This window comes from Streptomyces sp. NPDC052064 (assembly GCF_055585925.1).
The window spans coordinates 282,308-396,732 of the sequence record NZ_JBVJJE010000005.1; the positions used below are offsets into that span (position 1 = coordinate 282,308).

94 protein-coding genes and 9 pseudogenes (1 of these 103 cut by a window edge) are annotated in these 114,425 nt (G+C 70.3%); 64 read left to right on the forward strand and 39 right to left on the reverse strand.

The features are described from left to right. Positions 1-6: 6 nt before the first annotated feature. From ACZ6TU_RS15755 to ACZ6TU_RS15830, 16 genes are all read left to right on the forward strand, one after another. Complete coding sequence (locus tag ACZ6TU_RS15755) at positions 7-336, forward strand: TcmI family type II polyketide cyclase (protein ID WP_467669903.1); 330 nt, start codon at positions 7-9, stop codon at positions 334-336. A gap of 34 nt (positions 337-370) precedes the next feature. Next, positions 371-1,639, forward strand: a complete 1,269-nt coding sequence (locus tag ACZ6TU_RS15760) for a beta-ketoacyl-[acyl-carrier-protein] synthase family protein (protein WP_467669905.1) — start codon at positions 371-373, stop codon at positions 1,637-1,639. After that, on the forward strand, positions 1,636-2,850 hold the full coding sequence (locus ACZ6TU_RS15765; RefSeq protein ID WP_467669907.1) for a ketosynthase chain-length factor: 1,215 nt from the start codon (positions 1,636-1,638) through the stop codon (positions 2,848-2,850). Before ACZ6TU_RS15760 ends, ACZ6TU_RS15765 begins: the two co-directional genes overlap by 4 nt. Before the next feature lie 50 nt (positions 2,851-2,900). Continuing rightward, entirely contained in the window at positions 2,901-3,170 is a 270-nt protein-coding gene (locus ACZ6TU_RS15770) for an acyl carrier protein (protein ID WP_467669909.1), read from the forward strand. A gap of 92 nt (positions 3,171-3,262) precedes the next feature. Continuing rightward, entirely contained in the window at positions 3,263-4,048 is a 786-nt protein-coding gene (fabG, locus tag ACZ6TU_RS15775) for a 3-oxoacyl-ACP reductase FabG (protein ID WP_467669911.1), read from the forward strand. 25 nt (positions 4,049-4,073) lie between these two features. Beyond that, positions 4,074-5,006, forward strand: coding sequence for an aromatase/cyclase (locus tag ACZ6TU_RS15780; RefSeq protein WP_469548809.1), 933 nt, complete (start codon positions 4,074-4,076; stop codon positions 5,004-5,006). A 2-nt stretch (positions 5,007-5,008) separates the two neighbouring features. Beyond that, positions 5,009-7,297 carry an SDR family oxidoreductase gene (locus ACZ6TU_RS15785; RefSeq protein ID WP_467669915.1) on the forward strand — a complete coding sequence of 763 codons (2,289 nt, stop codon included), beginning with the start codon at positions 5,009-5,011 and terminating at the stop codon, positions 7,295-7,297. Positions 7,298-7,722: 425 nt separating this feature from the next. Continuing rightward, positions 7,723-9,039, forward strand: a complete 1,317-nt coding sequence (locus ACZ6TU_RS15790; protein WP_469548813.1) for an MFS transporter — start codon at positions 7,723-7,725, stop codon at positions 9,037-9,039. A 25-nt stretch (positions 9,040-9,064) separates the two neighbouring features. Next, positions 9,065-10,618: an acyl-CoA carboxylase subunit beta gene (locus ACZ6TU_RS15795; RefSeq protein ID WP_467669919.1), complete on the forward strand. Its 1,554-nt coding sequence runs from the start codon at positions 9,065-9,067 to the stop codon at positions 10,616-10,618. A gap of 151 nt (positions 10,619-10,769) precedes the next feature. Continuing rightward, positions 10,770-11,633, forward strand: a complete 864-nt coding sequence (locus tag ACZ6TU_RS15800; RefSeq protein ID WP_467669921.1) for an NmrA family NAD(P)-binding protein — start codon at positions 10,770-10,772, stop codon at positions 11,631-11,633. Between the two features lie 24 nt (positions 11,634-11,657). Next, entirely contained in the window at positions 11,658-13,112 is a 1,455-nt protein-coding gene (locus ACZ6TU_RS15805; RefSeq protein WP_469548817.1) for a methyltransferase domain-containing protein, read from the forward strand. Between the two features lie 32 nt (positions 13,113-13,144). Next, positions 13,145-13,843 carry a class I SAM-dependent methyltransferase gene (locus ACZ6TU_RS15810; RefSeq protein ID WP_467669925.1) on the forward strand — a complete coding sequence of 233 codons (699 nt, stop codon included), beginning with the start codon at positions 13,145-13,147 and terminating at the stop codon, positions 13,841-13,843. A gap of 26 nt (positions 13,844-13,869) precedes the next feature. Continuing rightward, positions 13,870-14,811, forward strand: a complete 942-nt coding sequence (locus ACZ6TU_RS15815) for an AraC family transcriptional regulator (RefSeq protein ID WP_469548820.1) — start codon at positions 13,870-13,872, stop codon at positions 14,809-14,811. A gap of 158 nt (positions 14,812-14,969) precedes the next feature. After that, entirely contained in the window at positions 14,970-15,605 is a 636-nt protein-coding gene (locus tag ACZ6TU_RS15820) for a DsbA family oxidoreductase (protein ID WP_469548823.1), read from the forward strand. A gap of 882 nt (positions 15,606-16,487) precedes the next feature. After that, a complete protein-coding gene (locus ACZ6TU_RS15825; protein WP_467669931.1) occupies positions 16,488-17,402 on the forward strand; it encodes a HipA family kinase in 915 nt (304 codons plus the stop codon). Beyond that, a complete protein-coding gene (locus tag ACZ6TU_RS15830) occupies positions 17,399-17,692 on the forward strand; it encodes an Rdx family protein (protein WP_020271934.1) in 294 nt (97 codons plus the stop codon). Before ACZ6TU_RS15825 ends, ACZ6TU_RS15830 begins: the two co-directional genes overlap by 4 nt. Position 17,693: 1 nt before the next feature. Here ACZ6TU_RS15830 and aceB read toward each other — a convergent pair whose 3' ends face one another. Both aceB and ACZ6TU_RS15840 read right to left on the reverse strand, forming a co-directional pair. Then, positions 17,694-19,319 (reverse strand): malate synthase A, encoded by a 1,626-nt coding sequence (gene aceB, locus ACZ6TU_RS15835; protein WP_467669933.1) that lies wholly within the window; start codon positions 19,317-19,319, stop codon positions 17,694-17,696. Between the two features lie 209 nt (positions 19,320-19,528). Then, the gene (locus ACZ6TU_RS15840; protein WP_467669935.1) at positions 19,529-20,143 is read right to left on the reverse strand and encodes a nucleotidyltransferase family protein; all 615 of its coding nucleotides are present in this window, start codon (positions 20,141-20,143) and stop codon (positions 19,529-19,531) included. 195 nt (positions 20,144-20,338) lie between these two features. On the opposite strand from ACZ6TU_RS15840, the gene ACZ6TU_RS15845 reads away from it, so the two are divergent. Then, positions 20,339-20,668 (forward strand): DUF5955 family protein, encoded by a 330-nt coding sequence (locus ACZ6TU_RS15845; protein WP_356035446.1) that lies wholly within the window; start codon positions 20,339-20,341, stop codon positions 20,666-20,668. Positions 20,669-21,277: 609 nt separating this feature from the next. Here ACZ6TU_RS15845 and ACZ6TU_RS15850 read toward each other — a convergent pair. Then, positions 21,278-22,075: an IclR family transcriptional regulator gene (locus ACZ6TU_RS15850; protein WP_467669937.1), complete on the reverse strand. Its 798-nt coding sequence runs from the start codon at positions 22,073-22,075 to the stop codon at positions 21,278-21,280. A gap of 246 nt (positions 22,076-22,321) precedes the next feature. Between ACZ6TU_RS15850 and allB the strand changes: the two genes are divergently transcribed. Together allB and alc are read left to right on the forward strand one after the other, a co-directional pair. Continuing rightward, the gene (gene allB, locus ACZ6TU_RS15855; RefSeq protein WP_469548829.1) at positions 22,322-23,662 is read left to right on the forward strand and encodes an allantoinase AllB; all 1,341 of its coding nucleotides are present in this window, start codon (positions 22,322-22,324) and stop codon (positions 23,660-23,662) included. Positions 23,663-23,712: 50 nt separating this feature from the next. Further along, positions 23,713-24,828 carry an allantoicase gene (alc, locus tag ACZ6TU_RS15860; RefSeq protein WP_469548831.1) on the forward strand — a complete coding sequence of 372 codons (1,116 nt, stop codon included), beginning with the start codon at positions 23,713-23,715 and terminating at the stop codon, positions 24,826-24,828. 54 nt (positions 24,829-24,882) lie between these two features. On the opposite strand, the gene ACZ6TU_RS15865 is transcribed toward alc, so the two are convergent. Continuing rightward, a complete protein-coding gene (locus ACZ6TU_RS15865) occupies positions 24,883-25,647 on the reverse strand; it encodes an SDR family oxidoreductase (protein ID WP_469548834.1) in 765 nt (254 codons plus the stop codon). Positions 25,648-25,835: 188 nt separating this feature from the next. On the opposite strand from ACZ6TU_RS15865, the gene ACZ6TU_RS15870 reads away from it, so the two are divergent. Together ACZ6TU_RS15870 and ACZ6TU_RS15875 are read left to right on the forward strand one after the other, a co-directional pair. Continuing rightward, positions 25,836-26,462, forward strand: a complete 627-nt coding sequence (locus tag ACZ6TU_RS15870) for a dihydrofolate reductase family protein (RefSeq protein WP_469548836.1) — start codon at positions 25,836-25,838, stop codon at positions 26,460-26,462. 151 nt (positions 26,463-26,613) lie between these two features. Next, complete coding sequence (locus tag ACZ6TU_RS15875) at positions 26,614-27,009, forward strand: guanyl-specific ribonuclease (protein ID WP_469548839.1); 396 nt, start codon at positions 26,614-26,616, stop codon at positions 27,007-27,009. 48 nt (positions 27,010-27,057) lie between these two features. On the opposite strand, the gene ACZ6TU_RS15880 is transcribed toward ACZ6TU_RS15875, so the two are convergent. Continuing rightward, complete coding sequence (locus tag ACZ6TU_RS15880) at positions 27,058-27,258, reverse strand: hypothetical protein (RefSeq protein WP_467669949.1); 201 nt, start codon at positions 27,256-27,258, stop codon at positions 27,058-27,060. Positions 27,259-27,437: 179 nt separating this feature from the next. On the opposite strand from ACZ6TU_RS15880, the gene ACZ6TU_RS15885 reads away from it, so the two are divergent. From ACZ6TU_RS15885 to ACZ6TU_RS15905, 5 genes are all read left to right on the forward strand, one after another. Beyond that, complete coding sequence (locus tag ACZ6TU_RS15885) at positions 27,438-28,712, forward strand: sensor histidine kinase (protein WP_469548843.1); 1,275 nt, start codon at positions 27,438-27,440, stop codon at positions 28,710-28,712. 224 nt (positions 28,713-28,936) lie between these two features. Next, positions 28,937-30,067 carry a macro domain-containing protein gene (locus ACZ6TU_RS15890; RefSeq protein ID WP_469548845.1) on the forward strand — a complete coding sequence of 377 codons (1,131 nt, stop codon included), beginning with the start codon at positions 28,937-28,939 and terminating at the stop codon, positions 30,065-30,067. Then, a complete protein-coding gene (locus tag ACZ6TU_RS15895; RefSeq protein ID WP_467669954.1) occupies positions 30,058-30,711 on the forward strand; it encodes a hypothetical protein in 654 nt (217 codons plus the stop codon). The genes ACZ6TU_RS15890 and ACZ6TU_RS15895 overlap by 10 nt, the downstream gene beginning before the upstream one ends. A 2-nt stretch (positions 30,712-30,713) precedes the next feature. Continuing rightward, positions 30,714-31,394, forward strand: a complete 681-nt coding sequence (locus ACZ6TU_RS15900; RefSeq protein ID WP_469548847.1) for an RES family NAD+ phosphorylase — start codon at positions 30,714-30,716, stop codon at positions 31,392-31,394. Continuing rightward, complete coding sequence (locus tag ACZ6TU_RS15905) at positions 31,391-34,246, forward strand: CHAT domain-containing protein (RefSeq protein ID WP_467669958.1); 2,856 nt, start codon at positions 31,391-31,393, stop codon at positions 34,244-34,246. Before ACZ6TU_RS15900 ends, ACZ6TU_RS15905 begins: the two co-directional genes overlap by 4 nt. 7 nt (positions 34,247-34,253) lie before the next feature. On the opposite strand, the gene ACZ6TU_RS15910 is transcribed toward ACZ6TU_RS15905, so the two are convergent. Further along, entirely contained in the window at positions 34,254-36,179 is a 1,926-nt protein-coding gene (locus tag ACZ6TU_RS15910; protein WP_467669960.1) for a caspase family protein, read from the reverse strand. Positions 36,180-36,617: 438 nt separating this feature from the next. On the opposite strand from ACZ6TU_RS15910, the gene ACZ6TU_RS15915 reads away from it, so the two are divergent. Continuing rightward, a complete protein-coding gene (locus ACZ6TU_RS15915) occupies positions 36,618-37,439 on the forward strand; it encodes a hypothetical protein (protein WP_467669962.1) in 822 nt (273 codons plus the stop codon). Positions 37,440-37,540: 101 nt separating this feature from the next. Then, positions 37,541-38,218, forward strand: coding sequence for a response regulator transcription factor (locus tag ACZ6TU_RS15920; protein WP_467669964.1), 678 nt, complete (start codon positions 37,541-37,543; stop codon positions 38,216-38,218). A 19-nt stretch (positions 38,219-38,237) separates the two neighbouring features. On the opposite strand, the gene ACZ6TU_RS15925 is transcribed toward ACZ6TU_RS15920, so the two are convergent. After that, complete coding sequence (locus ACZ6TU_RS15925) at positions 38,238-39,260, reverse strand: Gfo/Idh/MocA family protein (protein ID WP_467669966.1); 1,023 nt, start codon at positions 39,258-39,260, stop codon at positions 38,238-38,240. Between the two features lie 128 nt (positions 39,261-39,388). On the opposite strand from ACZ6TU_RS15925, the gene ACZ6TU_RS15930 reads away from it, so the two are divergent. The 5 genes from ACZ6TU_RS15930 (at position 39,389) to ACZ6TU_RS15950 (ending at position 46,953) form a co-directional block, all read left to right on the forward strand. Further along, positions 39,389-40,126, forward strand: coding sequence for a GntR family transcriptional regulator (locus ACZ6TU_RS15930; RefSeq protein WP_467670312.1), 738 nt, complete (start codon positions 39,389-39,391; stop codon positions 40,124-40,126). A 108-nt stretch (positions 40,127-40,234) separates the two neighbouring features. Then, complete coding sequence (locus tag ACZ6TU_RS15935) at positions 40,235-41,383, forward strand: ROK family glucokinase (protein ID WP_467669968.1); 1,149 nt, start codon at positions 40,235-40,237, stop codon at positions 41,381-41,383. Next, complete coding sequence (locus ACZ6TU_RS15940; protein WP_467669970.1) at positions 41,380-41,961, forward strand: sugar kinase; 582 nt, start codon at positions 41,380-41,382, stop codon at positions 41,959-41,961. Before ACZ6TU_RS15935 ends, ACZ6TU_RS15940 begins: the two co-directional genes overlap by 4 nt. 106 nt (positions 41,962-42,067) lie before the next feature. Further along, positions 42,068-44,917: a DEAD/DEAH box helicase gene (locus ACZ6TU_RS15945; RefSeq protein WP_467669972.1), complete on the forward strand. Its 2,850-nt coding sequence runs from the start codon at positions 42,068-42,070 to the stop codon at positions 44,915-44,917. Next, entirely contained in the window at positions 44,914-46,953 is a 2,040-nt protein-coding gene (locus tag ACZ6TU_RS15950; protein WP_467669974.1) for an SWIM zinc finger family protein, read from the forward strand. The genes ACZ6TU_RS15945 and ACZ6TU_RS15950 overlap by 4 nt, the downstream gene beginning before the upstream one ends. 65 nt (positions 46,954-47,018) lie before the next feature. Here the strand turns inward: ACZ6TU_RS15950 and ACZ6TU_RS15955 are convergent. After that, positions 47,019-47,233 (reverse strand): annotated as a pseudogene (locus ACZ6TU_RS15955) (RNA polymerase subunit sigma-24); the annotation flags it as partial. A 128-nt stretch (positions 47,234-47,361) separates the two neighbouring features. Here ACZ6TU_RS15955 and ACZ6TU_RS15960 point away from each other — a divergent pair. Continuing rightward, positions 47,362-47,736, forward strand: coding sequence for a hypothetical protein (locus ACZ6TU_RS15960; RefSeq protein WP_467669976.1), 375 nt, complete (start codon positions 47,362-47,364; stop codon positions 47,734-47,736). A gap of 276 nt (positions 47,737-48,012) precedes the next feature. Here the strand turns inward: ACZ6TU_RS15960 and ACZ6TU_RS15965 are convergent, their stop codons facing one another. Next, the gene (locus tag ACZ6TU_RS15965) at positions 48,013-48,450 is read right to left on the reverse strand and encodes a DoxX family membrane protein (RefSeq protein ID WP_467669978.1); all 438 of its coding nucleotides are present in this window, start codon (positions 48,448-48,450) and stop codon (positions 48,013-48,015) included. A gap of 86 nt (positions 48,451-48,536) precedes the next feature. Here ACZ6TU_RS15965 and ACZ6TU_RS15970 point away from each other — a divergent pair, with 86 nt between their 5' ends. Both ACZ6TU_RS15970 and folE read left to right on the forward strand, forming a co-directional pair. After that, positions 48,537-49,238: a helix-turn-helix transcriptional regulator gene (locus ACZ6TU_RS15970; RefSeq protein WP_467670314.1), complete on the forward strand. Its 702-nt coding sequence runs from the start codon at positions 48,537-48,539 to the stop codon at positions 49,236-49,238. Positions 49,239-49,291: 53 nt separating this feature from the next. After that, on the forward strand, positions 49,292-49,978 hold the full coding sequence (gene folE / locus ACZ6TU_RS15975) for a GTP cyclohydrolase I FolE (RefSeq protein ID WP_467669980.1): 687 nt from the start codon (positions 49,292-49,294) through the stop codon (positions 49,976-49,978). 64 nt (positions 49,979-50,042) lie between these two features. Here the strand turns inward: folE and ACZ6TU_RS15980 are convergent. Both ACZ6TU_RS15980 and ACZ6TU_RS15985 read right to left on the reverse strand, forming a co-directional pair. After that, positions 50,043-50,192: pseudogene (locus ACZ6TU_RS15980) on the reverse strand (DUF6223 family protein); the annotation flags it as partial. 254 nt (positions 50,193-50,446) lie between these two features. After that, entirely contained in the window at positions 50,447-51,631 is a 1,185-nt protein-coding gene (locus tag ACZ6TU_RS15985) for an ROK family protein (RefSeq protein ID WP_467669982.1), read from the reverse strand. An 854-nt stretch (positions 51,632-52,485) separates the two neighbouring features. On the opposite strand from ACZ6TU_RS15985, the gene arfA reads away from it, so the two are divergent. From arfA to ACZ6TU_RS16000, 3 genes are all read left to right on the forward strand, one after another. After that, positions 52,486-54,021 (forward strand): arabinosylfuranosidase ArfA, encoded by a 1,536-nt coding sequence (arfA, locus tag ACZ6TU_RS15990; protein ID WP_467669984.1) that lies wholly within the window; start codon positions 52,486-52,488, stop codon positions 54,019-54,021. A 73-nt stretch (positions 54,022-54,094) separates the two neighbouring features. Continuing rightward, positions 54,095-55,600, forward strand: coding sequence for an RICIN domain-containing protein (locus ACZ6TU_RS15995; RefSeq protein WP_467669986.1), 1,506 nt, complete (start codon positions 54,095-54,097; stop codon positions 55,598-55,600). A gap of 599 nt (positions 55,601-56,199) precedes the next feature. Beyond that, on the forward strand, positions 56,200-58,167 hold the full coding sequence (locus ACZ6TU_RS16000) for a glycoside hydrolase family 97 protein (protein ID WP_469548859.1): 1,968 nt from the start codon (positions 56,200-56,202) through the stop codon (positions 58,165-58,167). Between the two features lie 28 nt (positions 58,168-58,195). Here ACZ6TU_RS16000 and ACZ6TU_RS16005 read toward each other — a convergent pair whose 3' ends face one another. Further along, a complete protein-coding gene (locus tag ACZ6TU_RS16005; protein ID WP_467669990.1) occupies positions 58,196-58,375 on the reverse strand; it encodes a hypothetical protein in 180 nt (59 codons plus the stop codon). 276 nt (positions 58,376-58,651) lie between these two features. On the opposite strand from ACZ6TU_RS16005, the pseudogene ACZ6TU_RS16010 reads away from it, so the two are divergent. After that, positions 58,652-58,806: pseudogene (locus ACZ6TU_RS16010) on the forward strand (DsbA family protein); the annotation flags it as partial. 71 nt (positions 58,807-58,877) lie between these two features. On the opposite strand, the gene ACZ6TU_RS16015 reads toward ACZ6TU_RS16010, so the two are convergent. The 8 genes from ACZ6TU_RS16015 to ACZ6TU_RS16050 form a co-directional block, all read right to left on the reverse strand. Next, on the reverse strand, positions 58,878-59,000 hold the full coding sequence (locus ACZ6TU_RS16015; protein WP_467670334.1) for a hypothetical protein: 123 nt from the start codon (positions 58,998-59,000) through the stop codon (positions 58,878-58,880). A gap of 6 nt (positions 59,001-59,006) precedes the next feature. Then, on the reverse strand, positions 59,007-61,439 hold the full coding sequence (locus tag ACZ6TU_RS16020; RefSeq protein WP_467669992.1) for a TIM-barrel domain-containing protein: 2,433 nt from the start codon (positions 61,437-61,439) through the stop codon (positions 59,007-59,009). 45 nt (positions 61,440-61,484) lie between these two features. Further along, positions 61,485-62,312: a carbohydrate ABC transporter permease gene (locus ACZ6TU_RS16025; protein WP_467669994.1), complete on the reverse strand. Its 828-nt coding sequence runs from the start codon at positions 62,310-62,312 to the stop codon at positions 61,485-61,487. Beyond that, positions 62,309-63,229: a carbohydrate ABC transporter permease gene (locus tag ACZ6TU_RS16030; protein WP_467669995.1), complete on the reverse strand. Its 921-nt coding sequence runs from the start codon at positions 63,227-63,229 to the stop codon at positions 62,309-62,311. Before ACZ6TU_RS16030 ends, ACZ6TU_RS16025 begins: the two co-directional genes overlap by 4 nt. Further along, a complete protein-coding gene (locus tag ACZ6TU_RS16035) occupies positions 63,226-64,464 on the reverse strand; it encodes an ABC transporter substrate-binding protein (protein WP_467669997.1) in 1,239 nt (412 codons plus the stop codon). The genes ACZ6TU_RS16030 and ACZ6TU_RS16035 overlap by 4 nt, the downstream gene beginning before the upstream one ends. 45 nt (positions 64,465-64,509) lie before the next feature. After that, positions 64,510-65,538, reverse strand: a complete 1,029-nt coding sequence (locus tag ACZ6TU_RS16040; RefSeq protein WP_467669999.1) for a LacI family DNA-binding transcriptional regulator — start codon at positions 65,536-65,538, stop codon at positions 64,510-64,512. A 2-nt stretch (positions 65,539-65,540) separates the two neighbouring features. Beyond that, positions 65,541-68,012, reverse strand: coding sequence for an ATP-binding SpoIIE family protein phosphatase (locus tag ACZ6TU_RS16045; protein ID WP_469548865.1), 2,472 nt, complete (start codon positions 68,010-68,012; stop codon positions 65,541-65,543). Positions 68,013-68,178: 166 nt separating this feature from the next. Further along, entirely contained in the window at positions 68,179-68,361 is a 183-nt protein-coding gene (locus ACZ6TU_RS16050) for a hypothetical protein (protein ID WP_469548868.1), read from the reverse strand. A 72-nt stretch (positions 68,362-68,433) separates the two neighbouring features. Between ACZ6TU_RS16050 and ACZ6TU_RS16055 the strand changes: the two genes are divergently transcribed. Continuing rightward, the gene (locus ACZ6TU_RS16055; RefSeq protein ID WP_469548870.1) at positions 68,434-69,372 is read left to right on the forward strand and encodes a nuclear transport factor 2 family protein; all 939 of its coding nucleotides are present in this window, start codon (positions 68,434-68,436) and stop codon (positions 69,370-69,372) included. A gap of 65 nt (positions 69,373-69,437) precedes the next feature. On the opposite strand, the gene ACZ6TU_RS16060 is transcribed toward ACZ6TU_RS16055, so the two are convergent. From ACZ6TU_RS16060 to ACZ6TU_RS16075, 4 genes are all read right to left on the reverse strand, one after another. Further along, on the reverse strand, positions 69,438-70,229 hold the full coding sequence (locus ACZ6TU_RS16060) for an ABC transporter permease (protein ID WP_467670005.1): 792 nt from the start codon (positions 70,227-70,229) through the stop codon (positions 69,438-69,440). Then, positions 70,226-71,218 carry an ATP-binding cassette domain-containing protein gene (locus ACZ6TU_RS16065; RefSeq protein WP_469548871.1) on the reverse strand — a complete coding sequence of 331 codons (993 nt, stop codon included), beginning with the start codon at positions 71,216-71,218 and terminating at the stop codon, positions 70,226-70,228. The genes ACZ6TU_RS16060 and ACZ6TU_RS16065 overlap by 4 nt, the downstream gene beginning before the upstream one ends. 59 nt (positions 71,219-71,277) lie before the next feature. Continuing rightward, the gene (locus ACZ6TU_RS16070) at positions 71,278-72,126 is read right to left on the reverse strand and encodes a DUF4097 family beta strand repeat-containing protein (RefSeq protein ID WP_467670009.1); all 849 of its coding nucleotides are present in this window, start codon (positions 72,124-72,126) and stop codon (positions 71,278-71,280) included. An 82-nt stretch (positions 72,127-72,208) separates the two neighbouring features. Further along, complete coding sequence (locus ACZ6TU_RS16075) at positions 72,209-72,727, reverse strand: toxin-antitoxin system HicB family antitoxin (protein WP_467670011.1); 519 nt, start codon at positions 72,725-72,727, stop codon at positions 72,209-72,211. Between the two features lie 485 nt (positions 72,728-73,212). Between ACZ6TU_RS16075 and ACZ6TU_RS16080 the strand changes: the two genes are divergently transcribed. The 3 genes from ACZ6TU_RS16080 (at position 73,213) to ACZ6TU_RS16090 (ending at position 76,279) form a co-directional block, all read left to right on the forward strand. After that, the gene (locus tag ACZ6TU_RS16080) at positions 73,213-73,746 is read left to right on the forward strand and encodes a GtrA domain-containing protein (protein ID WP_469548875.1); all 534 of its coding nucleotides are present in this window, start codon (positions 73,213-73,215) and stop codon (positions 73,744-73,746) included. A gap of 647 nt (positions 73,747-74,393) precedes the next feature. Further along, complete coding sequence (locus tag ACZ6TU_RS16085) at positions 74,394-74,540, forward strand: hypothetical protein (RefSeq protein WP_469548878.1); 147 nt, start codon at positions 74,394-74,396, stop codon at positions 74,538-74,540. 515 nt (positions 74,541-75,055) lie between these two features. Then, positions 75,056-76,279, forward strand: coding sequence for a hypothetical protein (locus ACZ6TU_RS16090; RefSeq protein ID WP_469548880.1), 1,224 nt, complete (start codon positions 75,056-75,058; stop codon positions 76,277-76,279). A 136-nt stretch (positions 76,280-76,415) separates the two neighbouring features. On the opposite strand, the gene ACZ6TU_RS16095 is transcribed toward ACZ6TU_RS16090, so the two are convergent. From ACZ6TU_RS16095 to ACZ6TU_RS16120, 6 genes are all read right to left on the reverse strand, one after another. Then, entirely contained in the window at positions 76,416-77,474 is a 1,059-nt protein-coding gene (locus ACZ6TU_RS16095) for a carbohydrate kinase family protein (RefSeq protein ID WP_467670019.1), read from the reverse strand. A 159-nt stretch (positions 77,475-77,633) separates the two neighbouring features. After that, the gene (locus ACZ6TU_RS16100; protein WP_469548883.1) at positions 77,634-79,058 is read right to left on the reverse strand and encodes a glycoside hydrolase family 32 protein; all 1,425 of its coding nucleotides are present in this window, start codon (positions 79,056-79,058) and stop codon (positions 77,634-77,636) included. A 122-nt stretch (positions 79,059-79,180) separates the two neighbouring features. Beyond that, a complete protein-coding gene (locus ACZ6TU_RS16105; RefSeq protein ID WP_356094628.1) occupies positions 79,181-80,053 on the reverse strand; it encodes a carbohydrate ABC transporter permease in 873 nt (290 codons plus the stop codon). A 1-nt stretch (position 80,054) separates the two neighbouring features. Then, the gene (locus ACZ6TU_RS16110; protein WP_356094630.1) at positions 80,055-80,981 is read right to left on the reverse strand and encodes a carbohydrate ABC transporter permease; all 927 of its coding nucleotides are present in this window, start codon (positions 80,979-80,981) and stop codon (positions 80,055-80,057) included. 87 nt (positions 80,982-81,068) lie between these two features. Continuing rightward, positions 81,069-82,373, reverse strand: a complete 1,305-nt coding sequence (locus ACZ6TU_RS16115; RefSeq protein WP_469548887.1) for an ABC transporter substrate-binding protein — start codon at positions 82,371-82,373, stop codon at positions 81,069-81,071. 144 nt (positions 82,374-82,517) lie between these two features. Then, complete coding sequence (locus tag ACZ6TU_RS16120; RefSeq protein ID WP_467670025.1) at positions 82,518-83,552, reverse strand: LacI family DNA-binding transcriptional regulator; 1,035 nt, start codon at positions 83,550-83,552, stop codon at positions 82,518-82,520. Positions 83,553-83,817: 265 nt separating this feature from the next. Between ACZ6TU_RS16120 and ACZ6TU_RS16125 the strand changes: the two genes are divergently transcribed. From ACZ6TU_RS16125 to istB, 3 genes and pseudogenes are all read left to right on the forward strand, one after another. Further along, complete coding sequence (locus ACZ6TU_RS16125) at positions 83,818-86,751, forward strand: GH32 C-terminal domain-containing protein (RefSeq protein ID WP_469548892.1); 2,934 nt, start codon at positions 83,818-83,820, stop codon at positions 86,749-86,751. 197 nt (positions 86,752-86,948) lie between these two features. Further along, the gene (locus ACZ6TU_RS16130) at positions 86,949-89,753 is read left to right on the forward strand and encodes a GH32 C-terminal domain-containing protein (protein WP_469548896.1); all 2,805 of its coding nucleotides are present in this window, start codon (positions 86,949-86,951) and stop codon (positions 89,751-89,753) included. A 196-nt stretch (positions 89,754-89,949) separates the two neighbouring features. Beyond that, positions 89,950-90,594: pseudogene (istB, locus tag ACZ6TU_RS16135) on the forward strand (IS21-like element helper ATPase IstB); the annotation flags it as partial. A 128-nt stretch (positions 90,595-90,722) separates the two neighbouring features. Here the strand turns inward: istB and ACZ6TU_RS16140 are convergent. After that, positions 90,723-91,346 carry a P-loop NTPase family protein gene (locus tag ACZ6TU_RS16140; protein ID WP_469548898.1) on the reverse strand — a complete coding sequence of 208 codons (624 nt, stop codon included), beginning with the start codon at positions 91,344-91,346 and terminating at the stop codon, positions 90,723-90,725. Between the two features lie 183 nt (positions 91,347-91,529). Between ACZ6TU_RS16140 and ACZ6TU_RS16145 the strand changes: the two are divergent. The 4 genes and pseudogenes from ACZ6TU_RS16145 to ACZ6TU_RS16160 all read left to right on the forward strand — a co-directional run. Then, positions 91,530-91,832: pseudogene (locus ACZ6TU_RS16145) on the forward strand (transposase); the annotation flags it as partial. A 708-nt stretch (positions 91,833-92,540) separates the two neighbouring features. After that, positions 92,541-92,744: a cold-shock protein gene (locus ACZ6TU_RS16150; protein ID WP_003973099.1), complete on the forward strand. Its 204-nt coding sequence runs from the start codon at positions 92,541-92,543 to the stop codon at positions 92,742-92,744. A 266-nt stretch (positions 92,745-93,010) separates the two neighbouring features. Beyond that, the gene (locus tag ACZ6TU_RS16155) at positions 93,011-94,504 is read left to right on the forward strand and encodes a DEAD/DEAH box helicase (protein WP_469548900.1); all 1,494 of its coding nucleotides are present in this window, start codon (positions 93,011-93,013) and stop codon (positions 94,502-94,504) included. Between the two features lie 45 nt (positions 94,505-94,549). Next, a complete protein-coding gene (locus ACZ6TU_RS16160; protein ID WP_306931532.1) occupies positions 94,550-94,954 on the forward strand; it encodes a CBS domain-containing protein in 405 nt (134 codons plus the stop codon). Between the two features lie 163 nt (positions 94,955-95,117). Here the strand turns inward: ACZ6TU_RS16160 and ACZ6TU_RS16165 are convergent. Together ACZ6TU_RS16165 and ACZ6TU_RS16170 are read right to left on the reverse strand one after the other, a co-directional pair. Continuing rightward, a pseudogene (locus ACZ6TU_RS16165) lies at positions 95,118-95,392 on the reverse strand (hypothetical protein); the annotation flags it as partial. 46 nt (positions 95,393-95,438) lie between these two features. Then, positions 95,439-95,832, reverse strand: a pseudogene (locus tag ACZ6TU_RS16170) (ATP-binding protein). A gap of 1,132 nt (positions 95,833-96,964) precedes the next feature. Between ACZ6TU_RS16170 and ACZ6TU_RS16175 the strand changes: the two are divergent. Together ACZ6TU_RS16175 and ACZ6TU_RS16180 are read left to right on the forward strand one after the other, a co-directional pair. Next, positions 96,965-97,303 (forward strand): MerR family transcriptional regulator, encoded by a 339-nt coding sequence (locus ACZ6TU_RS16175; protein ID WP_142157940.1) that lies wholly within the window; start codon positions 96,965-96,967, stop codon positions 97,301-97,303. Positions 97,304-97,546: 243 nt separating this feature from the next. Then, a complete protein-coding gene (locus ACZ6TU_RS16180) occupies positions 97,547-97,750 on the forward strand; it encodes a cold-shock protein (RefSeq protein ID WP_030052720.1) in 204 nt (67 codons plus the stop codon). A gap of 272 nt (positions 97,751-98,022) precedes the next feature. Here the strand turns inward: ACZ6TU_RS16180 and ACZ6TU_RS16185 are convergent, their stop codons facing one another. After that, positions 98,023-98,535, reverse strand: coding sequence for a hypothetical protein (locus tag ACZ6TU_RS16185; protein ID WP_469548903.1), 513 nt, complete (start codon positions 98,533-98,535; stop codon positions 98,023-98,025). Between the two features lie 437 nt (positions 98,536-98,972). Here ACZ6TU_RS16185 and trhA point away from each other — a divergent pair, with 437 nt between their 5' ends. Further along, positions 98,973-99,629, forward strand: coding sequence for a PAQR family membrane homeostasis protein TrhA (gene trhA, locus ACZ6TU_RS16190; RefSeq protein WP_467670318.1), 657 nt, complete (start codon positions 98,973-98,975; stop codon positions 99,627-99,629). Between the two features lie 369 nt (positions 99,630-99,998). On the opposite strand, the gene ACZ6TU_RS16195 is transcribed toward trhA, so the two are convergent. Continuing rightward, positions 99,999-101,684, reverse strand: coding sequence for a ribonuclease J (locus tag ACZ6TU_RS16195; protein ID WP_466100016.1), 1,686 nt, complete (start codon positions 101,682-101,684; stop codon positions 99,999-100,001). Between the two features lie 129 nt (positions 101,685-101,813). Between ACZ6TU_RS16195 and ACZ6TU_RS16200 the strand changes: the two genes are divergently transcribed. After that, the gene (locus ACZ6TU_RS16200) at positions 101,814-102,302 is read left to right on the forward strand and encodes a GNAT family N-acetyltransferase (RefSeq protein WP_467670038.1); all 489 of its coding nucleotides are present in this window, start codon (positions 101,814-101,816) and stop codon (positions 102,300-102,302) included. A 315-nt stretch (positions 102,303-102,617) separates the two neighbouring features. On the opposite strand, the gene ACZ6TU_RS16205 is transcribed toward ACZ6TU_RS16200, so the two are convergent. Next, positions 102,618-103,136 carry an MmyB family transcriptional regulator gene (locus ACZ6TU_RS16205; protein WP_469548906.1) on the reverse strand — a complete coding sequence of 173 codons (519 nt, stop codon included), beginning with the start codon at positions 103,134-103,136 and terminating at the stop codon, positions 102,618-102,620. 95 nt (positions 103,137-103,231) lie between these two features. Here ACZ6TU_RS16205 and ACZ6TU_RS16210 point away from each other — a divergent pair. After that, positions 103,232-104,142: pseudogene (locus ACZ6TU_RS16210) on the forward strand (helix-turn-helix transcriptional regulator). A gap of 228 nt (positions 104,143-104,370) precedes the next feature. Here ACZ6TU_RS16210 and ACZ6TU_RS16215 read toward each other — a convergent pair. Next, on the reverse strand, positions 104,371-104,742 hold the full coding sequence (locus ACZ6TU_RS16215; protein ID WP_469548909.1) for a hypothetical protein: 372 nt from the start codon (positions 104,740-104,742) through the stop codon (positions 104,371-104,373). 136 nt (positions 104,743-104,878) lie between these two features. On the opposite strand from ACZ6TU_RS16215, the pseudogene ACZ6TU_RS16220 reads away from it, so the two are divergent. The 3 genes and pseudogenes from ACZ6TU_RS16220 to ACZ6TU_RS16230 all read left to right on the forward strand — a co-directional run. Beyond that, positions 104,879-105,739: pseudogene (locus ACZ6TU_RS16220) on the forward strand (IS110 family transposase); the annotation flags it as partial. Between the two features lie 494 nt (positions 105,740-106,233). Further along, a complete protein-coding gene (locus ACZ6TU_RS16225; RefSeq protein WP_221174717.1) occupies positions 106,234-106,443 on the forward strand; it encodes a DUF6243 family protein in 210 nt (69 codons plus the stop codon). A 98-nt stretch (positions 106,444-106,541) separates the two neighbouring features. Continuing rightward, a complete protein-coding gene (locus ACZ6TU_RS16230; RefSeq protein WP_469548912.1) occupies positions 106,542-106,697 on the forward strand; it encodes a hypothetical protein in 156 nt (51 codons plus the stop codon). Between the two features lie 62 nt (positions 106,698-106,759). On the opposite strand, the gene rraA is transcribed toward ACZ6TU_RS16230, so the two are convergent. Further along, on the reverse strand, positions 106,760-107,245 hold the full coding sequence (rraA, locus tag ACZ6TU_RS16235; RefSeq protein ID WP_467670042.1) for a ribonuclease E activity regulator RraA: 486 nt from the start codon (positions 107,243-107,245) through the stop codon (positions 106,760-106,762). Positions 107,246-107,509: 264 nt separating this feature from the next. Between rraA and ACZ6TU_RS16240 the strand changes: the two genes are divergently transcribed. Next, positions 107,510-108,457: a carbohydrate kinase family protein gene (locus ACZ6TU_RS16240; RefSeq protein WP_469548914.1), complete on the forward strand. Its 948-nt coding sequence runs from the start codon at positions 107,510-107,512 to the stop codon at positions 108,455-108,457. A gap of 39 nt (positions 108,458-108,496) precedes the next feature. Here the strand turns inward: ACZ6TU_RS16240 and ACZ6TU_RS16245 are convergent, their stop codons facing one another. Then, positions 108,497-109,132 (reverse strand): TetR/AcrR family transcriptional regulator, encoded by a 636-nt coding sequence (locus ACZ6TU_RS16245; RefSeq protein WP_403335776.1) that lies wholly within the window; start codon positions 109,130-109,132, stop codon positions 108,497-108,499. 155 nt (positions 109,133-109,287) lie between these two features. On the opposite strand from ACZ6TU_RS16245, the gene ACZ6TU_RS16250 reads away from it, so the two are divergent. The 4 genes from ACZ6TU_RS16250 to ACZ6TU_RS16265 form a co-directional block, all read left to right on the forward strand. Then, entirely contained in the window at positions 109,288-111,825 is a 2,538-nt protein-coding gene (locus tag ACZ6TU_RS16250; protein ID WP_469548917.1) for a beta-glucosidase, read from the forward strand. A gap of 82 nt (positions 111,826-111,907) precedes the next feature. Further along, entirely contained in the window at positions 111,908-113,206 is a 1,299-nt protein-coding gene (locus ACZ6TU_RS16255) for an extracellular solute-binding protein (RefSeq protein WP_469548920.1), read from the forward strand. A 37-nt stretch (positions 113,207-113,243) separates the two neighbouring features. Next, entirely contained in the window at positions 113,244-114,212 is a 969-nt protein-coding gene (locus ACZ6TU_RS16260) for a carbohydrate ABC transporter permease (RefSeq protein ID WP_467670048.1), read from the forward strand. A 6-nt stretch (positions 114,213-114,218) separates the two neighbouring features. Further along, positions 114,219-114,425 carry the 5' end (the start) of a carbohydrate ABC transporter permease gene (locus ACZ6TU_RS16265; RefSeq protein WP_467670049.1) on the forward strand. The gene runs 657 nt beyond the window's last position, so the window shows 207 of its 864 coding nt (coding positions 1-207); the start codon lies at positions 114,219-114,221; its stop codon lies off the right edge, out of view.

Sequence of the window (114,425 nt, forward strand, 5' to 3'; positions counted from 1 at the left end):
AGAAGAATGCACAGCACCCTGATTGTGGCGCGGATGGATCCCGCGTCCAGCGTCGACGTGGCCAGGCTCTTCAGCGAGTTCGACGCCTCCGACATGCCGCATCGCATGGGAACCCGGCGCCGCCAGTTGTTCTCCTTCCGCGGCCTGTACTTCCATCTGCAGGACTTCGACGCGGACAACGGCGGTCAGCTCATCGAGGAGGCCAAGACGGATGAGCGCTTCGTCCGGATCAGCGAGGACCTGAAGCCCTACATCGAGGCCTATGACCCGGCGACCTGGCGCTCACCGGCCGACGCGATGGCCACCCGCTTCTACGACTGGACGGCGTCCTCGTGAACGCGTCCGCCGACATGACGGGGGGCGACCTCTGATGGGGCGCAGGGTGGCGATCACGGGAATCGGCGTGCTTGCCCCGGGCGGTACGGGCGCCAAGAACTTCTGGAGCCTGCTGAGCGAGGGCCGCACCGCAACCAGGCGGATCACCTTCTTCGACCCCTCGCCGTTCCGGTCACAGGTCGCGGCCGAATCCGACTTCAATCCCGAACTGCACGGGCTGAGCCCGCAGGAGATCCGGCGGATGGACCGCGCGGCCCAGTTCGCGGTGGTCACCGCCCGCGAGGCACTCACGGACAGCGGCCTCGACCTGGCCGGTTTCGATCCGCACCGTACCGGCGTGACCATCGGCAGCGCGGTCGGCGCGACCATGGGACTCGACGACGAGTACCGCGTCGTGAGCGACGGCGGCCGGCTGGATCTGGTCGACCACAGGTACACCCCCCAGCACCTCTACAACCACTTCGTCCCGAGCTCGTTCTCGGCCGAGGTCGCCTGGGCGGTCGGCGCCGAAGGCCCCAACACGGTGGTCTCCACCGGCTGCACCTCGGGCCTCGATTCCGTCGGGCATGCCGTCGAGCTGATCCGCGAGGGCACGGCCGACGTGATGATCGCCGGTGCGACGGACGCGCCCATCTCGCCGATCACCATGGCGTGTTTCGACGCGATCAAGGCGACCACGCCGCGCAATGACGACCCGGAGCACGCCTCCCGGCCCTTCGACGGCACCCGCAACGGGTTCGTCCTCGGTGAGGGCTCCGCGGTGTTCGTCCTGGAGGAACTGCAGGCCGCCAACCGGCGCGGTGCGCACATCTATGCAGAGATCGCCGGCTTCGCCTCCCGCTGCAACGCCTTCCACATGACCGGACTGCGGCCGGACGGACGCGAGATGGCCGAGGCGATCAGGGTGGCGCTCGACGAGGCACGGATGAATCCCGAGGCCATCGACTACATCAACGCTCACGGCTCGGGCACCAAGCAGAACGACCGGCACGAGACCGCCGCGTTCAAGCTCAGCCTCGGCGAGCACGCCCACCGCACTCCCGTGAGCTCCATCAAGTCGATGGTGGGCCACTCCCTCGGCGCGATCGGCTCGATCGAGATCGCCGCGTCCGTACTGGCGATGGAGAACCACGTGGTGCCACCCACCGCGAACCTGCACACCCCCGACCCGGAGTGCGACCTCGACTACGTGCCGCTGACCGCTCGCGAGCACACCACCGACGCCGTCCTCACGGTCGGCAGTGGATTCGGCGGTTTCCAGAGCGCCATGGTGCTGGCCCGTCCCGACAGGAGGAAGGCGTGAGCGTCGCCACAGCGATCACCGGCATCGGTATCGCCACCCCTACAGGCATCGGCGTGGCGGATTACTGGAGCGCGACCCGGGTCGGCAAGAACGCCATCGGACGCATCACCCGCTTCGACCCGTCTCAGTACCCCGCCAGTCTGGCCGGCGAGATCGAAGGCTTTGCCGCCGAGGACCACCTGCCGGGCCGGCTGATACCGCAGACCGACCGGATGACCCAGCTCGCTCTGGTGGCCGCCGACCTCGCCTTCGAGGACGCCGGGGTCGCACCGGGCGAACTCCCCGAATACGACATGGGCGTTGTCACGGCCAGTACCTCGGGCGGCTTCGAGTTCGGCCAGAACGAGCTCAAGAAGCTGTGGAGCCAGGGCAGCCAGTACGTCAGTGCGTACCAGTCGTTCGCCTGGTTCTACGCGGTCAACAGCGGTCAGATCTCGATCCGCAACGGCATGCGGGGCCCCAGTGGTGTGGTCGTCAGCGACCAGGCCGGCGGCCTCGACGCCATCGCCCAGGCGCGGCGCCAGATCCGCAAGGGCAGCAAGCTGATCCTCTCCGGCGGCTTCGACGCGTCGATCTGCCCCTGGGGCTGGGTGGCGCAGCTCGCAGGCGGCCGTATCAGCACCAGCCGGACGCCCGAACGGGCTTATCTGCCCTTCGACGCCGAAGCCTGCGGCTATGTGCCGGGTGAGGGCGGGGCGTTGCTGGTCCTCGAGGACGCCGAGGCCGCCCGCGCCCGCGGCGCACAGCACATCTACGGCGAGATCTCGGGCTACGGGGCGACCTTCGACCCGAGGCCCGGCAGCGGCCGTGAGCCCGGTCTGCGCCGGGCCATCGAGCTGGCACTGTCCGACGCCGGGCTCGAACCCGGCCAGATCGACGTGGTGTTCGCCGACGCCGCGGGCACCGCGGAACTGGACCGAGCCGAGGCGGAGGCGATCACCGCCGTCTTCGGCGCGGGCCGGATCCCGGTCTGCGCGCCCAAGACGACGACCGGACGCCTGTACTCCGGTGCCGGTCCGGTGGACGTCGCCGCAGCGGTGCTCGCCATGCGGGACGGCCTGATCCCGCCGACCACGAACGTTGTGCCGTCGCCGGAGTACGACATCGACCTGGTCCAGCAGCCGCGCACGGCACGCGTACGCGCGGCTGTCGTCCTCGCCCGCGGCTACGGCGGCTTCAACTCCGCTCTCGTCGTACGGGACGCCGCGTAGGCCCCGGCTGCGGCTGCCGATCGTTTCAGAGAACCGATGAAGGGATGGACATGTCCAAGCGGGAATTCACCGTCGCCGATCTCAAGCGCATCCTGCTCGAGGGAGCGGGCGCGGAGGACGGCGTCGACCTCGACGCCGACATCCTCGACACCTCCTTCGAGGACCTGGGCTACGAGTCGCTGGCCTTGCTGGAGACGACCGGGCGCATCGAGCGCGAGTACGGCATCTCCCTCGACGACGACCTCGTCGCCCAGTGCCCCACCCCCCGAGGGCTGATCAGTACCGTCAACGCCTCGCTCCAGGACTCCGTCTCGGCCTGACACCTCTTCGGCGGTCGCCGCCCGGGCTCCCGGGCTCCCGGGCCGACGCGGCGGCCGCACCTTTTCCGTAACGACCTTCCATGGGAGAAGAGATGTCACAGCAGGCACAGCGGGTCGCCCTCATCACCGGAGCCACCAGCGGAATCGGCCTCGCCGTCGCCCGGCTTCTGGCCACACAGAACCACAAGGTGTTCATCGGCGCGCGCAACGCCGAGAACGTGGTCGCGACCGTCAAGCAGCTCCAGGACGAAGGGCTGGAGGCCGACGGTGCCGTCCTGGACGTCCGTTCCGCTGACGACGTGCGCGCCTTCGTCCAGGCCGCCCTGGACCGTTTCGGCACCATCGACGTCCTGGTCAACAACGCCGGCCGCAGCGGCGGCGGCGTCACCGCGGACATCGCGGACGAGCTGTGGGACGACGTCATCGACACCAACCTCAACAGCGTCTTCCGGATGACCCGCGAAGTGCTCACCACGGGCGGACTGCGCCACAAGGACCGCGGCCGGATCATCAACATCGCGTCCACGGCCGGCAAGCAGGGCGTCGTCCTCGGCGCCCCCTACTCGGCCTCCAAGCACGGCGTCGTCGGCTTCACCAAGGCGCTCGGCAACGAACTCGCGCCGACCGGCATCACCGTCAACGCGGTCTGCCCGGGATATGTCGAGACACCCATGGCCCAGCGCGTACGGCAGGGCTACGCGGCGGCGTACGACACCACGGAGGAAGCGATCCTCGAAAAGTTCCAGGCCAAGATCCCGCTGGGCCGCTACTCGACCCCCGAGGAGGTCGCGGGCCTGGTCGGCTACCTGGCCTCGGACACCGCCGCCTCCATCACCGCGCAGGCGCTCAACGTCTGCGGTGGCCTCGGGAACTTCTGACCGACCGACGGACAAGGACCACGCCATGACCAAAGAGGTCGAGCACGAGATCACCGTGCAAGCCCCCGCCACCGAGGTGTACCGCCTGATCGCCGAGGTGGAGAACTGGCCTCGGATCTTCCCGCCCACCGTGTACGTCGACCATCTCGAGCGCGGCGTGCACGCGGAGCGCATCCGGATCTGGGCCACCGCCAACGGCAAGGTCAAGAACTGGACTTCGCGCCGCACCCTGCACCCGGAAGAGCTGCGCATCACCTTTCGCCAGGAGGTGTCGGCACCGCCGGTCGCCTCCATGGGCGGTACCTGGATCATCGAGCCGCTCGGCGACACCGCGTCCCGGATCCGGCTGTTGCACGACTACCGGGCCGTGGACGACGATGCCGAGGCCCTGCGGTGGATCGACGAGGCCGTGGACAGCAACAGCCGTTCCGAGCTGGCCGCGCTGAAGAGCAATGTCGAACTCGCCCACGCCACGCAGGAGGTGACCTTCTCCTTCGAGGACACTGTGCGGGTGGCCGGTTCGGCCAAGGACGTCTACGACTTCGTCAACGACGCGGGCCGGTGGCAGGAGCGGCTGCCGCACGTGGCCACCGTACGCCTCGACGAGATCTCCCCTGGCCTGCAGATCCTGGAGATGGACACCCGCGCGAAGGACGGCTCGACGCACACCACCAAGTCGTACCGGGTGTGCTTCCCGGACCACAAGATCGCGTACAAGCAGGTCACCCTGCCGGCGCTGATGACGCTGCACACCGGTTACTGGACGTTCACCCAGCACGAGGACGGCGTCGCCGCCACCTCGCAACACACCGTCGTGCTCAACACGGAGAACATCACGAGGGTTCTCGGCCCGGAGGCCTCAGTCGCCGAGGCCAGGGAGTACGTCAAGAACGCCCTGAGCACCAACAGCCGCGCCACGCTGGGGTACGCCAAGGCCTACGCAGAGCAGCAACGCTGACCATGGCGGGTCACTTCAGGCAAACCCAGGTGATCGTGGTCGGCGCCGGACCGGTCGGGCTGATGCTCGCCGGCGAACTCCGGCTGGGCGGGGCGGACGTGCTCGTCCTGGAGCGCCTGACCGCGCCCACCACGGAATCGCGGGCCTCCACCCTGCACGCCCGCACCATGGAGATCCTGGACAGCCGCGGTCTCCTCGACGAGCTCGGGGCGGTGCCCAACGACGTCATGGGGCACTTCGGCGGCATTCCGCTCGACCTGACACTCCCCGGCCCCTACCCCGGGCAGTGGAAGGTCCCGCAGGCCCGCACCGAGGAACTGCTCCACCGCTGGGCGACCGGTATGGGCGCGGTAGTCCTGCGCGGCCACGAGCTGCGCGGACTTCAGGTGACCCCCGACCACGTCGAGGCGGAGGCAACCGGCCCGAACGGCAGGGTGCGGCTGAGGGCCAAGTGCCTCGTCGGATGCGACGGTGAGAACAGCACCGTACGGCGCCTGGGCGGATTCGCGTTCCCCGGCGCCGACGCGACACGGGAACTGATCCGCGCCGACGTGGCGGGGATCGACATTCCGGCGCGCCGTTTCCAGCGGCTGGACAAGGGGCTCGCCATCGCCGCTCGCCGTCCCGACGGAGTGACGCGCGTGATGGTGCACGAGTTCGGCAGACGGGCCGAACCCCGCCGCGCAGAGCCCGAGTTCGAGGAGCTCGCCGGCGTCTGGAAGCGCGTCACCGGCGAGGACATCAGCGGCGGAACCCCCCTGTGGGTCAACGCCTTCGGCGACGCCTCCCGGCAGGCGGAGCAGTACCGCGACTTCCGGCTCTTCCTCGCGGGCGACGCCGCCCACCAGCAGATGCCGGTCGGCGGCCAAGCCCTCAACCTCGGTCTGCAGGACGCCGTCAACCTGGGCTGGAAACTGGCCGCCCAGGTCGACGAGCGGGGCCCCGACGGGCTGCTGGACAGCTACCACACCGAGCGGCACGCGGTCGGCGCGCGGACCCTGAGCAACATTGCCGCACAGGCCCTGCTCCTGCTCGGTGGACCGGAGGTGGATGCCACCCGGGACGTCCTTCGCGAGCTCATCGACCGCGACGGCGTGCGCGAGCACCTGGCAGGAATGATCTCCGGCCTCGACGTCCGCTACGACGTCGGCCCCGGCGACCACCCGCTGCTCGGTGCCCGCCTCCCGCACGCGGAACTGAACTGCGACAGGGGGAGCACCACCACCACGGCGTTGCTCAGAAACGGCCGTGGCGTACTGCTCGACCTGTCGGGCGACGAGGCACGCGGGGACCGGCTTCGCGCCACCGCCGCCCCATGGGCTGGTCTGGTGGACACCGTGTCCGCGGCCCGGCTGCCGGGCGGCGGTGTGTTGCAGGACGCCGGCACCGTCCTCGTACGCCCCGACGGACACATCGCGTGGACCGGCTCCGGCAGCGAAACGGATCTCACCACCGCCCTGCGCCGCTGGTTCGGTGTACCGGCGGTGTCAGCAACGGCCAACACGTCCAGGAAGCGGAGAGAACAGATGGAAAGGCTCACCGGAAAGACAGCGCTCGTCACAGGATCCAGCAGGGGCATCGGCCGGGCGACCGCCATCCGTCTCGCGCAGGAGGGCGCGCTCGTCGCCGTTCACTATTCCTCGGACAAGGAGGCCGCCGACGAGGTCGTCGCCACGATCGAGAAGGACGGCGGCCGTGCCTTCGCGGTCCAGGCGGAGCTGGGCGTTCACGGCGACGTCCACAAGCTCTTCCTGGGCCTGGAGAACGGCCTGAAGGAACGCACCGGCAAGGCCGAGCTGGACATCCTGGTCAACAATGCCGGTGTCATGGGCGGAGTGGCACCCGAGGAGACGACGCCTGAGCAGTTCGACCGGCTGATGGCCGTCAACGCCAAGGCGCCGTTCTTCATCATCCAGCGAGCCCTCAAGATCATTCCCAATGGCGGGCGCATCATCAACATCTCCTCCGGGCTCACCAAGGTCGCCAACCCGCAGGAGATCGCGTACGCGATGAGTAAGGGCGCTGTGGAGATGCTCGCCCTGCACTATGCCAAGGCGCTGGGCCCGCGGGGCATCACGGTGAACACCGTGGCGCCCGGAATCACGCGCAACGGCAACCCGGCCTTCGACATCCCCGAGGTCGTCGAGCAGATGGCGGCCCTGTCCGCCTTCAACCGCGTCGGCGAACCCCAGGACGTCGGGGACGTGGTGGCCTTCCTCGCCACCGACGACGCACGCTGGATCACCGGCGCCTTCGTCGATGCCAGCGGCGGCACGCTGCTCGGCGGCTAGGGCCTGTTGCGAAAGTGCCGCCTGCCGCGCGACGCCCGGCACGCACTCTCGCCGCACCGGCCGAAAGCCCGAGTACGCCCAGTACGAGGGCTTCCGGCCGGCACGCCGAGAGCACGCACCGGACGCCGCGCGGCCGCCCCGCGCCGTTCGGTGCGTGCTCTGGGGATTCCCCCTGCTCGAAGAGTTTGGGGTGCCGGGCGTCGCAGGGCAGGCGAGGCTTTGGCAACAGGCCCTCCGAGCCCTCCAGGCCCTCCCCGGGCCCCTCCGCGCCGATGGCTGGCCGCGCGCTCACTCCCGCCCCACGACAACCGCGGTGGAAAAGGACCATGACGGATTCGACGAGAACTCGGTCAGGCGGCCAGGCAGCAACCGACGGGCGATGGAGCCCCGCTCTGTGGGGGCTTCTGTTCGTCCTGGCAGGGAACATGCTCCTCGACGCCCTCGAGGTCTCGGTCGCGATCGTCGCCCTGCCCTCCGTCGGAGAAGACCTCGGGATCGCGCCGACCCGGCTGCACTGGGTGGTGAGCGGCTTCGCCGTCGGGTTCGGTGCCCTGATGCTGTTCGGCGGCAGGGTCGTCGCCCTGCTGGGCCGCCGCCCCGTCTACCTCGCCGCACTGCTCGTCTTCGCCGTGACCTCGCTGGCGGCAGCGCTGGTCGACAGCGCCGCGCCGCTGGTCGTCACCCGCCTCGTCAAAGGCTTCTGCGCCGCTCTGACCGCGCCCACCGGGATGGCCATCATCGTGACGGCCTTCCCCGAAGGACGGGCTCGCAGGCGCGCGGTGTCGGTCTACACCCTGTTCGGCGCCAGCGGGTTCTCCGCGGGGCTGCTGCTGTCCGGGCTGCTCACGGAGGTGAGCTGGCGCTGGACCTTCGCCTTCCCCGCTCCGATCGCCCTGCTGCTCTTCGCCTTCGGCCTGCGGCTCATCCCGCGCGACGACCCCGAGAAGCGCCCGGCCCGCCGGTATGACACGGTCGGCGCCCTCACCTTGACAGGCGCCACGCTGCTCCTGGTGTACGCGATCACGTCCGTACCCGAAGCAGGATGGGACGATCCGCGCACGGCGGGCGCGTTCACCGCGGCGGGTCTGCTGCTCTGGGTCTTCGTGCGCACCGAACGAACTGTCCGGCAGCCGCTGATGCGGCTCGAGTTGCTCGCCGACCACCGACTGGTCCGATCCGCGCTCGGAGCCGCCGCACTCAACGGCTCCTATCTGGGACTGCTCTTCCTGAGCACCCTCCACCTCCAGCGGAACGCGGGCTGGACGCCCCTGCAGACAGCGCTGGCCTGTCTCCCCGCGAGCGCGCCCCTCGCCGTGTCCGCCCTGCACTCCGGACGCATGGTCAGCCGTTTCGGCCCGGCCCGGCTCATAGCGCTCGGCGCCCTCTTCCCGCCGCTCGGGTACGCACTCTTTCTGCGGGTGGACACCCCCGTGCGGTACGTGAGCGATGTGCTGCCCACCATGCTGCTGGTCGGCACGGGCTTCGTGCTGTCCTTCACGGCCCTGCACGTGCAGGCCACCTCCGCGGTCCCCGCCGAACAGCAGAGCGCGGCGAGCGGCCTGTACCAGACGGCAGTCCAGATGGGCGCCGCGCTGATGCTTGCCCTGGTCGCCGCACTGCGGACAGCGGGGGCCCGCCACGGCGTCGTGCTCGTCACCGCCGTCGGCGTGCTCGCTCTCGCCGTCGCCCTCGCCGGCGTACGCCCACGCGCCACCCGCACGCCACCTCCGACACCCACATGACCCTGATCAGGGAGGGGGAAACGCGATGACCACGTTGCAGGAACGTCTGGACGAACTCAGCGCCATCAAGGAGGAAGCCCGCAAGGGCCCGGACCCGGCCGCCACCGAGCGGCAGCACGACAAGGGCAAACTCACCGCGCACGAACGGATCGGACTGCTCCTGGACGAAGGCTCCTTCAACGAGATCGAGCCGCTGCGCAGACACCGCGCGACCGGATTCGGAATGGAGGACAAAAAGCCGTACGGCGACGGCGTCATCACCGGGTGGGGCACCGTGCACGGCCGGACGGTCTTCGTCTACGCGCACGACTTCCGCGTCTTCGGCGGTGCCCTGGGCGAGGCCCACGCCACCAAGATTCACAAGGTGATGGACCTGGCGGAGACCGCCGGGGCCCCGCTGGTGAGCCTCAACGACGGCGCGGGCGCCCGGATCCAGGAGGGCGTGACCGCGCTCGCGGGCTACGGCGGCATCTTCCAGCGCAACACCCGCGCGAGCGGTGTCATCCCGCAGATCTCCGTGATGCTCGGCCCGTGTGCTGGGGGCGCGGCCTACTCACCGGCCCTGACCGACTTCGTGTTCATGGTCCGCGAGACATCGCAGATGTTCATCACCGGTCCCGACGTCGTGCGCGCGGTGACCGGTGAGAAGATCACCCAGAACGGCCTCGGCGGTGCCGACGTGCACGCCGGCACATCGGGCGTGGCGCACCTCGCGTACGACGACGAGGAGAGCTGCCTGGAGGACGTACGGTTCCTGCTCTCCCTGCTGCCTTCCAACAACCGTGAACTCGCCCCCGTGGTGCCGAGTGAGGACCCTGCCGACCGCCCGACCGACGCGTTGCTGAAGCTCGTCCCGGCGGATCCCGGCCGGTCCTACGACGTCCGCGAGGTGATCGAGGAGATCGTCGACGACGGCGAGCACTTCGAGATCCATCCGTCCTGGGCGACCAACATCGTGTGCTCGTTGGCCCGCCTCGACGGCCACGTGGTGGGCATCGTCGCCAACCAGCCCGCGGCCATGGCCGGAGTGCTGGACATCGAGGCCTCCGAGAAGGCCGCCCGCTTCGTCCAGTTGTGCGACGCCTTCAACATCGCGCTGATCACCCTGGTGGACGTACCCGGCTTCCTGCCGGGAGTCGACCAGGAGCACAACGGGATCATCCGACGCGGGGCCAAGCTGCTGTACGCCTACTGCAACGCGACCGTGCCCAGGATCTCCCTCGTGCTGCGCAAGGCGTACGGCGGCGCCTACATCGTCATGGACTCCCGTTCCATCGGCGCGGACATCGCCCTTGCCTGGCCCACCAACGAGATCGCGGTCATGGGCGCGGAAGGCGCGGCCAACGTCATCTTCCGACGAGAGATCAACGCCTCCACGGACCCCGACGCCACACGGCGGCACCGCATCAAGGAATACAAGACCGAGCTCATGCACCCCTACTACGCGGCCGAGCGGGGACTGATCGACGACATCATCGACCCGCGCGACACGCGCACGGTGCTGATCGCCTCCCTCGCCATGCTGCGCACCAAGCACGCCGACCTGCCGTCGCGCAAGCACGGCAACCCTCCGCAGTGACGAACAGGAAAACGCCTGATGCAGAGCTCAGTTCCCCGCGTCAGGTCATTGTCAGACTTAGGTCAATTTCCTTGCCCCGTGTCCCCGGGGACAGGAACGTGAATACGCGCCATTCCAAGGACCGCAGATTCATTCATCGGGGAGACTCCACGTGACAGAGAATCAGACCGTGCTGGTCACCGGGGCGACAGGGAATGTCGGGCCGTCCGCCCTGTCCCAGTTGCTTCAGGCCGGCGCCACGGTCCGGGCCTTGCTGGTCAAGGACGATCCGAACGCCGACCGGGTGCCCGACGGCGTCGAGGTCTTCCACGGCGACCTCGCCGAGCCGGACAGCCTCGACGCCGCCCTCGACGGCGTCGACGCCGTGTTCCTGATGTGGCCCTTCTTCAGCCTGCCGGTCGACACCACGCCCGAGGTTCTGGCCAAGATCGAGCAGAACGCACGCCGCGTCGTCTTTGTGTCGTCGGTCGGTGTGCACATCGGTCTGGAGCGGCGGGACAACAACTGCCACGCCTACCTGGAGGAACTGATCGAGAAGACCTCCCTGGAGTGGACCTTCCTGCGCACCACCGGCTTCATGGCCAACGCCCTGGGGTTCGCCGGGCAGATCCGCGCGTCCGGCGCTGTGCACTTTCCCTACGGAGCGGCCGCCAGGACGTCGGTGCACGAGGCGGACCTGGCAGCCGTGGCGGTGCGCGCGCTGCTCGAGGACGGGCACGCCGGCCAGAAGTACCTGGTAACAGGTCCCGAAGTGATGACCCAGAGGGAGCAGGTCCGCATCATCGGCGAGGTGCTCGGCCGCTCCCTCGCCTGGCAGGACGTGCACGCGCAGGAGGCCCGTGCCCAGATGGTCGCCTCCGGCTGGCCGCCCGCGTACGCGGACGGCGCTCTCGACTACTTTGCGCAGCTGACCACGGAGCCGGAGGTCGGCAGTTCGGTGGTGGAAGAGGTCACCGGAAAACCGGCCCGCACCTTCCGTGAGTGGGCGGTCGACAACGCCGCCCGGTTCCGCTGAGCTCTTCCCCCCCGGAGTGGACACATGACAACAGCGAGCGCGGCCGGCGACCCGGTCGGCTACGTCATCTTCGAGCAACTGCATGTCGACGGGCCCGGCACGGCAGAGGAACTGGCCGGCATCCTCGCCACCGAAGTACGCACGTGGGTACGGCACATCGACGGCTTCGTCTCCGCGCGCATTCACCTGAGCCTCGACGGCACCCGTGTGGTCAACCGTGTCGAGTGGACGAGCGAGGAGCACTTCCGCGCATCGCTGGGACGCGGTCCCGACGACAGCCCGCTGCGTACGCTCCCGGACCGGCCGGGTGTCCTGTCCGTCACGGCCTTCGCGGGCACTCCCGCCACAGGCATCGAAGGACCCGCCGCGACAGAACGCCCGGGAATCCTGTGCGTCGCGACACGCCACGTCAAGGACCACGAGGTCGCTGAGGACCTGGCCCGCCTGCTGCACGACTCGGGAGGATGGAAGCGCGAGCACCCCGGATTCGTCTCGGCGACACCGTACATAGGTGTGGACGGCACGACGTACGTCAACTACCCGCAGTGGGTGAGCCAGGAGTCCTTCCGCGCCTACATGGACGATCCCCGCAACGCCGGCGGGCAGCACGCCGTCGCCGCACTGGAGAGCGCACCGCCCGACATCGTCATGTGTTCCCTGCTCGAGCAGATCGACGCCGCACCACGGCCTGAACCCCGCGGCTCGTACAGCACCGGCTCACTGGAGAAGGACCGGGTGTCGCCGCTCGACCAGGTGAGACTGTTCGAGAAGAAGTACGACCCCACGACCACCGACATCATCGGGCGGCTGCCGATCGAGCCCGGGTGGCGCTGCCTGGAACTCGGTTCGGGTGCCGGGTCGATGGCGTACTGGCTCGCGGACGAGGCCCACCAGGGCAGCGTGGTGGCCGTCGACATCGACACCAGCCATCTCGACGCGACCCGCGCCCCGAACCTGACCGTTCTCCAGGCGGACATCACCCGGCAGGAGTTCCCGCCGGGCTCCTTCGACCTCATCCTCGCGCGGGCCGTTCTCGAACACCTCCAGGACCCCGACGAGACGCTGGCCCGCGTACTGCGCTGGCTGGCACCCGGTGGCTGGCTGGTCGTCGAGGACTTCTACTTCCTGCCGGACAAGGACGCCCCCACCGCGGTCGGCCGCTCGCTGCTGACCGCCTACGTCCGGCACATGGAAGCGCACGGTGCCGACATGCGGTGGGGCCGCAGGCTGCCGGCGGCGCTCGCCCGGGCCGGGCTGACCTCGGTGGACATGCGCATCACCCCCGCGGGTCCCGGCCAGTCCGCCGTGGACGACGAACTGATCGCACTGCGCATGCGTCAGGAGGGTCACACGCTCGTCGACAGCGGCCAGGTGACCGCAGCGGAACTCGCGGAGTTCCTCGAGCTGCTCGGCACGCCCGGCGGGCGTGACATGACGACGCTGATGGTCTCCGCATGGGGCCGACGGCCCGTGGCGTGACGACATCGTGAGCTCTTTCGGGAAAGGAACCCATGGACCAGCCCTATGACTTCGAATCGATCTACCAGGGCCCGGCTCTGGTGCAGTACAAACAAGCCGTCGTCCCATGGGACATCGGCGAACCCCAGCCGGCCGTCACAGCCCTGGAGCGAGCGGGAAAGATTTCCGCCGACGTGCTCGACGCCGGGTGCGGGGTCGGCGACAACGCCGTGTACCTGGCCGGCCGCGGTTATCGGGTCACCGGCTTCGACTACGCGGCAACTGCGCTGCGCCAAGCCGAACAGCGGGCCGACGCGCTCGGGGCCGAAGTGGAGTTCGTCCAAGCCGACGCGACGCGGCTGGACAACCTGGCGCAGAAATACACCACGGTGCTGGACAGCGGTTTGTACCACTCACTCGCACGGCAGCAGCGCGCACAGTACGCGGCAGCGCTGCCGAAGGTGTGCCTGCCGGAAGCACGCCTGCACCTGCTGTGTTTCTCCGACGAGGCCGAGGACGATTTCCCGGACCCGCATCGCATCAGTGAGGCTGAGCTGCGCACCACCTTCACCGGGGCATGGCGCCTCGACGAGCTGCACCGCGACACCTACGTCACGGCGTTCACCAGGGAGTACGTCGAGAAGCAGGCAGGAGGCGAGCAGTTCCCCCACCTGGACACCCGAGCGCTCACCTTCGACGGAGCGGGCCGGCTGACGCGCCCGATCTGGCGTCTGACAGCCGTTCGGCTGTGACCTGACCAGTCACATAACCTGACGCGATGGACGTACTCAGTCAGGTGACAGACGCGATGCGCACCGGCCGGCCGCGTTTTGTCCGAGTCGAGGGACACCACCCGTGGAGGCGACGCATCCGACCCGTGCCCGGCACGGCGTTCCATGTCCTCTTACGGGGCTCCTGCCGGCTGGTTCCCCCCGCCGGCGATCCGGTCGTGCTCGGGGTGGGGGATGTGGTGCTCCTTCCCAACGGGCACGGCCATGGGATCGCCGACAGCTGCGCCGCCCCGCTTCAGGACTCGGATCCCGGCCTGGACGAGGAGTTCGGCGAGAATGTGCGGACGGTGACCCTGGGGTCTGCCGAGCCGGGCGGGTCGGCGGCCCCCACGGTGCTGCTCAGCGGCGTGTTCCCACTCGACCAGAGCTGGTGCCACCCGGTGGTCAACGGCCTGCCCGACGTCGTCCACGTGCCGGCCCAGCTCAGGCGGGAGCCGCCGCTGCGGGTCGTTCTCGACCTGCTGCGGGAGGAGTCGGAGGGCGCCGGGATGGGCGCGGACTCGGTGATCTCCTCGCTGCTGGACACGCTCCTGCTGTACACCCTGCGGGTGTGGTACCAGGAGCACGGAGTCGGCCGTGGCTGGGGACCGGCGCTGAACGACGTGGCGATCAGCAGGGTTCTGTGCCGTATCCACAATGACCCCGGCGAGAACTGGACGGTGGAGGGCCTGGGCGAGGAAGCCGGCCTGTCCCGTTCGGCGTTCGCCCGACGGTTCACCGAACTCGTCGGTCAACCGCCCCTCAGCTACCTCACCTGGCTCCGGATGAACATGGCGGCACAGCGGCTGCGCGACTCCGAAGAGCCCCTGGGCGCCATCGCGCAACGGGTCGGCTATGCCTCCGAGTTCGCGTTCGCCGCAGCGTTCAAGCGGCTGTACGGAACGGCGCCGGGCACGTATCGCAGACAGGAGCGGTCCATCATGGCGTGACACCGACCCGGGCGGCGGTCGAGCCGCCCACAGGGGCGGCCGTCCGGTGACGGCCGTCCGCCGACGGCTGTTCGCCGGTGTCCGGTTTCCGGCGGCCTGCGGGCCCACTGATCAACAATGGTGTCACCTGACCTGCTTGTGACCAGAAGGACCTGACCATGCAACCGAACGCCCGGACCCCGCGCCGCGTCGAGTTCGTACTCGATCTCATCTGCGTCCACTCCTACATAGCCTTAACCCGCTTCTCCCGTGCCGTGAAGCGGTACCGCGACTCCGGGGGCGAGGCCGAGGTCGTCTTCCGCCCCTACCAACTCGCGCCCGAGACGCCGCCCACCGGCAGGCCCCTCTTCGAGGTCCACAAGGAGTCCTTCGGTGAGGAGAAGGCCCGAGCCATCGCGCAGGACACCGGCTTCGGAGCCGAGGACGGGCTGAGCCTGAACTTCGAACGCGCCGTGTACACCAACACGTTCGAGGCGCACCTGCTGCTCGCCGACGCGGCCGGCCAGGGCCTGGGCGAGGCCATGGCCGAGCGGCTCTTCCGCGCCTACCTGACGGACGGACTGAACATCGGCGATCCCTCCACCCTCGCTCACCTGGCCGACGAGATCGGCGTCGTACGCAGTGAGGACGGAGCCACGGCCCTGCGTGCCGAACTGGACGGCGTGCGCAGGCTCGGCGTCGGCGCCGTGCCCCTCGTCCTCTTCGACGGCGGTCCGGCCCTGAGCGGAGCGCAGCCAGAGGCCGTCTATCTCCACGCCCTCAACACGCCGCCGGCTCCGTCCGCCCGACGCTGAACACGGACACCTCCACCTCCTGGCCGCGGTCCTGACTCCGCCCTCGGCGCGGACGTCAGGACCTACGTGTGGGCGGACGGGGGGTCCGGCTCGGCAATGGCACTCCTGAGCTCTGGGTGATGCCGACCAAAGCGCGCAAGGGTGATGCGGCCGACCTGAAGGGCGTCAAGGTCGACGACTACACCGTCTCGGGCGGTGCAGCCCACCCGCCGGCACCCCGTACTACGTGGACATCAAGTTCGACAACGGGTCGGGCGAGGATTTTGACTGCGCCGCCGCGGAGGGAGGGCACCTCCTCAGAAGGAGGCGACTTGGAGCAGCTTTACGTCAGAAAGCCGTGGCCGTTCACCCCTTGCCCCGAGAGCGACGACGCAGGAGACGTGAACTCCGATGGTCTTCTGGGCCAGGGCGAGTCAATGACCACGTGCGCCCTGTTCGTCGCATGCCCTCCTCGGCGGCCGAGGAGCTGAAGCGTTTCGAGGCGTTTCCGCCGGTGAAGGTGGAGCTCCCATGGGGGAAACCGGAGGCGGAGGGACAGCGGAGGAAGTTCTCCCTGCTGCTCACCACACGATTGGCTTCCACGTGCTCCGGCACACCTATGCCTCGATCGTGCTGGAGGCGGGAGGGTCCGTCGTGACCGTGGCGCGGTTGCGGGCACTCCTCGCCGGCGATCACCCTCGGTTACTATGCTCACTTCATGCCGGAGGCCGGAAGCAAGGGGCGGACGGCCATTGACGGGACTGCTGGGGAGGCAGGGAGATCTGCATGCCGGTCGAAACTTCCCAGATTCTCCCCAGGGCTGACGATGCGCGATTCCCGCTGTTCGGCACCTCCGGGAACGGCCATGGATTGCAAGGCCTAACAGGTGGGTGACCTAAGGAAATGATGAGAGAGGTCACTGCGACCCGCTACATAGAACCTCTGCGATCCGGCGGCTCCGTCCCCGGGATCGTCGAGGCGGACGACCTCGGCACGTACGTCGTGAAGTTCACCGGCTCCGCGCAGGGCCGCAAGGCGCTGGTCGCCGAGGTGATCGTGGGGGAGCTGGCCCGCGCGCTCGGGCTGCGCTTCCCCGAGCTGGTGCTGGTGCACTTCGACCCGGTGATCGCGCGGGACGAGCCGCATCAGGAGGTGCGGGACCTGCACGCGGCCAGCGCGGGCGTGAACCTCGGCATGGACTACCTGCCGGGCGCCCGGGACTTCACGCCGGAGATCGCGCGGGTCTTCCCCGTCGATCCCCTGGAGGCGGGCAGGATCGTCTGGCTCGACGCCCTGACCGTGAACGTGGACCGGACGGTGCACAGCTCCAACCTGATGGTCTGGCCCACCCTCGGCGTCGCGCCCCCGCGCCTGTGGCTGATCGACCACGGCGCCGCGCTCGTCTTCCACCACCGCTGGGAGGGCACCGACCCCGCCAAGGCCTACGACTTCCGGCACCACGCCCTCGGCCACTACGGGCCCGACGTCCGGGCCGCCGACGCCGAGCTCGCGCCCAAGGTGACCGAGGAGCTGCTGCGCCGGATCCTCGCGGAGGTCCCGGACGCCTGGCTCGCGGACGAGCCGGGCTTCGCCGGCGCGGAGGAGGCACGCGAGGCGTACGTGTCGTACCTCCACGCGCGCGTGCGGGCCTCCGAGGCCTGGCTGCCCACCGACTTCCCCAGCCGGGAGGAGCTCGCCGCCGAGCAAGCCCTCCGGGCGGCGCGGAACCAGCAAGGACGCCCCGCGTGGCTCAGGCAGGTCCCCGACCTGCACGGCAAGCCCGCGGCCGAACAGGATTGGTCGGTGCACCTCGGATGAGTGGCCGTGTCGAGATCGAGTACTGCACCCAGTGCCGCTGGCTGCCCCGCGCGGCCTGGCTGGCGCAGGAACTGCTCACGACCTTCGAGTCCGAGCTGACGGAACTGGCCCTGAAGCCGGGCACGGGCGGGGTGTTCGTCGTACGCGTCGGCGACGAGGTCGTCTGGGACCGCCGCGAGCAGGGTTTCCCCGAGCCGACGGCCGTGAAGCGGGCCGTACGCGACCGAGTGGCCCCGGGGAAGCCCCTGGGCCACTCGGACAAGCCGTCCGCCGAGCCGTCCGCGGACTGAGTCAGCCCTTGAGCTGCTCGTACGCCGGGAGCGTCAGGAAGTCGGCGTAGTCCTCGTCGAGGGAGACCGTCAGCAGCAGGTCGTGTGCCTGCTGCCAGTTGCCGGCCGCGAAGGCCTCCTCGCCGATCTCGGCCTTGATGTTCGCGAGTTCCTCGGTGGCGACCTTGCGGGCCAGGTCGGCGGTGACCTTCTCGCCGTTGTCGAGAACGACACCCGCGTTGATCCACTGCCAGATCTGGGAGCGGGAGATCTCGGCGGTGGCGGCGTCCTCCATCAGGTTGAAGATCGCGACCGCGCCGAGTCCGCGCAGCCAGGCCTCGATGTAACGGATTCCGACCTGCACGGCGTTGACCAGGCCCGCGTACGAGGGCTTCGCGTCCAGGGAGTCGACGGCGATCAGGTCGGCCGCCTTGACGTCGACGTCCTCGCGCAGGCGGTCCTTCTGGTTGGGCTTGTCCCCGAGGACCTTGTCGAAGGACTCCATGGCGATCGGCACCAGGTCGGGGTGGGCGACCCAGGAGCCGTCGAAACCGTCGTTCGCCTCGCGGTCCTTGTCGGCGCGGACCTTCTCGAAGGCGACCTTGTTGACCTCCGCGTCCCGGCGGGACGGGATGAACGCCGCCATGCCGCCGATCGCGTGCGCGCCGCGCTTGTGGCAGGTGCGGACGAGGAGTTCGGTGTACGCGCGCATGAACGGGGCCGTCATCGTCACCGCGTTGCGGTCCGGCAGGACGAACTTGGCGCCGCCGTCCCGGAAGTTCTTGACGATCGAGAACAGGTAGTCCCAGCGGCCCGCGTTCAGCCCGGAGGCGTGGTCGCGCAGCTCGTAGAGGATCTCCTCCATCTCGTACGCGGCCGTGATCGTCTCGATCAGCACGGTCGCGCGGACCGTGCCCTGCGGAACGCCGACGTACTCCTGCGCGAAGACGAAGACCTCGTTCCAGAGGCGGGCCTCCAGGTGCGACTCCGTCTTGGGGAGGTAGAAGTACGGGCCCTTGCCCAGGCCCAGCAGGCGCTTGGCGTTGTGGAAGAAGTACAGGCCGAAGTCGACGAGTGCGCCGGGCACCGGGGTGCCGTCCGCGTCGACGAGGTGACGCTCGTTCAGGTGCCAGCCGCGCGGGCGCATGACGACCGTGGCGAGTTCCTCGTTCGCCTTCAGGGCGTACGACTTGCCCGACTTCGGGTCCGTGAAGTCGATGTTGCGGGTGTAGGCGTCGATCAGGTTGAGCTGGCCGAGGACCACGTTCTCCCAGGTGGGCGCGGAGGCGTCCTCGAAGTCCGCGAGCCACACCTTGGCGCCCGAGTTGAGGGCGTTGATGGTCATCTTGCGGTCGGTGGGGCCGGTGATCTCGACGCGCCGGTCGTTCAGGGCGTCGGGGGCCGGGGCGACCTTCCAGGAGTCGTCGGCGCGGATCGCGGCGGTCTCCGGGAGGAAGTCGAGCGTGGAGGTGCGGGCGATCTCGGCGCGGCGCTCGGCGCGGCGGGCGAGGAGCTCGTCACGCCGGGGCGTGAACCGCCGGTGCAGCTCGGCCACGAAGGCGAGCGCCGCTTCGGTGAGGACCTCCTCCTGCCGGGGCAGGGGCTCGGCGTCGACGATGGCCAGCGGGGACGGCGCTGGTGCGGACATGAACTGTCACTTCCTTCAGCGAGCTACGAAGACGAACCGGCGGTTCGGCACCGGGTGCCAGTCTTCCCGGATACGGCGTTCGGCGCCCGCGCGGAGCCCTCGGGCGCTTCTGAACAGTGGATACTAGTTTCCTCATGGTGGAAGTTCAATCGTCTGTTGATGTCGAGATTCTCTGGGTCGAGGCAAGGTGGCGCTCCGTGCCACCCCGCTCACTCAAGGTGGGTCAGATCGGCCTCCGTGTCGATGTCGAAGGGCCGGGCCACGTCCCCGCACTCGACGAGCGTGATCCCCGGCTCGTGCTCCTTCAGGTAGGCGCGTGCCCCCCGGTCCCCGGTAGCAGTCGCTGCGATGCCGGCCCAGTGGGCGGCACCGAACAGCACCGGATGGCCACGCACTCCGTCGTACGCGGCCGACACCAGTGACCCCTCGCCCTCGTACGCCCCGAGCACCCGGGCCACCGCCTCCGGGCCGATACCGGGCTGGTCGACGAGCGAGACCAGGGCGGCCGCCGCGCCCGTACCGGCGAGCGAGTCCAGCCCGGCCCGCAAGGACGTCCCCATGCCCTGCTCCCATTCGGGGTTACCGACAAGTACGCATCCCGGCAGTGAGGCTCGTGCCCGGACCTCGTCCGCCCGTGCGCCCAGCACCACATGGACCCGCTCGCAGCCGCCCTCGCGCAACACCCGCACCGCGTGCTCCACGAGGGGGCGTCCCCGGTGGGTGAGCAGCGCCTTGGGACGCCCGCCGAGCCGCCGCCCGCCCCCGGCGGCGAGCAGCACCCCCGCAACCGCACGCGCCCTGTTCGTCGTCTCCCGTGTCGTCATGGGTCCTGCATACCGCACGACCTCGGGCCGAGAAGTTACGCAGCGGAGCAAGTCGATGACGCAATGGACTGGCGCCTGGTGGCCCGCGTCGTTTACTGTCGCCCGCACCGACCGGCCGGGCGGCCGGCCGGTGCCCGGTGTGGGGGACTTCGCGTCGGAAGGGCACGCGCACGACGGAGTGCGAGGGGGAGGACTGTGTTGCGGAGCGTTGAGCAGAGGCGGCAGGGGCCTGTGACCGGCGGCGACGAGGATCCGCGCGTGACGGAGCTGCGCTCCGCCGTCGCCCGGCTGCGTCGCCGGCTCGCCGCCCATCCCGGAGAATTCGCCGACCGGACCATCGCCGAGGAGGAACTGGCCGCCCTCGACGCGATGGCGGCCGACGGCACCCCCGAGATCCCGAGGCTGCGCCGCTCCCTCCTGCTGATCGCGGGCGCGATCGGCTCGGTGAGCGCGCTGGCCCCGGACCTGGCGGAGGTCCGCCGCGCCGTGGACCTCTTCGGCGGGCCGGTGCGGGGGCAGGGCTAGGGCAGGGGTCGACTGGGCTGGGGCGGGCTCGTCAGAGCCGGGCTCAGGTCACCGTAGCTCGCGTGCGAGGGCCGGGGCTCTTGCGGTCCGGGCTCCAAGTGGCCGGTGGGGCACGTCGATCTGGCGGGCCCGGCGTGCGACGGCCGTGTCGACGGGGCGCGAGGGTTCGCGGGGCCGCGTCCATCGGGCGACCCCGGGTGCGGCGGCCGTGTCGACCGGATGCCAAGGGTCTGCGGGGTCACGTCGATCGGACGACCCCGGCGTGCGGCCGCCGTGCCGCGTGCGCTGTGGGGTCCGCCCGGTCGTGTCGCAAAGCGCTTCAGGATCTACCCGGGCCGTGTCGCAAGGTGCTCCGGAGTCCGCCGGTCGTGTCGCGGGATGATCCGGCGTCCGCCCGGGCCGTCTCGCGGGACGATCATCGCGTACTGCGGCCGCGTCGCGAGTCGCTCCGGAGCCGCTGGCCCGCGGGGCGCCGTGGAGTCCGCCCGGCTGTGTCGTGGGACGATCCGGCGTCCGCCGGGTCTATCGCGAGGCCCCCTGAGTCCCGCCCGGCCGGCGCCCCGCGCCCGTCCAGCCCGTGGGCGTCAATCCCTCATGGGAGTCAATCCCTCACGCGGGGCTCTGGCTGGCCAGGGCCTCGGAGAGTTCGCCGGCGACCTGCTGGAGGACCGGCACGATCTTCTCCGTCGCCGCCTCCGTGACCCGGCCCGCCGGGCCGGAGATGGAAATGGCCGCGGCGGTGGGGGAGTCCGGCACCGAGACCGCCAGGCAGCGGACGCCGATCTCCTGCTCGTTGTCGTCGATCGCGTAGCCCTGGCGGCGCACGTCCTCCAGCGCCGCGAGGAACCCGTCGGGCGTCGTGATGGTCTTCTCCGTCGCGGCGGGCATGCCCGTACGGGTCAGCAGGGCGCGCACCTCCTCCGGCGGGAAACCGGCGAGCAGGGCCTTGCCCACGCCCGTGGAGTGCGGCAGCACGCGCCGGCCGACCTCCGTGAACATGCGCATCGAGTGCTTCGACGGCACCTGCGCCACGTAGACGATCTCGTCCCCGTCCAGCAGCGCCATGTTCGCCGTCTCGCCGGTCTCCTCGACCAGCCGGGCGAGATAGGGCCGTGCCCAGGTGCCCAGCAGCCGGGAGGCGGACTCGCCGAGGCGGATCAGGCGCGGGCCCAGCGCGTACCGGCGGTTGGGCTGCTGTCGTACGTACCCGCAGGCCACAAGCGTGCGCATCAGGCGGTGGATGGTCGGCAGGGGCAGCCCACTGCTCGCGGACAGCTCGCTCAGGCCGACCTCGCCACCCGCGTCCGCCATCCGCTCGAGCAGGTCGAAGGCGCGCTCCAGGGACTGGACCCCGCCGTTGGCGGAGGACCGGGCGGAGTCGGTGGTGCTGGCGCTGGACGTCGGCACGGCGCGTTCCTTTCGGGACTGGCGGAAGAGCAGAAGCCTACCCGGCAGTCGGTTGACTCCCCGCTTGTACGTAGCTACGTTCTGCGTACTGGAAGTCTAATTCCGCTTTGTGGAAACGTCCAGGTGTGGTTGCGTGGAGGGTGCAGTGGTCAGTGTGCCCTTGACGGCGTGGAAGAGGGAGTGAAGACTTCTTCAACAGAAAGTTGAATTCCATTTCGTGGAAGTAAGTGGAACTAAGGGGTTCGGGTGTCCGACGCTGAACTGGTGCTTCGCTCGACGCGTGTCATCACTCCCGAGGGGGCGCGCGCCGCATCGGTCGCGGTCGCCGCCGGCACGATCACGGCCGTCCTCCCGTACGACGCACCCGTACCGGAGAGCGCCCGCCTGGAGGACCTGGGCGACCACGTCCTGCTGCCCGGCCTGGTCGACACCCACGTGCACGTCAACGACCCCGGCCGCACCGAGTGGGAGGGCTTCTGGACCGCCACCCGCGCCGCGGCGGCCGGCGGCATCACCACCCTCGTCGACATGCCCCTCAACTCCCTCCCGCCCACCACGACCGTCGCGCACCTGCGGACCAAGCGGCAGGTCGCCGCCGACAAGGCGCACATCGACGTCGGTTTCTGGGGCGGCGCCCTGCCGGACAACATCAAGGACCTGCGCCCGCTGCACGAGGCCGGCGTCTTCGGCTTCAAGGCGTTCCTGTCGCCGTCCGGCGTGGACGAGTTCCCGCACCTGGAGCGGGATCCGCTCGCCCGCACCATGGCCGAGATCGCCGCCTTCGACGGCCTGCTCATCGTGCACGCCGAGGACCCCCACCTCCTCGCCTCCGCTCCCCAGCAGCCCGGCCCCAGGTACGCCGACTTCCTCGCCTCCCGGCCCCGGGACGCCGAGGACACCGCCATCGCCCAGCTCATCCGCGAGGCGAAGGCCCTCCACGCGCGCGTGCACGTCCTGCACCTGTCCTCCAGCGACGCCCTGCCGATGATCGCCGAGGCGCGGGCGGAGGGCGTCCGCATCACCGTGGAGACCTGCCCCCACTACCTGACTCTCACCGCCGAGGAAGTCCCCGACGGAGCCAGCGAGTTCAAGTGCTGCCCGCCGATCCGCGAGGCCGCCAACCAGGACCTGCTCTGGCAGGCGCTGGCCGACGGCACCATCGACTGCGTCGTCACCGACCACTCCCCGTCCACCGCCGACCTGAAGACCGACGACTTCGCCACGGCCTGGGGCGGCATCTCCGGGCTCCAGCTGAGCCTGGCGGCGGTGTGGACCGAGGCCCGCGAGCGCGGGCACGGCCTGGAGGACGTGGTCCGCTGGATGTCCACGCGGACGTCCGAACTCGTCGGGCTCGACGACCGCAAGGGCGCCATCGCGGCGGGCCGCGACGCCGACTTCGCCGTCCTCGCCCCCGACGAGACCTTCACCGTCGACCCGGCGGCCCTCCAGCACCGCAACCACGTCACGGCCTACGCGGGCCGGACCCTGTACGGCGTCGTGAAGTCCACCTGGCTGCGCGGGCAGCGGATCGTCGCGGACGGCGAGTTCACCGAGCCGAAGGGCCGACTTCTCACCAGGCAGCCGTAGACCTCCCCGCACCCGTCCACACCGGCCGACTCCCGAAAGGCACCTATCCCGTGACGGCGATTCCCAGCTTCACCGGCGACGCGAACCCCTACGGAGGCGGCGACCCGTACGCGGACTACCGCACCGCCGACTTCCCCTTCACCCAGTACGCCAACCTCGCCGACCGGCGTCTCGGAGCCGGTGTCATCGCCGCCAACGACGAGTTCTTCGCCCAGCGCGAGAATCTGCTGGTGCCCGAGCGCGCCGAGTTCGACCCCGAGCACTTCGGGCACAAGGGCAAGATCATGGACGGCTGGGAGACACGCCGCCGCCGGGGCGCCTCCGCCGAGCACCCCTGGCCGACCACCGAGGACCACGACTGGGCGCTGGTCCGCCTCGGCGCCCCGGGCGTGGTCCGGGGGATCGTCGTCGACACGGCCCACTTCCGCGGCAACTACCCGCAGGCCGTGTCCGTCGAGGGCACCTGCGTGCCGGGCTCCCCGTCGCCCGAGGAACTCCTCGGGGACGACGTGAAGTGGACGACCCTGGTCCCGCGCACCCCGGTCGGCGGCCACGCGGCGAACGGTTTCTCCGTCGCGGTCGAGCAGCGCTTCACCCACCTGCGGGTCAAGCAGCACCCCGACGGCGGCATCGCACGCCTGCGCGTGTACGGCGAGGTCGTCCCGGACCCCGCGTGGCTGGAGGTGCTCGGCACCTTCGACGTCGTCGCCCTGGAGAACGGCGGCCAGGCCGAGGACGCCTCCAACCTCTTCTACTCGCCCGCCACCAACACCATCCAGCCGGGCCGCTCCCGCAAGATGGACGACGGCTGGGAGACCCGGCGCCGCCGCGACCAGGGCCACGACTGGATCCGCTACCGGCTGGCCGCCCAGTCCCGGATCCGCGCCCTGGAGATCGACACCGCGTACCTCAAGGGCAACAGCGCCGGCTGGGCCTCGGTGTCCGTGCGCGACGGCGAGGACGGCGAGTGGCGGGAGCTCCTGCCCCGCACCCGCCTCCAGCCCGACACCAACCACCGCTTCGTCCTCCCGGCCCCGGCTGTCGGCACGCACGCGCGCGTGGACATCTTCCCGGACGGCGGCATCTCCCGGCTGCGGCTGTTCGGCTCCCTGACGGAGGACGGTGCGCGGCGCCTCGCGGCGCGTCACCAGGAGCTGGGCGGCTGAGCCGGACCCGCCCCAGGGCGCACCGGCCAAGACAGCACCGGTGCGCCCCCTGCCTCACGCCGCGTGCCCGCCGTCCACGGCGAACTCCGCACCGGTGACGTACGTCGCCCCGGCGAGATACGCCACCATGGACGCCACCTCGTCCGCCGTCCCGAACCGCCCCAGCGCCGTCATCGCCGCCTGGCCGGCCGCGTACGGCCCGTCCGCCGGATTCATGTCGGTGTCGATGGGTCCGGGAAGGACGAGGTTCGCCGTGATCCCGCGCCCGCCCAGCTCCCTGGCCAGGGCCTTGGTCATACCGGCCAGGGCCGCCTTGCTCGTCGCGTAGAGCGTCCCGCCGGGCCCCGGCACGCGCTGGGCCATGCAACTGCCGATCGTGATGATCCGCCCGCCTTCGGCCATGTGCGCGGCGGCGGCCTGCGAGGCCAGGAAGACCCCCCGTACGTTGACGGCGAGGACCCGCTCCACGTCCGCGAGCGACAGGGTCTCCAGCGGCCCGAGCACCCCCACGCCCGCGTTGTTCACCAGGACGTCGAGGCCGCCCAGCGCCTCGGCAGTCGCCGTCACGGCACCGGCCGCCTCGGCGGCGTCGGCCGCGTCCGCGCGCACCGCCACCGCCCGGCGCCCCAGCGCCTCCACGGCCCGCACGACGTCCTCGGCCGCCTCCTTGCCGTTCACATAGCCGACCGCCACGTCCGCGCCCTCCCGGGCCAGCCGCAGGGCCGTCGCCGCTCCGATGCCGCGGCTCGCACCGGTCACGAGAGCCCTCTTGCCGTCGAGGGTTCCTTGAGGATTGCTGAGAGTTCCTTGAGAAGTCATGTGTCCATCCCAGCGCCGGGGCAGCCGGGACGCTGGCGGTGAACGGACATGGAGGCCCACTGCCGGGAGCGGACAGGCGAACGGGGCCCGAGGGGCGCCGTACGGCCCAGCGATGAGTTGCGGGTGCGGAGGGGGTCTGAACCCATGACAACAGGCCCCTTCCGTTCCGGGACAGAAAGGCACCCGCCATGGGCAAGCTCCTCTCCACCCTCTTCGTCACCCTCGACGGCGTCTACCAGGCCCCCGGCGGCCCGCACGAGGACACCCGCGGCGGCTTCACCCACGGGGGCTGGAGCTTCCCGTACGCCGACGAGGACTTCGGCCGGTTCATCAGCGAGGTCTTCGCTCGTCCGCGCGCCTTCCTGCTCGGGCGCCGGACGTACGACATCTTCAGCACGTTCTGGCCGAAGGTGACCGACCCCGCCGATCCGGTCGCCTCGAAACTCAACTCACTGCCGAAGTACGTCCCGTCCTCGACCCTCACGGACCCCGAGTGGGCGGGCACCACCGTGCTCACCGGCGACCTCGCCAAGGAGGTCAGGGCTCTGAAGGAGCGCACCGACGGTGAGATCCAGGTGCACGGCAGCGGCGCCCTCGTCCGGTCCCTGCTGGCGCTCGACCTCGTCGACTCGCTCCATCTGCTGACCTTCCCGGTCGTGCTCGGCGCCGGGTTCCGGCTGTTCCCCGAGGGCGCCGTACCGACCGCCTTCCGGCACGCCGGAGGCAGCGTCACCAGCACGGGCGTCTCGATCCGGACGTACGAGGTGGCGGGCCGCCCGCAGTACGGCGAGTACGCACTGCCGGAGAACGCGTGAACCGCCCCGCCCCGATGCCCTCGCCGACCCGGTGAACAGCGCGTGAGGGCGCCGGGGTGAGGTTAACTTCCCGCTAACTCATCGGACTTGACGGGAAAATCTCCGGGCTTGTCATTGACATGCCACTGTCTACGCGCGTCATCATGTGCGCATGATTTTCCCCCCACGCGCCTCGCGGCTCGGCACAGCAGCCGCCCTCCTGTCCGCCCTCCTCGTCGGCGGCACCGTCTCCGCCACCACGGCCGACGCGGCCCCCACCGCCGTCGGCACCATCTGTTACGGCGACCTGCCGTCCCAGGCCCACGACACGCTCGACCTGATCGAGCAGGGCGGCCCCTTCCCGTTCGAGCAGGACGGCACCGTCTTCCAGAACCGGGAAGGCATCCTGCCGAGCCAGTCGTCCGGCTACTACCACGAGTACACGGTCATCACCCCCGGCTCCTCCACGCGCGGTGCGCGGCGCATCGTGACCGGTGAGGAGAACCGGGAGGACTACTACACGGCCGACCACTACGAGTCGTTCGACCTGGTCGACTACGGCTGCTGAGCCGGGCGGCCACGTCACCGAACGCCGGCCGGAAGTCCGCCCGGGTGCTCAGACGGACTTCCGGCTCCCGGCCGCCGCGAACAGGGCGATGCCCAGCACGAGCAGGGCGACGCTCGCGTAGATCTCGTAGCCGTCGAGGAACCCCAGTCGTTGCACGAGGCCCCAGTTCCAGTCGGTGAACTTGTGTACCAGGCCCGCCACGCCCTGTACGAGGGCGAGGAAGCCGAGAATCTCCAGTACCTGCTTCATGGCACGAGCCTCGCCCCGCGGGCCCTCACGCACATCGACCTCAGGGCGAGCGTCCGTTGGACGGAAGTCCCTGTTCGGACCCCGCGGGCCGCCTCGAAAGTCTGCGATGCCGTGACTTTGGTCGATGATTCCGGCCGAGGAGAGGTGAACGGGCCCCGGCCTGCGTAGATTTGCCGACCGTGAGTGGTGACGACGCGGGGCAGGTCTCCCCGGTGCTGACGGGCGAGACACCTGCGCTGTTCACCGGGCGCAGATGGTTCATCCCGTCCGCCCTGCTGCACGAACTCGACCCCGACGCCGCACGAGCCGGGCGACGGCCCCGGCGTACAGCCCGCGACTGGGTCGTCGACTTCTCCTGCTTCGTGCTGGCCGTGCTGGTGGGCGCGGCGGCCATAGAGGCTCTCCACGACAACCCCCACGTTTCGGAAGGGCTGGCCGTCATCGACCAGCTGACCGGGGCGCTGGCCTGCGCGGCCGTCTGGCTGCGCCGCCGCTGGCCGCTGGGGCTGGCCGTGGCGATGACTCCCATCACCTTCGTCTCGGACACGGCGGGCGGGGCGGGGGTGATCGCCCTGTTCACCCTCGCCGTGCACCGCCCCTTCCGGTACGTGGCCTGGGTGGGCGGCATCAACGCGGCCCTGGCTCCGCTGTACTACTGGGTGCGCCCCGACGCGGACATCTCCTACCTGGTGAGCGTGCTCTTCGCCGTGCTGCTCACCCTGGCGATCGTCGGCTGGGGCATGTTCGTACGGTCCAAGCGGCAGCTCATGGTGAGCCTCAGGGACCGGGCCCGGCGGGCCGAGACGGAGGCGCGGCTGCGGGCCGAGCAGGCGCAGCGGCTCGCCCGTGAGGCCATCGCGCGCGAGATGCACGACGTGCTCGCCCACCGGCTGACCCTGCTGAGCGTGCACGCGGGTGCCCTGGAGTTCCGGCCCGACGCGCCCCCGGCGGAGACGGCGCGGGCGGCGGGCGTGATCCGGGAGAGCGCGCACGAGGCCCTCCAGGACCTGCGCGAGATCATCGGCGTTCTGCGGGCGGGGGAGCCCGACGACACGGGCCGGCCGCAGCCGACGCTCGCGGGGCTGGACACGCTGGTCGCCGAGTCGCGTGAGGCCGGCATGAAGGTGGCCCTCGACCACCGCGTCGGCGACACCGCCGCCGTTCCGTCCTCCGTCGGCCGCACCGCGTACCGGATCGTCCAGGAGGGCCTGACCAACGCCCGCAAGCACGCGCCCGGCACGGACGTCACGGTGACCGTCACCGGCGCACCGGGCGACGGCCTCACGGTCTCCGTGCGCAACCCGCCCCCCGAGGGCGAGGTGCCACCCGTCCCAGGCTCCGGCCAAGGCCTGATCGGCCTGATGGAGCGAGCGACCCTCGCGGGCGGCCGCCTGGAGCACGGCCACACCCCGGAGGGCGGGTTCGAAGTGCGGGCGTGGCTGCCGTGGGGCTGAGGCGCGGCCTCGCGGATGCTCCCGACTGTCACCAACGTCCCGGGACAGCACACCTGGGCGGCCGGGGAGTCTCCGTGCGGGGCGGCTCGACGCCGGCTCGCCGTGCGGCGGTCTCCCGATGACGTCGCCGTCGGGCGTGTCCGGGGCCGTTTCCGGCTCGGCGTCAACCTGCCGGTCCGCCGTAACCCTTGTGGCCGGTGAGGCGCCCGGCGGATCATGGGCATATGTCGCCTGGTGCACCGCAGTTCGAGGTCTCGTCCGTGCTGAGGGAGGTGAAGACCGTCCGGGTCGAGGGCCTGGTCCGGATCCGTGAGCTCCACGTTCCGCTGCTCCGCAGGGCTGCCGCCGCGCACTCCGCCGCCGTCACCGACGCCTGGCCCGTCGAGGTGGAGAACCTGCTGCGCACGGCCGTGTCCCGGCTCGGCGGGGGCGACCTGGAGCAGGCGGCCGGCTACTCGCTCGGTTTGGCGCCAGGCCTGCGCGACCGCCCGGCGGCGGATCGGCGCCGCCTCGCTGCCCAGGTGTACCGCGTCAGCGTCGAACGCTTCCGCAAGAGCCAGGAGGAGATGGTCCTGGCCCAGATCGCCGAGCAGGTGTGCTGGCTGGCCGGCACCGGACCGCAGCGCACCTCCACGGCCCGGCTCCCGCTCCTCGCCCCGCACCTGCAGCACCGCTCGCTCCGCGTCGGATCCCGGGACGTACTGCTGCACGTGCACCCCGTCGAACTCCTCCGCAACGTCGACGTGATCGTGTCCCCGACCAACACGCACCTCTCCCTGCCGGCGATGTTCAAGGCCTCCGTGTCCGCGTCCCTGCGCCGGGCCGGCGCCGTGCGCGACGCCACCGGGGACGTCACCGCCGACCCCGTGCACGACGCGCTGCTCGGCTGGCGTGCGGCGCACGGGCTGCTGGGCCGCCCCGCGCTCCCCGGCACGGTCGCCCCGACCGAACCGGGCGCCCTCGCCGCCCGGAGGGTCCGCCGCATCTACCACGCGGCCGTCGCCGTCCCACGGCCCGGCACCAACGACTACGACGTCGCCGCCCAGGACGTCGCCACGGCCGCCGCCCGCGCCCTGGCCCTGCTGTCGGAGGAACGCGCCGCCTTCACGCCGCCGTTGCGGTCGATCTGCTTCCCCCTGCTCGGCGCGGGCCGCGGCGGACTGCCCCCGCAGACCAGCGTCAGCGCCCTGTGGACCGCGCTGCACTCCGGTCTCGACGCGGACATGGACATCCACCTGGTCGTCCGCCGCCCCCTGGCCGCCGACCTGCTGGCCGAGACGCTGGGCGCGCGCGAACGGCCCCTGGGCGCACACGCGTTACCCGAAGCCGAGGAGAAAGGGCACGAGTGCGTGTGAATCCCTTCATGGTGCTCGCCGCCGCCGCGGCCGACTGGGACAGGCTGTCCCGCCTGCTCGAACCGGGCACACGGCGGACACTGAGCGAGCGGCTGTCCCGGCTGCGAGACGAGGAAGGCGCGCTGGACCCGGCCGCCGCCGGCCCGGCCGCACGGGCTCTCCTCGATACCCTCCCCGCCGACGAGGCCGCCCGGCTCCAACAGCACGGCGACACGGGGCGGTTCACGGACGCTCCGCAGACTCAGCTGTTTGACGGGTATGCGGCGGCCGACCTCTGCATGCTCGTCCTCGACGGCAACCCCATGGTCGGACCCGTCCTCGGCGCCGTCCGCGAGCGCCTGCTCCGCGAACCCGCCACGCCGTGGACCGAGGGTGCCGACCCGCGGCTGATCACCCTGTCCGGCACGGACGGCCGCAGACGGCTGCCCCTCTTCCAGTTCGAGGCCGGGACCATGCCGTGGCGGATCGTCCTGGAGGTCAACTCCGTCCTGCGCGCCGGCACCGACCCGTGGGGCGCCGCCGACTGGTGGCTGTCCCGCACCACCTGGTGGGACGGCACCCCGGCGGCACTGCTCGGCCGTGGCCGCGACGCCGAACTGCTCGGCGCGGCACGGGAACTGGCCGGCCCGGCGGGGGAGGAGTAGCCATGGGCAAGTACCCGCCGCCCGAGTCGCTGCCGGGCGAACCGACCCGGGCCGTGCTGCGCGCGGGCACACCGGTGTACCGGGTGCACTCCACCCACCGCGCGCCGACCGCGTACAACGCCCGCCCCTCCCACGCCTTCTACTACGGCGGCCGCTTCGACAGCACTCCCTACGACCGCTACGGCTACCTCTACGTCGGGTTCGGCGTCGGCGCGGCCGTGTGTGAGGTGCTGCTGCGCTCGCTGCCGTTCGACCCCGACGGAGGCCACCGGCTGCTGCCGCGCGTGGCGTTCGAGCGCCGCAGTCTGTCCTTCCTGCGGCTGACCGCCGACGTCGAGGTCGTCTCGCTGATGTCCGGGGCGGATCTCGCAGCGGTGGCACAGGACTCGTGGCTGGTGCACACGGAGGGTGCGGACTATCCGCAGACCCGCGACTGGGGCCACTGGATCCGCCGCCGGACCGAGCCCTGGGCGCAGGGCTTCGTCTGGCCGTCGAAACGCGAGCCCGGCGACCGGGTCGCGATCCTCTTCGACGACCGGAGCGAGGCGCCCCTGCTCGAACCCACGGGCGCGCCCGGCGTCGACTTCGGCACCGAGGAGGGGGAGCGCTGGCTCAACGGCGTGCTGGCGCCGTACCGGACGCGGACCGCGCCACGAACCGCAGGAGCGGGGGACATGAGATGACGACTCCGTACGACCTTCAGGCGCTGGTGTGGGAGATCGAGCAGCGGGCGAAAGGCGTCGTCAGCGGTGAGGATCTCGCCGGGATGACCGAACTGGTGCTGGACCGGCTGGGCTGTACGACGGCGGAACAGGCCTACGACCGCCTGTACGCGGACTGGGCGGAGCTGCCCCGGGGCACCGTCATGTCCGGTCTGCGGGCCGGACACGTGCTGAGCGTCCTGCCGATGCTGCGGCTCGAGCACCCGCTCGTCGACGCTCGGCGGGAGGAGGAACTGTGGCAGGCGGTGCGGGACCACGGGCCGGCGGACGAGACCTGGCAGGCGAACGTCGTCGTCAAGCACAGCGCGTCGGGCCTACGGCACCTCACCGATCCCGCCGAGATGGAGGCGGCACTCGCCCGGATCGAACAGGCCCGGGCCGTGCACTCGCCAGGCACCCGGATCCGCGAGAACCTGGACTTCATCCACGCCGGCCTGCGGACGTATCTGGGGCAACTGGGCGGCGGTGAGGACGACTTCGACACCGCTGTCGAGGATCTGGCCCAACTCGTCGCGACCTCGGACATGGAGCCGGACCAGCGTCCGGCCATGAACGCGCAGGTCGCTCTGTTCCGGATCCACCAGGCCTTCCGGCGCTCGGACGAAGCTGCCCTCGCCGATCAGATCCGCGTGCTCGAGCTCGCCATGGCGCAGTTGCCCGCCGACCACATGGACCGTTTCGCGTTCGAGTCGCACCTGGAGGCCGCCCGGGGCACCCTGACGCTCCTACGGGGGCAGCGCACAGGCCGGTTCGAACCCGCTGCCGAAGGAGCGGGGGCTGCGACGCCCACGCACGAGATCCGCCGCCAGATCGCCACGCTGCCGCTGAACGCCCAGGCCGACAAGCTCGCCGAGGCGGGCTTCGCGGTGGGGCAACGGGCCCTGCTGACCATGGACTACCAGGGGATGCGGGAGTCCATGGACCTGCGGGAGGCCGCACTCGGCCTGCTCGAACCCGACGACGACCGGTGGATCCGTGTCGCGGGCGGGCTGGGTGTCAGCCACTGCGTCATGGCCGACCTCCAGTTCGCGCCGCCCGCCGACCGCGCTCTCCACCTCGACCAGGGCATCGCCTGGCTGCGGCACATCCTGCGGCTCACCGGCGGGCCCCACCACCCGCTGTGGGGCGGCACCGGCATCACCCTCGCCAAGGCCTACCGTCTGCGGGGCGACGAGTACGCGCACGACGCCCGCACCAGGAGCCTGAACTACGACGCCTCCCGCCGCGTCGGGCTCGAATGCCTGCGTGCGGCCGCCTGGAGTTCCCTGCTCCAGTCCGGTACGGCCCATGCCGCCGAGACCGCCCGGATGGCGGGCGCACAGGCCCTCGACGTGGCGCGCTGGTGCCTGGCCGACGGCGCCCACGCCGACGCCGTACGAGCCCTCGACGCGGGGCGCGGCCTCGTCCTGCACGCGGCGACCGCGGTCACCACCGTGCCCGACATGCTGAGGGAGCTCGGCCGGACGGAGCTCGCCGGGGAGTGGCAGGCCGCGGGCAGCGTGCCCGAGGTGGGGGAGGAGATGCTGTTCACCGCTCAGGCCGGGGTCGCGGGCCCCTCCAGCCGCCTGCGCCGACGGGTCCTGGAGGCGCTGGCCGACTCCCCACGGCATCGCGAGCTGCTGGACGTGCCGTCACCCGGGGACATCGGCGACGCGCTGCGGGCGATGGGAGCAACGGCCCTGGTCTACCTGGTACCCGGCGACGGCGCCGTGCCCGGTCTCCTCGCTCCCCGGTCCGGCTCCGGCGCGGCCGTCATCGTCACCGCCGACGGCAGCACCCGCTCCCTCGACCTGCCCCACCTCACCGCCGACGCACCCCCGCTCACCGCGTACCGTGCCACCGGCACCCCCGGCCGCGACGCCGGCGGCCCGCCCGTGTCCGACACCCCGCCCGGACCGGCCCCGGGCCCTGGCGCGAGCCGCGCCGCCCTGGAGCAGCTGTGCGCCTGGGCCGGTACGGCGGTGATGGAACCGTTGCTGAGCCAGCTCCCGCGCGGTTTCGGCCGGGCGCCCGCCGTCGTACTCGTGCCCATGGGGGAACTGGGCGTCGTGCCCTGGCACGCGGCGCGACTGACCGGCCGGCGCCGCTCACGCGGATACGCCTGCGAACGGGCGGACATCTCCTACACGCCCTCCGCCCGGCTGCTGTGCGAGGTGGCCGCCCGGCCCGCCGCCGGCACCCGGCAGACCCTGATCGTCGGCAACCCGACCCGCGACCTGCACCACGCCGGTGAGGAGGCCGAAGCAGTCCACCGCGTCTTCCACCCGGACGGCGACCTGCTCGGCCCCGGCACCGCCACGCCCGCCGCCGTCACGGACTGGCTGCGCCGGCAGCAGGGCGGACTGCTGCACCTCGCCTGCCACGGAGTGGTGCGTCAGGGCGAACGGCACAGCGCCCGTCTCACCCTGTCCGGCGGACAGTTGGCCGCCGAGGAGCTGACCGAGGGCGCCACCCGCTATCGCGGCCTGGACCTGGTGGTGCTCGCCGCCTGTCGCACCAACGTCTCCGGGCACGGCTACGACGAGGCGTACAGCCTGTCCACCGCGTTCCTCGTGGCGGGGGCCCGCTCGGTCATCGGCTCCCTGTGGCCGGTGCCCGACGAGGCGACGTCCCTGCTGATGTACATGACCCACCACTTCATGAGCCACGAGGGCCTGCCGCCCGGACGGGCGCTGCGCGGCGCCCAGTCGTGGATGCTGAACGACCGCCGCGAGGCACCGCCCGGCATGCCGGCCCACCTCAGGGCACGGGTACGGCAGATCCGTGGCGACGACCTGACGGCGTGGGCGGGCTTCACCCACCTCGGCTGGTGACGGCTCGTCACACCTCGGTGCGTACGACGGCCTGCGCCGTTCCCCAGCGGCCCGCCCCGTACGCCGGACCGCCCGCGTCCCGCCCGCCCCCGGCACCCGCCGCGACCAGCCGCAGCAGGCCACCCCCACCGGCCGGTGCCACGCTCTCGCGTGCGCCGGAGAGGGCGCCGGTGGACCAGGCGGGCAGCCGGAACGGGGCGATGTTCAGCTCGTCCTCCGCGACGATCACCTTCAGCCAGTCCCGGGCGAAGGCGCCCCGCACCGCCGATCGCCCCGGCGGCAGCCGCAGCCACACGGGCTCCCCACGCCGGGCCCACCCGACCCTGCCGTCCCCGATGAACTCACCCTCGAACAAGTGCGGGGACGAGCCGTAACTGTCCGTCAGGTCGAGCAGCACCGCCCACAGGTGACGCCCGGCATGGTTGTGGATGCCCACCCGCACCTGCGGCTCCCGGCCGTCGGGTGTGTACCCGCAGACGATCTCGCCGTCCGCCGAGTGCCGCAGGCTGCCCACCGGAGTCTCCTCGACGGTGATCCGGACCAGAGACGACAGCAGCGGATCCGGGTTGACCAGGTCCCGGATCTGGTGCCAACGGGCGATGTGGGCCAGGCAGCCGGCGACCCGTGCCGCGTCCGCGGGGGACCGCAGCGGCAGCTCGGGCACGGGATGCCCGCCACCACCCGACACCCGCGCCCGGCCGCCCCCGACCTCCACGCGCAGCCGCAGCGCGTCCGTGGCACCGTACGCCGACGGCAGCGGCAGCCCGTCCCGGGCACTGATCGCCGACGGCGGCGGCGGTCCCTCCGGCGCCAGGGCCAGGGCGGGCAGCTCCGCGACCGCCTTCGCGACCAGGCGTACGGCGGCCGTCTCGCCCGACAGCGTCACCGCGGCCGGCGGGAACGCCAGCGCCGACGGAGTCACGGCGTGCGCCGACTGCTGGTCCCCGGCAGTCGGTTGCCAGCCCACCGGGTCCACCAGGGCCGACTCGGGGCGTACTTCGCGGACCACGACCGTGCGCGCCCCGGCGTCCCCGAGCAGGGTGAACTCGGCGCCCGAGGACCGCAGCCCGTGTGCCGCGCCGCAGTTGACCTCCCAGCCCCACGCCGTGTGCCGCAGCAGGAACGGCGAGACCGGCACCGGATCGCCGGACAGGAACCCCCCGTCCTCGGGCCCGCGCAGCTCGGGATGCTGCACCTGGCTCAGGGCACGCACGCGCCCCTCGGTGAGCGCGTGCAGTTCCCCGTACGCGGCCGTGGGGCCGAGCCGGTCCAGCGCGCCGAGCAGCGCATGGCTGAAGTACCCCCGGATCTTCCCGTCGAGGACGTTCTCGTGCGCCAGCTCCTGCGGGCGGCACGCGGCCAGCAGCACGTGCCGGCCCGGCTCGGGAACCTGCTCACCGCCGCCGTCCCGAGCACCCGGGCCCGCCGCCGTGTGCCACCAGGGCTGCCAGGGCACGCCCCGCACCGCCGCGCCGGGCGGACCGGCGGCGTCCTCCCGCGTCGCACCGCCCGAGTGGCAGCAGTCCAGCACCGCGACGACATGCGTGCCGCGGGCCGCGATGCCGTCCAGGAGCGCCCCGAGTTCGGTGTCCCGCAACACCGGCTGCCCGCCCGGCATCAGGCTGTCGTGACACACCAGCGCCTGCGACCAGCCGGTGGCCTCGCCCGGATCGGCGGTCGGGCTCTGGCTGCCGTGCCCGCTGAACCACAGCAGTGCGGTGTCACCCGGCCCGCTCTCCCCGAGATGCTCCTCCAGCCCCGCGAGCACGGCCGCCCGGGTCGCCTCGGCGTCGTACAGCGTCCGGAGCCGCGCGGCCGGACCGCGCCGGCTCCGCAGCCAGTTCTCCGCCGCCCGCACGTCGTTGACGCAGCCGCGCAACGGCAAGCCGGGGTAGTTGTCGATGCCCACGAGCAGGGCGTACACGGTGCGCATGCGGTGATCCTTCCAGACCTGCCGGGGCGCGGGCAGGGCGTTTCCGGGGCGCATACCGGGCGCGTGCGCGCAACCCCATGACCCCGCGCCCCGAAGCGAGTTGACTTGGCTGTGGTGATGGCTGATGTTTGTGCCGCCTTCAGCACCGTGAGTAACGGAAGGAACATGCACGTGAGTTTCGGGGGACCCACCAATCCGTACCAGCCACCCGTGCCGCCCAACGGCGGACCGTACCCGCCACCTCCGCCCACGGGCCCCTACGTGCCGCCCCCGTACATGCCGCCCCAGCCGGGCCCGGCACCGTACGGCTACCCGCACCCCCAGCCGTACCCCCCGCACCCGCAGCCGTACCCGTACGTCCCCCAACCGCGGCCGGGATCCTGGGGCCCGGGGCGGGGCGGTCTGCGCGGTGGCGAATGGCCGTCAATACGTGAGCTGTTGCGGCAGGGGCAGCCGCGGGTCTCCGGCTGCATGTGGCTGGTGCTGCTCGCTCCGTGCACCTGGTTCGCGTTCCTGCCGCTCGTGCTGTGCTACTCGTTCGCGCGCTCGGCCCGCATCCGGGCCCACCGGCTGTTCCCGCACACGCACCGGGCCGTCGACGACCGCCACGTGACGCGCGTGCAGAAGGTGCGGGCCTGGACCGCGGCCGCCATGTCCCTGCTGCTGCTCGCCATGTACGGCAGACCGGAGGACGTCGCCGAGGCCCAGGAGCAGTACATGATGCGGCTGGTGGTCACCCCGCCCCTGCTGCTGCTGAGCGCACCCGTCGTACTCGCGGTGCTGTTCCGGTGGGCGTCGGCGGAGACCAGGTCGGCCATGCGGGTGCAGGTGCGAGCCGCCCTGCGGTCGGCCGGCTGGTACATCGGCGCCGTGACGGCCGTCCCGCTGCTCGGCGGGGCGATCGTGATGCTCGGTCAGGACCGGACGCCGTCCTCCGGCTCGGCGGGCGCCGCCCCCTGGCTGATTCTCGCGGCCGCCCTGCCCCTGATCTGGCTCCTGTTCTTCCTGGGGTTCGCCACCGGCCCGGCCGTCCGCACCGGCTTCAACACCGCGGCCGTGCACGCCGCGCTCCCCGCCCTGCTGACCGGCACTCTGGTGTGGGAGTTCGCCACTATCAGCCTGCTCGCGGGCGGCCTGCCGCCCGGTCCGCCGGTGATCCAGGCCCTCGCCGTCATCGGCGGTCCCGCCTCCGTGACGGCGGTGGTCTGGTGGGAGATCAGCCGCCTGCGCACCCTGTACGGGGTGACGCTGCGCGCCTGAGCCGACGACCCGTCAACCCACCGTTCCCCACGAGGCGTTGGCGCGGACCCAAGCCACGTCCGCGCCCCCCGATTCGCCCCGACCGTGATTACGTAAGCCCCATGACTGCGATCAGACTGCTCCTCGTCGACGACGATCCGCTGGTGCGGGCCGGACTGTCCTTCATGATGGGTGGGGCCGACGACATCGAGATCGTCGGCGAGGCGGCCGACGGCGGCGAGGTGGAGGCGCTCGTCGACCGCACCCGCCCGGACGTCGTGCTCATGGACATCCGGATGCCGACGGTGGACGGTCTCGCGGCCACGGAGCGGCTGCGCGCCCGCAAGGACGCCCCACAGGTGGTGGTCCTCACCACCTTCCACGCCGACGAACAGGTCCTGCGGGCGCTGCGCGCGGGCGCCGCCGGATTCGTCCTCAAGGACACCCCGCCCACCGAGATCCTCGCGGCGGTACGCCGGGTCGCGGCCGGCGACCCGGTCCTGTCGCCCGCCGTCACCCGCCAGCTGATGCGGCACGCGGCCGGCACCGCCGCCGACACCCGCCGCATCCGCGCGCGTGCACGCATGGCCTCCCTCAACGACCGCGAGCGCGAGGTCGCCGTCGCGGTCGGCCGGGGCCTGTCCAACGCCGAGATCGCCACCGGCCTCTTCATGAGCGTCGCCACCGTCAAGACGCACGTCTCCCGCATCCTGGCGAAGCTCGACCTCAACAACCGCGTGCAGATCGCGCTGCTGGCGTACGACGCGGGACTCCTGGAGGAGGAACAGGAGGGCCACTGACCGCCCTGCCGGCCCACCGTCACACGAAGGGGGAGGCGGTCCCCCCGGGGACCTCCGCGAGGTGCACCGGCCTGCGCTCCCGGCGCGACAGCTCGCACGCCTCGGCGACACGCAGCGCCTGAAGGGCCTCGCGCCCGTCGCAAGGGTTGGCCCGCTCGCCCCGCACGACCTCGACGAACGCGTTCAGCTCCGCCTCGTAGGCGGGTCCGAAGCGCTCCAGGAAGCCCGTCCAGGGCTTGTCCGCGGCCGGCGGCCCGGTCGGCTCGGTGGACGCGATCGGCGTACGGTCGTCCAGGCCGACCACGATCTGGTCGAGCTCCCCGGCCAGCTCCATGCGCACGTCGTAGCCGGCCCCGTTCAGCCGGGCGCCGGTGATCGTGGCGAGCGTGCCGTCGTCGAGGGTGAGGAGCGCTGCACCGGTGTCGACGTCCCCTGCCGCGCGGAACATCGCGGGCCCGGCGGCGGACCCGGCCGCGTACGCGTCCACCACCTCCCGGCCCGTCGCCCAGCGCAGCACGTCGAAGTCGTGGATCAGCGTGTCCCGGTACAGCCCGCCGGACAGCGGCAGCCACTCCGCGGGCGGCGGCGTCTGGTCGCTGGTCAGCGCCCGCACGGTGTGCAGCCGCCCCAGCCTGCCGGAGCGCACGGCCTCGCGGGCGCCCAGGTAGCCGGCGTCGAAGCGGCGCTGGAAGCCCATCTGGAGCACCGTCCCGGCCGTCTCGACCTCGGCGATCGCGCTCAGGGTACCCGGCAGATCCAGCGCGATGGGCTTCTCGCAGAACACCGGCAGGCCCGAGCGCGCTGCCCGACCGATCAGTTCGGCGTGGGCCGACGTCGCCGTCGTGATCACCACGGCATCGACCCCCCACCGGAAGATCTCCTCCACGCCAGGGGCGGCCGTCTCACCCAGCCGGTGCGCCAGTTCCTGGGCCCGCGAGGTGTCCGCGTCCGTGAGGATCAAGGAGCCCACGTCGCGGTGCCGGCTGAGCGTGTTCGCGTGGATCGTGCCGATGCGGCCCGTACCGATGACGCCGATGCGCATGGAAACAAAGTGCGTGCACAGCCCGCCCCTGTCAATCGGAATGTCCGGACAATCTGACTACACAACTTCCCGTCAACAACGCACAGAGCTACGCTCGGCCCGTGCCGAAACCAGAAGTGGACCCGACCGTGCAGCTCGAGCTGAGCGTGGACCGCAGCTCTCCCGTGCCGTTGTACTTCCAGCTGTCCCAGCAGCTGGAGGCCGCGATCGAGCACGGCACGCTGACGCCAGGCAGCCTGCTGGGCAACGAGATCGAACTCGCCGCCCGGCTCGGCCTGTCCCGGCCGACCGTCCGCCAGGCCATCCAGTCGCTCGTCGACAAGGGCCTCCTCGTCCGCCGCCGCGGCGTGGGCACCCAGGTCGTGCACAGCCAGGTCAAGCGCCCGCTGGAGCTCAGCAGCCTCTACGACGACCTGGAGGCGGCGGGCCAGCGCCCGGCCACCAAGGTCCTGGTCAACACGCTGGTGCCCGCCTCCGCCGAGGTCGCCGCCGCACTCGGTGTCGCCGAGGACAGCGACGTCCACCGCGTGGAACGCCTGCGCCTCGCCCACGGCGAGCCCATGGCCTACCTCTGCAACTTCCTGCCCCCCGGCCTCATCGACCTCGACACCGGCCAACTGGAGACCACGGGCCTCTACCGCCTGATGCGAGCGGCAGGCATCACCCTGCACAGCGCCCGCCAGTCGATCGGCGCCAGGGCGGCGACGACGGAGGAGGCGGAACGACTGGCGGAGGAGGCAGGCGCCCCGCTGCTCACCATGCAACGCGTCACGTTCGACGACACGGGTCGCGCGGTCGAGTACGGCACGCATACGTACCGCCCGACGCGCTATTCCTTCGAATTCCAATTGCTGGTGCGTACTTGAGGGGCGCGGGGAACCACGCGAAAAGCCCCCACGCACCCGCACTCGGCGACGATCCGCACCACCCCTCTGCTCAGCACCCTGCCTCCCCGTGAGGCAGAATCGGCGGCGATGAGCACCTACCGCGACTTCACCGCCCCCATCGGCTCCCGCCGTGCCACCGTGCTCCGCACGGTCGGCACCCGGGAGCGCCGTTCACTCCTGACGGCACCCCGCGTGCCCACGGTCGGCATCGACATCGGCGGTACGAAGGTGATGGCGGGCGTCGTCGACGCCGACGGCAACATCCTGGAGAAGGTCCGCACGGAGACGCCGGACAAGTCCAAGAGCCCCAAGGTCGTCGAGGACACCATCGCCGAGCTGGTCCTGGACCTCTCGGACCGGCACGACGTGCACGCCGTCGGCATCGGCGCGGCCGGCTGGGTCGACGCCGACCGCAACCGCGTGCTGTTCGCCCCCCACCTGTCCTGGCGCAACGAACCGCTCCGCGACCGCCTCTCCGGCCGGCTCTCCGTACCGGTGCTCGTCGACAACGACGCCAACACCGCCGCCTGGGCCGAGTGGCGCTTCGGCGCCGGCCGCGGCGAGGACCACCTCGTGATGATCACGCTGGGCACCGGCATCGGCGGCGCGATACTGGAGGACGGCCAGGTCAAGCGCGGCAAGTACGGCGTCGCCGGCGAGTTCGGCCATATGCAGGTCGTGCCCGGCGGCCACCGTTGCCCGTGCGGCAACCGCGGCTGCTGGGAGCAGTACAGCTCCGGCAACGCCCTGGTCCGCGAGGCGCGCGAGCTGGCCGCCGCCGACTCACCGGTGGCGTACGGGATCATCGAGCACGTCAAGGGCAACATCTCCGACATCACCGGCCCGATGATCACCGAGCTGGCCCGCGACGGCGACGCCATGTGCATCGAGCTGCTCCAGGACATCGGCCAGTGGCTCGGGGTCGGCATCGCCAATCTCGCGGCCGCCCTCGACCCGTCCTGCTTCGTCATCGGCGGTGGCGTCTCGGCCGCCGACGACCTGCTGATCGGCCCCGCCCGGGACGCGTTCCGCCGGCATCTGACCGGCCGCGGCTACCGCCCCGAGGCCCGGATCGCCCGGGCCCAGCTCGGCCCCGAGGCCGGCATGGTCGGCGCCGCCGACCTGGCCCGGCTGGTCGCCCGCCGCTTCCGGCGCGCCAAGCGCCGCCGGGTGGAGCGGTACGAGCGCTACGAGCGGTACACGCAGTCACTCCGCAGTACCCAGGAGACGCCGTGACCGCATCCCTGCCGCACCAGGGCTCCTGGCCGGACGGTGAGGAACGCCCGGCCGAGGACCGCCGCCACATGATCCGCCGCAGGGCGCTCACCCTGCTGATCATCGTGCTGCTCATCGGCATCCCGGCCGGCTACCTGGTGATCTCCGCGAACCAGAGCCGGGACAGCGGCAAGGACAAGGAGGCGAAGTACTCGGCGACGGGCCTGACCGAGGGCTGGCCGTCCAAGCTCCAGCGCCGCATCTATCAGGTGCCGGTCCCGCACCCGGCCTGGCACGTGGCGTACTACGAGACCAACAACTGGAAGACCAGCCGTCTGTACGCCCAGTTCGAGACCAACGCGGCCGGCCTGGACGCCTACCTGACGGGTCTGGGCATGACCCGGGACGACCTGAAGAAGGGGCACATCACCATCGGTGCCCGCGACCGCAAGGTCACCGGCTGGAAGTTCCCCGAGGGGGACTCGTGGTACGGCTTCGTCCACCGGCAGAAGAACCCGGCTCCCACGCACGACGTGGTGGTGGACCTGTCCAACCCGGCGTATCCCTGGGTGTACGCGGTGTCCCGGACGGTGCCCTGACCCGAAGCCCGGCCCGGCCGGAGCGGCCGTCGGGGCCGATTGTCAGACCCCGCCCGTAGAGTCGGAGACAGCTGATCCGAAACGCGGGCGGGAGGTGGCAGGACGCATGGGCGACACGGCTGTGACGGCCGAGCGGGCGGGGGAGCCGACGGTCCCGGTCCGGCTCCCGGCCGTCTTCCTGCCCGCGCCCCTCCCGCGCGACGGACGCATCGCCTTCTGGGACCCCGAAGGGGAGCCCCTGCCCGCAGAGGTCACCGAGCTCACCGAGGACACCGGGCTCACCGTCGTACGACGGCACGGCGCCGGAGTCCGGCGGCGGACCGCCCGGGCGCTGTCCCTCCCGCTGGACGAAGCCCTGCCGCTCCTGGTGCGCGCCCGGCACGACCCCGCGGCCCATCCCGCCACCGCCTGCTGGGGCGCGGCCGCCCTGCACGCCCTGCGGCTGACCGCGCGCGGCCGGCTGCTGCCCGGCCTGACGCCCACGGGCCACGACGCCTGGCGCGCCGGCCCGCTGGACCCGGACGACATCGCGCACCTGCGCGCGGTGGCCGCCGCCCTGCCGTACGAGGGGCACGCCGTCCCGCTGCCCGGCCCGGGCCCGATCCGCCTGCCCGAACCGGAAGCGCTGGTACGGGCCTTCCTCGACGCGGTCGCCGACACCCTGCCGCGCACCCCGGCCGCACCCCACACCACCGGCAGACCCTTCGCGGCCCGCGACGCCCAGCACCTGCCCGATGCCCATGACTGGGCCGCCGAGGTCGCCGCCGGCATGGACGCCGGCGTGCGGATCTCGCTCCGGCTGGACCTCTCGGCGTACGACCTGTTCGACGACGCCTTCGACGGCGGCGCACGTGGTGCCGGCGCGGCGATCGTCCAGGTGCACAGCCTCGCCGACCCCACCCTGGTCGCCGACGCGGCGGCGCTGTGGGCGGGCGAGGCGGACGACGCCTTCGGCCCACGCGCCCGGGTGGACGCGGCCCTCGCCGTCCGCCGCGCGGCCCGGGTCTGGCCTCCGCTCGACCGGCTCTCCGACCAGGACGTGCCCGACGTGCTGGCGCTGACCGAGGAGGAGCTGAGCGACCTGCTCGGTGTCGCGGCCACCCGGCTCGCCGCGGCCGGCGTCGCCGTGCACTGGCCCAGGGATCTGGCCCAGGATCTCTCGTCCGCGGCGGTGGTCCGGCCGGCCCCCGGCTCGGCGACCGACGGCACCGGCTTCTTCGAGAGCGAGGATCTGCTCCAGTTCCGCTGGCAGCTGGCGCTCGGCGGCGACCCGCTCACCGAGAGCGAGATGGACGCCCTCGCCGAGGCCCACCGCCCGGTCGTCCGGCTGCGCGACCAGTGGGTGCTGGTCGACCCGGCCCTCGTCCGCAAGGCCCGCAAGCGGGACCTGGGGCTGCTCGACCCGGTCGACGCGCTGTCCGTCGCCCTCACCGGCACCGCCGACGTGGACGGCGAGACGGTCGAGGCCGTACCGGCCGGCGCACTGGCCACCCTGCGCGACCGCCTCACCGCGGGAGTGCGCCCGGCCGCACCGCCGCCGGACCTGCACGCCACCCTCCGTGACTACCAGCTCCGGGGCCTGGCCTGGCTCGACCTGATGACCTCCCTCGGCCTCGGCGGCTGCCTCGCCGACGACATGGGCCTCGGCAAGACCGTCACCCTCATCGCCCTGCACCTGAAGCGGGCCCGCCGCGAGCCGACCCTGGTGGTCTGCCCGGCCTCGCTGCTGGGCAACTGGCAGCGGGAGATCAGCCGTTTCGCGCCCGGCGTACCCGTCCGCCGCTTCCACGGCCCGGACCGCAGCCTGGACGACCTGGACGGCGGCTTCGTCCTCACCACGTACGGCACGATGCGTTCCGCGGCCCCCGCCCTGGCCGGGCAGACGTGGGGCATGGTCGTCGCCGACGAGGCGCAGCACGTCAAGAACCCCTACTCGGCCACGGCCAAGGCGCTGCGCACCATCCCGTCCCCCGCGCGTGTGGCCCTGACCGGCACGCCCGTCGAGAACAACCTGTCGGAGTTGTGGGCGCTGCTCGACTGGACCACCCCCGGCCTCCTCGGCCCGCTGAAGTCCTTCCGCGCCCGGCATGCCCGTGCCGTGGAGAACGGCGAGGACGAGGAGGCGGTGGAGCGCCTGGCCCGTCTGGTCCGGCCCTTCCTGCTGCGCCGGAAGAAGTCCGACCCGGGCATCGTCCCCGAACTGCCGCCCAAGACGGAGACCGACCACCCGGTGCCGCTCACCCGCGAACAGGGCGCGCTGTACGAGGCGGTGGTCCGCGAGTCGATGCTCGCCATCGAGACCGCCGAGGGCATGGCACGCCGGGGCCTGGTGCTGAAGCTCCTGACGTCGCTGAAGCAGATCTGCAACCACCCGGCGCTGTACCTGAAGGAGGAGCCCGCCCGGGCCGGCGGCGACCGGCTCGCCGCCCGCTCCGGCAAACTCGCGCTGCTGGACGAGCTGTTGGACACCCTGCTCGCCGAAGACGGATCCGCTCTGGTCTTCACCCAGTACGTCGGGATGGCCCGCCTGATCACCTCCCACCTGGCCACCCGGGCGGTCCCGGTCGACCTCCTCCACGGCGGCACGCCGGTTCCGGAGCGCGAGCGCATGGTGGACCGCTTCCAGGCCGGCTCGACCCCGGTCCTGGTGCTGTCCCTCAAGGCGGCGGGCACCGGCCTCAACCTCACCCGCGCGGGACACGTCGTCCACTTCGACCGCTGGTGGAACCCGGCCGTCGAGGAACAGGCCACCGACCGCGCCTACCGCATCGGCCAGACCCAGCCCGTCCAGGTCCACCGCCTCATCACCGAGGGCACGATCGAGGACCGCATCGCCGAGATGCTCCAGGCCAAGCGCGCCCTCGCCGACGCGATCCTCGGCTCCGGCGAGTCGGCCCTCACCGAACTGACCGACCGCGAGCTGTCCGACCTGGTCTCCCTGCGGAGAACGCCATGACGCCCCGACCCGCCGACGAGGCCCGCCGGGCCCTGCGGGCGGCCCGGGAGCAGGCACACAAGGACCCGGAGACGGCATCCGCTTCCCGCGCGGCCGAAGGGCCCACCGGCCGGGACGAGACTCCCCGGCCGGGAGACGTGGCCCGCGAGGCGCTGCGCAGGGCGGTGTCCGGGCACCGGCGTGGCGAGGAGCCGACGAGCGACGTGGGTGCGGCGGAGGACGCCGATATGCCTGGCGGCCTGCCAGGCGGCGCGGCGGAGGACACGGAGGCACCCGCCGGGCCGGACGATTCCGGCGGCCCGGCGGAGGGCCCGGCCCGGACGACTCCGGCCGGTGCTCCCGCTGCCGCGGAGGACCAGCCCGCCGCCACACCGGAGGAGACCCCGGCTGCGGGCGACGACGAGGAGCCCGGCCCCCGCGCGGCGGACATCGCGCGCGAGGCACTGCGCGCAGCGCGGCAGGACGCGCGGCGGTCCCGGGAAGAGACCGAGAGTGCGGGACGCCGGGCGCGGCACCGGCGTGTGGGGGAGAGGCCGGGGGCCGGGCGGCAGGCGCGTGAAGACGCCGTCGGCGGGGCAGCGCGGGACGTACGGCAGCTGCTGGCCGACGCCTTCCGGATGCCCGCGGCGACGGACGAGCCGGACGCGGCACCCGAGGACCCTGACGAAACCGGTCAGGAGCGTTCGCCCCACGGCATGACCGACGCGCCACAGAGCCTTGCCGGCCCCACCCCCTCCATCACCCGGCCCGAGCCCCCTCGCATCCCCCACTCCATGGCCGCCCCCGACCGCGACACCGAGCTCCGCCGTACCTTCCCCGCCTTCCCACCCCGGGACCCGGACGGCAGGGGCTTCGCCGAGAGCTGGTGGGGAAACGCGTGGGTCACCGCGCTGGAGCAGGGCGCGCTGGACGCCAAGCGGCTGGAGCGCGGGCGGGGTTATGCCGGGCAGGGGCATGTCGATGCCATCACCGTGACGCCCGGACTGGTGCTGGCGTACGTGCGGGGCAGCCGTCCGCGCCCCTACCGCGTGCAGGTGCGGCTGCGCACGCTCGACGACCAGGACTGGGAGCGGTTCCTGGACGCCGCCGCCGACCGGCCCGGGCACATCGCGGCTCTCCTCGACAAGGAGATGCCCCAGTCCCTCGCGGACTGCGGCGTGCCCCTGTTGCCGGGCCCGGGCGATCTGGAGCCGCGGTGCAGCTGCCCCGACCGAGGCCACCCCTGCAAGCACGCCGCCGCCCTCTGCTACCAGACCGCACGGCTGCTCGACGCCGACCCCTTCGTCCTGCTCCTGCTGCGCGGCCGGGGCGAACGCGCACTGCTCGACGCGCTGTCCCGGCTGAGCGCCACCCGAGCGGCGCGCGCCGCCCAGGACAGGGGACCGGAGCCTCTCCCCGGAGTGCGAGCCAGCGACGTTCTCACGCCGCGCGTCCTCCCTCCCCTGCCGGCGCCGCTGCCCCCGCCCCCGCACCCCGAGCAGCCCCCGGCATACCCGGCGTCCCCCGGCGGTCCGGACCCGTTCGCGCTGGACCAGCTGGCCACGGACGCCGCCGCGCGGGCCCACGCCCTGCTCACCACGGGCCGTGACCCGGTCGGGCAGCTGACGCTCTGGGAGGACGCGGTCCGCCTGGCAGCGGCCCGCCCCGGATCGGGACTCACCGCGGGCACCCGGGCTCTCTACTCCTCCCTCGCCTCCGCGGCGGGCCGCACCCCGTCCGAGCTGGCCCGTGCGGTCGCCGCCTGGCGCCAGGGCGGACCCGAGGGCCTCGCCGTCCTGGAGGAGCCGTGGGACCCGCCGGCCGGCCGGTTCGACCGGGCCCGTCCGCTGCTCCTCGCCGCCGACCTGCCCGCCTTCCGCCCCTGGCACAACCACCTCACCCACCCCCACGGCCACGTCCAGCTCCGCCTGGGCCGCGACGGCCTGTGGTACGCCTACGAGTCCGAGCCGGGCCACGACGACTGGTGGCCCAGAGGCACCCCCGACCTGGACCCGGTCGGCGCCCTGACGGGCCTGGGACTGGCCGGCGACCTCTGAGGGGCTGCCGTAATGGGCGGTCAGCGTGGCTCCGCGGCCTGCGGATCCGCCGGGAGGTACGCGACGGCATCCACGGAGCATTCCAGGACGACGAGGAAGGCCTGGACACCGACTCGTCCAGGACGATCTGGTCGGCGGGATCCGCACGGCCGGTGGGGCCGGCGCCGCCGGCACGGTCCCACTCGGTGCGGTCTGACAGCGGCTCGGGCAGCCACGCGCCGACCTGGCGTTCACGGCGTGCCCGCGCCGAGCCGAGCAGGTCCAGGCAGATGCGGCTGGTCCGAAACTCCCCGTGCTTCCGGCCGCCCCCTCGCCTTACCTTCTCGCCTTACCTTTCGCAGGCCCGTGTCGTCGGTCTGGTGAGACCTTATCGATCCACTGCCCGCGGGCGGACAAGGGGACTGTGACATGGCCACTCAGGTGACGGCGACGGCGAACGCACAGCGCGGCTCGTCGTTTCTGCGGATCGCGATCGCCCTGCAGACCCTGACCATCTTCCTGCAGTCGGTCTCCGCCGGACTGCTCCTGACGTCGTCCTACGGAGAGACGCTGCACAGTGTCGGTGCCCGTGTGATGTACGGGGCGTCGATGCTGTACGTACTCGCGGCGGTACTGGCGTGGAAGCCGGGCGGCGGCTCGCCCCGGCCCGTCTGGCACGCGTCGGGTTTCCTCGTACTCGCCTCGGTCCAGGTCGTACTCGGCATCGCGCACGTCCCGTCGGTCCATCTCCCCCTGGGTGTCCTGATGTTCGGCCTGAGTGTGCTGGCGCTGGCCCGGCGCTAGGGGCCTTCAACGCGTTGCCGCTCCCCCGCCATCGCCGCCGACGCGGCACGGGCCCGGAGGCCGAGGGGCGGGTGTGGGCGGCTTGCTTGAGCTTGGCGGCGCCGCGGACGGCCGCGGTGTGCGGGGCCGGCACCACGCACAGCGGCGCGTGCTCCTCTTCGACCGCGTCAGGGAACTCGCCCGCAAGGCCCCCCGGGTCCCAGCTGCCACGGGGCGCGGGTGAGGCGGGTGAGCCCTCGACCGGCTCACCCGCCTTCCCCCGTCCGCGCCGCCGTGTCAGTGCGGCTGTCGCTCGCGGTGGTAGTGCTGGGCGAGCCGGGCGAGGGCGACCGCGCCGAGCAGGAGGCCGAAGTCGCGCAGCGCGATGTCGTAGTAGTCCGGGATGGTCAGCAGGTTGACGATGATGCCGGCCAGCCATCCGGCCACCAGCCAGCCCCCGAAGCGCGGGGCGAGAGCGACGGCGAGACCGGCGACGATCTCGATGACACCTACGGCGTACATGGCTGCCTGGGCGCTGCCGGGCGCGATGTCGTCGATCCACGGCGCGAGGTAGGTGGGCCAGTCCACGAGCAGGTTGGCGAACTTGTCGAGCCCGAACAGGATCGGCGCCACGGTGAATCCGACGCGCAGGATGACGAACGCCTGGTAGCCGGGGTCGCCGAGCACAGCCCGCCGGGGCGCGGCGTGCGGGGTGGGGTGGGTTGCGGACGTCATGACGCACCGTTCCTTCTATCGACAACTCTCACTAACAATAGAAGCCGGGGCGGCTTCTTTAGTCAATGGCTATGGGTTTTACACTGGTGTTCGTGGACCACCCGGAAGAAGCACCCCGCCCCGATGTCTCCGCAGTCGCCGCCCTGGACGAGCCGACCCGCAGACGGCTGTACGACCACGTCGTGCGCCAGCCAGGACCGGTCAGCCGCGACGAAGCCGCCGCCGCTCTCGGCCTGGCGCGCCAGACCGCGGCCTTCCACCTGGACCGCCTGGCCGACGAAGCACTCCTCGACGTCGTCTACGAACGGCGCAGCGGCCGCACCGGCCCGGGAGCGGGCAGGCCGGCCAAGCTCTACAAGCGCTCCGCCAAGCAGGTCACCGTCAGCCTGCCCGAGCGGCACTACGAGCTGGCCGGGCGGCTCCTCGCCCAGGCCATGGAGGAATCCGAGGCCACGGGCGAACCGGTCCGCGCCGTCCTGCACCGAAAGGCCCACCTTCTCGGCGCCCAGCTCGCCGGGCAGGGCGGCACGGGAGTGTTCGACCTTCTGGAGCGGTACGGGTTCGAGCCTCGCCATGACGGTGACGCGATCGTGCTGGGCAACTGCCCCTTCCACGCGCTCGCCCGCGAACACACCCAGACGGTGTGCGGCATGAACCTCCACCTGCTCCGGGGCGTCCTCGAAGGGCTCGAGGACAGCAGTCTCCACGCATGCCTGGCGCCCAGCCCCGGCCACTGCTGTGTCCGTCTGGAGCCGGCTTCCTCCCCACCCGCGACCGCGAGTCCCTGACACACCACTCGCCGCCCGCCAGCTCGTTTCCCCCATCGCACGAGAGGTACGTCATGGATCTCGCCGGACCGATCAACAGCCACGCATCGCGCACTGCCGACCTGCCCGCCCCCTCCGCGAGCATCCCCCGCCCGCATACGCCGGCACCGTCCCCCAGCCCCCTGCGCGTCGTTCACGACACCGACGGCATAGACCTGGCCGAAGCCGAACGCGCCGCCGCACGCTTCCTCGGCGCACTCGGCATCGACACCAGCACCGAGAGCCTGCGCGGCACCCCCGGCCGCATGGCCCGCGCCTACGCCGAACTGTTCAGCCCTCGTCCCTTCGACCTGACGACCTTCCCCAACGACGAGGGCTACGACGAGCTCGTGCTGGCCCGCAGCATCCCGGTGCGCTCGGTGTGCGAGCACCATCTGCTGCCCTTCACCGGCACCGCGCACGTCGGCTATCTCCCCGGCCATCGCATCCTCGGCCTGTCCAAACTGGCCCGCGTGGTCGAGCACTTCGCCTGCCGGCCCCAGGTCCAGGAACGCCTGACCAAGCAGGTCGCCGACTGGCTCCAGACCCAACTCGAACCCCAGGGCGTCGGCGTCGTGATCGAAGCCGAGCACACCTGCATGACCCTGCGCGGCGTCCAGGCCACGGGCTCCAGCACGCTCACCTCCACCCTCCTCGGCACACTCCGCCACGACGCCCGCTCCCGCGCCGAGTTCCTCTCCCTGACCGGGCTGCACTCCTGAAGCACGGTGTGCCGAGGACTCCTGGCTCACCGCGAACGCGGACGTCCGCTCGTATCCGCTCCGGTCAGCCGGTACGGCGCGAGCGGGCCAGGGCCGGCCCGCCGAGGGCCGTGGCGATCAGCCCCACCAGCATCGCCACGTAGGCCCCACCCAGCCCGTTGCCGGTGCCGAGACCACCGTCGGCGGTGGCCGCGACCAGCCCGCCGAGAGCCATGCGCTGAGACGGCCGACCGGCCGGGCCAGGTGTACGGGGCGTAGTAGTTCTCGCTGGTCCAGCGGAGAGGAGCCGCTGGTGCCATCTGGCTCAGGCAGGTGCCGGTGCGCCTCCGTGGTGCGTGCACGTAGCCGGACCGCAGTGCCAATGGACCAATACCGCGGCGGACGGGGATGTGGACGCCGGTGCAGCGGCTCTACGACGGCACCGGGCATCAGACTGTCCTCGAACTGGAGCTGCTGGCAGCAGGAGTGTCAGGACAGGAATCCTTCCAGGACGAGGGTCGCCGCGCCGAGGCTGACCGGGTTGCGGTCGATGGGGCAGAGGCTGATCTCGGTGCCTTCCCAGGGTTCGGCGAGTGCGTAGCGGGCGGCGGTGGCGCGTACGTGCGGCAGGACGGTGCTTCCCAGTGTGTCGGCGACCCAGCCGGTGAGCACGATGATCTGCGGGTTGCACAGGTTGATCAGGTTGGCGATGGCGATGCCGAGGTAGCGGCCGGTCGTGGCGATCACCTGCTGTGCGGCGGGGTCGCCGGCCGCGTGGGCGGTGGCCAGGGCGTGGATCGTCGCCGTCTGGTCGTCCGGGTGCAGGAGCGGGCTGTCCGGGTCGGTCTCCGCGAGGTGCTGCATGATGCCGGGTGCGCCCACGTAGGTCTCCACGCATCCGACGCATCCGCGGCGGCACTTGCGGCCGTCGATGACGAGGCTGGTGTGGCCCCACTCGCCGGCCGTGTTCGTGGCCCCGCGGTAGAGCGCCCCCTGGACGGCCAGGCCCGCGCCGACGCCGGTTCCCAGGGTGAGGACGGCGACGTTGTCGTGGCCGCGGGCGGCACCGAACCACAGTTCGGCGACGGTGCTCGCACGCAGCGGGTTGTCGAGGAGGACCGGCACATCAGGGACCCGGTGGGTGAGCAGGGCCTGCAGCGGTACGTCGTTCCAGTTCCAGTTCGGGGCGAAGACGGAGGCCGTGCCGTCCGGCCGTACCTGGCCGGGAATGCTGACGCCGATCCCGAGAATCCTGCCGCGCTCCACCTGGGCCTGCGCGATCGCGTCGTCCACTCCGCGGACGATACGGTCCACGACGTAGTCCGGCGGGTTGGCGTGCGGGTGCAGTTCGTACTCGGCTCTGGCCAGGACCCGCAGAGCGGGATCGAAGACCTCGACGTGGACGTAGGTCTCGGCGATGTCGACGCCGACGATCCGGGGACCCTCGACGTCGGGCGCGAGAAGGTTCCGCGGGCGTCCGCCCCCCGAGGCCTGCTGTCCGATCTCGGCCAGAAGCCCCAGCTCGTGCAACTCGCTGACGATGTCGGAGGCGGTGGCCACCGACAGGCCCGTGGCCGCGGCGATGTCACGCCTGACGACGGGCGCCGAGGCGATGAGATGCCGCATCACCGCGAAACGGTTGGTCCGGCGTATGTCCTGGTACGTCCGCTTCAACGACGTCGTCCTGTGCTCGATTCGATTCGACTGGGGCGCCTGATCGTATCCACGGGGTGTGCGCCGTTGGAACTGCCGTGCACAGACTTTTTCTGGCTTGTTGACGAAGGGGTGTAGCGCGCATAACCTGCGTCTCGCTCCGCTCGCTGCAACCCCCCGCCAGCGGCAGGAATTCGCCCTTTGATCGCGTGCCCCCACCCCGCGGGCTTCGCGTCGCGCTCTCACCAGCCGCACTCCGCGGCCGTCCACAGCGTCATCACCCGCCGTCGCGGCCTCGTCCCCAGGGCCCGGTCCCACACCCTCTCTTCACAGCAGAGGTGCCCATGTCCCCTGAGCAGAACCCCAGCAGATCGTTCGGCCGCAGATCCTTCCTGCGCGCCTCCGGCACATGGAGGCTGCGGGATTCCTCGCCGCGTGCGGCGGGAACGCCGGTCGCGGCGGCGGCGCCACCGGCAAGGCGGCGATCAGCCAGTGGTACCCCCAGTACGGCAAGGCGGCACCCAGCAGGCGGCGCTGCGGTACGCGAGCGAAGGCGTACACCAAGGCCGGCGTGTCGGTGCAGTGGATCCCCAATGACTACGCCCCCAAGCTCTCCAGCGGCCTGGTCTCCAGCAACGGCCCCGACGTCTTCGAGTTCCACCCCGACGTCCAGATGGCCAAGTCGGGCAGATCGTGTCGCTGGGCGACACCACGTGAAGTCCGACTTCACGGAGAAGGATGGAGGAGGCCGCCCGGATCGACGGTCTCGGCGCAGCTGGGGCACGTACTGGCGAATCGTCGTCCCCAACTCCCGTGGCTTCTCCGGCAACCGTACAGAACGCCACTCTTCGCACCGAGACATCCCGGAGTGACCCATGCCCAAGCCCGCCAGCCACCCGCCGCTCGCAGGGGCCATACATCTGGACCCCAACTTCACCATTGGCGAGGTGAATCCGCGGCTGTTCGGATCCTTCGTCGAGCACCTCGGCCGCTGCGTCTACACCGGCGTCTTCGAACCGGACCACCCCAGCGCCGACGAGGACGGACTGCGCACCGACGTCCTGGCCCTGATCCGCGAACTGGGCGTCACCGTGGTCCGCTACCCCGGGGGCAACTTCGTCTCCGGCTACCGCTGGGAAGACGGAGTCGGCCCGCTGGAGCAGCGGCCCCGACGGCTCGACGGCGCCTGGCGGACCGTCGAGACGAACCGGTTCGGGCTGAACGAGTTCATGCGCTTCGCGGCCAAGGCCGACGTCGAGCCCATGCAGGCCGTCAACCTCGGCACCCGCGGCCTGCAGGAGGCACTCGACCTCCTGGAGTACACCAACCACCCCGCCGGCACGGCCTTCTCCGAGCTGCGCCGCTCGCACGGCGTGGACAAGCCGCACGGCATCCGGCTGTGGTGCCTGGGCAACGAGATGGACGGTCCCTGGCAGCTCGGCCACAAGAGCGCCGACGAATACGGCCGCCTCGCCGCCGTCACCGCCAAGGCCATGCGCGACGTCGACCCCGGCCTGGAGCTGGTCGCCTGCGGAAGCTCCAACCGCTCCATGCCGACCTTCGGCGCCTGGGAGGCGACGGTCCTGGAGCACACCTACGACCTCGTCGACTTCATCTCCTGCCACGCCTACTACGAGGAGAGCGACGGCGACGTCGACAGCTTCCTCGCCTCGGCCGCCGACATGGAGGCCTTCATCGACGGGGTGGTCGCCACCGCCGACCACATCGGGGCCAAGCGCCACTCCGGAAAGCGGATCAACCTCTCCTTCGACGAGTGGAACGTCTGGTACCAGAGCCGGCCGGTCAACAACACCGACACCCCGGACTGGAGCGTGGCCCCGCGCCAGCTCGAGGACGTCTACACCGTCACCGACGCCGTCGTGGTCGGCAGCCTGCTGATCACCCTGCTGCGCCACTGCGACCGCGTCACCGCGGCCTGCCTCGCCCAGCTGGTGAACGTCATCGCCCCCATCATGACCGAGCCCGGCGGCCCCGCCTGGCGGCAGACCATCTTCCACCCCTTCGCCGACGCGGCCCGCCACGGCCGCGGCCGGGTGCTCCGGCTCGCCCTGGACAGCCCCGTCCACGACACCGCCCGCTACGGCGAGGTGCCCCTGCTGCACGCGACCGCCGTCCAGCAGGAGGACGGGACGCTCACCGTCTTCGCCGTCAACCGGGACGCCACGAGGCCGCTCGAACTCACCGCCGACCTGCGGGCGTTCAACCCAGTGGCCGGGCAGGTGACGCACACCGCCCTGGCCGACCCCGACCGCCACGCGGCCAACACGCTCCAGCACCAGGACCGCGTGACGCCGAAGCCGGTGACCGGCACCGTCACGGACGGCGGACGGCTGAGCGCCCTGCTGCCACCGATGTCCTGGAACACCATCACCATCCCGCTCGCCCCCTGAGCGGTCCCAGGATCCCACCGCTCGACCCGCAACCCCCCGCACAATCCCCGGACCTCGACGGAGAGGTGACACCATGCCCGACACCACATCACACCGCACACCGCCACCGCGCACCAGATGGCGGACCACCCTCGCCACGCTCCTGACCCTGCTCGGCAGCCTGGCCGCCCTGCTCGTGCCCGCCACGCAGGCACACGCGGCCACGGTGACCTTCACGACGGGCGCCGCACGAACCGACCAGAACGGCAACACCCTGCAGTTGCACGGGCTCGGCATCGTCAAGGTCGGCGACACCTGGTACGGCTTCGGCGAGGACAAGACCGGGAAGACGTCGGCGGACACGTCGTTCGAGGACATCACCTGCTACACCTCGACCGACCTGGCGAACTGGAGCTACCAGGGCCAGGCCCTGAGCAGGCAGAGCAGCGGGGACCTGGGACCGAGCCGGATCGTGGAGCGGCCGAAGGTCATCTACAACAAGTCGACCAGCACGTACGTGATGTACATGCACATCGACAGCACCAACTACGCCGAGGCCAGGGTCGGTGTGGCCACGAGCAGCACGCCGTGCGGCCCGTACACCTACCGGGGCAGCTTCCGGCCGATGGGCAACCTGAGCCGTGACATCGGCCTGTTCCAGGACACCGACGGCACCGGCTACCTGCTGAGCGAGGACCGCAACAACGGTCTGCGCGTCTACAAGCTGTCCGCCGACTACCTGTCCGTCGACAGCCTGGTGACGACCCTGGGCAGCGGCGGCAGCAGCGGCAGCGTCGAGTCGCCCGCCATGGTGAAGATCGGCGGGATGTACTACGTCTTCGGCTCCCACCTGACCGGTTGGAGCCTGAACGACAACATCTACGCCACCGCCACGTCACTGAGCGGCCCCTGGTCGGCCTTCCGGAACTTCGCCGCTCCCGGCACCAAGACCTACGGCAGTCAGACGGCGAACGTCATCACGGTCCAGGGCACTTCCGGCACCACGTACATCTACGCCGGTGACCGCTGGGACGCCTCCAACCTGGGCGCGTCGAAGCTGATCTGGCTGCCGCTGACCATCCGGGGCACGACGGTGAACCTCGGTCAGTACCCGACCTGGTCCCTCAACGTGGACGCGGGCACATGGACGGCCGGCAGCGGGATCCCGTCGGAGGGGGTCCACACCCTGAAGAACGTCAGCAGTTCGATGCTGATGGACGTCGCCAGCGGCTCCACCGCGACCGGCGCCAAGATCATCCAGTGGCCGTCCAACGGCAATACGAACCAGCAGTGGACCCTCACCCGGGTGGCGGACAACATCTTCACGCTCAAGAGCGTCAAGAGCGGGCTGTGCCTGGACGTCCCGAACCGGTCGACCACCGCCGGCGTCCAGTTGCAGCAGTGGACCTGCAACGGCGGGACGAACCAGCAGTGGGCCCTGGACCTGACCGGCAGCTACACCGGCAGCAACTACATGCTGGTGAACATCGGCAGCGGCCTGCACATCGGCGTCGCGGGCTCGACCACCCAGGGAGCAGCGGTGGACCAAGAGCTCGGCGGCAGCGCGAGCGCCGGCAGCGAGACCTGGACTCTCTCGTGACCGCGTGCCCCGGCGACCCCGCCATCGAGCGGGCCGCCGGGGCACTGCCCGTACACCGAAGTGACGCGGCGCCATCTGTGACAGGTAACGCGTGTGGCAGTGGGTCGCCACGGCGGTTGTAGTGGCTGACGGTGGCGCACGCCGGACAGCGCACGGAAAGCCTGGCGTCCGAGAGGCCGTACGGCCCGGAAGTGCGCGACCAGAGGGTGAGGATCGTCGGTGTCGTAGTCGACAACCGGCGCCCTCTCACCGCGTCGGCGAGATCCAGGGCCGGGCGCCGTAGCGCATGCGGATCGACTGGGCGGCGCCCAAGCTGGTCCTCCGTGATCTCCGGCGCGACGACGCGGCCTCGGTTCCTTCAGCGCTCGATGTCGTCGACCGGGGCAGGGTGGCCTTCCGCCCTTGTGTCCCGCACGAGCGTGACGAGTCATCAGCGGTCACATCCCCTGTCGGTACCGGTCACATGACTTGCCAACGCCTGTTGGCTCGCATTCGGACACCCCTACAACTGACCCAACACCTTCAAACGTTTACTACCGGTTGGTTTTGACCGAAGTGTGGTCCGCTGTCATGCGGTCCTCAAGGAGGAGGTTCCACTCATGATGCGCAGTGCAGGCGAGCAGGAAGAGCCCATTGAGGGTTCCGTCGAGAACTCGGCGACCGTCTCCCGCAGGGGAATACTCAAGGGCGTGATCATCACCGCCGGAACGGCGGCGGGGATGGGGGCGGCATGGCCCGCCTACGCCGCGGACGCCTCCGTCAGAGCGACCTCGCCGGATGGCAGGACGGTCCTCACCTTGTCGGTGGTGGGTGGAGCGCTCCAGTGGTCCGTCCTACGCAGCGGCACCACGGTGATCGCCACCTCGCCCCTCGGTCTCAGACTGAGCAACGGGACGACCCTCGGCAGCAACGTGACGGTGACCCAGAACCAGCACTGGACCATCAACACCACCTGGAATCCGGTCTACGGCCGCAACTCGACCGTTACCGACCACTACCAGGAGCAGCGCTGGAACCTCCAGGACACCGTCTCCGGGGTCCGCTTCAGCGTCGAGGCCCGCGCCTACAACGCCGGCGTCGCCCTCCGCTACGTCCTGCTCGGCGCCGGCACCGCCACCGTCTCCGACGAGCTGACGACGTTCACCTTCCCGGACAAGACGCTGGTCTACAGCGCCCGTGACGAGGCCGACTACATCCCGCTCGCCCCCGGTTCCATCCCGGTCACCGGCACCTCCGGCACGGACAACGGCCCTCTGACCGACCTGCCGCTGACCGCGACTCTGCCCAGTGGGGTCATCGCGTGCGTGTGCGAGTCCTCCCGGGTGAACTTCCCCCGGATGATGCTCAGTTCCGTGTCCGGGCAGCCCAACGCCCTGTCCGCCTTCCTGATGGAGCACACCGCACGCGGCAGCGGCCCGGTCGCGACGACCTCCACCGTCACCACGCCGTTCGCGACGCCGTGGCGCGCGGTGGTGATCGGGTCGACCCACGCCGAGCTGGTCGACAACGCCGACCTGGTGCTCAACCTGGCCCCGCCCAACGCCCTCGCCGACACCTCGTGGATCAAGCCCGGCAAGGTCTTCCGCTGCGAGCTCACCACCGCCGCCGGCATCCAGGGCGTCGACTTCGCCGTCGCGCGCGGCTTGCAGTACATCGAGTACGACGGCGGATGGTACGGACCGGTCACCTCGCCCGCCAGGCAGCCGATTCCCGAGATCGACCTTCCCTCGGTCATCTCCTATGCCACCGACCGCGGCATCGGGGTCATCCTCTACGCGGACCGCGCCGCGCTGGGCGACGTGGACTCCCTGTTCGCGCTCTACAAGAGCTGGGGCGTGGCCGGCGTCAAGCTGGGTTTCGTCCTCGACGGCACCCAGGCCATGACAAACCAGATCACCGGCTGGGCGAAGACGGCCGCGAAGTACCAGCTGCTGATCGACATGCACGACAACATCCGCCCGTTCGGCTACGAGCGCACGTACCCGAACTTCCTCAGCATGGAAGGCGTCCGGGGCAACGAGCAGTTCCCGACCGCCACCCACAACGTGACCCTGCCCTTCGCCCGCAACATCGGCGGCCCGCTGGACTACACGATCTGCTACGGCCAGTCCCGCAACAAGACCACGAACGCCCACCAGATGGCGATGGCCGCGGTGTACTACCAGCCGCTGAACTTCCTCTTCTGGTATGACAAGCAGACGTCCAAGTACGCCAACCCCGCGAACTGGCCGGGCCTGCCCTGGTTCAACGCCGTCCCCACGACCTGGGACGTGAGCCGAACCCTGGCCGGATCGATCGGCCAGTTCGTCGCCGTGGCCCGTCGGCGGGGGACCACCTGGTATCTGGGAGCGATGACCAACGAGACGGCCCGGACGCTGTCGCTCCCGCTGTCGTTCCTGGACAGCGGTATCAGTTACACGGCCACCGTCTACGCCGACGGCACGCCGGGCACCAGCCCGTACCAGACCCCGGTCGTGGTCAGTACCCGGACCGTCACCTCGGCCACCACGCTGGACGTGGCCATGGCCCCCGCGGGCGGCCAGGCGATCATCCTCAAGCCGAGCTGACGGCCGTCCCCTGAGGACATCGGCCTCGTCACGCCCGCTGCCGGGCCTGGGCTTCTCCGCCCCGGCCCGGCACTCGCCTGAGGAGGTTCGCGACGATGTTCAGCGTGATGCCGAGGGTGCCGCCCTCCGCCTTCGCCTCGCGGTACAGCTGTGTCAGGCTCTTGGTCTCCTCACCGGACTTGGCGGCGTATCCCGTTCCGGTACCCACGGCGACCCCGGCGGCCGTGAGCGAACCTGCGGCGAGTACCTGACGTCGTCCGACCGACATGGTCCGGCGCAGGGCCAGCTAGATCGTCCAGTGCCCGCCGAAGCCGAAGTCGACGGTGCCCACCGTCGGGTCCGTTGGCGACCGGCGATTCCCGGTGGTACCCGGGTCGCCGCCGGTCCGGCCACGGAAGTGGAAGGGCCGGGCCGGCGGCGATCGCCGCGAACAGGGCGGCCCGACAGGCAGAGGGGCGGCAAGACCAGTTGACCCGTGGCCCGCGCCGAGTTCGGCGAGGGCTACGAGCGGCTGATCGCCGACGGATCGTTCGTGATGGACTCCCGGGCCGCCGCACGCGGCGTCGCCGCCCTGCGCCAGGTGGCCCCCGACCGCGCGCGGCGGAACTGGCCGGCGCCCTCCAGCGGGCCTTCTACGTCGGCCTTGCTCGCGTCGCCTTGGCCATGCTGGTCGGCCTGATGCCGAAACGGATGCCCTGGAGAGACGTGCGTCAGTACGCGACGGTGATGCGGCGGCGGAGCGCCGTGTTCTTCTCGGCCTCGTCGACCAGGGCGACCGCGTAGTCCTCGGCGCTGATGAAGCTGGTGCCGTCCTCCGGAGCCCTCGATCGCATCCGGTGTCACCATTCGCCTCCGGGCCACAGGCCCACCTCGGTCGGTACGCCGTTTACCTCGGCCGTCAGGGCCCCGTGGGGAAAGCCCGGGAGGGCGACGCGCAGCCGCGGGCGGCCGGGTCCCTCCGTGCGGAGGGTCAGGCGGTCGTCGCCGGACAGGCGGGCGGTGATGACGGTCCGGTGGCCGTCCTCGTCGCACAGGACAGCCCGGGCCGTACGGGAGGGCTCGGCCTGGGGGCGGACCCAGACGGCGGTCACCTCCGGGAACGGGGCGCTGCCCGCGCGGTCGGCCGGAGCGGTGGTCAGCAACAGGCTGCCGGCCCGTAGCCAGAGCGGGGCGGTCGCGAGCGGGAGCTCCACCCGATGCCAGGCCGGACCGGTGACCGGTTCGCCGGCCGGTGCGTTGCCCGGCTCGCCGCTCTTTCTCGCGCCCGGTTCGCCTCCCCGCCTCGCGTGCTGCTCTCCGGTCGGCTTTCCGGGCTGTTCTCCACCCGCGTACGGCAGCCACTCACCGGGCGGGAACCAGACCTGCCGTCGTCCGCCCGGCGCGTACAGCGGGGCGACCAGCAGGTCGGGGCCCAGCAGGTACTGGAGGTCGGCGGCATGGGCGTCGGGGCGGTCCGGATGGTCCAGGGCCATGGGGCGGGCCAGCGGCTCGCCGGTGCGTACGGACTCCACCGCGGCCGCGTGGAGGTGGGGCAGCAGACTCATCCGCAGGCGGGCCGCGTGCAGCACTGCCGCATACGCCTCCTCGCCGAAGTCCCAGGGCAGTCGGGAGGTCATGCCGTGGAAGCGGCTGAGCGGTGACAGCAGACCGAACTGGGCCCAGCGCACGAAGAGTTCGGCGTCCGGGGTGCCGTGGAAGCCGCCGATGTCGTGGCTCCAGAAGGGGTGGCCGGAGAAGGAGAGGGAGAGGCCGGCGCGGAGGGTGGCGGCGAGGTCCGGCCAGTCGGCGTTGGGGTCGCCGGTCCACTTGGCGCCGTGGCGCTGGCCGCCGGTCCAGGTGGAGCGGCCCCAGGTCAGGCCGTGGTCCGCGGTGGCCTCTCGGGTGACCTCGGCGACCAGGTCGTTGTAGAGGAGGGGGTAGAGGTTGTGCAGGCGGTCGCCGGTCATGCCGTTGTGGGCGACGGCGTCGGCGGGGACCGCCTCGCCGAAGTCGGTCTTGAGGACGCACGGCCCGCCGGCCATGACCTGGCGGATGCGGTCCCGGAACCAGGCGACCGCACCGGGATGGGTGAGGTCCAGCAGGGCCGTGTCCGGATGCGCCCCACCCCAGACCTGCCCGACCCATGTGGAGCCGGAGGCGGTGCGCAGGAACCAGCCGTTGCGGTTCGCCTCCGCGTAGTGGGCACTGTTCACGCCGATGTGCGGGTTCATCCAGAGTGAGACGTGGAAGCCCTCCCCGGCCAGTGCCTCCACCAGCCCCCGGGGGTCGGGGAAGGCCTCGGTGTCCCAGCTCATGTCGGACCAGGAGCCGTGCGGCTGCCAGTACGTGTCGATGTGCAGGACGTCGCAGGGGAAGCGGCGTTCGCGGATCCGGCGGGCGCGCGCACGGACGTCGGCCGCGCTGTCCTGGCGGAAGCCGCCGGAGATCCAGGGTCCGAAGGCCCATCTCGGAGGCAGCAGGGCGGGGGCGGTCAGGTCGCGGTAGGCGGCCAGGCATTCGGCGGGGGTGCCGCTGATCAGGCAGTAGTCGAGCACCTCGTCGGGGACGGTCATGGACCAGGCGCCGGTGTTGCTGTGCGCGAGGTCGAAGGTCGCCGCGGTCGTGGTGTCGACCAGGACGGCATAGCCCCGGCTGGAGAGCAGGAACGGGACCGCTTTGTAGGAGCGGGTGCCGGTGGAGCCGAGGGCGTCCTGGCCCCAGCACTCGACCCGCTGGCCTCGCAGGTCCGGGCCGGTGAAGCGTTCACCGAGGCCGTAGAAATGCTCGTCGGGTTCGGCGGTCCAGCTGTCGTGGTGGGCGAGGCCGCCGTCCGTGAGTTCGGTGACACCGAGCGGGAGAACGGTCAGGCGGCCGTTGGGGTCTCGTACGTCGGTGACCTGGCGCAGCGACCGGCCGTGGCGGTCGGTCAGTTCCATCGAGAACGGGGACAGGCGCACCTCCACGCTCAGGGCCCCGAGCCGCAGGGTCACCGCGTTCTGGGGCTGTTCGATGATGCATCTGCCGTCGTGTGGCGCGGTGACGAGGGATGCACGCGGCGCGGTCGGGACGTCGTCCATGCGCAGGGTGACGCGTACGGCCGTGCCCGTCGCGGGCCGCAGCCGGAGTGTGCCGGTGCGTCCGGCGGCGGTGCGTACGTCCAGGGTCGCGCCGCCGGCGCCTGCGCGGGCGACGGAGGCGCTGACGACCGGGTCGAGTGCGCCCGGCCCGGCGGGGACCAGGGGCGGCGGCGGGGCGACGTACGCCGTGTGGTCACGGGGATGCAGTGAGGACATGGCTTTCCCGGTCGTGAAGTCGGGTGTGGGTGGGCGCGCGCATCGTCAGCCCCTGACGCTGCCGACGGTGAGGCCGCCGACGATGAAGCGCTGGAAGAGCGCGAAGACGCAGACCACCGGAATGCTGATGAGGGTGGCGGTCGCCATCAGGGCTCCCCACGCCGTGCCGTGCCGGCCGACGAAGGCGTTGAGCAGGACGGTGACGGGCTGGACGCCGGGCTCCTCGGCGAGCGTGAGCCCGAAGAGGAACTCGCCCCAGCCGAGCAGGAAGGACAGCCCGGCCGTCGCGACCAGTCCCGGCACCGTGAGCGGCAGGACGACGCGCAGCACTACGCCGGGCAGCCCGCAGCCGTCGACCAGTGCGGCCTCCTCCAGTTCGGCGGAGACCGCGCGCAGCACCGGGCGCAGCACGATCACCGCGAAGGGGAGGGTGAGCGTGGTGTCGGCGGCGATCAGGCCCACGTACGTGTCGTCGAGACCGGCCCGGCGTTCGAGGATGAACAGCGGTGCGGCCAGCACGATCGCGGGCGGCAGTTGGGCGACGAGCAGGGCGAGCACCATGCTGCCCGAGCCCCGCATCCGTACCCGGGCGAGGGCGTAGGCGAGCGGGACACCGAGGAGCATGGTCAGCGCCACCACGCCGGTGGAGATCACCAGGCTGTTGAACAGGGCCCGGGTCAGGCCCTCGTAGCCCAGCGCCGTCGAGTAGTTCTCGCCGGTGACCGGGTAAGGGACCCACTGCGGGGTCGGTGCCAGGATCCCGTCCGGCGGCGTGAGGCTGGTCTTGGCCATCCAGTACACCGGCAGCAGGAAGGCCGCGGTGATCACCACGGCGGTCGCGGTGAGCAACCAGGGGTGGCGGGGCGGTTTCACGTGGCACCCCCTGTCGTTTCCTCGCGCCGCAGCCGTCGTACGTAGAAGACGCCCGCGAGCAGTGGTACGACGAGCAGCAGCAGGCCGGCGGCCGCCCCCTGCCCGAACCGGAAGAACCTGAAAAAGACCTCGTACACGTAGAGGGAGAGCACGCGGGTGGAGTCGACAGGGCCGCCGCCCGTCATCACGAAGACGGTGTCGAAGACCTTGAAGGTGTAGATGAGGCCGAGCAGCAGCACGGTGACGGAGACCGGTCGCATCAGCGGGAGGGTGATCCGGTGAAAGCGCTGCCAGGGTCCCGCGCCGTCGATGGCCGCGGCCTCGTACAGCTGGGGATCGATGGTGTGCAGGCCCACCAGGAGCAGCAGCATGTTGAAGGGCACGCCGACCCAGATGTTGGCGAAGACGACTCCGGCGAGTGAGGTGGACGGGTCGGTGAGCCAGTCGTGGGAGAGGACGCCCAGGCCCACCGCCTCCAGCAGGGCGTTGTAGGCGCCGGACTCCGCGTCGAGGAGCCAGCGGAAGAGGGTGCCGCTGACCACCGGGGGTAGCAGCCAGGCCACGAGGAGGAGGGAGCGCAGGAGGCCGCCCAGCGGGAACGGGCGGGCGAAGAGCAGGGCCAGGGCGAAGCCGAGGGAGAACTGGAACACCAGCGATCCCAGGGTGAAGACCACCGAGAGACGTACGGAGTGCCAGAAGGCCGGATCGTCGAGCACGGCCCGGTAGTTGTCAAGGCCGTTGAACTGCCAGCTCCTGCCGAGCAGTTGGCCCAACCGCACGTCGTGGACGGACGTCCGGACGTTGTAGAACAGCGGGTAGGCCAGGAAGAGGGCGAGGAAGGTCATCCCCGGAAGGCAGAACAGGTAGCCCGCGCGTCGGCGGCGGGAGGACGGCGGCCTGCTCCGGTGTGGCCTCATCGGCCGGACAGTGCTTTGTCGATCTTGGCGGCCGCGGTCCTCGCCGCCGCGGACGGGGATGCGGAACCGGTCAGCACGGCCTGCTCGGCCTCTGAGACGGCCTGCGAGGCGTCGGCGTAACCACGTCCGTATTGCCGTGGGCGGGCGAGGGGGAGCTGGCTGAGGAAGAGCCGCAGCGCCGGGTCGGACGCCCAGGTGCCCCGGTCGGCGAGGTCCTCGCGCGCGGGCAGGTTGCCGAACGACACCAGATACGGCACCAGCACCGACGGGCGCTGGGTGTACTCCAGGACCTCCCACGCCTTGTCCAGGTTCTCGCTCTGCGCCATCAGGACCCAGTTCTCCCCGCCCAGGCAGGTGGCGGCCTCCTGGCCGCGGGGCAGGGCGACGACGCCCCAGTCGAAGTCCGCCTGCTTCAGGGTGGGGATCTGCCAGGGCCCGTTGATCTGCAGGGCGGCGCGCTGGTTCATGAACCGCGTGTTGACGTCCTGCTGGGTCCAGCCCACGCAACTCTCCGACAGCGATCCCTTGGCGATCAGGTCGTGGAGGAAGGACAGCGCCGTCGCGCCGTCGGTGGCGAAGGTGTCCAGGTCGCCGCCCGCCTGCCACAGGAACGGCAGGAACTGGAAGACGCCCTCCTCGGACTTGATCGCGCTCAGTGCCAGACCGAACCGGTCCCCGCTGGTCAGCCGCTCGGCCGCGGAGGCCAGCTCGTCCCAGGTGGTGGGGGGTTCCACTCCGGCGGACTCGAGCATCCGGGTGTTGTAGTAGAGGGCGAGGCAGTTGCTGTTGTTGGGGATCCCCAGGACCTTCCCGCCGATCCGGCAGCTGTCCCAGGGGCCTTTGTAGTACTGGTCGGCCTGGCCCCACGCCTCGACCCTGCCGGTGAGGTCGGCCAGCAGATCGCTGCCCCCCAGGGTGTTCATGGCGACGTTGTCCACGATGGCGATGTCGGGCCGCTCGCCGGAGATCGCGCCCAGGGTGATCTGCCGGTCGAGCTCCGTGAACGGGAAGGTCCGCCGCTGGATCCGGACGTTCGGGACGCCGGCCTCGACGTCCCTGATGAGACGGTTCATCCCGGGCTGGAAGTTGTCCAGGGTGAAGTAGTCCCACCAGGTGAGGGCGACCGTTTCCGACTCGTCGGAGCCGCAGGAGGCCAGCGCCCCGCCAAGACCGATGGCAGCCACTCCCGCGCCCGCGGTACGCATGAGGCCGCGGCGGTCGACCGTGTAGGACATGGGCTGCTCCCAGAGGATCGTGATCGGGGTCCAGGAAGTGACGTATCAGAAATCCAGGTCAAAATCCGGAAACTCCGGCTCGGGTTCCGAACCGGGCACCGGTCGGCAGCGGCCTGTGCTGGCGCGCAGGGTGATCAGGGGTTTCATCAGGACGTGCCGGGGATTCGAGCCGGGTGAGCGCAGCCGCTCCACCATCAGGTCGACGGCCACCCGGCTCATCTCCTTGGCGGGTATGTCGGCGGCGGTCAGCGGCGGGCTCACCTGCTCGGCCCAGGGGCTGGCCGCCACACCGACGACGGAGAAGTCGCGCGGCACGCTGCGGCCGTGCCGGGTCAGCCCGCGGTAGAGGCCCTCCAGGGCCGCCTCGTTCTGGGTGACCAGGGAGGTGGTCGCCGGATCGTCCAGCAGGATCCGCTCCACGACCTCCTGCCCCGAGACGATGTCGTCGTCGCAGAGGTACGCACGGGGGGTGAGCCCCAGTTTCGTCATCGCCTCGGTGTAGCCCTCGTCGCCGAGCCGCGCGAACCCGTACCCGCTGTCGAAGAGCCGCTCCGACCGGTTGACAAAGGCGATCCTGCGGTGCCCCAGGTCGGCGAGGTGCTGGACGCAGGCACTCGCCAGACCCGCGAAGTCCAGATCGACCCAGCCGGCCGCGTCAGCCCGGGGATTGCGGCCGATGGCGACGAACGGGAAGCCCGCCTCGGCCAGATGGCCGACCCGGTTGTCCTCCCGGCGGACCTCCATGACGATCACGCCGTCGACGCGTGGCAGGCCCACACACGGCCGCTCCCCCTCTTCCCGCCCCTCGCCGCCCGTCCGCCACGGGCCGTCCGGCCACCGCCCCTCACCCACCATCCGCCGGAACGAAGGGTCGTCGTCCGTGTCCGCCGGGGAGAGCAACAGGTCGTAGCCGTAGCCGGCGGCGGCCTCGGCCACCCCGCCGATGAAGGCGAGTTGCATCGTCGTGTAAACGCGATTCCGGTCGGCCGGCGGGTAGAGCAACCCCAGCGTGTGGGTCCGGCCGCCGGTGTCTGCGGGCCGCTGCGGCGTCGGAACGCCCGGGTGCTCTGCCATGGTCAGCTGGCCGGGATGGGTTGTTCGGCCCAGATGGTCTTGCCCATGGTGGTCTGGCGGGTGCCCCAGCCCTGGGTGAGCTGGGCGACCATGTGCAGCCCCCGCCCGCCCTCGTCGTAGGTGCGGGCACGGCGCAGGTGCGGGGCTGTGCTGCTGGCGTCGGACACCTCGCAGATCAGAGTCCGGTCCCGGATCAGCCGCAGTCCGATCGGTACGTCCCCGTAGCGGATGGCGTTGGTGACGAGTTCGCTCACCACCAGCTCGGTGACGAACGCCGCGTCCTCCAGCCCCCAGGCTGCGAGCTGACGGCTGGTCTGGGCCCGGGCGTCGGCCACGATCGCCGGATCGGCGGGCAGGGCCCAGGCGGCGACCTGGTCGGCGTGCAGGGCTCGGGTGCGCGCCAGGAGGAGGGCCACGTCGTCGGGTGGGCTGTCGGGCAACAGGGCCTTGAGGATGGCGTCGCAGGTGACCTCCAGCGAGGGAACAGGGTGGGCCAGGGCGTCGCACAGCCGATCCAGGCCGAGGCTGACGTCTCGATCGCGTGCCTCGATCAGGCCGTCCGTGTAGAAGGCCAGCAGACTGCCCTCGGGCAGTTCCAGCTCGGCGGACTCGAAGGGCAGACCGCCGACTCCCAGCAGCGGGCCGGGGGTCAGCTGGACCACGCTGACCGCGCCGTCGGGGAGCAGGACGGCGGGCGGCAGGTGGCCGGCACTGGCGAGGGTGCAGACGCGGGAGACCGGGTCGTAGACGGCGTAGAGGCAGGTCGCCCCGATCTCACCGGTGGTGTCCCGCAGGCCGGTCTCGACGCCGGAGTCGTCCGACGTGAGGTGGATGACCAGGTCGTCGAGGTGGGTGAGGAGCTCATCGGGCGGCAGATCCACGTCGGCGAGGGTGCGCACCGCGGTGCGCAGCTGCCCCATGGTGGCGGAGGCGTGGATGCCGTGCCCGACCACGTCGCCGACGACCAGGGCCACCCGGGTGCCCGACAGGGGGATGACGTCGAACCAGTCGCCGCCCACTCCCACGCCCGTACCGGCCGGAAGATATCGGTACGCCACCTCGACGGCCGCCTGCCTGGGGAGATCACGGGGCAGCAGACTGCGCTGGAGGGTGAGCGCGTTGGTGCGCTCGCGGGTGTAGCGGCGCGCGTTGTCCACGCCCACGGCCGCCCGGCCGGCGAGTTCTTCGGCGAGCAGCAGATCGTCCTGCTCGAAGGGCTCGGAGCCCTCCCCGCGCACGAAGACCGCCACCCCGAGGGTGATGCCCCGGGCCCGCAGCGGGGTGGCCATGAGCGAGTGGAACCCGAACTCCCGGAACCGGGTGCTCCTCATCCGGTGCTCGGTGACCCACCGGACGAAGTCGGGGTCGTCGATGCCGCTGAGTACGGATTGCCCGCTGCTCAGGGAACGGGCAGGGGGTGCGTACGGGGGGTAGGTGTCGACCTCTCCGAGGTCGACTGCGGCTTCGGGCGTGTCGCCGCCGGCGGTGACGGACTGGTGCGCGACCCGGCGGAGCACCACGGCCGCGTCGACGGGCCCGGGGACCGGTTCCTCTCCGAGCAGCACGGAGTCCAGCAGGTCCACGCTGACGAAGTCGGCGAGCCGCGGAACGACCAGATCGGCGAGCTCCTCGGCGGTCCGTGTGACGTTCAGGGTCGTACCGATCCGGGTGCCGGCCTCCTTCAGCAGGGCCAGCCGCTGGCGGGCGGAGCGCTGCTCACTGCTGTCGAACGTCGCGGTGCCGACGCCGACCACCTCACCAGTGACGGGATCGCGGACCGGCCACAGCTCGATGATCCAGGCACGCTGGCGAGCCGAGGGCTGAGCCCGGCCGAAGCGCTCGTAGCGCATCGACCGGGCTTCCTCGGCGACCAGGCGGACGCACTCCAGGAACCCCTTGTCGGCGCGGGCGTCGCCCAGGGGAGCGGAATCCGGCGACGGATTGTCCTCGGCCACCTGCCTGCCGTCGGTCGCCCGCGTCTCCTCGCCCGCGGTCGTCGGGACCTCCTGCTCACCGCCCTCCGCGGCCGCGTTCAGCTGCCATGAGCCCGAGGCGGTGGCATACGTTGACAGCGGGATCGACGACTGGGCGAACGCCCACTCCACCATCCTCAGATCGTGCTCCGACTCGCGACCCGTGGTGGCGGTCACTACGAAACCCTGGGGGGTGCCGTCGCCGCCCAGCGACGGATGGGCGTGCAGGGTCAGCTCGACGAGGTGGCCGTCCCGGTGCCGCAGTGCCGCCGTGCCGCTCCATTCCTGGGAGCCCGCCAGGGAGAGCCCGGCCGCGTCGGGGGGCTCCGGACCGGCGAGGAGTCCGGCCGCCGCGCGTCCGACGACCTCCCCGGCACGGTGGCCCAGCAGCCGCCTAGCGCCCTCGCTCCACCCCGTGAGCACGCCCTCCAGGCTGATGGTGGCTGTCGCAGCACCCGGTGACCACCCGTAGTAACCATGAGACTGATCATAAGTGGCCATTCCTGCCCAATTCGCGCCGGCGTTGTCACTCACAGTCCAGCGTGCGCGCCACGGGAGAATCCGACAAATCGGATGGGCCGAGGTGGCGGAACCCGGGAGCACCCGGGTGCGTCGCCCGTCGTGAGGATCGGCGTCAAATGCGGGCCCGGGACCAGGATCCGTCCCCTCAGCACTCGACGATGTTCACCGCCGGCCCGCCCCGGGCCGATTCCTCGTACTTCGTGGACAAGAGTGCGCCAGCGACCAGCTCCTTGACCTGCGGGTTCGAGAGCTTCTTCCTTGATCCAACCGGCCGGCAGGGATTTTCGGGGACTTCCTGCTGGTGGCAGTCTTCCAGCCACGCGTCCATGGCGGTCAGACTGTGCGGATCTGCGCCGGGCGTGAAGTGAGCGTAGTGGTCGAGAGGGACCTTCGGCGTCGAGTGCCCCAGTGTGTCCCGGTCCTGAGGGCCTGTCGCAGTAGCGGCAGATCCGCCTGCTCCGCCCGTCTCAGCTACCAGAAAGCCGTCACCGTACGCGTCCTCAAGGGCCTGTTCGAGCGGGGCGACACCGAGGTCGACGACCGCTACGTCCGCCCGGACCGCATCCAGCACAACCCGCTCGTGCCCGACGGCGCCAAGGCGCTGAAGAACCTCGGTACGGCCCGCCACCGGCAGTTCCCGCACGCCAAGTACGACATCAAGCGGGTGATGTCCGAGGGTGACCTGGTGCTCGTCCACTCGAACGTCGTCATGACGCCGGGCGAACGGGGCACGGCGGTCTTCGACATCTTCCGGTTCCAGGGCAGGAAGATCGCCGAGCACTGGGACGTCGTCGAGGACGTACCCGAGACTTCCGTGAACGGCAACGACATGTTCTCGACGGAGAGTTGGCCGCGCACGGAGCAGCCGGGGCCGGCGTGGCTCACCGAGTACGACAAGAAGCTGGCCACCGAGGCCTTCGACGAACTCATGGTCCACAAGGACCTGTCGGCGATCGACCGCTACTACGGCCCCGAGTACCACCGGCACAACCCGAACGTCCCCGACGGCGTGGAGGGTGCGAAGGCGGGACTCGGCGGCCTCTTCAAGGCACTCCCACAGCTGAAGGTCTTCCCGAAGCGGGTGATCGCCGAGGGCGACCTGGTCGCGGTCCACCATCACTTTGTGAACGCGGCGGGTGAGCGGGGTCAGGCGATTGTGGACCTGTTCCGGGTGCGGCACGGGAAGATCGTCGAACACTGGGACGTGATCCAGGCCGTGCCGGAGACGTCGGCGAACGACAACACGATGTTCCAGGTCCAGGACTGGGGCGGCGTACGGGGCGCCGCCCCCTCGGGGCAGTTGCTGGTACGCCTGGCATGGGCGATTGCTTGGAGGTGAACCGACGTGGTGTCGGAGTACGCCGCCCGTGGGGCGGCACGAGCTGGGGGAGGCAGTCCGCGCGGTCACTTCGGACCGCGGTTGAACACCGCCTTCGACCAGCGGTAGCCGAGCGCCGCCAGGCCCAGGCACCAGAGGATGGTGATCCACCAGTTGTTGCCGATCTCGGTGCCGAGCAGCAGCCCGCGCAGCGTCTCGATGGCGGGCGTGAACGGCTGGTACTGGGCGATCGGCTGGAACCAGCCCGGCATCGCGTCGACCGGCACGAAGGCGCTGGAGATGAGCGGCAGGAAGACCAGCGGCAGCGCGTTGTTGCTGGCTGCCTCGGCGCTGGGGCTGACCATGCCCATCCCGACCGCGATCCAGGTGAACGCCAGGGCGAACAGCGTGAGCAGCCCGAACGCCGCCAGCCACTCCAGGGCCGTGGCGTCCGTGGAGCGGAAGCCGATGGCCACGCCGGCGGCACCGACGAGAACCACGCTGACGATCGACTGCAGCACGCTGCCAATGACGTGTCCGATGAGCACGGAGCCACGGTGGATCGCCATCGTGCGGAAGCGGGCGATGATGCCCTCGGTCATGTCCATGGAGACGGACACCGCGGTGCCGACCAGGGTGCCGCCGACGGTCATCAGCAGGATGCCCGGGACGAGATACGCGATGTATTCCGAGCGATCGGCGCCGCCGCCGCCGATGCCCGCGCTCATCACGTCGCCGAAGACGTAGACGAACAGCAGCAGCAGGACGATCGGCGTCAGCAGCAGGTTCAGGGTCAGCGAAGGGTAGCGCCGCGCGTGCAGCAGGTTGCGCCGCAGCATCGTGGACGAGTCGCGTACGGCGAGGGTGAGGGAGCTCATCGGTCAGCCTCCTTGGGCTGGTCGGTGCCGCCGGTCAGGGCGAAGAACACGTCGTCGAGGTCGGGGGAGTGCACGGTCAGCTCGTCGGCCTCGACGCCGGCGGAGTCCAGCCAGTCGAGGAGGGAGCGCAGCTCGCGCTGGCTGCCGTCGCTGGGGATCTGCAGCGACAGCGCCTCGTCGTCCCGGGTGATCTCGCGCAGTACGGAGGCCGCGCTCTGGTATGCGGCCGGGTCGGCGAAGCGGAGCCGGACGTGGCCGCCGGGGATGAGCCGTTTCAGCTCCTCGGCGGTGCCCTGGGCAGCGATCTTGCCGTCGTTCAGCACCGCGATACGGTCGGCGAGCTCGTCGGCTTCCTCCAGGTACTGGGTGGTGAGGAAGACGGTGACGCCGTCCGAGACGAGGTCGCGGATGATCTGCCACATGTTGTGGCGGGAGCGCGGGTCGAGGCCGGTGGTGGGCTCGTCGAGGAAGATGATCCGCGGGCCTCCGACCAGGGTCATGGCGATGTCCAGGCGGCGCTTCATCCCGCCGGAGTACGTGGAGGCGGGCTTCTTCGCGGCCTCGGTGAGGTCGAAGCGCTCCAGCAGTTCGGCGGTGACCCGCCGCCCCTCGGTCCTGGACAGGTGGTGCAGGTCCGCCATGAGGAGCATGTTCTCCTCGCCGGTGATCAGCCCGTCGACGGCGGAGAACTGCCCCGTGACACCGATCGCGGCACGCACCCCGTCCGGTGCCGTGGCGACGTCGTGGCCTGCGACCTGGGCCTGTCCGCCGTCGGCGGTGATGAGCGTGGAAAGGATCTTCACTGCGGTGGTCTTGCCGGCGCCGTTAGGCCCGAGCAGCGCGAACACGGACCCGGCCGGGATGCGCAGATCGATGCCGTCGAGGACAGTTATGTCGCCGTACGACTTGTGTAGACCGACGGTGGAGACGGCGGCCGGCGACTGTGGACCGTCGCCCTGCCTGGGCGTGGGCATGACAGATGAAGGCATGGGGCCCTCCGATCGAAGGCTGAAGTGAGTGGGGGTAGGGCCGGTTGACGATGTGGTGCTCAGGCCCTGGCGCGGCGGACGTCGATGTTGCCGTGCTTGGTGCGGGCGCGGACCTTGACGGTGTCCTCGGTCTGCTCCGGACTCGCGGACGCGGTGAGCGTGTTGCGCACCTGGCCGGAGCCCGAGCTGACGTCGAGCCAGGCGGCCGTGCCCACGCGGACGCCGATGTCGATGGCGCCGTAGTTGGTCTCCAACTGGACGGTGCCGCGGGCCACTTCGCCCACCCGCAGGGTGCCGTGGGCGGTGGTGGCGGTGACCGAGTCCTCGGCGCGCCGGATCTCGATGTCGCCGTTGGCGCCGCTCACCCGCAGCTCGCCGGTCGCGGCGTCGACGGTGGTGGTGCCGTGCGAGTTCTTCAGGACGGCGGGGCCGTCGAGGAGGCCGACGCGTAGGCTGCCGGAGCTGGTGGTGATCTCGGCCCTGCCTTCGACCCCGCCGACGGTGATCGAGCCGTGCGACGCGGTCAGCTGGAGCGGGCCGGTCGTGTCGAGGCGGACGTCGCCGGACGAGGTCTTCACGCTGACCTCGCCGAGCCGGCCTTCGCCGAGCACCTGGGCCCAGGCGCCGGTCATGTCGATGCGCGAGTCCGCGGGCAGTTCGACCGTCACGTCGACGGTGCCGGTGCGGCCGAGCCCGAGCAGATTGCCCTTGGGTGTCCTGACGGTCAGTGCGCCGCCCGCGTAGGTGACCTCGGTCTGCTCGGCCGCCCGTACGTCCAGGTCCTTCTTCGGGTCGCGGGGCCGCACCTCGACGACGGTGTCGAGGCGGTCGCCCGCGGTGAATTGGATGGAACCGGCCTCCACGCGCGCGGTGACCGAGATCGCTTCGGGAGTGTCGAAAGAAGGCATGGCTGTCCCGTCCTCTTGAGTCCTTGGGTCGTCCCCGCTGGTGGGACGTGGTGTGGGTGAAGTGGTGCGGGCGGGGGCGCGGCTAGCGCACCCAGCCCGTGAAGCTCTGGCCGACGGTCTGGGCCTTCTCCGGAGTGCGCGGCCGGTTGCCGCCGTCGACCGCGGTCGACACGGCGCGCACCAGCCACGCGTTGACCGACAGGCCCTCGCGGGTCGCGGCCTCTTCGGCGCGGGCCTTGAGGTGGGCCGGCAGGCGCAGGTTGACGCGGGCGGTGCCCCCCTCGTCGCCGTCGGCCGGAACCGGGGCCCTGAACGGTTCGGCGGGTGCGGCTGGCTCCGCGGGGGCGCCGCCATAGGTGGGCGGCGGTGTCACCACGAAGTCGGGGTCGAGCCCGCGCAGCCGTACGTCGACCGAGCCGGGGGCGAGTTCACGGGTGATCTCGTCCATCGCGGCGGAGAGCACGTTGAGCATGGTCAGCCGGGTCGCCGACTCCAGGGGAGCGGTGAGCCTCTCGGCCAGCTCGCGGGCTTCGTCGCCGCCGGCTTCGGCGGCCACCGCGAGTTCGCGGCGGAGGGAGTCGACATACGGGGTGAGGTCCATGACGCCATGATGGCACCATGATGGCGTCACGGCAAGCCCGAGTGGTGCCTTTGTGGGGTGGCTCCGAGAAGGATCGAGAAGGATCGGGAGCGCGGAATGGTGTCGGCGACACTGTCCGGCGCCACGCGGGTGCCGTGTGACGCCACGCGATGTCGCGGGATGGTGATCCGCCCGTCTCTCGGTTCGCGTCGTGGCGCAGGTGCCACCCGGAGTGAACCTTTCAAGTGTCCGGGCAGGCATCAGTCGACGCATGCGGACGGGAGTACATCTGATGCGTGCCACGGCATTTACCACTCCCGGTGTGCACCGAAGGCGTGCCGGATCGCTGACTTGCGCATGCACGAGCCCGTACATGGTGTGGCGCCACATGGTGTCGCAGTGACACCATTCATGTGTCATAGTGGCATCACTGGCGGCACACTCCTCGGTCCCGAAGGCCGAGGGGTGCGCGTTTCGCGGAGTGAGGCCATCGAAGGGGTCGGATCATGGAGACAGCACACAGCCAGGAGCAGGCGGCGCCCGCCGCCTTCACCGCCTTCACCGCCTTCGCCCGCTTCGTGCTCTTCGGCGGTGGGGTGGGGATCACCTCCAGCTTCGCCGTGGCGGCCCTGGCCTCCTGGATCCCCTGGGTTCTGGCCAACGCCCTGATCACCGTGGTCTCCACGCTCCTCGCCACCGAGCTGCACGCCCGGTTCACCTTCGGTGCGGGCGGGCGCGCGACCTGGCGCCAGCATGCGCAGTCCGCCGGGTCGGCGGCGGCCGCGTACGTGGTGACCTGTGTGGCGATGCTTGTCCTGCAGCAGCTGGTGGCGGCGCCCGGTGCGGTGCTCGAACAGGTCGTCTACCTGTCCGCCTCCGCACTCGCCGGTGTCGCACGGTTCACGGTGCTGCGCCTCGTCGTCTTCGCGCGGAACCGCTCGCAGGCCGCGCCCACCGTTCGCACTGCCCGTCCCGTGCACGCGACCGTGGCCCGTGCCGCAGCCTCGGCCGGCCCTGCGGTGCTCTGCTACGCCGCCTGACCGTTCCACCGGGCGGCAGCGCGCGCCGACGGGCGGGAAGCGTCCGAGAAGCTACGGGTTCGTCGCTCCTGGAGGTGGCCGTCGAGGGCGGGCAGTCGCTGGATATCAACGGCGCCTGCGATCTCCGGCGACGAGGCTGAGATCGCCGCGCTGACGCTGGGGCCTGAGAACGCCAAGGACGAGCTGCTCGGTCGAAGAAGCGGTCCAGAGGATGGCGGCGGGCAGCCGCGCGCACCGGCTCTCGGCCTGTCGGGGCTTGTCCTGATCGCCACGTCGCCGGAGGCGACGGTCGCCTGCCTGCCGAAGCGGTGCCGCCGAGGGGCTCGCCCGCCGTGTCGCCCAACCGCTCGGGTCGCCTCGCTGACCTGATGGCCGACGGTGGCGCTCCACGTCGCCCGTTGCCGAACACTTCCCTGAGCGAGGACGTGACCTGGGGCTTTCCGACCCTGTGCCACAATGCCGTCCGCCTTCCTGCAAGCCCCCGTGATGGGGGCTTCCGTGATACGTGAGAGGGCCTGAGGCGTGAGTGAGACACCGTCGAACACCCTGCATTGTCCGCCTACACCCTCACACGGCTACGGCAGCCTTCGCCGCGGGACCTTCTCAACATCGACCTCGGCCATCTCACCGACGACTTGATGTTCCGCATGGCAGGAACTCTGGAACAGAGCTTCAAGAGCGTCCTGCGCCGCAACAAGGCCGGCGGCGTGGACCGGATCGCCCGTACCCCCGACTTCACCACCCAGATCCGCCAAGCCGTCGTGTCCCAGAGCCGTTACCACATCGAAGGCTGAGCGATCCGGCAATGCCACCGGTCGTGCCGACGGCTGATGACGGACGGACGTAGGTCGGCCGCGGTGGCCTCCGACTCCGCCCCTATTCCTACGGGTGCAGGCTGAAGTTGGCAGGTGGACGGGGGCGCGGCCGGCGGCGCGGGCCAGTCCCGTCATCGATCCCGCTCCCGTACGGCCTGCTCCTGGCCCTTCAAGCTCGATGGAGACTACGGCTGTATACATGGTGGGACTGTTCTGCCCATGCACAGCCGGGCACGTGACCAGGCCCAACTCGCCGCCGAATCTCGCAGGTTCTTCCGCCGCCACCAGCGGCCAGCCGCACATCGTCCGCAGCTGCTTCTGCGGCCCCCACGTCCGCTACATCCTCGAATAGAACCGATTGAGCTTCGGAATCAATAAGATGCCCGTGGCACCCGTTGGCGGTATCGAGTTCGGCCAGTCTCGTTGGATCGGGATGCCGGCGGCGGGGCGCAGGCGGGGAGCATGTAACCCTTCGGACGGGCGCTGGAGCATCCGTGTTTGATGTGAACACGATCGAATTGGCCGCCGGTAGGCACGAACCTGGATCAGGTCAGGCTTCCTTCTTGGAAGCCGTCTCCTACTTCGCGGGGGAGGCATGGTCGGATCTCCCTGAATGTGTGTCCCCGCTGATCGCCATCTTCGGCCGGGCATGGAATGACGCCTTGCCGGACGTGGACCGGACACAGCTGCTGCGGCCCTATATCCGCCGGGTCGTTGGCACGCGTTGCGCCGTTGACCTCAGCCAAATCGGTATCCTCGCCGCCTACGCGGGTGATGGGGAGATGAAAGATGTTCCCTGTATGCCTGCCGACTGCGCTCGCGCCTGGATGTGCGCCGACTGGTTGATCCGGACCTACACGCCAGCGTGGCTGCGGCTGGCGGGCAGGGACACGGCGACGCTGGAGGGACTGCCAGAACTCGTCTGCGGCATGCGCGGTTACCATCATTACTTCCCTACCCCTCCAACCGCTGTCATCGCGAATGCGATCATGCCCCAACAGCTGCCCGAGCGCAGAATGCTCTGGCGGGACTTCTACGCATGCGTTTCGCGCGCCGCGGCCCTGGCTGGGGGGCCTGCCGTGCGCGATGCCTTCAAAGCCGTCCCCTGGCTCGCCCCGGATGCCCCGGACAGCCAGATCGATCACATAGTCCAGATCGCTATGGGGAATGCTGGGGCCGCCATGGAGGCGGTAGTTCATGCGGCCGCTCGGGAAGCCGGATGGAACGACATCCTGGAAGCCGAGCACCACGCCACCCGAGACATGGCAGTAGAGGCCGCAAGGCGCGCCCGTCGGGAGATCTTGCAGGCCGCGCCCACTGAGGTGCGGCGGGCCGCCCGCGATGCCAAGCGGGCCGCTCCGCGTTGGGAGCGCGACATGCGAAAGGCCGACGAACGCATGACCCGCCGGAGTGCCGAGGAAGCCGCCCGGCGCACAGTCGGCCCGGCCGTCAGGCCCTACGTCTGGATCCGCGCCAAGGCCGCCGGCTGGGCTGCCGTCCGGGACTCCAGGACAGCTATGAACCAGTACTCGCCGCCTGCCATCCGCGACGCCGCCCGGGCAGCGGCCCAACGCGCCTACCACGACGTCGAACACACCGCCCACTGGCAACCGGCCCTGGCCGCGGCCCAAGTCGCTGCTCAACGAGCCCTCGCCCCAACCATCGCCGAACTCCAGAACTCCGCATGTGACCTGCTCGACCGCTTGACCACAGCCTGAAGCAACCTGCAAAAGCAGCCATGCGCTCGGGCTCGCAATGCGCTGGGCGAGTGGAAAACCTACCGTTTCGGATCAATATGTACCGCCACGCGATGGTCGCCGACAGCTCGACCATGTTGGTCACCACCGGCGTCGGCTATGGCACTGCCCTTGCGTGTGCGGTTCGGTCATGGTCAGGGCACGAGGGTGGAAGTGGACGGGACGCCGACTTGGCGAAGCGGCGTTCCCTGGAGAGGAACGGGGTCGCCAGGTGTTCTGCCCTGGGCGGGTTCGCGCCGGGGACGGAGCAGGTCAGGGCGGCGACGTGGGCGGCGAACGAGCACGCGTCGGCGACGTCTTCGAGGCCCAGCCGGTCGAGTCGTCCGCCGAGGTGTCCGAGGGCGGCGAGGCGGTGCAGCAGGCCAGCGGTGAAGGAGTCTCCGGCGCCGACGGTGTCGACGATGTCGATGGCCGGGGTCGGGACGGTGACGCGGTGGCCATCGAGGGAGGCGAGTGCGCCGCGTCCGCCGAGGGTGATGACGACGAGTCGTGCGCCGGCGCTGTGCCAGGTGTCGCAAGCCTCTTCAAGGCCGGCACCGGGGAGGAGCAGGGCGAGGTCGTCCTCGCTGAGGCGGAGGATGTCGGCGAGGGCGCACCAGCGAGGAAGCCGCTCTCGGTAGGCCGAGGGCGGGACGAGCAGGGGGCGGACGTTGGGGTCGATGGATACGGTGACGTGCTCGCGGGCACTGGCGAGGTGGTCCTCGATGTGGCCGGCACCGGGCTGACGTACCAGGGCCAGGGATCCGGTGTGCAGGCAGACCGCGTCGTCCTGCTGGGTGGCGGCGAGTTCGGCGGTGGTCCATTGCCAGTCGGCGGCGTTGTCGGCGTAGAAGGTGTAGGTGGCCTGGCCGGTCTCGTCGAGGTCGGCGACGGCGAGCGTGCTGGGCTCGGGGGCGCTTACGCTACCGGTCAGGTCGACGCCGGAGGCGCTGAGGCGGTCTCGGAAGAGGGCGCCGAAGACGTCGTTGGAGAATCGTCCGAGGAAGCGGGTGGGGGTGCCGAGCCGGGCGAGGGCGACGGCGGTGTTGGCGGGACCGCCACCGGGCAGGGCGCGCAGTGCGAGTTCGCTGAGGCTGGACCGGCCAGGGTCGGCGAAGGTGTCGGCGACGCACTCGCCAAGGACGGTGACACTGCTGGGGGAGCCGTGTCGGGGCATGGTGACTCTCTGCCTTTCTGGGGGAGGGCGTGGGCCTGCGGCTCCTGTGCCTGGGTCCGGCTGGTACGCCGATGTCGACGGGTAGGTCGACGACGGTGCCGTCCTCACCTGCTTCGAGGTGAGGACGGCGTTTTGAGGACACGTGGGACAGGCGGCGCGTTACGCGTCCTGCCCTTGGCTCGCCAGCAGCGGTTCCTGACGGATTCCGCCCGGGGTCAGGTTCCATGCCTCGACTGTGAAGTAGCTGTTGCCCGTGCCTGTCGTGCGGGCCTGCAGTCGCCAGGGTCCCTCGGCGAGTGGATAGAACCTGAGGGTGAGGACCCGGCCGTCGCCGAGATAGACCTCGGCGATCGAACGGTCCACGATCACGCGTAGCTCCACGGGGGTGCCGGTCGTCGCGGCTGGGCACGGGACGGCATATGAGCCTCCTCGTGCCCTCGCGTCCAGTGATGCGTGGCTGCGGTCCACGGTGAGCCGGCCGGTGGTGGGATCGAGGCTGATGTCGAGGTACTCGGTGTCGTCCGCGGCGGTGACCAGGCGCAGGCCGCTGGTGCCGGTGGTGTCCGGGGTCAGGACGGCAGTGAGGTCGAAGGTGCGGCTGACCTGGCCGAGTTCGGCGGCCCCGGACTGTGTGACGTGCCCGGTGCGGTGCAGTACGCGTTCGCCGCGCAGCGCGAGCAGTTCGCGAGCGGGGCGTTGGACGACCGTTCCGTCGGCGGCGAGGGTCACCTCGCGGGGGAGGGTGAGGGTGCCTGCCCAGCCTGCTTCATGCGCCCAGGCGTCGTCGCGGGCCTCCCACGCCCAGCCCCACAGCAGCCAGCGGTCCTCCCCCGGGGCCCTGAGCAGCGCGGGGGCGTAGAAGTCGGGGCCGTGATCCAGCGGCACCGGGGCCGCGGTCGCCGTGAAGCGTCCGTCCTGCTCGCGGCCGGTGTGGACGGTCGTGTGGCTGGGGCCGCCCCGCGGGGTCCAGTCGCTGATGATCAGGACGCCGCGGTCGCCGAGGGGCGCGTACTGGGGGCATTCCCATCCGACCGGGCCGGAGCCGGCCGCGGCATCGCTGGTGTGGAAGCGGCCGCGGTACTCCCAGTGCTCCAGGTCGTCGGACTCGTACAGCTGCGCCGCGGCGCGGTTGTCGGCGAGGGCCGAGCCGACCAGCATGCGCCAGCGGCCGTCCTGCTGCCAGACGTAGGGGTCCCGGTACATCGTGGTGTCTGCGGGCGGCTCGGGGATGAGCAGCTCCGGGCGCTTGACCCAGGTGATTCCGCCGTCGTACGACTCGGCGGTGGTCACCGGCTGCCACCAGCGGTCGGTGCGGTGGGCCGAGTAGAAGGCCACCATGCGGCCGTCGTCGGAGACCGCGTTTCCGGAGAAGCAGCCGTCGGCGTCGTAGCCGCCGGGAGTGGGGGCGAGGGCCACCGGGAGGGATTCCCAGTTGATCAGGTCGGGGCTTCGGTAGTGGCCCCAGTGCACGTTCGAATGCCGCGGAGCGTACGGGTTGTACTGGAAGAAGACGTGGTAGTGGCCGTCGTGGAAGACCAGCCCGTTGGGGTCGTTGATCCAGTTGAGCGGGGGGCGCAGATGCATGGCCGGAAGGTGGGGGTCAGCAGGCGGCGGGGACACACGGGGCCTTTCTTGGGGTGCGTGAAGCACACGGGGAAGAAGAGGGGTGGAGAAACGCGGTGCGTTGCGCGGGCGCGGGCGCGGGTTCAGCCCTTCACGCCCGTCGACGCGATGCTGTTCACGAACGACCGCTGGAACGCCACGAACAGGGCGAGGATCGGCACGGTGATCATGGAGGAGTAGGCCATGATCTGGCCCCAGCCCACGTTGAGTTGGAAGAAGTAGGAGATGCCCACCATCACCGGCCGCAGGTTCTCGCTCTGCACGACCATCAGCGGCCACAGGTAGGAGTTCCAGGCGGGCAGGAAAGTGAGGATGGCGACGGTGGCGACGGCCGGGCCGGACAGGGGCATGACGATGCGCCGGTAGATGGTGAACCAGCCGGCGCCGTCCACGATCGCCGCCTCGTCGATCTCCTTGGGGATGCTCTGGAAGTACTGGTGGAAGAAGAAGATCGAGAAGGCGTTGGCGATGAACGGCACGATCTGGACCTGGTAGGTGTCCATCCAGCCGGTGGTCCACTCCAGGTGGAAGCCGTTGACGCGGAGCAGCGGCAGTTGGTTGACCCACCACACCAGCGGCAGTGCGAAGGTCTCGAACGGCACGATGAGGGTGGCGATGATGCCAGTGAGGACGAGCTTGCGGCCGGGCCAGCGCATGCGGGACAGGGCGAAGGCGGCCATGCTGTTGACGATGATGCCGAGCACGACGGTGATCGAGGAGATCAGTACGGAGTTCAGCAGGAATTGTGCCGCCGGGACTCGCTCGAACACGGCCGTGTAGTTGTCCAGCGACAGGGCGCCGACCGGCAGGAAGGCGCGCAGGGAGCCCAGGTCGCTGAAGATCTGGTCGTCCGGTTTGAACGACGAGATCAGCATGAAGACGAGTGGGAGCGCGAAGACCAGGGCCAGGACGACACGGCCGACGTGACCGCCGAGGTGCTTGAGGACGGAGGTCATGTCAGTCCTTCTCCCGGGTCAGGAATCGCTGGACGAGGGACACGGCCAGCACGAGCACGAAGAAGATCAGCGAGATGGCCGCGGCGTACGCGGTCTGCTGCTGGTCGTAGCCGGTGTGCACGGCCTGGTAGACGACGGTGGTGGTGGAGTCGAGCGGGCCGCCTTGCGTCATCACCCTGATCTGGGTGAAGAGGCTGAACGCCGCGATGGTGATGGTGACCAGCACGAAGGTGCGGGTGGCGCGCAGTCCCGGCCAGGTGACGTGGCGGAAGCGGTGCCAGCGGGTGGCCCCGTCCAGGTCGGCGGCCTCGTACAGCTCGGCGGGGATGGTCTGGAGACCGGCCAGCCAGATGATCATGTGGAAGCCGACGCCCTGCCACACCGACATCAGGATGATGGCGGGCATGGCGGTGTCCGGGTTGCCCAGCCAGTCCGGGCCGTCGACGTGTCCGAGGGTGAGCACCGAGATGACGTGGTTGACCAGGCCGTCCTGCCGGTAGAGGAAGGTCCACAGGAGGGACACGACGACCATCGAGGTGACGACCGGCAGGAAGTAGACGGTGCGGAAGAAGTTGACGCCCCGCACCTTCGCGTTGACCAGCAGCGCCAGCACCAGGGCGAGCCCGGCCTGCAGCGGGACGACGACGGCGGCGAAGTACGCCGTGTTGCGCAGGGACTTGTAGAAGACCGGGTCTTCGAAGAGCTGGGTGAAGTTGCGAAGGCCCACGAAGCGGGCCGGGGTGGGTGAGATCAGCCTCGCGTCGGTGAACGCCAGGGCGAAGGCGAGGGCGACCGGTACGACGAGGAAGACGATCAGCAGCACGACGGCCGGGGTGGCCATGCCGACGGCGGTGAGGCTCTCACGGCGGCGTGCGTTGGTCGTTCGGGTTCGCCGGACCGGACGCAGCCGCTCAAGGGCTGCGATCATGGTGGTCACGGTAGCTCCAGGGGGGAGCCGGTCCGGTTCGGGCGCGCGAGGAGGCGCGGTCGGGGCCCGAACCGGACCGGAGCAGGGTCAGCCGGCGTTGTAGTTGTTCGTCTTCAGGTTGTTGTCGATGTCCTTCGCCGCCTGACCCAGAGCGTTCTTGGGATCGGCGCCGGACAGGATGTCCTGGGCCGCCTTCTCGAACTCGGTGGAGATGTAGGGGTAGGCGGGGGTCACCGGGCGTACCTCCGCGTACTTGCGCGCGAACTGGACGAGCTCGTTGAACTTCCCGCCCGGCTGGTAGCCGTCGATCTGCTTCGCGGCGGCCTCGGTGCCCGGGAGAGTGCCGGTGGCCTTGGCGTAGTCGACGAAGTACTTGGTCTGGCGGGAGAACTTCAGCCACGCCTGCGCGCCGTCCTTGTTGGAGCAGCTGGAGCTCATCGCCCACTGCCAGGAGGCGCCGCCGATCTTGGGACCGCGGCCGAAGTCGACCGGCGGGATGATCGCCAGGTCGTCGCCGAGCTTGTCGGCGTTCTTGGTCGCGTTCCAGCTGCCGTCCCACTGGATGGCGCTCTTGCCGGCCAGGAAGTCCTTGTTGGGGTCGGCGCCGGACTTCTTGGACATGTAGCCCTTGGCCACCAGCGATCGGAACCAGGTAGCCCATTCCACGGACTTCTTGCCGTCGAGGGTGCCGGAGGCGGTCTTGTAGCCGTCGCGGTTGACCAGGTCACCGCCGAAGCTCTGCAGCTGCGGGGAGTACGCGTACGACCACCACTCACCGGTGCCGCCGGTGCCCATCTCCAGCGGGTACTTGAACTTCCCGCTCTTCTTCAGCTTGGCGAGCGCCGCGTCGAACTCGGTCTTCGTCCACGGCTTGTCCATGGTGGGGATGCGGATGTCGTTCTCGTTCAGCACCGACTTGCGGGCGAAGAAGGCCAGGGACACGTCGTAGAAGCCGAAGCCGTAGACCTTGTCCTTGTAGCGGCCGACGGTGCTGGGCAGCTGGTCGGACAGCGGTACCTCGCTGCCGGAGACGTCGATCGGGGCGAGGTAGCCGCCCCAGGCCCAGTTCGCCACGTTGGGCCCGTCCACGTCGAGCAGGCACGGCAGCTTGCGGGCCGAGGCGGCAGCGACGACGGAGTTGTTGTAGTCGCTCTGCGGGAACGCCTGGAGCTTGACCTTGTACTTGCTCTGGGAGCCGTTGAAGTCCTTGATGATCTTCTTGACGACGTCAAGTTCGGTCGAGTTGCCGGCGTTGTGCGTCCACAGGGTCAATGTGTCGCCGTCGGCTCCGGACGTGCTGCCGCCGCTGCCGGTCGCACATCCGGCGACCAGCGCGGTCGCCGCTGCCGCAGCTACACTCGCTAGTGCGAGGCGCCTGGTTCTGAACACCACGAGGGTTCCTCCATCTCACTGAGACGGGTCTTGCCGGACCCGCCTTGGCGACCGGTTGCGACGGTCGCTGTTCTTGGTGGTCGTCCCGCCGCCCGGAGGGTCAGTACTCCTGGCGGCGGGACAACCGTCTTCGGGTGCCCGGTGTCAGCCCCAGGCGGGGGCGCCGATGGAGGCACGTTCCCGCAGCGGCATGGGCACACGGTGGACGACTGCTTCGAGCGGCCCCCTGCGGAGAATCAGCTCCACGGCGAGGCTGCCGAGTTGGTAGTGCGGCAGCTTCAGCGTGGTGAGCGCCGGGCGCAGTACGGCCGCGATGTCCTGGTCGTCGAAGGAGACCACCGACACGTCGCCGGGCACGGACAGACCTGCCTCGCCGAGCGCCTGGTAGGCGCCGAGGGACACCCGATCGGCCAGGCACACCAGCGCCCGGGGACGGTGGCCCGCCGCGAGCAGCGCGGAGACCTCCCGGTAGCCGTCCGGCGTGTCCCAGTCGCACTCGATGACACCGTCCAGGCGCGCGCCGCCCTCCCGCAGAACCTCCTCCAGGCCGCGCATGCGCTCGTTGCCCGCGATGATCCCCTCGGGCGTGGCCGGGACGGCCTGGTGCCCGCCGATCGCCCAGATGCCCTCGGTGTGACCGGCCACGAGCAGGGCGCGGGCCGCGTCCCGGCCGGCCTCCAGTTCGTCGGGGACGACGGACGGGGCGTCGAAGCCGGGGGCGAGGCAGTTCAGCAGGACCACGCGGCGCCCGAACAGCTCCTTGGGCGGAGTGACGTACCGGGTGAACATGGAGGCGTAGATCACCGCGTCGACCTGGCGGTCCAGCAGCGCGTGGACCAGCGAGGACTCGGCGTCGCGATCGCCGCCCGCCTCAGTGATGAACAGCAGGTTGTCCCGTTCGCGGGCGGCCTCCATCGCGCCGCGGATCACCTCGCCCGCGAAGGGCGTCGTGGTGATCCGGTCCGAAACGAACCCGATGGTCTGCGTCGACTTCGTCCGCAGGCTGCGCGCGGTGACGTTCGGGCGGTAACCCAGCTCCTTCGCGGCATCCAGCACCTTCTGGCGGGAGGCATCGGAGATGCGCATGTCGGTGCGACCGGACAGGGCGAACGACGCGGTCGTCGGCGAGACGCCCGCATGGCGGGCGACATCGGCCATGGTCACACGACGTTCAGACACGCTGCTCAGCTCCGTTGTTAAATCGGATTAGCAAGTTGCGAAGAGATTGATGCGCCTGTGGTCGGATGTCAACACCGCAGACATCTCGAATGAGAAACCGGGGAGGTATATGGCGATTTGTCCGCCTCTCTTGCGTCCCCCAGGTAAAACGGTATGCATTAGCTCTTGCGTTAGCAGGGGCGGGGCGCGAACGATGCCGAGCCATCTCGCTTAAACCGATTTGGCAGAGCGTCAGACCTGCCGCGCACCATCCAGGAGCCCGCCCATGAGGAGAAGAACAGCCCTCACCGTCGTGTCCGCCGCCATCGGCGGGGCCGTCGTACCGCTCTCGTTCGCTTCCGCTTCCGCCGCCGCGGAGGGCCGACGCGGTCCCCAAAGTCCCACCGCCCGCTGGGACTTCGACGAGCGCGGCGGCACGGTCGCCCGGGAGGCGGTCTCGGGCTCCGCAGACCCCATCGACTACGTCTTCGAAGACGCCCGCTACAAGCCGGACACCGACCCCGTCCGGCGGCGCGGAGTGCGCGGCCGGGCGCTGTACTTCGACGGCTACTCCACCGTCGTCACCGCCAAGGGCCCCGGCAAGCTGGATCCCGCCCAGGGCCTGACCGTCGACGCGTGGATCGCCCCTTACGCCTACGAGCACGGCATCGACGGCAAACCCCAGGCCCTGGTCAACCAGCACAACCCGGACGCGAAGACCGGCTTCCTGCTCGGCCTGCGCCGCTTCGGCCAGATCGTCTTCCAACTCGGCTTCGGCACCGACCTGATCGAGGTCAAGGGAGACGCGGACATGCCGGCCACCAAGGGCCGATGGACACACGTCGCCGCCAGCTACGATCCGGCCGCACACCAGCTGCGCCTCTACCGCGACGGCCGCCTCATCGGCACCGCCACCACTCCCGACAAGGCCCCCCGACTGGCCCCCGACGAGCAGCTGTTGATCGGCCGGCACAACCGGCCCACCCTGCTCAACGGGGAGTTCCACGCCAACATGTACATGGGCCTGATGGACAGCCTCGTCATCCGCCCCGGCACCCTGGACGACACCACCGCCCAGCAGGAGCACGCCGAGAGGGTCGCCGCGCTGCCGGGCAACCGCGTGCCCCGCCCGGACCTGACGTTGAACCGGTCCCGCTTCGACGGCGACCGGCACCGCCCCCAGTTCCACATGCTGCCGCCCTGGCACTGGATGAACGAGCCGCACGCACCCGTGTACTTCAAGGGCAAGTACCACATCTTCTACCAGCACGACCCGCTCGGCCCGTTCTGGGGCCAGATCCACTGGGGGCACGCGGTCAGTACCGACATGGTGCACTGGCGGGACATGCCCATAGCCCTGGCCCCGGCGGGGGACTCGGTCGGGCCGGACGGCTGCTGGTCTGGCTCGGCGTACGTCGACGGCGACCGGGGGCCGGTGCTCTTCTTCACCGGCGGCGACGACCGGCTGCCCTACCGTCAGCGCACCGGGATGGCCGTGTCCTCGTACAAGACCGACCGCGACACGGACCTGCCCACCTGGACCATGAAGTCCGAGCCGGTCACCGAGGCCCCGGCCGGTCTCCCCGCCGGCCCCGGCACCGCGTGGGCGGAGAACTTCCGCGACCCGTTCGTCTGGGAGGAGGACGGCGTCTGGTATCAGCTGGTCGGCAGCGGCATCGTCGACTACAGCGGCGCCCAGGTCACCAAGAAGCACGGCGGCACCGCACTCGTCTACACCGCGCGCAGGCCCGAGGGACCCTGGACGTACCGGGGCCCGCTGCACTGGAACGACCTCACGAAGGTCCCCGAGCCCGGAGAAGTCTGGGAACTGCCGGTTCTCCTCCCGCTCCCCGGCCCGAAGGGCAAACGCACCGGCAAGCACATCCTGCTGGTCAGCCCCTGGTGGGAGGCGTTCAACCCTGACGCCGTCAAGCACACCTACTACTGGATCGGCACCTTCGACAAGCGCGCGTGCCGCTTCGTGCCCGACCACGACAAGCCCCGCGAGTTCGACTTCGGCGAGCACTTCACCGGCCCGTCCGGCTTCGTCACCCCCGACGGCCGCTCGGTGCTCTTCAGCATCACCCAGGACCGCCGCAGCGAACAGCAGCACGCCCAGTCCGGCTGGGCCCACAACGCCGGCATGCCGGTCAGCGTCTCGCTGCGCCAGGACGGAACCCTCGGTGTCGAGCCGATCGAAGAGGCGGCCGGACTGCGGGGCCGACGGCTGGTCAAGATCCGTCAGGCTTCGGTGAAGGAGGCCGACCGCCAACTCGCCGGTGTCTCCGGTGACATGCTCGACATCGAGGCCGTCATCGAGCCCCGCGACGCCACGACCGTCACCCTGGCCGTCCGGGCGAGCGCCGACGGCAGTGAGCGGACTCTGCTCTCCTATGACACGAGCAAGCACCGCTTCTCCATCGACCGCGGCCGCTCCAGCCTCGACCCGGACGTCCGCAAGGGCATCCACGGCGGCACGGTCGAACTCGACGGCGAAAAGCTGAAGTTGAGAGTCCTGCTCGACCGTTCGATGCTGGAGGCGTACGTCAACGGCACCAACAGCCTCACCAGCCGCGTCTATCCGACCCGGAAGGACTCCACCGGCCTGCGGCTGACCAGCGAGGGCGGCTCCGCCCAGGTCGTCTCCCTGGACGTGTGGACCATGAACGGCGCCTACGACACATCCGTAGTGCCGGCCGCCTACGACCCGCCGCGCCCGACGAACGTCGACGCCCTTCCCAACCACGACTTCGCCACCGGCGACCTCACCGGATGGACCGTCGTCTCCGGCACCACCTTCGGCGACGCCAACGTGACCACCCGTACCGACTGGGGCTGGGGCGGACCCTTCTACCAGGCCGAGACGGCGGACGACCCGGACGGCCACCACCTGTGGGGCTACAACCCGAACGCGGGCGGCGACGACGCCACGGGCGTACTCCGCTCCGCCACCGTCGTCCTCGGCGGAGACGGCGTGGTCGACCTGCTCGTGTCCGGCGGCAACGACCTCGACCGGCTCTACGCCGCCGTCGTCCGTGCGGACGACGGCAAGGTGTTGGCCAAGGAAACCGGGCGTGGTGCGGAACAGTACCGCCGTGTCGTCTTCGACCTGTCCGAGCACATCGGCGAACGGATCTACGTCGAGGTCGTCGACAAGGCGACGGGCGGCTGGGGCCACATCAACGTCGACGACGTCAACGTGCCTGTCCAGCGCTCCTGACCACCTGCCCACCCACGTTCCATGCTCCCGGGGCCCTGCCGTGGGCCCGCGACCAGGAAACGCACTGATCAGCCTGCTCAACGCACCTCAACACATCACCGGAGGTATGCATGCGCACGCGTTCACCAGCGACATCCAGGACAGGGCCCCCGGGCAGCCTGCTACGCATACTGCTCGTCCTCGTGGCATGTCTCGGCATGACGACACCCCTCATGTCGGGACAGGCCGGCGCGAGCGAGAGCACCCTGTCCAACCCCGGCTTCGAGAGGGGCGACCTGAGCGGTTGGAGCACCACAGGAACCGCCTTCCACGGATCCGTCACCAACCAGCCGGGCTGGGGATGGGGCTGCTGCTTCAACCAGCAGGGCACCTACCACCTATGGGGATTCGCGGGCGGCGGCGATGCCCCCACGGGCACCGTCACCTCCGAGCCGTTCACCCTGACCGGCACGGGAATGGTCAGCGTCCTGGTTTCCGGCGGCCGCAACGACGACCAGCTGTACGTGGCTTTGACGACACTGGACGGCACCGTCCTGCACAAGGCCACCGGCACCGACGACGAGGCGTACCGCCGCGTCACCTGGGACGCGCGGGAGCACCTGGGCGAGCAGTTACGCATCACGGCGGTCGACCGGGCCACCGGCGGCTGGGGACACATCAACCTGGACGACGTGAGAGTCGGCTTGGACAAGGCTCCGGACCCGGGCCTTGAGGGGCTCGCCGCCTACTGGGACTTCGCCGAGGGGCAGGGCACCGCGACCACGGAGCGGATCAGCCAGAGCGCGGATCCCATCAGCTACGTCTTCAACAACGCGGTCTACAAGCCGAACAGCGACCCACTGTGGCGTACCAAGCGACAGGAGGACGGCGTTCTCTCCGGCGCCCTCCTCTTCGACGGCTACTCCACCTGGGTCACCCGCGCCGCATCGCAAACGCAGCTCCCCACGGACGGCATGACCGTCGAAGCCTGGGTCGCACCACGCGCCTTCGAATGGGGCGACGAAGGCAAGCCCTCGGCCATCGTCAACCAGCAGGACAAGGCAGCACGCCGAGGATTCTCGCTCGGCGTCGGACGGCACGGCGTGTGGCAGTTCGGCATCGGCACCGGTGACGCCTGGTACGAGACGGCGGTCCCGCAGGCGGCGGCTCTGGCCGCTGGCAGGTGGGCGCACATCGCGGCGGTCTTCGCTCCGAGCGAGGGCACCATCAGCCTGTACCTGAACGGCGAGCAGGTCGCCCGGACAGCCATCCCCACCACGGCCCGCCTGGCCAAGGCCGACGTTCCCCTGCTCATCGGCCGCCACAACCAGCCCGCCATCATCAACGGCACCTTTGCCGTAAACATGTTCAACGGCCAGATCGACGAGGTGAAGGTCCACACGGACGCGCTCACCTCCGAATCCGTGCGGGCCGGCCACAAGCACGACATGCAGACATTCGCCGGGGGCAGCATCCCCGATGCCCGTATGGCCATGGACCGCTCACGCTACGACGGCGACCGCTACCGCCCGGGCTACCACTTCTCGGCCCCCAACCACTGGATGAACGAGCCCCACGCCCCCATCCAGGTCAACGGCAAGTACCACCTCTTCTACCAGCACAACTCCCACGGCCCCTACTGGCACAACATCGGCTGGGGGCACGCGGTCAGCGAAGATCTGGTGCACTGGCGAGACCTACCCGTCGCCCTCGCCCCCACGGCGGGGAGTGTGGCACCCGACGGTGTCTGGTCCGGCGACGCGACCCTCGACGAGAACGGCGTCCCCGTCCTGCTGTTCACGGCCGGCAACGATTCCCAGCGCCCCAATCAGGCAACCGGACTCGCACGCCCCGCCGACCCCGGCGACCCGGACCTGGTCGAGTGGAAGATGCACCCGACCCTGGTGACCAGCCAGACCGCCGATCTGGACGTCGGCGCCGGACGGAAGGTCCGCTTCGGGGACTTCCGCGACCAGGACGTGTGGAAGGAAGGCGACACCTGGTTCCAGTTGGTCGGCTCGGGAGTCCAGACCACCTCAGGCCAAAGCGTCGGCGGGACGGCGCTCCTCTACACCTCCAAGAACCTCACCGACTGGACCTACTCGGGGCCTCTCATGGTCGGTGACGTGGAGGACCACCCCAAGACCGGCCAGGTCTGGGAACTCCCCACCTTCCTCCCCATCGGCAAGGACGACCAGGGACGCCAGCGACGGGCGCTGCTCGTCAACCCGTCCTTCCCCGACGGCCCCGCCGAGTACAGCAGCAAGTACACCTACTACTGGGTCGGCACCTGGGACGCCCAGGCCCGCCGATGGACACCCGACACCACCGAGCCCAAGCTGCTCGACTACGGCGATCACTTCACCGGGCCCAGCGGCACAGTTGACGACAAGGAGCGCTCCCTCGTCTTCAGCATCGCGCAGGACCGGCGCACGGAGCGCGCCCACTACGACGCCGGCTGGGCCCACAACGCCGGACTCCCCGTCCAACTGTCCATGCGACCTGACGGAGACCTGGGAGTCAGCCCGGTCGAGGAGGTCTCACGGCTCCATGTGGGCGAACCGCTCCTCAACATCAACGAACCGACCTCCGTCGCTGACGCCAACGCGCGCCTGGCAGACATCAAGGGGGACATGCTCCACATCAAGCTGACCCTGGAACGGGGCAGCGCCGACACCTTCGGACTCGATGTGCTGCGCAGCCCCGGGGACGAAGAACGGACCCGTCTGTTCTACGACGCCCCGGCCGGACAACTGGGCGTCGACCGAACACGATCCGGAAACAACTCCAGCGTCGACGCCAACCTGGGCATCCAGAAAGGTCCGCTGACGCTCTCCAACGGAGAGTTGTCACTGGACGTGTTCCTGGACCGCTCGATGATCGAGGCATACGCGAACGCGCACAAGTCCATCACCACCCGCGCCTACCCCTTCCGGCAGGACTCTCTCGGCCTGCGGCTCTTCGGCGACGGCAGCGTCGTCAAGTCCATGACCATCTGGAAGATGGGCAACCTGACAGACTGACTCAGCGCAGTCCCCGCCCGCCAGCACCATCGACCCGGTCGGCACGCCAGCCGTGCCGACCGGGTCGATGAGTTTCTGACTATCCGATATCTCCCGCCGCTCGGGTCGCCGTGTCGCCAACAAGCGGTTCCGGCGGTGTCAGATCCCATGCCCCGACCGTGTACGCGGCGGAGGCCACCCCAGTGGCTCCCATGCCTTCCTGGCAGAGCTGCTGATGGCCGAGGGCGACAACCGGGCACGGCGTCGGTCCGAACGCCGCATCCGGGCCGCGGCCTTCCCCAGGGAAAAGAGCCTGCGGGCCTTCGACTTCGATGCCAATCCCAACGTCGACCCCGCCACTGTCAACACGCTCGCGACCTGCGAATGGGTTAAGAAAGGCGAACCGCTCTGCCTGATCGGCGACTCCGGTACCGGCAAGTCCCACCTGCTGATCGCGCTGGGCACCGAGGCCGCCATGCAGGGCTTCCGCGTCCGCTACGTGCTGGCCACCAAGCTCGTCAACGAGCTGGTCGAGGCTGCCGATGAGAAGCAACTGTCCAAGACGATCGCCCGCTACGGACGCGTCGACCTCCTCTGCATCGACGAACTCGGCTACATGGAGCTGGACCGGAGGGGCGCTGAGTTGCTGTTCCAGGTGCTGACCGAACGCGAGGAGAAGAACAGCGTCGCCATCGCCTCCAACGAATCCTTCAGCGGCTGGACGAAGACCTTCACCGACCCCCGGCTCTGCGCGGCCATCGTCGACCGCCTCACCTTCAGCGGCGCGATTATCCAAACCGGCACCGAGTCCTACCGCCTCGCCCACACCAAAGCCCAGGCCCAGCAAGCCACCGCCACCTGACCGACGGCCCCGGGGATCAGACCATGACAACCCGGGGACGCCATCACTGGCCGCGAGCCGGTTCAGAAGCCGGACACTCTACTCCCGCTCCTGCGTGGTGTCGTCGAACGACCGACACGCCCGGAACCTCAGTAACTGCTGCCGTCTGACTCCTCCCGCACGTTTCCCCCACGCTCGACACAGCTGGCCCACCAGGCGGCCACAGCCTTTCTGCTCTGCAGATGGACCAAGCGCATGTGGCCGTACTCAGGCCGGTCCAGCAACTCCGGAATCACCGAGCGGTACTTCTCAGGTTCGCGCCAGGCCGAGTGGAATAGCCGGTCGCGCCAGGCCGCCCGCAGCGATTGTCGACAGCCGGGAAAGACATCCTCGCGTCGCACGACCTGCCGGACAGTCCTTCTGAGAACCCGTGAGAAGGAGACTCGGCGCGGCAGGTCAAGCCACACAACGGTGTCGGCTTGAGCCCACACCAGATCGGCAACCTGCCTGAAGTAGCTGCCTGCGATGATCCAATGCTCGTTGGCAAGCACCTTCTGCGTCCGCTCACGGAACACGCTGAGGTCGACACGACTCCAAGCCGGCCCCCAGAACAGCAGGTCCAGGTCTGTGACCGGTGCCTCCAGGGCCTCCCCGAGGGCCCTGGCCAACGTGGTCTTGCCGGACCCGGCAGCCCCCACCATCACGATTCGCTTGATCATCTGGTTCAGGGTGCCAATGTCCCGGTTCCAAATCAATGCCCACAGCAGCGCCACTGGCCGCATCACCCATCACCCGCCATTCTCGCTCACACGCTCAAGGGCGGCAGGCTGCCGAGCGAACGATCAAGCGATCAGCTACTGAGTGACGTCATTTCTCACTGACATTGATCAAGCCAGGGCGGCCTGGGTGACTCCCGAACTCACGTCGAAACGACATCCATGAAAGGTGGCACAGCCAATCCCGAGCGGCTGAGCACCGAGGCGTCCTTCGCCGCTCTGTGCGGAGTCAGTCCCATCGAGTACTCCTCGGGGCGACGGAGCTCGCGTCGGCTCAACCACGGTGGCGACCGGCAGGCGAACGCTGCTCTGCACCGCATTGTGTTCACTCGGCTGCGCCACGACCCGCGCACCCAGGCGTACTACGAACGTCGCACTCAGGAGGGCAAGACCCGGCGTGAGATCATCCGTTGCCTCAAGCGATATGCCGCCCGCGAGGTCTTCAACCTGGTCAGAACGGTACCCAGCGTCCCCCCGTTATAGGGGCGTCCGTGAGAGCGCCGGTGATACGGCGAAGTCACCTCCGGGACGGCCTGGCGAATCCTCTGTGCGCGGTGGGTTCAATACAGCACCGCCGACCACGCACGAGCTCGTCAACGCCAGGCCAGTCGCTCGCGTTCGGCGGCGTCCCATCGGAAGGACCTGCTTGCTGCAGGGTCTCGGCGAGCTGGTCGTGAGGGAGCGTGCGGCCATATCGGCCCATTGGACGGCCCGAGGTGGCAACCCGCCGCTGACGCAGGCCCTCGGCGGTCAGGAGTCATGATGCAGCGCCGGCACGCCGGGACGAACTGCTGGGGACGACTTCTGAAGCCGATCTTGCGGACAGCCCTGTAGGCGATTTCCGCCCCGGCGGCCCGGGGTGCGGCTGACCACACCGCTCTTTCCGAAACATCGCACCCGAGTGAAGCAATATCTGTTCCCGCGAGGTGAGAGTTTGACGGATCATGCAGGAAGAGTTGTTGCTGCAATGGGTGGAGTGGAATTATGTAACGTGTGCAGGCCGTCCCAGCGTGCTACTGTCGATCTCAGTTGCAGTTGTGGTTCCCAAAAACTTCAAGTGCCCCCGACCCGGCTTCCGTCGGTCGGGAGCACTTTTGTAAATCCGGTCATTTTCCGGGCGGGGTAATCATCGCGGCGACACGGTGTCCGTACGGTGCGGATTCCGATGTACTGCCCCAAAGGAGATATGACATGGCTGCTGGTACCGTGAAGTGGTTCAACGCGGAAAAGGGCTTCGGCTTCATCGAGCAGGACGGCGGCGGCGCGGACGTGTTCGCCCACTACTCGAACATTGCCGCGCAGGGCTTCCGTGAGCTGCTCGAAGGCCAGAAGGTCAACTTCGACATCGCGCAGGGCCAGAAGGGCCCGACGGCCGAGAACATCGTTCCTGCCTGACGCTCACGCACAATCTGTAGCTGGGGCCCGCATCCTTCGGGGTGCGGGCCCCAGCTGCACGCATCTCCCGCAGCGGTTTCACCCGCGGGACGACGCGGAGGAATCCGCGGTCCAACCACGCGCAGCGTGCTCCTCCAGGACCCAGGCGCATCCTTAAGAGCTGCACCGATCTGCTTTCTTTTGCCGCTGGTCCATACTCGTAATTCTCCATGCCGCTCATCGCTGCGGGAATTCCTTGATATGTGCCACATCGAGGAAGGTTCCGCATGAACCGCACATACACGAACGACCGCCCCGCCCGCACCCGTAATGGCGGCGCCGACGCCGGCAGGGGTGGCAGCCGCTTCGGCTCGCAGGCACCGCGCCGTTCGGGCGGGCCCACTCGTTCCGGTGGTTACGGCCGCCGGTCCGGCGCAGTGCAGGGTGAGTTCGCGCTACCCAGGACGATCACCCCCGCGCTGCCCGCCGTCGAGGCGTTCGCCGATCTCGCCATGCCCGAGCCGCTGCTGGCCGAACTCGGCAAGCAGGGTGTGACCGCGCCGTTCCCGATCCAGGGCGCGACGCTGCCCAACTCCTTGGCGGGCCGTGACGTCCTGGGTCGCGGACGCACCGGTTCCGGCAAGACCCTCGCCTTCGGCCTCGCCCTGCTCGCCCGCACTGCTGGACAGCGTGCTGAGTCCCGCCAGCCGCTGGGGCTGATCCTCGTACCGACGCGCGAGCTGGCGCAGCAAGTGACCGACGCGCTCACTCCGTACGCCCGCTCAGTCAAGCTGCGGCTGGCCACGGTGGTGGGCGGGATGTCCATTGGCAAGCAGGCCGGCGCGCTGCGAGGCGGAGCCGAGGTCGTCGTCGCGACCCCGGGCCGACTCAAGGACCTCATCGACCGTGGCGACTGCCGGCTGAACCAGGTGGGCATCACGGTGCTGGACGAGGCCGACCAGATGGCCGACATGGGGTTCATGCCACAGGTCACCGCGCTGCTCGACCAGGTGCGTCCGGAGGGGCAGCGGATGCTGTTCTCCGCCACCCTGGACCGCAATGTCGACCTGCTGGTGCGCCGCTATCTGACCGACCCCGTCGTGCATTCGGTCGACCCGTCGGCCGGTGCGGTCACGACGATGGAGCACCACGTCCTGCACGTCCAGGGCGCCGACAAGCACGCCGCCACGACCGAGATCGCCGCTCGCGACGGCCGCGTGATCATGTTCCTGGACACCAAGCACGCCGTCGACCGGCTGACCCAGGACCTGCTCAACAGCGGGGTACGGGCCGCCGCGCTGCACGGCGGCAAGTCGCAGCCGCAACGTACCCGCACCCTGGCGCAGTTCAAGACGGGGCACGTCACCGTACTGGTGGCGACCAATGTCGCGGCGCGCGGCATCCACGTCGACAACCTTGACCTCGTCGTCAACGTCGATCCGCCGACCGACCACAAGGACTACCTCCACCGCGGCGGCCGAACCGCGCGGGCCGGCGAGTCCGGCAGCGTCGTAACCCTCGTCACACCGAACCAGCGTCGAGGCATGGTTCGCCTGATGTCGGACGCCGGGATCCGACCGCAGACCACCCAGATCCGCTCGGGCGACGAGGCCCTGAACCGGATCACCGGAGCCCAGGCCCCGTCCGGCATCCCGGTCGTCATCACCGCACCGGTGGTCGAACGCCCCAAGCGCAGCGCCACCTCCCGAGGCCGCCGCCGCCCCGCCTCGGCGACCCGGCGCGCGCCTGTGCGCCAGTCTGTCGTCGGCGCGGTGGCCTAGGCCCTTCGTGATCAGAAATCTGGCCCATCTCTGCAGGAGGCACCTTTGACGCTGGTTCAGATGCAGCCCCGCCCGGAGGATGTCAACCCTGTGCACAGGACGGTGGCTGAGGTCATGGACGCGGCCGGACCGCAGGTCTGTGACGACATGAGCGTCGAGGTGGCGCTGGCCGTCATGGCCGCCGCACGCACGGGTCGGCTCGTCGTCTGCGACCAGGACGGCCAGTGCACCGGCCTGGTCACCCAGACCGAACTCGCCGCCGTCCGCGACAGCTCCGACTACACGGATCGCGTCCGCCTGCGCGACATCCTCGGCGACCACGGCTCGTTCACCTCACCCGTGACCACGATGGCCGAAGCCGAGCATGCGATGCGCACCCGTCAGCTCGGTGCCCTGCCGGTGGTCGACGAGCAAGGCAGCGCTCTGGGCATCCTCGCCCTCTCCCGCTGAAACGCCCACCCCCGGTCGGACCGTTCTCCCCTTCTCCCTGTGAGGCCACATGCGCTGCGTCATCGCCCGCTTCCCCTTCGAGCTCAGTGATGACCTGGCCTGAGCAGCAGTGTGGGCCCGACCGGTACGCCGGTCGGGCCCACACCGCGTGCAACGGGTTCCCGCCACCGTTGCCCTGCAGGATCCGGGCGACACGGAAGTGCAGACGCGTGGGCGGCCCGTCCTTCTTCACGGGGGCGTCGAAGACGGCGGGCGAACTCGCCCAAGTGGGCGGAATCCCCTCAGCACATCCGACACCCTCTGCCTCCACACCGCTTCGGTAGCCAGCCGGCCGGTGATGACAGCGCCACCGGTGGCCACGGCCAGGGATATCTGGTTGCTCTGGCCGGACTCCACCAGGGCGGCAACGTCAACCAGCAACTCGTCAGGCTGCGCCATGAGGCGGACCATGTTCGCCGGCCATCCGGCTGCTTGAGCGGTGACGCTACCGGGCAAGGAAGGTGCTCACGGTCCTGCCGCCGGAGGCCCGGCGGGCGACCGCCGTGGCGTGGGCGAGGCTGGTGACCATGGGCCAGCCGAAGCCTCCCGGTACCGCCGTTCAGGTCAGGGGTGCGCATGCGGGGAACATGCCGGCTGGGATCGTGAACGGCGACCTCAATGGTGTCGGGGTGCGCAGTCAGTTCCAGTGTGCAGCGGCCCCCACCGTGGCGCAGGGCATTGGTGACGAGCTCGGACACGACCAAGACCACAGTGTCCGCCGCGTCACGAGCCACGGCCGGCTGCTGCAAACCTTCGAGGAAGGCCCGTGCCGTATCGCGTGCGTCGGCAATGGCTGTGGTGGAACGGACGGCTGCGGCGCTGGCAGTCACCGTGATCATCAGGGTCGACGCATGACGGCACCTGCTGCCGTGAGCCCGTGTCTCCGCAGCCCGCGGACTGCTCGGGTCAGGGGCCGTGCCGGTTCGCCACCAGCTGCTCGATCATCCCGGGATCGTCGAGGGCGGCGCAGGGCCTTCTGCCACGCTCGTCAACGGCCGACCTGGGGGCGTCACGGCTGGAAACGTCCGTGCCGGTCGGTGGTGTTCTCACGAGACGCAGTTGGCCGTTGCCGCCGACGGTAGCCGCGGCGCAGGGGCGGCGACGTCACGCCCAGCCCGACATGCCACGCGGTGGTGGGTCACTGTGAGCGCCGGACAGAGCCTCGCAGCTGCTTGAACCATCCATGGGGACCGGTCGAGGCAGACTGGTCGAGGCGGCGTACCTCATCTTCCAGCGCGCGAAAATCTATACCCGCTGGAGTAGACATTGGTCGGCGGTGTGGTTAAGGTTTCTGTCGTAGCCGAGATCAAGAGAGGCCCGGCAGAGATGAACTGCCGGGCAGCAGTACGCAGTTGCAGTTCGCAGGACGGTGCGGTGGTGGAGTTCCGAAGCCAGAGCGGTTGCAGGACGGCGACGGGACTGACGACCGGACCGGGTGGCCCGCAGTGATCAGGGGCCGCCATGAGCAGTACCGCAGTGGCAGTACCAGTAAGTGAAGGTTCGCAGTACCCAGCAGTGAAGTCAGTGAGCAGTACCTCGGTGAAGGCGTCGGCTGCGGGCGCGCGCACCGAGAGGTTCGGCAGTGGGGTTCCAAGCCAGAGCAGACGCAGGACGGGCGACGGGGCTGGCTGCCGAAGAGTGGCGCTGTTCGAGGCCACCAGCAGTTCGCAGTACCAGTAGTACGCAGTTCCCGTTAGTGAGTAGTTGATCAAGAGGGAAGAACGGAGGAGCCGAGCGCCATCAGGATCGCCCGGGTGGAAGTCTTGGACCCGGGTACCGCAGGACATCGATAGTGAGGTGGTCTCCGGTCGAGCAACCGCGATCCCCGCGCCCCCGACAGTGTCTCGGTCGGGTCTGCGGAAACAGAGGGCCGGTGCAGTATCAGGGCCGGCAGATGGTGTAGTAGTTCCTTCGGGGCCCTGGTGTCAGTACGGCATCAGGGCCCCTCCACGCGTTCCACAGAGAGGTGCAATGACAGCAGACGACACGTTCGGCCGTCTCGATGACGACGACTACCCCGCCTACACCATGGGCCGGGCCGCCGAGATGCTCGGCACCACACAGGGCTTCCTGCGCGCCATCGGCGAAGCCCGCCTCATCACCCCACTGCGCTCCGCAGGCGGCCACCGCCGCTACTCCCGCTACCAGCTGCGCATCGCCGCCCGCGCCCGGGAACTCGTCGACCACGGCACCCCCATCGAGGCCGCCTGCCGCATCATCATCCTCGAAGACCAGCTCGAGGAAGCCCAGCGCCTCAACGCCGAATACCGCCGCGCCACCGAATCAGCGAACCCGACCGCAGCAGCATGAGATGAGCGTGCCCGTCCGCGTCGGCGGGCACCCCACGCACGGTCTGCCGTGCGGTGTGATCGTTTCCTATGGTGACGCGGCGTGTGGGCGTGTAGCGTTCTGTGTCAGCTGTCGTGGTTCGGAATTTCCCCTGCCCGCGCCTTTGGTGTGGGCGTTTTGCTGTGCTGTGCCGCAGGGACCAGGGCGATCACCTCTGCCTTCCGCATGGAGTGGGAGGCGTTCACCGACTGGAAGGCATCAGACATGGCAACGGGAACTGTGAAGTGGTTCAACGCGGAGAAGGGCTTCGGCTTCATCGCCCAGGACGGCGGCGGCCCGGATGTCTTCGCGCACTACTCCGCGATCAACTCCACGGGCTTTCGTGAGCTCCAGGAGGGCCAGGCCGTGACGTTCGATGTCACCCAGGGCCAGAAGGGTCCGCAGGCCGAGAACATCAACCTGGCCTGACCTCGCAGACCTGCCCGGGGATCGCGCACACTGCGTCCGGTGAGCGCCGCCCGTGCGGGCTTTGCCGCCCACGGGGCGAAACGCCTCCTCTCGTGCCGGGCGTGCACAGGACCAGGGGGCCGCGCAGCCATTGCTGCACGGCCCCTGATCTGTTGAGGCGGAGGCGGGTGCGACCTCGGCCCGAACTTCCTGACCTCAGTTGTTTCGAGCTCGTCCGGTTCGGGTGCCGCATGCCCTGCGCCTCTGTTCGAGCAGTCTGGAGCAGCAGACGGTCAGGTGCCCGTCCAGGCGGCGAGGAAGGCTTGCCGTCCATCCGGATCGTCCCACCTGCGGTCCGCATGCAGAACGCGCCAGGCGGTGAGCTCGAGATCTCGGAGCCACAACTCGCCGATGACCTGTGTCTTGAGGTCAGGCAAATGGTCGGACTCGGCGAGGGCTTGACCGATCACCTCCCCGGCCGCTACGCGCTGGGGCGGAGTCATCTCATCGACGGCCGAGAGGATCTGCCTGGCCAGGTCGGTTCCCTCTCCTTCAAGAGAACGCAGCACCTGAGCCTTCATGTTGACGGGTAGCAGGTACGCGGTGCCCGACGACCTCCACAGGTCCGACCAGAAGCGTTCGCCTGCCACGGTGGGGGCAGGCAGCGCGGCCAGCAGCCCGAGGAGATGGCCGGTGGCCGCACAGCCATCGGAGTGGGCGGCTGCGACGACTGCGATGCCGGCGACGCCCTCCACATCGAGCCGGCCGGCCTCGAGATGCGGAGCCAGGTCCAGTTGGTGTTCCAACTGGTCTGCGAGGGCGGTCGATCGTGGGGGCGGACCTCAGGAAGCATCGGCGATCCTTGCGCGTAGGCGAGCGGAGATGCCCGTTCAGAAGCCCTGATCTTTCCCATGGCCAGCCGATGTACTCGGCTTCGGCAGGCCCAATTGGCGGGAGGGGCAACGGGGCTGGAGATCACGCGGTGGCGAGGCGGCCCGGGCCCGGCGACGTGGCTTTGGACCGACCTCCCATGAATGCTGCCGAAGCGAGGTCTTTTAGCATTACCGCATTTGCTGCCAGTGACGCCCAGCCGCCCAAGGGAGAACGAGAAGCTGTGTCCCGTGATGCCGCTGAAGTCGAATACGGTCACGTCGCCTCAGCGCGTGGAGAGCGCCGTGAAGACGGGCTACCCGACCGATCGCAAAGCGGACAAGCAGGGGAGAAGGCTCACTCGGTCTCCGCCCTGGTGGAGCGGGCGGCCGACCTGGCCGAACCGATCAAGCCGAAATTGCGTGGCTGGCTCCATGCCGGAATGGTCCCCGCCGCACTGATCGCGGGCGTCGTACTCATCTGCCTGGCCCGTACTCCGCAAGCAGTCCTGGCCTGCGCCGTGTACTCGGTCACCGCCTGGCTGCTGTTCGCAACGAGCGCCGTCTACCACCGCGGCACCTGGGGACCACTGGGCGAGGCTCTTCTACGACGACTCGACCACGCCAACATCTTCCTGATCATCGCCGGCACCTGCACCCCCCTGGCCGTGCTCCTCCTCCGGCCGGAACAGCAGTCCATGCTGCTGTGGATCGTATGGACGGGAGCAGTGGCCGGCATCGTGTTCCGGGTCCTGTGGGTCGGAGCTCCGCGCTGGCTGTACACCCCGTGTTATCTGGCCCTGGGGTGGGCGCCGGTGCGCTACCTGCCCGACTTCCTGCACACCGGCGGAGCAGCCGTAGTCGTCCTGATCGTTGTCGGCGGTCTCCTCTACAGCGCGGGCGCGGTCGTCTACGCCCTGCAGCGGCCCGACCCCTCACCCCGCTGGTTCGGTTACCACGAGGTCTTCCACGCCCTGACCGTGGCAGCCTTCACCGCGCACTACATCGCCATCTCCCTGGCCACCTACTGACCGCGACAGTCCGGGCTTGCGCCGCTGGTCACACGCGTTGCCGCGTGCTGCACCGCGAACGGGCCGGGCGGTGGCCGAGGCATCGGTCCGTAGCTGACCCGCGACGGAGGAGCCTCGAGTTCGAGGCGGAAGGCGTCAGGGAACGGCGAGGCCAGGACACCGACCTTGCGCGGCACACGGTCGGCAAGGTGGGCAACCCCGCTGAACTGCGGGTTTCGCGCCTCCCGTCCGTGGGACGTACTTCCGACGACTCATCATGTGGACTGCGCTGCCGCCCCGGCTTCCTGGGGTGGCTGCTGACTCCCGTGCCCGGCCGCGATGCCGGCGAGACCGCGACCGGAACCGGGGACCGTACTGCCGGGCCGCGGCTCAGGCGTCGATGATGACGGGGATGATGAGGGGCTTACGGCGGTGGGTGCGGAACGCCCAGTTCGCCACTGCGCGGGCGACGAGCTGTTCGAGCTGGTGCGCGTCCCCGACGCCTTCCTCGGCCGCGGTGGCCAGGGTCTTCTCGATGACGGGGATGACCGGCTCGAAGGTGGTGTCGTCGTGGACGAAGCCGCGGGCCAGGAAGTCGGGGGCCTCGGCGAGGGCGCCGGTGTCGGCGTCGACGATCGCCACCACCGTGACCACGCCTTCCTCTGCGAGGGTGAGGCGGTCCTTGAGGGAGGCTTCGGTGGCGCCGCCGACTTCCATGCCGTCCACGTAGACGTTGCCGGCGGGGACCTTGCCGGTGATGGACGCGCGCCCGTCGACGAGGTCGACGACGACGCCGTCCTCGGCGATGACGACCCGGTCGGGGTCGACACCGGTACGGATGGCGAGGTCGCCGTTGGCCCGCAGGTGGCGCCATTCGCCGTGCACGGGCATGACGTTGCGGGGTTTGACGATGTTGTAGCAGTAGACGAGTTCGCCGGCGCTGGCGTGCCCGGAGACGTGCACCTTGGCGTTGCCCTTGTGGACCACGTGGGCGCCCCACCGGGTCAGTCCGTTGATCACCCGGTAGATGGCGTTCTCGTTGCCGGGGATGAGGGAGCTGGCGAGCAGGACGGTGTCGCCCTTGCCGATGCGGATCATGTGGTCACGGTTGGCCATCCGTGACAGCGCGGCCATGGGTTCGCCCTGGGAGCCGGTGCACACCAGGGTGATCTTGTGGTCCGGGAGCTTCTCCAGCTCCTTCGTGCTCACGACGAGACCGGACGGGACCTTCAGATAGCCCAGGTCACGGGCGATGCCCATGTTGCGGACCATGGACCGGCCGACGAAGGCGACCTTGCGGCCGTGCTGGTGGGCGGCGTCCAGGACCTGCTGGATGCGGTGCACATGGCTGGCGAAGCTGGAGACGATGACCCGGCGCGGCGCGGTGCGCATCACCTGCTCGATCGCCGGGTTCAGCTCACGCTCGGAGGTGGTGAAGCCGGGTACTTCGGCGTTGGTGGAGTCGGTGAGGAACAGGTCCACGCCCTCCTCACCGAGCCGGGCGAAGGCGCGCAGGTCGGTGATGCGGTCGTCGAGGGGGAACTGGTCCATCTTGAAGTCGCCGGTGTGCAGCACCATCCCGGCCCTGGTGCGGATCGCGACCGCGAGGCTGTCGGGGATGGAGTGGTTGACCGCCACGAACTCGCAGTCGAAGGGCCCGAAGCCCCGCCGGTCGCCCTCCCGCACCCGCACCGTGCGCGGCCGGATTCCGTGTTCCTTGAGCTTGGCCTCCAGGAACGCCAGCGTCAGCTTGGAACCGACGACGGGGATGTCGCGCCGCTCGCGCAGCAGGTACGGCACGCCGCCGATGTGGTCCTCGTGGCCGTGGGTGAGGACGATGGCCACGATGTCGTCCAGCCGGTCCCGGATCGAGGTGAAGTCCGGCAGGATCACGTCCACGCCGGGCTGGGTCTCCTCGGGGAACAGCACACCGCAGTCGACGATGAGCAGTTTGCCGGCGTGCTCGAAGACGGTCATGTTGCGGCCGATCTCACCCAGGCCGCCCAGGGCGATGACTCGCAGCCCTCCTTCGGGAAGGGGAGGGGCGGCTTTAAGTTCGGGGTGCGGATGACTCATACCCTGACGGTACCCGTGGAGCGGGACGGCATGATCCGTTGCCTGTGTGATCTCTCTGTGGCAGCGGGTGAGACGGCGAGGCCCGCCGAGGAACATCCTGTCGGGACCTCGGTGCGACATACTTTCCCGATGAGTTCACGCACTTCCCCGATCAGCCGGCCGATCACGGTACGGAGGGCTGTCGCGCGGGATGCCAAACGGCTCACGCGGCTCGTGCGCGGCTCAGGCGCCTACGAGGGTAAGTACGCAGCCGCAGTCGAGGGCTACCGGGTCGGTCCTGATTACATCGAGGCCCACCGCGCCTTCGTAGCCGTCGGCGCCGACGAGCATGGAGGTCGGGTCCTCGGGTTCTACTCGCTCGTCCTCGCTCCACCGGAGCTCGATCTGCTGTTCGTCGCCGACGAAGCGCAAGGACGGGGTATTGGACGACTGCTCGTTGCGCACATGCAGTCCGAGGCCCGTGCCGCCGGGCTCGACCGTGTCAAGGTCGTGTCGCATCTTCCCGCCGAGGACTTCTACCACCGCGTCGGTGCAGTGCGGACCGGGACCGCGCTCGCATACCCACCCGCCGTGCCGTGGGACCGTCCCGAATTCGAGTTTCGCATTCCTTCGGCCTGACGCGGTGTGCCGGTTCGCAGAACACCGGCCTCTCCTGCACGCCGGCCAGAGCTCGGCACGCGGCTGCGGACCGTCATGACGACACTGCCGAAGACGCGGTCGCCGGCCTGCCACGCGGTGCCGCAGAGGAGCTCGCCGCTACGTCGGAGAGCCCGCACCGTCCAGAGAATCACCATTCTGACGCGGTCGATGCAGGTGCTATCAGGTTGCGTCTGTTCGGCATCCGAGCAGACCGCCATGCGCTATGTCAGCGTCGCCCAACGCACCGCCAAGCTGCCCCGATGAGCCTTTGCCCCAGGACGGAACCGTGAGGGCTCATCGCTCCTGCTGGGACGTCGTGGGCTCGGTGTGGGTGGCGGTCATGTCGAGCAGGAGCATGGCGTCGTGGTCGGGGGCGCCGGGCTCGGCGGTGTAGACGCCGAGGCGGTGGCCGGGGGTGCCTTCCAGGGCCATGCCCTGGAAGGTGAGGGTGATCTTGCCGACCTGGGGGTGCTGGAAGGTCTTGGTGGTGATCTTGCGGCCCGTGACGTCGTAGCGCTCCCACAGTCCGGCGAAGGCCGGGCTCTTCAGCAGGAGCTCGCCGACGAGCCGGGTGAGGTCGGGGGCGTCGGGGTCGGTGCCGGCCAGGGCACGCAGGCGGGCGACGCAGTGGCGGATCTGGTTGTCCCAGTCGGGGAAGATCTCGCGGGCGGCGGGATGGAGGAAGAGGTATCGGCCGAGGTTGCGCTGGGTGGCGGGCCAGTCCTCGATGCCGGCGTACAGGGCGAGGCCGCCGGGATTGTGGGCGAGGACGTCCATGCTGCGGCTGACGACGTAGGCCGGGCTCGGTCGCACCGTCTCCGTGCTGTGCCGGGGAGTGGCGTTCCGGGGTGTGACAGGGCCCCCCACGCATATGCCGCGCAGGTCACGAGCCCCGCAGACTGGACGGTATGAAGAGTGAGCAGCACAGCGCCACCGAGCTGGGACGCTTCCTGCGTGCCCGCCGAGCCCGGGTGACGCCCGAGGACGTCGGCCTGGCAGCCGGCTCCGGGGTGCGTCGTACGCCTGGGCTGCGCCGTGAGGAACTGGCCACCCTGGCCGGTATCAGCATCGACTACTACACCCGTCTGGAGAGGGGCAGGGAAACCCGGCCGAGCCCGTCCGTCGTGGACGCGCTGGCTCGCGCCATGCGGCTGGGGGAGGAGGAGCACGAGCACCTGCGCAGCCTCGCCGCCCTCGCCGCGCGGTCCGCGCCGGAACCCGCGACCGCGCCCAGCCGAACGGTGCGGCCCGGCGTGAAGCTCCTGCTGGAGAACCTGCGCCCCGCCCGGCCTATGTGGTCAGCCGCAGCAACGACATCCTGGCAACCAACCCCGCGGGTCTGCGCCTGCTGGCCGGGATCGAGGAGTGGCCGGCCAAGCAGCGCAACATCGCGCGCTACGTCTTCCTGCACCCCGCCGCGCGCGACCTGTTCAAGGACTGGAACAACCAGGTCCGCGGCTGCGTCGCGCGCCTGCGGGCGCTTGCCGACACCGACCCCGACGCCCCCGACCTGGCCCACCTGGTGGGCGAACTCCTGCTGAAAAGCCCGGACTTCGCGCGCCTGTGGGAGCGGTACGACGTCAAGGGCCGTACGCAGGGCCGCAAGACCTTCCACCACCTCGAGGTCGGCGACCTCACCCTCGGCTACCAGTCCCTGCTCCTGGAGGGCACTCCCGGACACCGGCTCGTCGCCTACTACGCCGAACCCGCCACCCCGGAGCACGACGCCGTGGCACTGCTGGACCTGCTCGGCCAGGAGCCCGCCACCCGCACAACACCACGCGCCACCTCCAAGGACGCCGCTTCCTCCTCGCCCTGAGAGCAACCGCCGCCGGGCGGGGCATGAGGATCGGGTCAGGGCCGCGGCTTGGTCATCGAGGACCGCGCGGCCGCACGAGGTCAAGATCCGAGTCTGCTCATGGCGCTCGGCATCGCTACGGCCTTCTCCGCTCCGGCACACCGCGTCCTGTCCGGGGTAGGGGGTTCTGTCGCTCCCCCGAAGGGCGCTCCCCGGCACAGCGCGGCGCTTCGCCGCTGCTGGTACGCACTACGAGCCGACGGGCTCCCATGGCAGGGCAGGCTGCTGGGGAAGTCGAGACAGGGTGCGCAGGAGATCGTTGCGATTGAACTCGATGCCGGCTGTCAGGAGGGTGCGGGTGTGTAGGTCGAGCGCATCGAGGAGTGGGTCGGGGAGGCCGACTGCGATGGGAATCTGCCAGGCGTCCTTGAGGAAGGTGTCGAGTTCCTGCTCTTCAACCCGCAGGTGCACATGAATCGACCACGGGTCAACCGACTTCATGGGCCCACGGACGGAGCGGCCACGCGCTCCGATGATCCGATTCCCTGCGAGTTGAAGTGCACGCAGTACGGCCATCTCCGAGACTGCGGCGATCAGCATCGTGCGGTCTTTCGTTTCCAACGTTTACTCATCGATTGTCTTCATTCGTTTGCTCCAGTGGCGTTGATCCCTCACCAGAGGCATTTGTGGTCATCGTCCGCGGACTCGTGCGGCACGTTCGCGCTCTTCAGCTTGGTGAAGCAGCGCCTTTTGCTGTGGCGCGGGCCTGTCCCGTTACCTGCTGGCTCAGCAGATCCAGGTGTTCGAAGTGAACCGGCCCGACCGCACGGCCCGCCGGCTGCTCGGGAAGTCGGATCCGCTCGATGCGCAGGCTGCCGCGCGGGCCGTGCTCAGCGGTCGCGCCCGGGCCCGGGCCAAGTCCGGCGACGGTCCGGTGCACAGCGCCCGGATGTTCAAGCTCGCCAAGGACTCCGCGGTCAAGGCCCGCACCCAGGCGATCAACCAGCTCAAGGCCGTCCTGGTCATAGCCGATCCCGCCCTGCGGGAGCGGCTGTCCAGCCTGGGCAATGCCGAGCTGTTCCGCATGTGCGCGCGCCTCGCCCCGCACGACGGTGGGGGCAAAGAGGACGGAGTGGCCCAGGCCACCCACATGACGTTGCGCATGCTCGCCGAGCGCATCGAACAGCTCACCGCGCAGATCGACGAGCTGAACCAATGCCTGACCCGGCTCGTCGAACGCCACGCCCCACAGCTACTCGCACCGGTGGACATCGGCCCGGACAGCGCAGTCACGCTGCTGATCACCATGGGAGACAATCCCGAGCGGCTGGGCACTGAGGCGTCGTTCGCTGCGCTGTGCGGGGTCAGCCCGGTCGAGTATTCGTCGGGCCGGCGGAGTACGCGTCGGCTCAACTACGGCGGCGACCGGCAGGCGAACGCGGCCCTGCACCGCATCGTGTTCACCCGCCTGCGCCACGACCCGCGCACCCAGGCGTACTACGAACGCCGTACCCAGGAGGGCAAGACCCGACGTGAAATCATCCGATGCCTCAAGAGGTATGCCGCCCGAGAGGTCTTCAACCTGGTCAGACCGGTTTCCCGCACCCCCGCGTTATAGGGGCGTCCGTGATACGTGAGAGGGTCTGAGGCGTGAGTGAGACACCGTCGAACACCTTGCAATACCGCTTTGACGGGCCAGAAGAGGCTCCCGTCCTGATCCTGGGTCCCTCCCTGGGTACCACATGGCACATGTCGTAGAAGCCGTCTCTGGGCGTCCAGGTGGTCCAGGGCGAGCACGTAGGTCCAGGTCAGAGCCCTGTGACGTGAGGGTGTCCGTGGGGTTCGTGATAGCGGCGTGACAGGAATGGCGCCCCCGCTGGCTCGCCTCCATATGGCGGGGCTCCGTGATCGCCGAGGGCCCGGCCGACGCCGGGACGGCGGAAAACTTGGTGTGCGGGGCCGATGGAACCGGGTAACGTCTTGGTCATGTTCTTCCAGACGCCGATTTACGAGTGAGAGCGTGATGGGCCCCTGCTGACGTCCTTCGACGTTGTCGCGCCCGTCCCTCACCGATGAATCCGTAGATCACTTCACATCATTCCGGGAGAACCCGTGAGCAAGAACATCAACAACCCCGTGGGCATGGGCGGCGGCCAGCGCAAGAAGCTGTCCCGCGCCGAACGGCAGAACAACGGTCCGCACCGCAACCTCGACCGCCAGGGTGCCGCCGACCAGAAGGCGGAGCTGGTGCGCAAGATGCGCGAGAAGGCCGGCGCAGCCGAGGGCGCCGGGCAGACGGGCGACGACACGGCACAGAGCTGAGGCACCGCCGCCGCAGGGCGGCACCGCACGGGGCAGGGCCCGGACCGCGACGCGCGGTCCGGCCCTGCTGCCGTACCGGGGGCGCTGCCGTAGCGGGTGTGGCCGGTCCCGCTCAGCTCTCGTCCGAGCACTACCAGCGCCGCAGCGCGGCCGCCTGGCAGGCAGCCGCGCTGCGGCGTCTTCCCCCCAGAAGATCGGCGCCTTCGCCGTCGAAGTCCTCGATGGACGTGATCTGCAAGGCGGCCCAGTGGTAGACGCGCGTGCCCTTCGCGCCGTCACCGCACGGGACGGGAGGCGCGGTGGTCTCCGCCGGGAATCAGGTAGTCGGCAGGAGGACGACTCCGTCGTGGTCGGCGTGCAGGATGTCGCCAGTGGCGAACGTGACGCCGCCGAACGACACGGGTACATCGACGGCGCCCGCGCCGGCTTTCCCGCTCTTGCGAGGGTTGGTGCCCAGGGCGTGGATGCCGATGTCCATGCCGGCGAGGAGGGCGCTGTCGCGGACGGCCCCGTACACGACGACCCCGGCCCATCCGTTGTCTCGCGCCCGCTCGGCCATCAGATCGCCGAGGAGCGCGGCGTGCAGCGAGGCTCCGCCGTCGACAACCGCGACACAGCCCTCCCCGGGTGTGCGGAGCAATTCGTGCAGCAGGGCGTTGTCGCCGGGACAGGAGATGGCGCGGACCGGACCGGCGAAGGAGTGCACAGCCCCGTAGGAGGTGAACTGCAGGTCGCAGACTCGCAGTTGGTCACCGTGCTCGTCGGCGAGGTCGGCGGTGGCAATGGGGGATGTCCTGTGCACTGCAAACTCCAAGGTGTTGTGTCAAGGTCCACCGTGAGGTGCGTCGGACTCCGGTGAGGGCCGGAAGGGCCCGGGCGCGAGGTGGGGACGAGCGTCGAGACGAAGACGAACCCGGAGTCCAGGAGGGCGCTTGCCCGTTCCCGACTCTGTCGGTGACGGCACCGCTGACCATCACCGGGACCAAGTCAGATTCCGTCGGCGGGGTCGGCGTGGCCGAGTCGCCACACTGCTGTCGCTCCGAGGCTGGTGTCGATGTGCTTGCGCATGATCTCCGCCGCGCCCTTCACCGACCCCACCCGATCCGGTTCCGACGAACTCAGCCTGCGCGTCCTGCCCGGCGGCGGCCCCGCCAACACCGCCGTCGCGCTCGCCCGGCTCGGCACCCCCACCCGCTTCCGCGCCCGCCTCTCCCAGGACGCCTTCGGAACCCTCTTCCGTCGCCGCCTCACCGACTCCGGCGTCGACCTGAGCGGCAGTGTGACCACCCAGGAGCCCAGCACGCTCGCCATCGCCACCCTCGACGACACCGGCCAGGCGGCCCACACCTTCTACGCCGACAACACCGCCGACTGGCAGTGGGCCGCCGACGAGCTCGCCGCCAACGCTCACGACGACACCGTCTGCCTGCACACCGGTTCGCTGGCGCTGATCCGTGAACCCGGCGGCAGCCGAATCGAGGACCACCTCGCCACCGCCCGCGAGCGCGTCACCGTGTCCATCGACCCGAACGTCCGCCCCCTGCTCGTGCCTCCCGCCGTCTACCGCGAGCGCATTTCCCGCTGGTGCGCCCTGGCCGACATCCTCCGCCTCAGCGAGGACGACCTCGCCCTGCTCCTCCCCGGCGCCGGCCCCGAGCAGGCGTGCGACACCTGGCATGCCGCCGGCGTGCGGCTCGTGGTCATCACCCTCGGCGAACGCGGCGCCCTCGCGTCCCTCGACGGCCACCGCGTCACCGTGCCCGCTCCGCCCGTCGACGTCGTCGACACCGTCGGCGCGGGCGACTCCTTCACCGCCGGCCTGCTCCACCGCCTCGCAGCCCTCGGACACCTCGGCGGACGACTCGACGGGCTGAGCATCGCGGACCTCACCGACGCCTGCACCTTCGCTGCCCGCGTCGCCGCCCTGACCTGCTCCGTCCCCGGCGCGAACCCTCCCCGCACGGTCCCGGCTTTCTTGGAGCCCGAGGCCGAACGACTCATGCCGCACGCCTGAACACGCGTACGCGCCCCCGGCGACAACTGCCGCCGGGTATCAGGCGGTTCGGGTAGTGAACTCGGCCAGGAGTGCGGTGACGACCCGATCTGTCACGGCCGTCATGTCGACGGACTCGGGGGCGAGCAGCCACTGGACCTGGAGGCCGTCCATGACGGCGATGATCGCCGTGGCCGCCTCTTCGAGGTTGAGGTCGGGGCGTGTCTCACCGAGTTCGGATGCTTCGGCGAGGGCTTCGGTGACCATGACGCGCAGGCCGGCGTAGCGGTCGCGGAAGTAGCCCTGCGCGGGGTGTCCCTCGGTGACGCTTTCTGCCGAGAGCACGGCGTAGAGGCGGACGATGCCTTCGCGTTCGGTGTTGCGGCGGACGGTGTCGACGAGGTGGCGCAGGAAGGCGAGACCGCGGGGGCGCTCGGGGCCGAGCTGCTCGATGTCCGTTTCGTCCCGCAAGGCGAGGACGCTGGTGAGCAGTTGGGGCTTGGAACGGAAGTAGTGCAGGACGCCGGCCTGGGTGACGCCGGCGCGGTCGGCGATCTCCTGAAGGGAGGCGTTGTTGTAGCCGCGGGCGGCGAAGGTGTCCATGGCGATCTGCAGGATTTCCTGCCGTCGCTGCTGGGCCTTGAGGCTTCTTCCTGTGCGGGGCTGCCGTTCCCCGTTCGGCGTGCTCTCGCTCATCGTGCGGAGTCTACGGGGGTGTCGATCAGTGGTCACCTTCCGATCAAACCTGAGAAAGAACTTACGCACAAGGACTTACTAAGTACTTAGTGAGTGTGTTTTCCTGCTCTCCGTTCCGCCCGCTTCGTGCCGTACCGCGGCCTGGAAGGACGAGCATGAGCCGCCCTGCCCTCCCTGATGACACCGAGCTCGGCGCCCGCATCCGCGGCCTGGACCTGGACTCCAAGATCCGCCTGCTGACCGGCGCCGACCTGTGGAGACTTCCGGCCGAGCCCCGGCTCGGGCTGTCGGCGGTGACGATGTCCGACGGCCCGCAGGGCGTCCGGGGTACCGGCGATGACCCCGCTGAGACCGGCCTGCTGGCCCCTGCGCCAAGTGCGTTGGCAGCTGCCTGGGACACCGACCTCGCCAAGCGGCTGGGGGAGCTCTTCGCCCTCGAGGCCCGCCGCAAGGGCGTCGACGTGGTGCTGGCCCCGGTGGTGAACCTGCAGCGCACTCCGGTCGCCGGGCGGCACTTCGAGTACTTCTCCGAGGATCCGCTGCTCACCGGCATCCTGGCCGCCGCCGTCGTGCGCGGCCTGCAGAGCCGGGGCGTGGGCGCGTGCCTGAAGCACTTCGTGGCCAACGACTCCGAGACCGACCGCACCCGGTACCGTGCCCGGCTGGACGAGCGGACGCTGCGGGAGGTCTACCTGGCCCCCTTCGAGCAGGTCCTCGCCGAGGCCGCGCCGTGGAGTGTGATGGCCGCCTACTCGGGCCTGGACGACGGGACCGTGTCCGCGCCGATGACCGAGAACGCACGGCTGTTGCGCGAGGTGCTGAAGGGGGAGTGGGGATACTCCGGGCCCGTGGTCAGTGACTGGGCCGCGACCCGGTCCACCGTGGCCTCGGCGGTCGGTGGCCTGGATCTGGTGATGCCGGGTCCCGGCGGCCCGTGGGGTGACGCGCTCGCGGCGGCCGTGCGCGCCGGCGAGGTGGACGAACAGGTCATTGACGACAAGGTGCTGCGGCTGCTGCGCCTGGCCTGGCACGTCGGCGCACTCGACGAGTCGGTGCCGGCCACCGTGTCGTCCGAGCCTGCGCCGGAGGAGTTCCGGCTGCTGCGCGAGGTCGCCGCTCGTGGCACGGTGCTGCTCCGCAACGAGGCAGACCTGCTGCCGCTGCTCCCGGACGGCATCGGCAGCGTTGCGTTGATCGGCCCGAATGCCGTCGCGCCGTACCTGCAGGGTGGCGGCAGCGCCTTTGTCCCGGCGGTGCGCACGGTGTCGTTCGAGGAAGGGCTGCGTGCCGCGCTTCCCGAGGATGTCCGGCTGACCGTGCACCGGGGCGGCGACGCCCGTCTGCGCCTGCCGTATGCCTCCGCCGAACTGCTCACCGATCCCGACACCGGCGCGGCGGGCGTACGCGCCGACCACCTGGACGCCGAGGGGAACCGAATCGGCGGTGAGGTCGACGCCACCGGGGACTGGACCACGTACGACGGCTTCGCCCCGGAGACCCACCGGGTGCTGCTGCGCACGCAGTTGACCCTCACCGAGCCGGGGACGCACCGCCTGGAGTTCGGCTGCGCGGGGCGCTTCAGCGTGAGTGTCGACGGTGAAGAGGCCCTGGCCGGGGACGACGACCGGGGTGTGGAGCTGGTGCTGGAGTCCAGCCACAACCACCCACCGCTGCGGGGGATCGACGTCGAGGTGGGGCCGGAAGGGCGCAGGCTCGCGCTCGCCTTGGACCTGACCGTCGTCGGGGCCGGTGGCTACGGCCGCTTCGTCACCGCCCAGGTCCGGCACGCTCCGCCCGGGCCGACGCCGTACGAGGAGATCGTCGAGGCCGTCGCCGCGGCCCAGGCGGCCGATGTGGCGATCGTCGTGGTGGGCACCAACGAGGAGGTCGAGTCGGAGGGCTGGGACCGCACCGGTCTGGAGCTGCCCGGCCACCAGAACGACCTGGTGCGCAAGGTGATCGCCGCCAACCCGCGCACCATCGTGGTCGTCAACGCCGGCGCCCCGGTGCTGCTGCCCTGGGCCGACGAAGCCCCTGTCCTGCTGTGGGCGTGGCTGCCGGGCCAGGAGGCCGGGCACGCGCTCGCCGACGTGCTGCTGGGCCGCACCGAGCCGTCGGGCCGGCTGCCGTGGACGCTGCCCGCCCGCGCGCAGGATGTCCCCGTCCCCGACGCCCGCCCCCGCGACGGAATCGTGGACTACACCGAGGGAGTCCACGTCGGCCACCGGGCCTGGGACCGGGACGGCCTTGCCCCCGCGTTCCCGTTCGGTCACGGTCTCGGCTGGACCCGATGGAGGTACGAGTCCGTGACCCTCTCCCCGACTCCCGTCTCCGCCGCCTCCCTGACCAGCCCCGCAGGCGGAGACGGGCTCGACCTGACCGTGGCACTGACCAACACCGGCCCCCGGGCCGGCCGTGAGGTCGTCCAGGTCTACCTGGAGCCGCCGCGGGACGGCACCGACCGGCCGGTGCGCCTGCTCGCTGGCTTCACCACGGTCCAGGCGGCACCGGGGGCCCGCGTCACCGCCGAGGTGCGCGTGCCCGCCCGCGTCTTCCGGATCTGGGACAGCGAGGCGAGCCAGTGGCGTACTCCGCCCGGCCGCTACCGCCTGCAAGTCGGACGCTCCAGCCGTGATCCGCATCTCACCGCAGAGGTGACCGTCGAACACGGCCGCCCGCACCCCGCAGTCTGAGCCGACCCGGCTCGCCCGTCCCTTTTGTCCCGTCACGTACCTCCCCCGCGCCCCGTCAGCACGACCGCAAGGAGCCGCAACCATGCGCACCACACGTCCCACCGTCAGAACCCTCCAGATCGCCTGCGCGACCGTCGCGGCGGCCCTGCTGGCCACCGGCTGCGGCCGCAGCGACGACGCCTCAGCCGCAGACAAGGCCCCGGCGAAGATCAGCAGTGGCAAGGCCAAGGGCAAGCTGGTCATGTGGTCCATGGGCGACAAGGCCGACAAGGACCTGGAGAGCCTGGCGAAAAAGTTCGAGCAGCAGAACCCGGACGTGAGGGTCCAGATCACCGCGGTGCCGTGGGACGCCGCGCACGAGAAGCTCACCACCTCGATCGCCGGCGGCAACACCCCGGACATGTCCCTGATCGGCTCCACCTGGATGGCCGAGATGGCCGCCATGAACGGCTTCCAGGCCACCCCGGCCTCCTTCGAGGAGTCCGCGTTCTTCCCCGGTCAGTGGGACACCACGAAGTACAAGGACACCTCCTACGGCGTCCCCTTCACCGCCGACACCTCGGTGCTCTACTACCGCACCGACATCACCACGAAGGCCGGCATCAAGGGTGCCCCGGCCGACGACTGGGACGGCTACCTGAAGGACCTCAAGACCATCCAGGCCACCGCGGGCAAGCAGAACCCCAAGCTGCGCAACGCCACCCAGCTGCAGGTCGGCTTCAACTCCTGGCTGTTCTGGCTGCCGATGGTGTGGCAGCAGGGCGGTGACATCTACGACGCCGACGCGAAGAAGTTCACGTTCGACTCGCCCGCCGTCACCAAGGCCCTGGAGTACTACAGCGGCTTCTTCAAGGACAAGCTGTCGCCGAACGACAAGACCGACGCCCGCCAGAACCTGCAGAACGGGCTGATCGGCACCGTGCAGCAGGGCCCCAGCACCGGCGGCGACCTCCACAAGAACGCCCCCGAGCTGGACAGCAAGTGGCAGACCATGCCCCTGCCCAAGGGCACGCAGGCGGCCGGCCTGGCAGGCGGCAGTGACCTGGCCGTCTTCAAAGACGCCGACAACTCCGACGCGGCCTGGAAGTTCGTCAAGTTCCTCACCGAGCCGAAGAACCTGGCCGCGTACGCGGACGCCTCCGGCAACCTGCCCGCCGCCGTCCAGTCCTGGTCGGAGGGCGACCTCGCCGAGAACCCGAAGATGGCCGCCTTCGAGAGCCAGCTGAAGGTCACCAAGGCGCCCCCGGCGATCACCACCTGGCAGCAGATCGCCGACGCCATCGACTCCGAGCTGGAGAAGCTCGCCTACGGCAAGGCCACCGTCGACCAGGTGCAGAAGACCCTGCAGTCCAGGGCCACCAGCATCGGCACCGGCCGCTGAACCGCCCCCGCATCCCTCGTACGGACGGATGACCACCATGCCCACGAACACCCTCGCCGGGCAGGGCAACCAGGAGCGCGCAGCCGCCAGTCCGGTGGCCCCCAGCCGCAGTCCCGTACCGCGGCGCACCGCGCAGGGCCGCCAGGCCCGCGCCGCGTGGGTCCTCGCCGCCCCGTTCCTCGCCCTGTTCCTCGCCTTCATGCTGCTGCCGGTCGTCTGGTCGACGCTGATGAGCCTGACCGACACCAAGAGCGCCGACCTGCGTACCCCGCTGAACGTGTCGTTCGTCGGCCTCGACAACTACGTACGGCTCTTCCAGGACCCAACGTTCTTCACCGCCCTGCGCAACACGGCGGTGTTCGTCCTGGCGGCCCTGCCCCTGACGCTGGCCGCCGGCCTCGCCGCGGCGGTGGCCCTCGACAGCGGCATCCGGCGCTTCCGCGCCGTGTTCCGGGTCGGCTTCTACCTGCCGGTGATCACCAGCATCGTCGCCGTCGCCGTGGTGTGGAAGACCCTCCTCGAACCCCGCGCGGGCCTAGTGAACACCGTTCTCGCCTGGTTCGGGATCGACGGCCCGGCCTGGCTGGCCGACACCCGGTTCGCCCTGCCCGTCATGATCCTGATGGCCGTGTGGCGCAACCTCGGCACCGTCATGATCATCATGCTGGCGGGCCTGCAGTCCGTGCCCCACTCCCTGCTGGAGGCGGCCGAACTCGACGGCGCCGGCCCCTGGCAGCGCTTCTGGCGGGTCACCTTCCCCCTCCTGCGCCCGGCCCTCCTCCTCACCGCCGTCACCACTGGCATCGGCTACCTGCAGTTCTTCGACGAGCCGTTCGTCATGACCGACGGCGGACCGCTGGACTCCACCCTGTCGGCCACGTTGTACGCCTACCAGCAGTTCGGCAACGGCAACTACGACATCGCCTCGGCGGCCGGATACGTCGTCTTCGTTCTCATCATCGCGCTGACCGTGCTGCAGTTCCGCATACTGCGCGACAAGGACTGATGCCCCATGAGCACCCTTGCTTCCGACAGGAGCCTCCGGCGCCGCCGCATCCGCCATGAGTGGGGCCACCCGTGGCTGTACCTGCCGCTCAGCGGCCTTCTGCTGCTGATGGTCACGCCGTTCCTGTGGATGCTGTCCTCGGCGTTCAAGCCCGAGGCGGACATTCGCAAGATCCCGCCCGACCTGATCCCCACCAGGCCCACACTGACGAAC

Excerpts from the sequence above, each read along its gene's own strand:
- ACZ6TU_RS16075 (WP_467670011.1), bottom strand. The coding sequence starts at position 72,727 with ATGGACCTCACCCCGTATGTCGACTCCCTCCGCCGCGAACTCGCGGTG.
- ACZ6TU_RS15935 (WP_467669968.1), top strand. The coding sequence starts at position 40,235 with ATGAGCACCTACCGCGACTTCACCGCCCCCATCGGCTCCCGCCGTGCC.
- ACZ6TU_RS16155 (WP_469548900.1), top strand. The coding sequence starts at position 93,011 with ATGAACCGCACATACACGAACGACCGCCCCGCCCGCACCCGTAATGGC.
- ACZ6TU_RS16035 (WP_467669997.1), bottom strand. The coding sequence starts at position 64,464 with ATGTCCTACACGGTCGACCGCCGCGGCCTCATGCGTACCGCGGGCGCG.
- ACZ6TU_RS16240 (WP_469548914.1), top strand. The coding sequence starts at position 107,510 with ATGATCTCCGCCGCGCCCTTCACCGACCCCACCCGATCCGGTTCCGAC.
- ACZ6TU_RS16175 (WP_142157940.1), top strand. The coding sequence starts at position 96,965 with ATGACAGCAGACGACACGTTCGGCCGTCTCGATGACGACGACTACCCC.
- ACZ6TU_RS15945 (WP_467669972.1), top strand. The coding sequence starts at position 42,068 with ATGGGCGACACGGCTGTGACGGCCGAGCGGGCGGGGGAGCCGACGGTC.
- ACZ6TU_RS15925 (WP_467669966.1), bottom strand. The coding sequence starts at position 39,260 with ATGCGCATCGGCGTCATCGGTACGGGCCGCATCGGCACGATCCACGCG.
- ACZ6TU_RS15815 (WP_469548820.1), top strand. The coding sequence starts at position 13,870 with ATGGACGTACTCAGTCAGGTGACAGACGCGATGCGCACCGGCCGGCCG.
- ACZ6TU_RS15995 (WP_467669986.1), top strand. The coding sequence starts at position 54,095 with ATGCCCGACACCACATCACACCGCACACCGCCACCGCGCACCAGATGG.
- fabG (WP_467669911.1), top strand. The coding sequence starts at position 3,263 with ATGTCACAGCAGGCACAGCGGGTCGCCCTCATCACCGGAGCCACCAGC.
- ACZ6TU_RS15825 (WP_467669931.1), top strand. The coding sequence starts at position 16,488 with ATGATGAGAGAGGTCACTGCGACCCGCTACATAGAACCTCTGCGATCC.
- ACZ6TU_RS16245 (WP_403335776.1), bottom strand. The coding sequence starts at position 109,132 with ATGAGCGAGAGCACGCCGAACGGGGAACGGCAGCCCCGCACAGGAAGA.
- ACZ6TU_RS15920 (WP_467669964.1), top strand. The coding sequence starts at position 37,541 with ATGACTGCGATCAGACTGCTCCTCGTCGACGACGATCCGCTGGTGCGG.
- ACZ6TU_RS15755 (WP_467669903.1), top strand. The coding sequence starts at position 7 with ATGCACAGCACCCTGATTGTGGCGCGGATGGATCCCGCGTCCAGCGTC.
- ACZ6TU_RS16040 (WP_467669999.1), bottom strand. The coding sequence starts at position 65,538 with ATGGCAGAGCACCCGGGCGTTCCGACGCCGCAGCGGCCCGCAGACACC.
- ACZ6TU_RS15875 (WP_469548839.1), top strand. The coding sequence starts at position 26,614 with ATGATTTTCCCCCCACGCGCCTCGCGGCTCGGCACAGCAGCCGCCCTC.
- ACZ6TU_RS16105 (WP_356094628.1), bottom strand. The coding sequence starts at position 80,053 with ATGACCTCCGTCCTCAAGCACCTCGGCGGTCACGTCGGCCGTGTCGTC.
- ACZ6TU_RS15810 (WP_467669925.1), top strand. The coding sequence starts at position 13,145 with ATGGACCAGCCCTATGACTTCGAATCGATCTACCAGGGCCCGGCTCTG.
- ACZ6TU_RS15790 (WP_469548813.1), top strand. The coding sequence starts at position 7,723 with ATGCTCCTCGACGCCCTCGAGGTCTCGGTCGCGATCGTCGCCCTGCCC.
- ACZ6TU_RS15950 (WP_467669974.1), top strand. The coding sequence starts at position 44,914 with ATGACGCCCCGACCCGCCGACGAGGCCCGCCGGGCCCTGCGGGCGGCC.
- ACZ6TU_RS16195 (WP_466100016.1), bottom strand. The coding sequence starts at position 101,684 with ATGAGTCATCCGCACCCCGAACTTAAAGCCGCCCCTCCCCTTCCCGAA.
- ACZ6TU_RS15900 (WP_469548847.1), top strand. The coding sequence starts at position 30,714 with ATGGGCAAGTACCCGCCGCCCGAGTCGCTGCCGGGCGAACCGACCCGG.
- ACZ6TU_RS16050 (WP_469548868.1), bottom strand. The coding sequence starts at position 68,361 with ATGGACGCGTGGCTGGAAGACTGCCACCAGCAGGAAGTCCCCGAAAAT.
- ACZ6TU_RS15910 (WP_467669960.1), bottom strand. The coding sequence starts at position 36,179 with ATGCGCACCGTGTACGCCCTGCTCGTGGGCATCGACAACTACCCCGGC.
- ACZ6TU_RS16255 (WP_469548920.1), top strand. The coding sequence starts at position 111,908 with ATGCGCACCACACGTCCCACCGTCAGAACCCTCCAGATCGCCTGCGCG.
- ACZ6TU_RS15795 (WP_467669919.1), top strand. The coding sequence starts at position 9,065 with ATGACCACGTTGCAGGAACGTCTGGACGAACTCAGCGCCATCAAGGAG.
- ACZ6TU_RS15960 (WP_467669976.1), top strand. The coding sequence starts at position 47,362 with ATGGCCACTCAGGTGACGGCGACGGCGAACGCACAGCGCGGCTCGTCG.
- ACZ6TU_RS15880 (WP_467669949.1), bottom strand. The coding sequence starts at position 27,258 with ATGAAGCAGGTACTGGAGATTCTCGGCTTCCTCGCCCTCGTACAGGGC.
- ACZ6TU_RS15820 (WP_469548823.1), top strand. The coding sequence starts at position 14,970 with ATGCAACCGAACGCCCGGACCCCGCGCCGCGTCGAGTTCGTACTCGAT.
- ACZ6TU_RS15760 (WP_467669905.1), top strand. The coding sequence starts at position 371 with ATGGGGCGCAGGGTGGCGATCACGGGAATCGGCGTGCTTGCCCCGGGC.
- ACZ6TU_RS16020 (WP_467669992.1), bottom strand. The coding sequence starts at position 61,439 with ATGTCCTCACTGCATCCCCGTGACCACACGGCGTACGTCGCCCCGCCG.
- ACZ6TU_RS16045 (WP_469548865.1), bottom strand. The coding sequence starts at position 68,012 with ATGGCCACTTATGATCAGTCTCATGGTTACTACGGGTGGTCACCGGGT.
- ACZ6TU_RS16125 (WP_469548892.1), top strand. The coding sequence starts at position 83,818 with ATGAGGAGAAGAACAGCCCTCACCGTCGTGTCCGCCGCCATCGGCGGG.
- ACZ6TU_RS16250 (WP_469548917.1), top strand. The coding sequence starts at position 109,288 with ATGAGCCGCCCTGCCCTCCCTGATGACACCGAGCTCGGCGCCCGCATC.
- ACZ6TU_RS16200 (WP_467670038.1), top strand. The coding sequence starts at position 101,814 with ATGAGTTCACGCACTTCCCCGATCAGCCGGCCGATCACGGTACGGAGG.
- ACZ6TU_RS16260 (WP_467670048.1), top strand. The coding sequence starts at position 113,244 with ATGCCCACGAACACCCTCGCCGGGCAGGGCAACCAGGAGCGCGCAGCC.
- ACZ6TU_RS15965 (WP_467669978.1), bottom strand. The coding sequence starts at position 48,450 with ATGACGTCCGCAACCCACCCCACCCCGCACGCCGCGCCCCGGCGGGCT.
- ACZ6TU_RS16110 (WP_356094630.1), bottom strand. The coding sequence starts at position 80,981 with ATGATCGCAGCCCTTGAGCGGCTGCGTCCGGTCCGGCGAACCCGAACG.
- ACZ6TU_RS16070 (WP_467670009.1), bottom strand. The coding sequence starts at position 72,126 with ATGCCTTCTTTCGACACTCCCGAAGCGATCTCGGTCACCGCGCGCGTG.
- ACZ6TU_RS16065 (WP_469548871.1), bottom strand. The coding sequence starts at position 71,218 with ATGCCTTCATCTGTCATGCCCACGCCCAGGCAGGGCGACGGTCCACAG.
- ACZ6TU_RS15830 (WP_020271934.1), top strand. The coding sequence starts at position 17,399 with ATGAGTGGCCGTGTCGAGATCGAGTACTGCACCCAGTGCCGCTGGCTG.
- ACZ6TU_RS16150 (WP_003973099.1), top strand. The coding sequence starts at position 92,541 with ATGGCTGCTGGTACCGTGAAGTGGTTCAACGCGGAAAAGGGCTTCGGC.
- ACZ6TU_RS16030 (WP_467669995.1), bottom strand. The coding sequence starts at position 63,229 with ATGAGGCCACACCGGAGCAGGCCGCCGTCCTCCCGCCGCCGACGCGCG.
- ACZ6TU_RS15890 (WP_469548845.1), top strand. The coding sequence starts at position 28,937 with ATGTCGCCTGGTGCACCGCAGTTCGAGGTCTCGTCCGTGCTGAGGGAG.
- ACZ6TU_RS16095 (WP_467670019.1), bottom strand. The coding sequence starts at position 77,474 with ATGCCCCGACACGGCTCCCCCAGCAGTGTCACCGTCCTTGGCGAGTGC.
- ACZ6TU_RS16080 (WP_469548875.1), top strand. The coding sequence starts at position 73,213 with ATGGAGACAGCACACAGCCAGGAGCAGGCGGCGCCCGCCGCCTTCACC.
- ACZ6TU_RS15865 (WP_469548834.1), bottom strand. The coding sequence starts at position 25,647 with ATGACTTCTCAAGGAACTCTCAGCAATCCTCAAGGAACCCTCGACGGC.
- ACZ6TU_RS16085 (WP_469548878.1), top strand. The coding sequence starts at position 74,394 with ATGGCAGGAACTCTGGAACAGAGCTTCAAGAGCGTCCTGCGCCGCAAC.
- ACZ6TU_RS15785 (WP_467669915.1), top strand. The coding sequence starts at position 5,009 with ATGGCGGGTCACTTCAGGCAAACCCAGGTGATCGTGGTCGGCGCCGGA.
- ACZ6TU_RS16015 (WP_467670334.1), bottom strand. The coding sequence starts at position 59,000 with ATGCGATCGAGGGCTCCGGAGGACGGCACCAGCTTCATCAGCGCCGAG.
- ACZ6TU_RS16000 (WP_469548859.1), top strand. The coding sequence starts at position 56,200 with ATGATGCGCAGTGCAGGCGAGCAGGAAGAGCCCATTGAGGGTTCCGTC.
- ACZ6TU_RS16060 (WP_467670005.1), bottom strand. The coding sequence starts at position 70,229 with ATGAGCTCCCTCACCCTCGCCGTACGCGACTCGTCCACGATGCTGCGG.
- ACZ6TU_RS15905 (WP_467669958.1), top strand. The coding sequence starts at position 31,391 with ATGACGACTCCGTACGACCTTCAGGCGCTGGTGTGGGAGATCGAGCAG.
- ACZ6TU_RS16130 (WP_469548896.1), top strand. The coding sequence starts at position 86,949 with ATGACGACACCCCTCATGTCGGGACAGGCCGGCGCGAGCGAGAGCACC.
- aceB (WP_467669933.1), bottom strand. The coding sequence starts at position 19,319 with ATGTCCGCACCAGCGCCGTCCCCGCTGGCCATCGTCGACGCCGAGCCC.
- ACZ6TU_RS15770 (WP_467669909.1), top strand. The coding sequence starts at position 2,901 with ATGTCCAAGCGGGAATTCACCGTCGCCGATCTCAAGCGCATCCTGCTC.
- ACZ6TU_RS15870 (WP_469548836.1), top strand. The coding sequence starts at position 25,836 with ATGGGCAAGCTCCTCTCCACCCTCTTCGTCACCCTCGACGGCGTCTAC.
- ACZ6TU_RS15840 (WP_467669935.1), bottom strand. The coding sequence starts at position 20,143 with ATGACGACACGGGAGACGACGAACAGGGCGCGTGCGGTTGCGGGGGTG.
- ACZ6TU_RS15780 (WP_469548809.1), top strand. The coding sequence starts at position 4,074 with ATGACCAAAGAGGTCGAGCACGAGATCACCGTGCAAGCCCCCGCCACC.
- arfA (WP_467669984.1), top strand. The coding sequence starts at position 52,486 with ATGCCCAAGCCCGCCAGCCACCCGCCGCTCGCAGGGGCCATACATCTG.
- ACZ6TU_RS16180 (WP_030052720.1), top strand. The coding sequence starts at position 97,547 with ATGGCAACGGGAACTGTGAAGTGGTTCAACGCGGAGAAGGGCTTCGGC.
- ACZ6TU_RS15805 (WP_469548817.1), top strand. The coding sequence starts at position 11,658 with ATGACAACAGCGAGCGCGGCCGGCGACCCGGTCGGCTACGTCATCTTC.
- folE (WP_467669980.1), top strand. The coding sequence starts at position 49,292 with ATGGATCTCGCCGGACCGATCAACAGCCACGCATCGCGCACTGCCGAC.
- ACZ6TU_RS16100 (WP_469548883.1), bottom strand. The coding sequence starts at position 79,058 with ATGCATCTGCGCCCCCCGCTCAACTGGATCAACGACCCCAACGGGCTG.